The following is a 115,343-nucleotide window of genomic DNA, read 5'->3' on the forward strand; positions in this document are numbered from 1 at the left end:
GTCTGAAAAGAGACGTGGTCTGTAGGATCTGCCAAGTAGTTTAAGGCAGCAATCAATGCCTTTACCGTGGCGGCCTTATCCAGAAACATAGATTCATCGGAAACCACATCAAAGCTGTAATCCAACTCAGGGTGTTCATGTCTATACGCCATCAGGGCATCAGCGATCATGGCTCCTTGATGCTTCTTCCTTACCAAAAAAGCAATATCCCTAGGTCGGTAGCCATGATCCTGCAACTCCATGATCATGGCAGGGAGTTTTTCCAAAACCATCTCGGTGTAGCCCAAATCCTCCTCTTCACCTGTATCTTCCAAAAACTCCATACGCACCATCCCTTGAAAATCCAGCTCATTTTTGGCTGCTGGAACCTTCTGCGCCACATCCTGATAGGCTTTGGTCAAAATGCCGGGACTTGGATGCCCTGTTTCCCGTTCAAAACTCCGTTCCAATTGCTCAGGCAATACACTGAAGAGGGTATTGTTAAAGGCTACGATCTGCGGAAGTGAACGGAAATTGGTGTCCAGCCCTTTCACTGCAATCCGCGAAGACCCAATGTCCTCTTCGACCTTCTCCAGCAATAGCTTCATATCCCCACCTCTCCAGCGGTAAATGGATTGCTTGACATCACCGACGACCAGATTGGTATGTTCATAGCTCAGGGAGTTTTCCAGCAGGGGCTTAAAACTGTCCCACTGGAAACCCGAGGTATCCTGAAATTCATCAATCAAAAAGTGCTTGTACTGGTTGCCCACTTTTTCGTAGATAAATGGCGCATCATTCTCCTTGGTGATTTCCTTCAGGAAGTCATTGGCATCGGAAATCATCAGGATATTTTCTTCATCCTTAAGGTCTCTGAGTTCCTCCAGAAGATTTCTGAAAATGCCATAGGCGTAAAAGTTCTTGTCGATTGCCTGGTAGGTCATCCATTCTTGGCGCAATGGCACAAATTGACGAAGAATATCTCCCAACCCGGCATGGTAAGCCGCCATAATGGCCTCTTTTTGTTTGCTTGTTTTGCTATACCATTTGGTTTCATCATCAATGGCCGCTTTTCTGCTTTCCGTTAATTCAGGTATCGGACTGATGTGCTCTCCCAACTTATCAAACAACAATGCAAATCCCCTTTTACCGCCGGAAAAATCTGTCCATTCCAATCCAAACTGTTGGCGAAGGGCATTGGCATCTGTTTTCATTTCTGCGGCCTTTTTATGCAAGGCCTGCTTTTTTGTGTTGAGGTAATTTCTGAATAGTTCCAGGTTCTTTTCGCTGGAAAGAAATTCCCTGATCAATTGCTGGTACTGCTTGAAATTTTCGGTAAAGATTTCCATTCCCAAGTCACGGATATTGCTTCTGATATCCCATGACTTACCTTCTTGAATCTTGGTCAAAGCATAATCCACCAGCCACTTGTGCAAATAGGAATCATCCAACACATGCTGCACCACCCTATCCACTACCCGTTCCAAGACGGCATCTTGATCCATGGCCACATCAAATTTTGCCTGCAGATCAATTTCCCTAGCAAAAGCCCTGACTACTTTTTGGAAAAAACTGTCAATCGTGGACACCGAAAAATTGGCATAATCGTGTAAAATTGCCGTAAGCACCCTGCTTGCCTGGGTCTTCAGTCCCGCTTCATCCAGTCCTAAATGTTCCATCAACTGCTGGTCAAGATATTCATCAGGACGTATTTCGTTCTTAAGCCTACCGAGCACCTCCAATATCCGTCCCTTCATTTCTTGGGTGGCCTTGTTGGTAAAAGTAACCGCTAATATCCCCCTAAAGGCCAATGGATGGGCCAAAGCCAGTTTAAGGTACTCCAAGGTAAGGGTGTAAGTCTTTCCAGAGCCGGCAGATGATTTATAGATAATAAAGGGCTTTGCTTCCATGGTCTATAATTTAGGCAAAACAAGGGGAATTTTAAGGATATAAAAAACCTTTGACATTAACTGTCGCAATTTTCAGTAAAATACCAGCACTATCCCCCTCCATCATAGCAAGCAGTGCATGTAGATGGATATTTGAAAATAGTGAAACTGGATCATTCCCTAATTGCTGAAGTATGCCTACCTTCGCCACAAAACTTCAATTTTAAATTCAGCATCGGATGTTCTTCTACCTAGCGCAGTTCCTTACCTTTCTTGCCATGCCGCTTACCATTCTGATCATTATTCTGATCCTGGCGTTAATATATCACCAGAAAAACCATGGAAAGCTATTTGGAACAATAGGCGTGGTGCTACTGCTATTTTTCTCCAATACGTTTATTGCTAACACTGCCATGTTTTTATGGGAACCGGCTTACAAGCCTATTGCCGCCCTTCCCTCCTATGAATTTGGCATTGTGCTGACAGGCGTGACCAATCTGGATAAAACCGCCTATGACCGTACCTTTTTCAATAAAGGAGCAGATAGGGCAACCCAAGCGGTTCAATTGTATAAAATGAACAAGATAAAGAAGATATTGATCACGGGTGGCCAGGGCCTAAACCCCACCAACTCCAATACCGAAGCAAAATTGCTGGCCGACTTTATGGAAATTGCAGGAGTGCCTGAAGAGGACATTATCATAGAAAACCAAGCTGTCAATACCCGTCAGAATGCACTTTTTACTAAACAAAAGCTTACACTACTAAATATTGACCCAGAGTCAATTCAATTATTGATCACCTCTGCCTTCCATATGAAGCGGGCCAAGGCCTGCTTTGACAAAGCCGGAGTTCCAACCGACACTTTTCCCGTGGATTACTACGCTTCCGACATCAAAGCAGACTTTAAAAGCCTCGTCATGCCTTCACCTAATGGATTGGTTATTTGGCACAAATTATTTAAAGAGTGGATAGGGCTTACGGTTTATAGGCTGGTCGGTTATATATAAAAATAAAGTAGAAGTAGTAAATTTCCTTTCACCCGTTTACCACGTCGATGATTTGAGGCGTGGCATAGCCCTGATAATATCACTTAAACTTATCTGCCCTAATAGTCTGCCATCCTTAAGCACTGGAAAACGCCTGATTTTCAATTCCAAAAATCGGTGGGCAGCATCAAAAATCGTCAGTTCTGGATCCATGGTGATGACATCTTTGGTCATATGCTCATGCACTCGGCCTGCCATTCTGGGGGTGTTGTTATATTTTCCGCGGATAATCTCTTTAAGGCAATCCACCTCGGAAATTATGCCTACGAGGTTTTGGCCATCGTCCAATACCGGTGCTCCTGAAATCCGCTTCTGTGTCAATATTTGGACGACATGGTCAATGGTGTCCTCCGGATGGAATGTGGTGAGGTTGGTAGTCATGTGATCTGACACCAAAATAGGTTGGGACGCGCTCGTACTGGGCTCAGCCAAGCGAACACCTTGAAAACTTTTTACCATAATTATTTCGGGTTTAAATGAGTTATGAGCTGAATAATATACCTAAATAAGAAGACAATTACAAAATATATTTTAGATACAAGTAAAAAAACCGGTATAAACCTTCAAAAAATATCAAATAAACCCAATTATCCTCCCCCTTCGCAATTGATGCGTAAAAGCTGAATGCCCTGTCCAAACTCCAGCTCATTGGGCGTCTCAAACCGAAATACACCATCTTCTTCCTTCACGGGACCATACCCTTCCAAGACCAGATTATCCCTAAACAGAAAAGCCACTTCGCGCTTGGATCTTTTTCCTTCAGCAGCAAAACTGTATTCTGCAATTAAAGTATCACCTGACATTTCACCTTCAAAAGACCCCGAATTGAGGTCCTTTTCAAATAGTTTATAAACGAGCACTCCCTTTACCTTCCCATCAGCTTTTTGGTCAATCTGGAGACGAACGGTATCTTTTTCCCCCAGATAGGCAAAGCAAATGTTTTCCACTTTTGGATCCGAAGCAGACTGGTCACGGACATTGTCATGGAAATTATCCGTATTGCTCCCATTTCTTTGACCACAAGCCATAAGTACCAAGAGAAAAAAATGGATAGGATTAATTTTTTTGTGCTGTATCATCATTGTAGGGAATTTAATTACCCAGCACCTGCAAAAACCTTTCCACCTCTTCTTTACTGATGGTCAAAACTTTTTCTTGATGCTCTGGTACCGCGCTTAAGGCCAAGTTTTCATTCCAATACTCACTGGAAGAAGCTCTCCATGCTTTACAGCTGGCGTGAACTTCCCTCAAATTGCCCGTAGCGGAAAGGTCCTCGACCAACTCGGCTTTCATACCTCCACCAGGCATGATATTGATCCTGTTTCCGGCTTTATAAAGCAAACGCTTGATCACATCAAGTCCTTCTGTAACCGTATTTTTTCCTCCCGAAGTAAGGATTCTCCTGAATCCGCATTCTATCACCGCCTCCAAGGACTTTTCGAAGTTTCTACTTGCGTCAAATGCTCTGTGGAAGGTACACGGCATACCTCCTGCTGCGTCTATCAGTTGCTCACAGGCACCGATATTGACTTCGCCTTGGGGCGTAAGGACACCGAAGACAAATCCATCAGCACCATATTTTTTAAGAATCCGAATATCTTCATGCATCGCCTGCAGTTCGTCATTGGTGTAAACAAAATCCCCACCCCTCGGGCGGATCATCACGAACACCGGGATATCGACTTTACTTTTGATATGCTTAAGGGTTCCTGCGGAAGGTGTCTCACCACCTTCCAAGAAATCGGCACACAGCTCCAACCTGTCGATTCCATATTCGGAAGCTTTGATGGCCGCTTCGACCGTAAACACCGGAGCTTCTAGTAGAATCTTTGTCATATTCTAAAATTTACTTTTTGAGTCCACCAAGGCTTTGCCGTCCTGATGATGCATGGCATAATTAAACCCGGGATGTACCGCATATGCACCATGCTCTCCATCCTTATTGACAGCAAGAAATCCTGCTTGAATACCATCGATTCCCTTATTTTTGCTGATCAATCTCCTCACTGCTTCTTCACAAGCTTCCTGAGGGCTCCTGCCCTGTCGCATCAACTCTACGATAAGAAAACTGCCACAGATCTTGATAATGGATTCCCCTAGCCCTGTGGCCGTAGCGGCTCCTACTTCATTGTCCACATAAAGCCCCGCACCGATGATCGGGCTATCGCCGACCCTACCGTGCATCTTATATGCCAAACCGCTGGTCGTACACGATCCTGCCAAATTACCGTTCTCATCCAAACCGATCATACCGATGGTATCGTGGTTTTCAATATTGATGACCGGTTTGTACTCGGATTTAAGCTTCCACTTCTCGTATGCCTTTTCTGCTGCTGGACTTAATTTCTCCTCCTCAATGGGAAAGCCTTCCTGAATGGCAAACTGTCTTGCCCCTTCGCCAGCCAACATCACATGCGGTGTATCCTCCATTACTTTTCTGGCAAGGGAAATCGGGTGCTTCACCTGACGGACAAAGCAAACTGATCCGCATGATCCGTCCCCTTTCATGATAGATGCATCTAAGGTCACGATCCCCTCCCTGTCTGGAAGGCCTTGAAGCCCTACGGAAAGGTTCTTCAGGTCGTTTTCAGTTACCATGACTCCCTGCTCCACTGCATCCACAATATCTCCTGACTGGCCCAATACTTCCCAGGCTTTGTCGTTGGCAGCCATGCCATGGTTCCAGGTGGAAAGGATAAGCGGTTTATGTGTCTCTCCCCTTTTTCTCTCGGTATGGCCAGCCAAGGCACCAGACATGGAACCTGGCAATATTAGGGCTGAGGACAATAGGGTGTTTTTGAGAAATTTTCTTCTATCTGACATTATACGTTCATTTTTGGCATTGGTATCTATTCCGAAAAATAATCAATTTTAAAGAAAAATAACATCTCCACAGCTCAAATAATCTATTTTTTCAATAAACTTACCCGATAAAAATATAAATTTCAAAAAAGTAAAAAAGGCCATCCTATAATGTCCATATCACTGTAGGCTACATCTTTCCATTACTTATGAAAGAAATTCCTCAGGATCCGATCCGTACGAAACATTATAAAACAGCCTCTCCTGTAGCCGCCTACTATTTTGCGCTATTTAATCGCCTCAATATACGCTTGTTCTTCAAAATAATCCCTGAACTCCAGATCGGTAGCTGCCCTAAGTTTCAGGTAAGGGCTCCGCTGGACTGCCTTCTTAAGGTTTTCATAAAGCCGCTCTTCATCGCTGTTCTGGCTAGCCACCAATGCCAATCCATAAAAGGCATATCCAAATTCCATATTGCTCAGCGCACTTTCCTCAAAGGCGATGGCCGCTTGTCCATACTCTTCTGCCAAAAAATAAGCTAAGCCCTTATTAAACATGTTGGTGGCCGTTTCAGGAGCCTTGTCCAACCTCAAGGTGGCCAGTTTATAATCTCCTCTGATGATATCCAGGGCCCCCCGCTTACCTTCATTGAAACGCTGGAATTCAGGGTTGTCTTTTGCAAGCGCATTGGCTTTGGATATTTCCAGGTAAGCTGCTCCGTAATCACCCCACATAAGGTAAGCCTGCCCCATGTTGTGCCTGGCCTGTGGACTTTCATTGATTTCATTGGACATTCTGAAAAGCCTCATGGCCTGGTTGACTTTATTGTTTTTGTCACTGATCTTGATCATGCGATGGGCCTGGTTAAGGTAAACCACACCAAGGTTATTATAGGCCAATGCCGAGCCGTGTTTTTTAAGCATGGCCTCATAGATTAGCTGCTTGTCCTTCAGTCCTGGGTTAAATGTGGCAGCTCTTGCCAGTTCTGCTTCCGTAAGCTCATCTCCAGTAGCAGTGCCATTGATGTACATATTCGCCATGGCAGAGATTTCAGGATCACTCCTTCTGTCTTGTGCCATCATCACCATGACTTTTGCCAGCTGCATTTCACCGAATTTTTCCTTTGAGAACCTATTATAAGAAGGGATTTCCTTTAATTGCTCCACCTTACTTTCATACGTATCATCGGCGTAAATCACATCGAAGTACTTGTCCCGCTCCTTCATGTCTATTCCTTCGAATGTCCTCAACAAATGCCTGAACAGCAACCAATCAGGCTCTTTTCGCTGCAACACAATGTCTATACTTTCCACATCGCCCTCATACCCCATTTTTTTCAGTTGTACCCTGACTTGCTGTTCCGCTACTTGTGCCCTGGTAGCAGCCAAGCTGTTGTAGTCACCTTCATCTGGTGACGCCATTCCCAACACAATGATCCTATTGATTTCCTCTCCTTTTTCCACCAGAGACTTCAGTTCACCCACAAAATCTTCATTGAACGATGACGGATTGGCCTGGGCGGCGTTTTTTGAAAAATAGTAATTCAGCTCATGAGCCGCCATGTTCATAAAATCATCGTCATAACTCATATAAGCTCCCACTTCGGGGATATTTTCACCGGGAGCAAATTGTCCTACCCTAGCCAAATTCACTGTACTGATGATGCCAGTGGCCAGGGTCATGTAGGGAGTAGTAAACGCTTTACCGGTCTCCACTTCCTCCATCAGCCCCTTTATCCTGAGTTCTCCCCTGTCCATGCCTTCCATATACGGAAAAGACATGTTGCGGATAATTTCCACTGCCTGCCCCGGCCCGGCCAGATCACTTTCATCAACTTTGATCTCTTCCAGTGGAAGTGCTCCCTCTCCATATTGGTACTCCGGCAGCAGGGTGTAATTATTTTCTTCGGATACCAGACCTGCCGGTATGGTGGCACGTAATTTGAAACGAACCGAATCGTTGTGCAGTACCAATGGATCTTTATCTACCTTTACTATGGGCAATCCAGCCTTGTCAAAAAGAGATTGTGTACTACATGACACCCAAAACACTGAAAAGCAAACCATTAAAATCTTAAACGAGTATTTCATAAACTGTTTAGGCTTAGAGCGGTTTATTAGAATATTCATTATATTTATATTACTTTTAGACAATATTTAAAATCCTAGATGATGGAAAAACTGAAAATATTCTTCGAAGACAGAGCATTTGGAGTTTGTTCTAAATTGGGTGAAAAACTCAACTTCCCTATTGACGGAATCCGTCTGTTCTTTATCTACACTTCTTTTATTACGCTTGGCTCTCCTATCATTGTTTATGTGACCATGGCCATGTTGATGAAAGTGAGGAAATTTTTCAGAAAGAGTAATAATCCTGTGCTTTTCGATTAAAGGTCCGGGTATTTTCGCCTGCCCATTACATAGTAGGAAAGTACAATGGAAGCAACTTCCTTACTAGCTTTCTGGATAGGCAATTTTAATGCCAAAGCCCCTCGCTTATCAGCCCTGTTCTTCATTTTAAAAAAATCACGATATGCTTTCATCACTTGACCTGCATGCTTACTTTTTCCTGAAAGCACAAACTGCAAGGCTGCCGCGGCATCCAATAGTACCCTGAACACCATTATCTTGAGGAAGCCACCCCTGGTTAAGTTCCTGTTGAGCATCAAAAGATTATTTCGGAAATTCAAGTAAGTCTTGAATGGGCTCGTCCGGGATAGCGTACCGCCGCCCACATGATAAACCTGCACCTTTCCTAGATAGCCCGACTTCCAACCCTTTCTGGCCATCCGCCAGCACAGGTCTATTTCCTCCATATGGGCAAAAAAATCGGCTTCAAAGCCCCCCAAGTCGTGATACACATCGGCCCTGACGCCATAGCAGGCTCCAGACACCCAGTCCACCTCCACCTCATCATCGTACTGCCCGTGGTCCTCCTCCAAAATCCCGAGCACCCTCCCCCTGCAATAAGGATATCCCAATCGGTCTATATATCCTCCTCCGGCACCGGCATAATCAAAAATGGATTTATCTTGTTGCGATAGGATTTTGGGCTGGACAGCAGCAAAGTCTCCATGCGACCGGAGCCAATCGATCAGCTGAACGTCCCACTTTTCGCTGACCTCTACATCGGAATTCAATAATATATAATAATGATACTGTCCTTTGAGTTGTTCGAGCACCTCATTATAGCCCTGGCTGAAGCCATGGTTTTGGGATAGGCTTATGAGTTTTACCGCCGAAAAATGTGTTTTCATCAAGGCCACTGAACCGTCGTTGCTATTATTGTCTGCGACGATTACATCAAAAAAACTGTTGGCCAAAATATTGGGAAGGAAACGGCGTAGCATTCCTTCCCCATTATAATTCAGTATGACAATGGCCGCTTCTTTCATGTGCTATTTTTGATCCTTTATGGCCACATATATTTTCGCCGGATCTATTAGCATTCTTCTGCTTGTCAAATTTGCCATGTCCGATTTCATCCAAACATGCTGCCCATGTCCATCCCCGGAATATTGGGCATCATTCCTTCAGTAGCTTTCTGCATCTCTTCTTTGATGATCTTATCCATTTTTTCATAGGCCTTGTTGGCTGCCGCTACGATCAGGTCTTTCAGCATGTCCTTGTCATCAGGGGTCATCAGGCTCTCATCGATAGCGATGTCCACCATTTGTCTGTGGCCATTGACGATTACCTTCACCATCCCTGCTCCTGCCTCTGCTTCCGCCGTAAGGTGAACCAGCTCGGCCTGCTTTTCTTTGATTTTGGCCTGGGCTTCTTTCACCTTGTTCATGATATTCATAAAATCAAACATAAATTTCGCGCTTTTTTGAATTCCAAATATAAATGATTTATAGGACAATCAGTCGTTCCTGCACTTGGTACGGCACTTCCTTTGAAAACGAACGTCTAGCTCGCTTTGATAATTCCAATGGCCTCCTCCAAGGTATGCATTTCCTGTTCCCCTGTCTTTAGGTTTTTTAAGGCTACCTTGTGCTCCGCGATTTCATTGTCCCCTATCATCATCACATAAGGGATTTGCTTCTTGTCCGCATAGTTAAATTGCTTTTTGACTTTGGACAGGTCTGGATATATCTCCGCTGACAAACCGGCTTTTCTCAGGCTGTTCAGCACTTTCAGTCCGTAATCCCTGCCCTTCTCATCAAAATAACCAATCATCACTGAGGTGGAATGCATATCATCCGCTGGAAAAAGCCCAAGCTCGTCAAGCACATCATAAATCCGGTCCACTCCAAAAGAAAATCCAACACCGGATACCCCTTCAAGCCCAAATACCCCAGTAAGGTTATCATACCTGCCTCCTCCACTTACAGAGCCGATGGAAACATGGTTTACTTTTACTTCAAATATCGCTCCTGTATAATAGGACAATCCCCGCGCAAGGACCACGTCAAAATCCACATGATCTTGGTTTTCACCAAACTCCGCCAACAGGGTAAAGACTTCTTCCAACTCCGAAACACCTTTAAGTCCCTCTTCACTGTCCGCCAAAAACTCCTTCAGATAGGCCAATTTCTCATTATTACTTCCCTTCAAATCAATGATGGGCGTAAGCTTTTGGATCGCCTCTCCTTCAAAGCCTCGCTGTGACAGTTCTTCTTGTACTTTTTCCCAGCCTATTTTGTCCAGCTTATCTATGGCCACACACAATTCTCCTTCTTTGCCCGGTTCTCCGATCACCGATGATATTCCGGTAAGTATCTTACGATTATTGATCTTAATGTCATAATCTTTCAAATCCAATGCCGCAAACACCCGCCTGATCATCAATAGAATTTCCGTTTCACATATTAGGCTATCGGTACCTACCACATCAGCATCACACTGGTAAAACTCCCGGTATCTTCCCTTCTGAGGCCTGTCTGCCCGCCAAACCGGCTGGATCTGGTAGCGCTTGAACGGAAAGGTAATATCGTTTCTGTTCATCACAACATAGCGCGCAAAAGGCACCGTCAGATCATAACGTAAGCCCTTTTCGGCCACTCTCGGCAAAACGTGGGCAGCACCTTTTCCCAAATCCTCTTCCTTGACTTTTTTCAGGAAATCTCCACTGTTGAGGATTTTAAACAACAACTGGTCCCCTTCATCACCATATTTACCGGTCAGCACCGATAAGTTTTCCATGGAAGGTGTCTCCAACTGCTGATAGCCATAAAGACGGAAAGTAGCTTTTATGGTGTCCAGGATATAGTTTCTTCGGGCCATTTGCGCTGGACCAAAATCCCGGGTCCCTTTAGGTAAAGATGGTTTTTGGATGCTCATGAATGCTAAATTTTGCCCAAAGGTAAAAAATATGATCGATTAAGTGAAGGTTTTCACCAATGCCATAAAATTAAACACAACTCCCGGGTACCGTGGAGGCTACTAAGTGTTTCTATTCACGGAGACGGTTGGCTAAAATCAAGCGAAAAATGGGACTATGGCTGGCTCTGACAGAACGCTGATGAAGCATATTAATAATATGTGTGCTGATTTTCACCTTAAACATTGGCAAAATTCATCCCCCAGAGATCTTAGCTGATCCAACCTTCATTGCCATGAGCAAGGCACCCGAATAACATTAAAACGATACTAGCCACAGATAAAATGGATGAACACAGGTTTGCAATGGTGTCAGCATACGGCCTATACCATATCATAACAAAAAGACCATGGCGCCTTGTCCATGGTCTTTTTGAATACGCTTCAATTTGTTACATGTAAATTTTCCTCAAATTCCAGTCTGCTTTACTTTTTCTTAACATCATAACAATAGTGCACTTCGAATACCTTCTGCCAGCTTTTTGCCAATAGAATGTTCCGCAGGTTCTGAAGCCTCTGTTTCTATAGAGGTCACAGCTGTTTTCCGTCTGATGATTTCCCATACATTATCCTTTGCCTCTCTTTCACTTCCCGCCTCAGTATGAATTTGAAACTCTACATCATTAATCTCAATTTTTATTAGATATTTCATAACTACATTTATTTAAGCAGTTTAAAACCAAACAATTCACATTACTATTACACTTGCGTGCCACCCGCCTCTACTAAGGCTCAAATCATCATTAAAAAATAATAAAATGCATTTCACACTGTATTATTTGTATTTCGTAAATATAATGAAATTAATTTGAATGCAACTATTTTTCTCAGAAACTATCTTTCCCATCCTTATATAATACGTAAACCTGCTATCCTCTAGATTCAATCGGAACAATTATAAAAGACCAAAAATGGTACCAAACACCTATTTCCATATAAATAAACAACACACATTCGTGTATTTATGTTCTATATGAAACAATGAAAAAACTGAAAACCACAAAAATAGCGCTTTGGACAGGCCAATAGCAATTGCCATTTTGAAACCGCGACAATCTTTGCATAGGATCGCTGTCATCCAATCCAATGGCCCTTTACCCCGGTCTATGCTACTGACCATGTAGGGAACCCTGGTATTGGCAAAAGGGCAAAGAAAAGGCCCAAGGAAACTACAAATTATACTCCCTCTTAAAGTTCATCCCATCGTGAGGAGTCGTATCTTGGGAGCGACAGCAATTGGAGGCTATATTGCCACCCTAAAAGGGGATGTTTCCTAGTTTTAGGATAGTTTTTTAAAATAGGGATATAAACTTTACACAGGCTTAAACATTATACGAAATTTTATTCGTACTTTTGCAACTCAATTAATCCTTATCATGCAGAATATTCGTAACATCGCGATTATCGCACACGTTGACCACGGCAAGACCACCTTGGTAGACAAAATCATTCACGCTTCCAAAATCTTCCGTGAAAACCAGCAATTTGAAGACCTGATCCTGGACAACAATGACCTGGAACGAGAAAGGGGCATTACGATTCTTTCCAAAAACGTGTCGGTAAGATATAAAGATACTAAAATCAACATCATCGATACACCTGGTCACGCCGACTTTGGCGGTGAAGTAGAAAGGGTATTGAAAATGGCAGATGGTGTTTTGCTCCTTGTGGATGCCTTTGAAGGCCCTATGCCGCAAACACGTTTTGTCCTGAGCAAAGCCTTGGCACTTGGACTCACCCCTATCGTAGTGGTCAACAAGGTGGATAAACCTAACTGTCGTCCTGACGAAGTACATGAGGCGGTATTTGACCTCATGTTCAACCTTGACGCTACAGAAGAGCAGTTGGACTTTGTGACCATGTATGGTTCTGCCAAAAACAACTGGATGGGTCCAGACTGGAAAGAGGAGACAGATTCTATCCTCCCACTATTGGACACCATCATCGAGCACATTCCTGCTCCCCAGATCCAAGAAGGCAGCACGCAAATGCAAATCACTTCCCTGGACTTTTCCAATTTCGTGGGAAGGATTGCCATTGGCCGTTTGAAGCGAGGAACGCTTAAAGAAAACACCCAGATCGCGCTTTGCAAAGCAGATGGATCTATCAAGAAAATGCGCATCAAGGAACTTCATGTATTTGAAGGACTTGGCAAAAATAAAGTAGAAGAAGTACACGCAGGCGATATCTGTGCAGTGACCGGTATCGAAGGTTTTGAGATCGGCGACACCATTGCCGATGCCGAAAACCCTGAACCGCTTCCCAGAATTGCGATCGATGAGCCTACCATGAACATGCTCTTCACGATCAATAACTCCCCTTTCTTTGGCAAGGAAGGCAAATTCGTTACTTCCAGACACTTAAGAGACCGCCTCTTCAAGGAAATGGAAAAAAACCTTGCCCTACGGGTAGAACCCACTGACAATGAAGATAAATTCTTGGTTTATGGCCGGGGTATCCTCCACTTGTCCGTACTGATCGAAACCATGAGACGTGAAGGCTACGAACTACAGGTGGGTCAACCTCAAGTAATCTATAAGGACATCGACGGTGTCAAAAACGAACCCATCGAATCCCTTGTCGTGGATGTACCCGAAGAGACAGCCGGTAAGGTAATCGAACTGGCTACCCAACGTAAAGGGGAGCTCCTTGTCATGGAACCTCGTGGAGACCTCCAACACTTGGAGTTCCGCATCCCTTCCAGAGGCCTGATCGGTTTGAGAAACAATGTGCTGACCGCCACCCAAGGGGAAGCAATCATGAACCACCGTTTTGTGGATTACGAACCGTTTAAAGGCCCTATCCCAGGCAGAATCAACGGCTCACTGATCTCAATGGATTCCGGACCTACCACAGGTTATGCTATTGACAAGCTTCAGGATCGTGGAACGTTCTTCGTGGATCCAGGAGAAGAAATTTATGGTGGCCAAGTAATCGGGGAACACTCACGGGACAACGACATCGTTGTAAACGTCCAAAAGGGCAAGAAACTTACCAACATGCGTGCCTCTGGGTCTGACGACAACACCAAGATCCCTCCTGCCAAAAAATTCTCTTTGGAAGAAGCCATGGAATACATCCAAAAAGATGAATACTTGGAGATCACTCCTAAGAGCATGAGGATGCGTAAAATCTACCTCGACGAAGGTGAAAGAACAAGAATGGCGAAAAAGGACGCCTAATAGCCTTTTCGTTTTATACCATACAAAAAACTCCCTTGAAGCAATTCAAGGGAGTTTTTTTTAGTTAAAATTCAATCACCGCTCACCAATAGGTTTAGACCGGCCCAAGCCAAAAAATGGTATGCTTAGGGAAATTGGTTTTAGGCTATCAATTTAGAGATACCTAGCCTTCGACACCGCTCGGCCTGGATCTTTATCACCTGAATGGAGTATCAGCAATGGCCTAAAGGCGATTCTCCTGATAGTGATGAGTTAAAAACACAAATTTACCTGGTTCCGCAGCCCAGCTGTCGGAACAACTGTGCAATTGTATCTCTGTATTCATCCTTATTACTGCTCTAGTTCCGCAGTTGAGCAGTTGAAATGCGAACTGGTCCCACTCTGGATCATCCATTACTTTTCAAAATACAAAACCCAACCATCGCATGGCGCATCAGTTCTGTTAATCAATCGGCCTCGGTAATCCATCATCACCATCTCGGTATTCAACTGGTTGTTTGCACCACACCTACTCCTTAAACTCACATCACCCGAGGTGTATTGCAGTTGAAAATGAGCCAAATATTCAGAATCAAACCGGTGATCCATCGTAAAATTGCCCTTTGCCAAAAGGTCTCCTGCAGCTGAAGACATCATTCTTTCAAAAGTGCTATCCCGATAAAAAACATAGCGCTCTTCCCATAATAGCTCATCACCTGCCTTTGAAACACCCGCCTCGGGAGAAAATGTTCTTGAGAGGATCCATTCCCCATAAACATACTCATCCGGGTCAATATCAGGTGAAACATCACCACAACCCGCAAGAGCAATCGCAACACACATGACCCAAAGGTACAATCGACTCATGCTTTTATCAATATTCTGTATAAATCATTAATTATCATAATACAGCCAAGGCCCATCGCAGGGTGCCCAGCTTATATTGACCAATTGATTTTCCAAAGAAATGTGCAGCGATTCCCGCTCCACTTCATCGCTCGAACAATTGTAGGCCATGCCATCCCCTCCGGTAAAGGTCAGCACTACTGCGCCTATATAACGGTCCTGCATTTCCTCCGAAACCTTTTCGATCACAAAGGTTCCCGTGGCTTCTGATTGATAATCCTCTGCATCCACCGTTTTGGTGAAGGTACCTTCGTTGGTAAAAGTGTAGATTTCTTCTCTTTCCAGCGCTTCTCCTTCCAAGGTAACATCCACCATAGAACCCACACTTTTCACTAGCTTCCAGTCGCCAGTTACAAAAGATTCCTCCGGATCAATGATGATTTCTGGTTCTGGATCGTTCTGTGTGCATGCGCCCAAAATAAATAAAAAGATAAATGAGCTAAAGAATAGTTTTTTCATAACAATTATGTGGTTTTGCAGTCTATACGAAAAGCATCATGAAAGTGTCCCAAAAGAAACTTTTTTTTCACATATATTTTTTTTTTTAGCAAGCAATCTCTGCCTAACCCCGCGTCATCCCTACCACTGGCATGTTTACCTGTCATTATCCAACCATGTAGGGTGGCAAATCCCGAAGCACTGGCTGCTCTCTAAGGCAATATTTTATCGTATAATAAATAAGGGGCTTGGCAGGAGATTTCAAGCTTACTACTAAGGCTTCCATTTCTATTCAAAACCAGCCATTCGACTCGGGGTTCGGTGGCACAGCCCCCTCGTAACCTTTCATTTTCAGCGGCGTATTCTAGCCTCACCAATGCGCCATCATCTGAAGCCGAAAGCGGTGCTACCTTAAAATTCCCCTGAGCAACAGCCTGCCCTTTATTCGATACACGACTTTTTACAAAACTCCCATCATCATAGAAAGCATAAGTTTCCTCGATATTTGCACCGTCCGTACCGTAAAATAAGTTTCTTGCCAACTCATCGGTATTCAGCAACTTCCAATCTCCGTAAATAAAAACCTGTGGATCGATATCATCCTCCCCCAATTCACAGCCTAGAATTGTACACGCCATCAAAACAAAAAAGAATACTTGTCTTTTCATCGGTAAAAAATTATCCAAAATACATAAAAACATTAAAGAGGCCATCACTAAACTCCACATCTTGTTGATGCTTTTCAGTTTTAGTGTCGGCCTCTTCAGTTAGCAATCAAACCTTCGATTTACTCTCCCTGTGCTAGGGAAAATCCTCTTTCACCGTCAAAGGTGTACAGGTTTTCGGTCTTGATGAAATCAAAACCCAAGTCTTCCACTTGCTTCAATACGTCCAATACCTGCCCATGGGAAATGACAGATTGGTCAGCATTGAAGAACCTTACGCGCCAGTGATCAGAGCAGAAGGTCTCTTTCATACCATCAGGATATACTTTCACGCCACGGTTGGTGATCAACTGCATTTTCAGTCCCTCCGCGTCCACTGCCCGCAGCTTATCGCCAATAACATTGGCATCGCGGTCATTCTCCTTCCAATCAATAAACACGTCCAAGCCGATCAGTTCTTTCTTGCACGGCTTTCTTTCCGCCAGCTTGATCGCTCCCATGTTGTCATCAGCACCATCACCTTTTTTAAATTCAGCTGGAACCATTTTATCAGGCTTTTGGCCAATTCTGTCTATAACAGCCTGCGCAAACTCCTTCGTGCCCACCAATTGGGAGGAGACTCCCTCTTGGTAAATATCACCTGTATGGATCCCATCTTCCAGGGTCTTCATCCATGCATTGCTGACTTTTTCCGCCACTTCTGGCTGGCCAATATGCACTAGCATCATGATGGCACCATTCAGCAGTCCTGAAGGGTTGGCGATATTTTGTCCTGCAATATCAGGTGCAGAACCGTGGATCGCCTCAAACATGGCCACGTCTTCGCCCACGTTAGAAGAACCACCAAGCCCTACAGAGCCGGTAATCTGCGCCGCCACATCGGAGATGATATCACCGTAGAGGTTTAGCGTCACGATCACATCAAACATCTCTGGCTTGTCAGCGATCAAGGCCGTGCCGATATCGATGATCTTATGATCTGCCTCAATATCAGGATACTCCTTGGCCACTTCATTAAATACTTTATGGAACAGACCATCGGCCAACTTCATGATGTTGTCCTTGGTCATACAGGTTACCTTTTTCCTGTTATATTTTTTGGCATATTCAAATGCATATCGGATGATTTTCTCAGATCCAGGTCTGGAAATAAGCTTCAGGCATTGGTACACATCATCGGTCTGCCGGTGCTCGATCCCCGCATACAGGTCTTCTTCGTTTTCACGCACGATCACCATGTCCGTTTCAGGAAAGTGGGTCCTGATATAGGGCGAATAGGCCTTGCATGGCCTAACGTTGGCATACAGCCCCAAGGTCTTTCTAGTGGTTACGTTAAGGCTTTTAAAGCCTCCACCCTGAGGCGTGGTGATGGGAGACTTTAAAAATATCTTTGTTTCTCTAAGCGAATCCCAAGCTTTTGGTTCGATTCCCGAGCTGATGCCTTTCAGATAGACCTGCTCGCCTATTTCAATGACTTCAGGTTCTATTTGTGCTCCTGCAGCTTCCAAAATCTCCAGGGTGGCTTTCATGATTTCCGGACCGATACCATCACCGTAGGCTACGGTTATTTTTCTTTTGGATGACATAAAGTATTTTATTAAAGATGTTAACTTTCAAAATATAGTACAAAAATATAAAATTTTGTGGGAGATGAATGCGATAAGGGCAGTTATTGGTGAATTAGTTACAGGGTCGGAATTGAAAGCTGCCGGAAGACTGTCAAAGTCATCGGCTATCGGTAAAAAATGACAAGGACACTGGTCTTTTATCTGGTTCCATTGCAGCACCACACTTGGATTTCGCCTGTTGGTACCCGGTCGCTCGATTCCAGCCTGCTCTCCCCTTTGGCAGGAATCGGGATTTGATCTAGGGCAATTGACTTTCAGCACCCCAAAATCCAACAGGGTCACTATCAGACATAAGCTACCAGCAACGTTCATTTTTACAAGGTTTGCTTTGTGTTTGCTACGGCACCTCGTATATTTGGATTCAAACATAGGTTTTAGAGCATGGCTGAATCTACCAATATCCTTTCTGAAAACAAAGACGGTATTCTCTACCTCACCATCAACCGGGAATCCAAACTAAACGCAATCAATTTTGACACCCTTGAAGAGCTGAAAAACATCTTCAATGAAGTTAGCGACAACAAGTCGATCAGGGGCGTGGTCTTGACGGGTTCTGGGGAAAAGGCCTTTGTTGCCGGTGCGGACATCAGTGAAATCGCAGAGCTGAATGAGCTGAATGCCCGGAAATTTTCGGAAAATGGACAGGAAGTCTTCAGCCTGATCGAATCCTGCCACAAACCGGTCATTGCGGTGGTCAATGGATTTGCACTCGGTGGTGGGTGTGAGCTCTCCATGGCCTGCCACATGCGCATCGCTACCAGCAATGCCAAATTCGGACAGCCAGAAGTCAATTTGGGCATTATCCCTGGATATGGAGGCACCCAGCGACTGACTTTTTTGATAGGAAGAACAAAGGCCAATGAGCTGTTGATGACCGGCGACATGGTAGATGCACAAGAAGCAAAGTCCCTGGGTTTGGTAAACTATGTCACCAACTCCAAAGCCGAAGCAATCCAAAAAGCGGAAGAAATCCTGCAAAAGATCATGACTAAGGCTCCCCTTTCCATAGGAATGATCATCGATTGTGTAAATGCCGTTTACAGCAATGACGAAAACGGCTACCTCATCGAGGCCAATAGCTTTGCCAGATGTGTAAAATCTGAGGATTATTCCGAAGGAACCTCTGCATTCCTGGAAAAACGAAAACCCAATTTTAAAGGGGAATAAGTCCCTCCTTCTTCCGGTCCCATGAGTAAGCTCAAACAACTTGCCGGTCAAACTGCCATTTACGGAATCAGTAGTATTTTGGGAAGGGTTATCAACTTCCTCCTTCTCCCCCTCTACATCGCTTACCTTTCGAAGGAAGACCTTGGCTCCTTTACGGCCATTTATGCTTTCATTGCGTTTTTCAACGTGATTTTCACCTATGGTATGGAAACCACCTTCTTTAGGTTTTCTACCGGAAAAGGCCTGGATCCACAAAAAGCCTATAACAATGTCCAATCCCTGATCCTCACCACTTCCTTGTCATTGGGAGCATTGCTGTTCCTGAGCGCGGAGCAATTGAGCGTGTGGATGGACTACCCCGGTAAATCCCACCTGTTTCAGTGGACGGCCATAATCTTGACCATTGATGCTATCTTGGCCATCCCCTATGCCAGGCTCAGAGTAGAAAATAAGTCCCTCAAATTTGCACTGACCAAGCTGCTAAATATCCTGCTGAACGTCGGATTTAATATCTTCTTTATCGTGGTCTGCCTGCATGTGTACGAAGGTGATTACCTTGGCTTTTTGCAGCCGTTCGTTGGTAGTTTTTACCATCCTGAATGGGGAGTGGATTATATTCTGCTTTCCAACCTCCTCGCCAATGCCCTGATCATTCCGGTCCTTTTCTCGCTTTCAGGAAAGTTTAGTTGGCAGCTGGACAAAAGCATCCTGGGGCCTATGTGGAAGTATGCCCTTCCGCTGCTGTTTATGGGCCTTGCCGGAGTGACCAATGAAGTCTTTTCAAGGTTCTTGTTCGAATACGTGCTCCCCGAAAACTTCTACCCCGGTCTTACCGCACGTGAAGCAGGAGGTATCTTCGGTGCCAACTTCAAGCTGGCCATCTTCATGAACCTGATCATCCAGGCCTTTAAGTACGCCGCAGAGCCGTTTTTCTTTTCCCAAAGCGAGGACAAAAACAGCCCAAAGCTGTATGCCCGCGTCATGCACTGGTTCATTATTTTCTGCAGTGCACTGATGATTCTCGTCGCCGTAAACCTAGACATCATCAGCAAAATCATCCTTGGCAACAAAGGCTACCAAGCCGGCATGGACATCGTTCCCATGCTCCTGATGGGCTATTTGATGCTGGGGGTATATTTTAACCTCAGCATCTGGTTTAAGATCACCGATCGAACCATTTATAGCTTTTACATCACCTTTACTGGAGCGGTGGTCACCATACTCGTGATCTTCCTAATGGTACCCCAATACGGCTATACCGGTGCTGCCATGAGCACCTTGGCCACCTACGTAGTCATGTCTGTCATGTGCTATTTCTTCGGCCAAAAATACTATCCCATCCCCTATAAGACCGCCAAGGATATTTTCTACTTGGTCATTGCATTTGGCTTTTCCTACTTGGGATTTTATATCCGATTGGATTCCGGCATCCTTACCTTTCTCGTCCACAACTTACTTCCGTTGTTTTTTTTGGGATTGGTGGCCCTGATGGAGCGGGAAGAAATTAGCCAATTGAAAAAGAGATTGAAATAAACTCAGGTTTGGTCTGGGCAATTTGATTGTCATAAAATTTACCTCAGCACATTGGCCTCCCTACTGCTTTCAAGGTTTACTGCCATTTCCAGTGATTAATTCAGCTTAACATGCCATCAGCGTGGTATATCTTCTAACCTTCGGATCCGGCCAAAAGGTGCTTATCATGACTTTGCTAGCACTAACCTCCATTATCAACTTACTTTTATTGAATAATACAATTCACCAAAAACTCAAATAAATAGTCCTTTACCAAAACCGAGGAAGCATTACTTCATCGTTTTTGTTAAAATCATTTATATCTTTGACAGTAAAGCATTATTTCAATCATTTATATAAACTTCAAATGAACGGCATTTTTAAAAAAGGACAGCTGGCACTTACTATTCTGACGATAGGGATTTGTAGCACCGCTTGGGCACAGACCAATGCCCCCACTAAACAAGGAATCCACAGCAGCATGCAAAAAGTGGCGGATTGGCAAATCGAAAACTTCTGGGAGGCAGGGCACGGCAGACGGGTGCACGAACCGACCAACTGGACCAATGGCGCCTTATACGTGGGCATGATGAAATGGGCCAACCTTTCGGATGATGCCGCCTATACGGATTTTCTAAAAGGAATTGGCGAAAAAACCGAGTGGAAGCTGGGATCTCGACTCGGGCGCTATCATGCCGACGAACATACCGTTGGGCAAATGTACCTGGAGCTCTACCGCAAAACGGGCGAAGAAAAAATGCTGGAACCCACCCAAAAACACATGGAGTATATCCTTTACCATCCCTCCCAAAGTTCGCTGCACTGGAAAACCCCTTATCACCAAGACCGCTGGAACTGGTGCGATGCCTTGTTCATGTCGCCAGCCGTTTGGGCAAAGCTGACCAAAATCACCGGGGATAAAAGGTACCTCGATTTTATGATTGCCGAATTCAAGGCCACCACCGATTTTTTGTTTGACAAAAAAGAAAGCCTTTATTACCGCGACGAAAGCTACTTCGACAAGACCGACAACGGCACCAAAGTCTTTTGGTCACGCGGCAATGGCTGGGTATTTGCCGGGCTGGCCAATGTCATATCAGAGTTGGAGCCGGGCACTTCCGAATACAAGTATTTAGTAAAGATCTACAAGAAAATGGCCAAACGCCTAAAAGAACTGCAGACTGTCGATGGCTATTGGGCCATGAGCCTCTTGGGAGCCGAATATTACCCCACTCCTGAAACCAGTGGCACAGGATTTTTTACTTATGGATTCGCTTGGGGCATCAACAATGGCATTTTGGACAAGGAGGATTATGAGGAAGTCGTCTGGAAAGGCTGGAAGGCGCTTCAGCAATGTGTCACCGAAGATGGCATGCTTGGCTATGTACAGCCCATTGGTGCCGCTCCCGGCAAAGCCTGGCCGGACAAAACCGAGGTCTATGGTGTCGGAGCATTCCTGAGTGCTGGCACGGAAATCTACAAAATGCTCCAATAATTCAGTCATGTAATTCAAACACGATTTGCCCACGGAAACCATCGAAACCATGAACCGGCTAAAGTGCTTTCGCTGGTTTCCCGAAGCAACTCATACCGGAAGCGTTCTCCACCGACTTTCTCCTCCTGAAACAGCCAGGGAACGCTTTCTATTTTTTATCCACTCATTCCGTCAATTAAAAATAACCCCCTATCTTTGATCCAAAAGATACATTTAAAAAAACACTACCATGCAGGTCAACGTCATTAACCGATCCAAACATCCCCTTCCCGAATACCAAACGGACCTTTCTGCAGGCCTGGACCTCAGGGCGAATTTAACAGAATCCATTACCTTGGAGCCGCTGGAAAGGATTTTGGTGGGCACCGGCTTGTTCATGGAACTTCCCGCGGGTCATGAGGCCCAGATCCGCCCCAGGAGTGGCCTGGCTTACAAGCATGGAATCACCGTACTCAACTCTCCAGGAACCATCGACGCCGATTACAGGGGAGAGATCAAGGTGCTTTTAGTAAACCTTTCTAAGGAGCCTTTCGAAATCAAGGACGGCGAACGTATCGCCCAGATGGTCGTGGCCCGCCATGAACAGATCCAATGGAAAAAGGCTGCCGAAGTATCGGAAACCCAACGGGGAGCAGGTGGATTTGGCAGCACAGGAAAATCCTGATCACGTTAAATTTCGTGAAACGGCTTTTGGGGAATGAACCAAAAAGACCTTAAGTTTGTACGTTTTGTCAGGTAGATACCACATATCTTCCTGATAATCTCACCAGTTCGAAACAAAACATGCGAGTAAATACCATCAAGCAATACCTCCTCTACCTAGCACTGACCATGCCACTGGTGTTCCTTGGTCCAGTGGCCAATGCACAATTCAATCTCTTTAAAAGTGCCAAAAAGGAACAGAAAGAAAAGGACATGGCTGCAAGGCTGTTTATTGAGGGTGAAAAGCACATGATGCTGGAGGACTATGAAAAAGCTTACTTTTACTTTAACAAGGCCCATGACCTGACCCCTGAATCGGGCGCTGTAAACTTCAAGATGGCTGAAATCCTGGCGCGTGCCAATCAAAATGAAAAGGCTTTGGAGCACGGTCAAAAGGCCATTGATGCAGATCCTGAAAACAAATATTACCACCTGCTGATCGCTGAAGTCTATACCAAGCAAAACCAACCGGAAAAAGCTGCAGAGATCCTGAAAACGCTGATCGAACGATCCGATGACAACCAACAGTATATCTTGGAACTTGCGTCGCTATACCTCTCCACCCAGCAATTTGACAAAGCCCTAATTGCCTTGGACAAAGCGGAAGAATATTATGGGGTGGTCGAACAGCTTTCCGTGCAAAAGCAGCGCATTTACCTGAAACAAAACAACTTGGAAGCAGCCATCAAAGAAGGCGAGAAGCTCATAGAGGCCAATCCCGGAAATTCCCGTTATGTATTGGCATTGGTAGAAATCCTGTTTAACAACAACCGCACCGACCAAGCTCTCCAGATGGTAAATGCCTCACTTGAGGATTACCCCAACCAACCAGACCTACACCTTGCGGCTTACACACTTTATAAGAAGAAAGAAGAGTATGCCTCGGCACAGGAACACCTCTTCACCGCCTTCAAAAGTCCCGATCTGGAAGGAGAGGTAAAGGCACAGACTTTTGGTGACATCATCCAAAAAGACCTCAAAACCAAGGAACGTGAGGAGCTATTGGACAGCCTGCAAGTACTTATGACCAAAACCAGCCCAAAAAGTGCGCCTGTCTTTACGATATTGGGTGATCGTGCCATGCAACACCAACAGCCTTCCAAGGCTTTGGAATATTACCAACAGTCCATCGCCCTCAACCCCCAGGATGCCAAAGTCCTCCAAGGGGTCATCAGCCTGATGTTTGAACAAGGAAAGGACTTTTCAGCGATAGAAAAATACACGGTCATTGGCACGGAAGAGTTTTCCCAAAAACCGGAATTCTGGTTTTTTGATGGCACCGCCAAACTGGCTCTGAAGAAACACGAAGCTGCCGAAACCTCCCTAAAACAAAGCCTTGAGCTCAACGATGGGGTAAACAAACAGCTTGACCTGATGGTTTTGGGCCAACTTGGCGATACCTACCATGCCCTTGACAAAGAGGAACTGGCCTTTGAGGCATATGACAAGGTTTTGGAAATTTCACCGGATGATGAACACGTCCTGAACAATTACGCCTATTTTCTGTCGTTGGAAAAAAAGGACTTGGACAAAGCGCTGGACATGTCATCAAAACTGGTCAAGCGATTCCCGGACAACGCCACCTACCTGGACACGCATGCGTGGGTGCTTTTCCAAAAAAAAGATTATATAGACGCTGAAAAATACATGAAAAAAGCCCTCAAAATAGAGGAAAGCCCCAGTGGGGTAATGTTGGAGCATTATGGAGATATTCTATACCACACCGGGGATATAAATGGTGCCATGGATTATTGGGAAAAGGCCGCTGGCAAAAAAGATGTTTCTGATGAGTTGGGTAAAAAAATAAAGGACAAGAAATACTATGAATAAACATTTTTTACTGATCTTTTTCGCCGTCGTTTTCCTTTTGACCGGTTGTGCCAAAAAGACGCAAGTATATTCTTCTGATGAAGCCATGAAGGAATTTACCCCTTCCTATTTTGACTTCAATTACCTCAGTGCCAAAGCCCGGGTCGTCATGGAAGAACAAAGTGGCAAAACCACCCGCGGTACACTCAACCTCCGCGCCAAAAGGGACAGCATCATCTGGTTTAGCATCAGTCCGGGCCTGGGCATAGAAGCTGCCAGAGGGGTCATCACGCGAGAGGATATCAAGGTATTTGACCGGATCAATAACAAGGACATCAACCTCACCTTTAACCAATTCCAGAACACTTACGGGCTAAAACTCTCGCTGGACTTGTTTCAGAATGTCCTTTTTGCCAACATCCCTTATGGCGTCACCTACAGGGACAGGCTAATCCGGGTGGGAAAGACCTTCGAGCTCACCCAAAGAAGGGACGGGATCACTTATGAATCTGTCATCGGGGTACAGCATGGAAAGGTGACCGAGCTTACCACTGCTTCTAGGTTTCACAAGGGCAAGCTATCTGCCAGCTATCCGGAGTTTGAAAACCTGGACGGGCAGCCCTATGCCTATAAAATTCTCCTGAAGTTATTGATGGAAAACTCCTCTTCTGATGTACAGTCCACGTTGGTCAACTTGGAATTTAACAAAGTGGAACTCCAGGATTCCCCACTGTCATTTCCCTATAATTTCTGATCTATGAAATATATTTTGGCGCTCGCTTTTCTGTTTATGCTTGCTTGGACAGCCTTTCCTGAACAGGGAAACCTAATGGCGCAGACGTCCAAGTCAAGGGCCCAATTGGAAAAAGAAAAAGCTGAAGTGCTGGAGCGCCTGAAAGAATTCGATGAAATTCTAAAAAAGACTTCTGCCAGAAAGAAAAACACCATCAGTGAGCTGAACCTTGTCAGCAAGCAACTGGAAACCAGGGTGAGTTTCATACAGACCTTAAACAGGGAGGTAGCCCTACTCGACAAGGAAATCCAGGAAACCAACAACCTCATTGGGTCGCTGGAGGATGACCTGGAGACCTTAAAAGAAGAATATGCCCAGATGGTCTATGTCTCTGCCAAACTCAACAGCGGAGTCACCATTTTGACATTCATCTTCAGTTCCTCCACCTTCAAGCAGCTGTACATGCGGATAAGGTACCTGAAACAGTACAGCGATGCCCGTGCAAAACAGGTAGAGCAAATAGAAAAGGTAAGTGCAGACCTCAAGCAGCAACAGGCAAAACTGGAAAAGAAGAAAGCTGATAAGCAAACTGCCCTACAGGAAGAACAAAGCCAGAAAAAAGAACTGGACCAACTCAAACAAGAACAACAGTCCATCGTCAACACCCTTTCGAACAAGGAGGAGGAAATCCGCAAAGACATTGCCGAGACCAAAAAGCAGCAGGAAGAGCTGAACAGGCTGATTCGCAAGGTAATCGAAGAAGAAATCAAGCGGGCAGAGGCAGAAGCCAAAAAGGCCAATACCAAAACCACGAAATCTTCTGCGAACAGCATGCCGATGACACCTGAAGCTGCCGCCCTTTCCAGTTCCTTTGCGAGCAACCGAGGGAAATTACCTTGGCCAGTAGCCAGTGGTTTTGTCTCGGAAGCTTACGGGGACCATCCCCACCCCACACTCAAGGGCATCATGATCACCAATGACGGTATCGACATTCAGACAAACCCCAGCGAAAACGTCAGGGCAGTCTTCGACGGTGTGGTGACCAAAGTTTCGACCATTCCCGGTATGGGCGGCACGATCATCATTCGCCACGGGGAATACTACACCATGTACAGCAGACTTCAGACCATATCCGTAAAATCCGGCCAGACCGTCAAGGCAAATGACAAAATCGGGGAAGTGGCCACCAGCAGTGACGGCGTATCAGAAGTCCACTTCCAGACCTGGAAAGGGCTCCAAAAAATGAACCCTTCTTCTTGGTTAGCAGGAAAATAAATCAATATGGATGATTGGGCATTCTAATATGGCCTTCCCTCCTACTGATGTCCCAAAAATCCTTCTGTATGCCCCTAGACCAATCAATCATGTGCCTTTATAGGGCTTGTGATAAGGACCGGCCTCTTTTAATTCATGCACGGGCATGAGCATTTCTACGATAATATGAGTATCTTTACAAAAAAGATATTGAAAAAAACAAGAACTGTGTTCGATTCCTTTGTGTTAGTAAGACACAGTTATATATTTGTACCGATTTAAAACTTAAATACGCTTATCATGACTACATTGGGTTTCATTCAGAATATAGGAGGTGGTTCCTTGGTTGTTATCATCTTGGTTGTCATCCTTCTATTCGGAGCAAAACGAATCCCTGAACTGGCTCGCGGGCTGGGCAGAGGCATCAAAGAATTCAAAGATGCCACTAAAGAGATTCAAGATGACATCGAAGATGGCATCAAGGGAGACAGTAAAAAGAAAAGTTAAAAAAGTAACTACCATTGGAAAAATTCCATTCTTTCGACGAAATAAAACGTTCGCTTGAAAATAAAGAAACTGATTGTAAAGCGATCGTCCATTATTATCTCAAAAACATCCAAACGAAGGCGCATCTCAACGCCTTCGTTGAAGTTTATGAGCAATCTGCTTTGGAGCAAGCAGCCAAAGTGGATCAAAAAATCAAAGACGGCACTGCCGGAAAGCTGGCAGGGATGGTCATCGGTATCAAAGATGTGCTATGCTACGCAGACCACCAGGTCAATGCCTCCAGTAAAATTTTAGAGGGATTCCATTCCCAATTTACCGCTACTGCCGTACAAAAGCTCATTGATGAAGACGCCATTATCATCGGACGTCTAAACTGTGATGAGTTTGGCATGGGATCATCCAATGAAAACACCGTCCATGGCAAAGTCCTAAACGCCCTTGATGAGGAGCGCGTACCGGGTGGATCTTCCGGCGGGTCAGCCGTAGCGGTTCAGGCCAATCTCTGCACCACCTCACTGGGGACCGATACGGGGGGATCTGTTCGCCAACCGGCAGCCTTCACAGGACTGGTCGGCATCAAACCCACCTACTCAAGGGTCTCTCGCTTTGGGCTGATTGCTTATGCATCGTCATTTGATACCATCGGCGTATTTTCTACCAATGTAAAGGACAATGCACGGGTCATGGAAGTAATCGCTGGCCAAGACGACAACGACAGTACCGTATCGCGCAAGGAAGTACCTCAATATTCCGAGCAGCTTGAATTGAACAAGCCGGTAAAAGTCGCCTACCTGAAAGAAACCATCGAATCGAAAGCATTACAGCCGGAGATCAAGGAGCACACCCTTGACATGCTGAATAAACTCAAGGAAGAAGGCCATACAGTAGAAGAGGTAGATTTCCCACTACTTGAATATGTCCTTCCTACTTATTATATTTTAACTACTGCAGAGGCCAGTTCAAACCTTTCACGCTTTGATGGCGTAAAATATGGTTACCGAACGCCCAACGCCCACAATCTGGAAAGCATGTATAAGCTTACCCGCTCCGAAGGCTTCGGGGAGGAAGTGAAAAGAAGAATAATGTTGGGGACGTTTGTATTAAGTGCAAGCTACTATGACGCTTATTTCACTAAGGCCCAGAAAGTAAGAAGGTTGATCAAAGAGTTCACCGAGAATTTGTTGAACAAATTTGATTATATTGTCCTACCGACGACCCCTTCTACGGCATTTAAGTTTGGGGAGCACAGCGATGATCCTGTAGCCATGTATCTGGAAGACCTGTACACCGTACAAGCCTCCGTTTCAGGTATTCCGGCCATTTCCATTCCAAATGGAAAGGATGAAAATGGCCTTCCTATTGGCTTGCAGGTCCTTACCAACTCCTTTAAGGAGGCAGAGCTGTATGCTTTTGCGGACTATTTAATGAAAATCAAGAAATAATAAACTACTTACCTGTCATGAGCAACTGGAAATTACTTACACTCCTATCACCGATGATATTCTGTGTGGCGATTGCCAGTGCCCAAAATCAGGGAGAAAATGGTTTCATAGCAGCCGAAGAGGATCTTATCGAGCCTACGTACCACTACGAATACATTCCTGACTTCACTTATCACGAAGTCAACGAACGAGTAGAGAAGATGGATACAGGCATGCCTTTCGAGCTAAATGAAACCATTTTTGCTTTTATAAATTACTTTACGGTCAGAAACCGGGAGTATTCCAAGATGACCTTGGCCAGAAAAGAAATCTATTTTCCACTTTTCGAAAAGGAGCTTAAGGAACACGGAATGCCAGATGAAATCAAGTACTTGGCCATTATCGAATCCGGGCTCAATCCCAAAGCCAAATCCCGCGTGGGGGCCATGGGGCTATGGCAGTTTATGCCAGCGACAGGAAGGGTCTATGACCTGCACGTCACCCGGGACATCGATGATCGGATGGATCCTGAGCTGGCCACTGAAGCAGCTTGCCGTTATCTAAAGACACTTCACCGAATGTTTGATGATTGGGAACTTGCCTTGGCCGCTTATAACTGTGGTCCCGGAAACGTCCGAAAAGCTATCAGGAGGTCCGGGGGAAAACGAACCTTTTGGGGGATTTATAACTGGCTGCCAAGGGAAACCAGGGGATATATCCCGCAGTTTCAAGCCATTATGTATGTATTTAATTATGCCGATGAGCATAACCTCATTTTAGAGGACGGCACCTTCCCTATTTCCCATGAAAAAGTAAAATTTGACCAGGAATTGGATCTCGAAAGACTGGCTGATATCAGTGGAACCTGCTTGGAGGAGCTGGAGTTTTTGAATCCCGCCATCCAAAACAGTAAAATCCCCGCCAGTTCGGGACATTATGCCCTTCGGGTACCTAAGGCAAAAGCGGAATACATCGCCTCCAATGTACACTGGATGATGGACAGCATTAATCTTCAGGAAGAACGGTTACTTGCCAAACAAGAGTCCGAAAAAACCCAGGAAAAAGAACCTGAAAAGCTTATTTATAAGGTAAGACGGGGCGATGCATTGGGTAAGATTGCCAGAATGTACGGCACGACAATTTCCGATATCAAAGCTTGGAACGGGCTATACTCCAATAACATTAAGATCGGCCAGCACCTGACCATATACCAGGACAGCGATGCCTTCACCAGAAACCTTGCTACGGACAATCCCGCTAAGCAGGATGCCACTTTTGTGAAAGGCACCCCAAAAACCTATGTTGTACAGCCTGGTGACTCCCTTTGGCTGATTGCCAAAAAACTGGAAGGAGTAACCATAGAAGAGATAAAACGCCTCAATAAACTCAGCAACAATAAAATCAAACCAGGCCAGAAACTTATAATTGGTTAAAAAATACACAACTAAATATTTAGTAGTTTCTTTCCGACTGCCGTTCATTTTTTATAAATTGTACACGGTAACGCTATAAATCCATATACAATGAATAAGAAAAACAGTTTGATTCTGGCCCTATTTATCTTGACAGCAAGCATGATGATGAGCTGCCAAGATGGCGAAAACGGAAGTAACTCCAATAAACCCAAAGCAAGAGGTGCAAGCGGGGAGATACTTTTGGTCATTGATTCGGTCAAGTACAAAGGGCCCGTAGGCGATGCCCTAAAAGGGATATTTGAAGAGGACATCAAAGGTCTTGTACGAGAGGAAACCCTTTTCGACATGCGAAAAGTCGATCCAAGATCCATGACAAGGATACTAAAAATGGCTTATAACATCGTGTATGTCACTACTTTTGACGACAAGAAGGCAGGCAGCCGCATGATCAGCAACCAATTTAGCCCAGCCTCCAAGGAAAAGGCCGCTGGTGATCCATCGCTGTTCATGTTGAGAAACGAAGATGAATTTGCTCAGGGACAAGAAGTCGTTTACCTATTTGGCAATAATGAAGAGGAGCTGATCAACAACCTCCGGAAGAACACAGATAAACTTCAAAACCTTTTTGAAGTACGGGAAAGAAACCGTCTGGGAAGCGCTATCCTCGAACGCACCAATGGAAAAGTACAATCAAAGGGTAAAGAAGTCTTGGGACTGGACTTAAAGGTCCCAGCCTCCTATCAATTTGTCAAGGAAGAGGAAAACTTCCTCTGGGCAAGGCAGCCGACCCCTACCACCCAGCGGGCAGACATTAGCCTGATCTTTTACCAAACGGAATACACTTCTGAAGAACAAGTATTTCCGGAGAACATCATCAAATTACGTGATGAAATCCTAAAAACCCGTGTTTTTGGTGATCCTGAAAAGCCAAATTCTTATTTGGAAACAGAAAAACAAATTGTACCTTCCTTTAGGAATATGCAGATCGACGGGCAATATGCCATCGAGATGCGGGGACAGTGGAAGACACACTCCATCAGTATGGGCGGGTCATTTGTTTCCTACACAGTAGTCGATGAAGCCAACGGAAAACTTTATTACTTGGAAGGATTTTTATATTATCCGAATGAAACCCATAAAAAAGCCCTTCGGGAAATCGAAGCGATATTGATGGCCACAACATTCCCAAAAGGCAACAATAACTAAATCCAATTCATAGCTTAACAATGGCGATTAAAATCAGAAAAGAAGATGCCTTGGGCTACCATTCCCAAGGCAGTCCAGGAAAAATCGAGGTCGTTCCGACGAAACCACTCTCCAGCCAGTTGGATCTGGCCTTGGCCTATTCACCTGGAGTGGCAGAACCCTGTTTGGAAATCGCCAAAAAGAAAGAAAATGCCTACAAATACACCGCAAAAGGGAACCTTGTGGGCGTAATTTCCAATGGGACCGCCGTGCTTGGCCTGGGAGACATTGGTCCGGAGGCCAGCAAACCTGTCATGGAAGGAAAAGGTGTCCTTTTCAAGAAATTTGCAGGCATAGACGTTTTCGATATTGAAATCGACGAAAAAGATCCCCAGAAACTGATCCAAATCATTAAATCACTGGAGCCTACTTTCGGAGGGATCAACTTGGAAGATATCAAGGCCCCAGAGTGCTTTGAAATCGAACAGGCACTCAAGCAGGAAATGCATATCCCTGTCATGCACGATGACCAGCATGGAACGGCCATCATCTCAGGAGCCGCCTTGCTCAATGCCCTTGAAATCGTCCATAAAAATATCGAGGATATTCGTTTGGTGGTTTGTGGTGCAGGTGCCGCAGCTGTTTCCTGTACCCGCTTTTACATGTCACTGGGGGTAAAAAGAGAAAATTTGGTAATGGTCGATATTGACGGTGTTATCCGGACAGACCGGCCAGACCTTGATGAGGTCAGGAAGGAATTTGCCACTTCACGGGCAGACCTCCACACCCTTGCCGATGCGATGAAAGGAGCGGATGTGTTTTTGGGCCTATCGGCAGGAAACATCGTCTCTCCCGAACACATCCAATCCATGGCGGACAACCCCATCGTTTTTGCCTTGGCAAATCCTAATCCAGAAATTGACTATAACCTGGCCGTCTCCACCCGTGATGACCTCATTATGGCCACGGGAAGATCGGATTTTCCAAACCAAGTAAACAATGTACTCGGTTTTCCCTACATCTTCAGGGGAGCACTCGACGTAAGGGCAACCGCCATCAATGAAGAAATGAAACTGGCCACTGCACAAGCCATCGCGAAGCTGGCCAAGGAGCCCGTGCCCGAAATCGTCAACAAGGCTTATGGCGATGACCAATTGGGTTTTGGGAGGAAATACCTTATTCCAAAACCGTTGGATCCACGCCTGATCACCACCATCGCCCCTGCTGTGGCAAGGACAGCGATGGAAACGGGTGTGGCACAAACGGCCATTACCGACTGGGAAACATACGAATTGGAACTCCAAGAGCGAATAGGAATCGACCAACGATTGATGTCCAGGGTCATTGCTCGGGCCAAAAAGAATCCTAAGCGTGTGGTATTTGCCGAGGCAGACAATACAAAAATCCTCAAAGCCGCCCAATTGATCAATGATGAAAGAATCGGCGATCCGATTTTGCTGGGCAATAAGGAAGTGATCCTCAAGCTGATTGAAGAGCATTCCCTCGACCTCAGCAATGTCCAGATCATTGATCCATACGAAGAGCTTGATCGCTTGGAGAAATTCGGAAACCTATTGTACCAAAAACGGCAGCGCAAAGGTCTGACGCCTTTCGAAGCACAAAAGATGATGCGCGACCGCACCTATTTTGGCGCCATGATGGTGGAGACAGGTGAAGCAGATGCACTGATTTCCGGGCTTACCAAAGATTATCCCAAAACCATCCTTCCCGCCCTACATGTCATTGGTGTAAAGCAGGATGTGGACAGGGTAGCAGGAATGTATATTATGAATTCTGACAAAGGCCCCTATTTCTTTGCAGACACTACAGTAAACGTAGATCCTACCGCCGACCAAATCGTAGAAATCATCGGACTGACGGCCGATGCAGTGAAATTCTTTGACTTGGAACCCAAAGTGGCCGTACTCTCCTACTCCAACTTCGGTTCGGCAAAAGGAAACACGCCGACCAAAACTGCCCTCGCTACGGCCAAGGCCAAGGAAAAATTTCCTGAACTGATCATCGAAGGTGAAATGCAAGCGAATGTAGCCATCAACGAAGCGATCCAAAAAGAAAATTATCCTTTCAGCGCCCTTGCCAATAAAAAAGCCAATACGCTCATCTTTCCCAACCTCAGTTCGGGGAACATTGCCTACAAACTGTTGGCTGAAATCGGCAATGCAGAAGCCATCGGCCCGGTATTGTTGGGCATGAACAAGCCTGTGCACATCCTCCAACTGGGAAGTTCAATAAGGGAAATCATCAATATGGTAGCCATAGCAGTAGTGGACGCTCAAAGTCATGACAATATATGATCGATTATCTAAACGGAAAACTGGTTTTTAAGGACCCCACATTTGTAATTATTGACATTAACGGTATCGGTTATCATGTCAAAGTATCACTGAACACCTATTCGCAGATCAAGGATGAGGAGCAAATCAAGCTCCTCACCCATCTGCATATCAAAGAAGACGCGCATACCTTATATGGATTTAAGGAAGAAATGGAAAAACGGCTGTTCCTGCTGCTGATTTCCATTTCAGGAGTAGGCCCAAATACCGGGCTGATGATCCTATCATCACTGTCAGGAGGAGAGTTGGAAGCGGCAATTGCCCAAGAAGACCACAAAACCATCCAACGTGTCAAGGGAGTAGGTGCCAAGACCGCGCAGCGTATTGTTTTGGAGCTTAAAGACAAAATAAACAAGGATAATCCAACCCCATCCCATCCGGTTTCAGGTGGTTTTATACAACAAAACCAATTTATCAAAGAAGAAGCTTTGCAAGCGTTGATTACACTGGGATTCACCAAGGCGGTGGCAGAAAAAAATATTGCCGCAGTTTTGAAAAAAAGCGGTTCGGAAATTTCATTGGAAGAATTAATTAAAGCATCTTTAAGGTCAACCTAATTACTAGGAAGTTTGACTATTACTGGATCATATTTTTTAAAAGGCTGTAGCAACCCAAAAAACTTTTCAGCAACATTTTCCCTGTTGTTGACTGTTTTTCTTTTGTCCGGGTGGCAAGCCGCACAAGCACAAGGCGTCTCTTCGGATAGTATCCCAAGCAAAATGGACTCACTGGAAGAGCGAAGGGCATTGCCATCCTTTTTATTATGGGACAATTACCGTACCAATCCCCTCTACCCACAACAGAGTCCTTTGGATTACCGTAATTCCCCATTCTATAACCAAAGCCCACAGGAACAGCAGGTGGAAATCGAACTGGATTCCACCCTCCAATACCGCGTCTATGACCAAATGGACTCCACGGATGTCAATGCAGGCTACACCTTTGACTTCGAGGAATTTTCAAAAATCCAAGAATTGCGGATGCGCCAGCAATATTGGCGTGATCGTTCCAAGGGGATGTATGGCGAGAGTGCCGTCAGCGGCCGTGGACTGATCCCTCCTATCACCATGAGCCCAACTTTTGATAGGCTTTTTGGCGGTAGTGAAATCAATATCGTACCCACTGGCTATATCAACTTGGACTTTGGCGGGATATTTAGACGCATAGACAACCCCTCCATCCCCATCCGACAGCAGCGAAATGGAGGGTTCAATTTTGATCAGCAGATCCAGATGAGCGTAAACGGGAATTTGGGTGAAAAGATGCAGATCAATGCAAATTTTGACAGTAATAATTCCTTTGACTTCCAAAACCAACTAAAAGTAGAGTACCGAGGATTCGAAGAGGACATTATCAAGAGCATTGAAATCGGGAATGTCAGCATGCCTGTCCAAAACAGCCTGATCCAAGGTTCCCAAAACCTATTTGGAGTGAAGACGCAGCTTCAGTTTGGCAAGCTGTTTATGACGGCAGTCGCCTCCACCCAGCGGGGACAGCGCGACGAAATCGTCATCGAAGGCGACGGACAGGGACGTCCCTTTGAGCTCCGGGCGTCCGAATACGATGACAATAGGCACTTTTTCCTGGCACACTTTTTCCGTGAAAATTACGAACGTTGGCTCCGGGGACTTCCCCAGATCCTCTCCGGGGTAAATGTCACACGGGTGGAAGTGTACATCATGAACAGGGCAAACAATACCGAAACCCTAAGGAATTTCACGGCTTTTATGGACCTAGGGGAAGGGGAACGCATTTATCGACCTGACAATCCCAACATTGGCACTGGTACTCCGGGAAGCCCAGCTTCCAATGAGGCAAATGATCTCTTCGACAACCTGACCGCAAATCCCAATTTCCGACCCTATGACCAGGCTTCCAACCAGATTGAAAGTGGATTGGGACTGGTAAAAGGTACCGACTTCGTTCAGGTAAACGGAGCCAGAAAACTGGCAAACAATGAATATACATTTCATAAGGAACTCGGATACCTGAGCCTTAACAGGAAGATCCTGAACGATGAAGTGGTGGCCGTCTCTTTTGAATACACCTACAATGGACAGGCCTATAAGGTCGGGGAAATGTCTGAAGACTACCAAAACCGCCCAGAATCAGACGTGCTTTTCCTCAAGCTCCTGCGTCCTGCCCGGATCAATACCAATGTCCCCACTTGGGACCTGATGATGAAAAACGTTTATAGCTTCAATGCCAACCAAATCCAAAAGGAAGGCTTTCAGCTACAGGTAATCTATCGTGATGACCGCACCGGACTGGACAACCCCAGCCTACTGGAAGGACAACAGGTAAAGGATGTCCCTTTGGTCCGCCTAATGGGGCTCGATAACCTCAATCCACAAAATGACCCTGCACCGGACGGGAATTTTGATTTTGTCCCTGGACTGACCATTTTGCCCGAAAAAGGAATGCTGATCTTCCCCAAACTAGAACCCTTTGGCAAAACATTGGCCGACAACTTCCTGCCCAACGAGGAAAGCCTGAAGGATAAGTTTGTCTATGATACCCTTTACCGTACCACGAAGGCAGATGCGGAACTTGTCACAAGACTGAACAAATACTACATCAAAGGTAACCTGACAGCTGGATCTTCCTCAGAAATCATGCTCCCCGGCCTGAATATTTCCGAGGGGTCGGTGATCGTCAATGCCGGTAATATCCCGCTGACCGAAGGAGTGGACTACACCGTGGACTACAACATTGGCAGGGTCGTGATCATCAATGAGGGGATTTTGGCCTCTGGCAAAAGGATTACCATTAGCTTTGAAAAAGCAGACCTGGTCTCCTTCCAGACCAGGAGCCTTCTGGGGACACGCTTTGACTACATCTTCAACGACAACTTGACCCTTGGGGGTACATTCCTATACCTCAATGAACGTCCCAACATCACCAGGATCAGCACAGGTAGCGAAACCATCAAAAACAGCCTTTGGGGACTGGATTTAAACTATAGTGAGAAGTCAAGGTGGTTGACAAAGCTGGCCGATGCACTTCCCTTTACGGACACAAAAGATGAATCTTTGGTGACCTTTAGTGGTGAATTTGCCCACCTGATCCCCGGTACTTCCAACAAAGTCGATGGGGAAGGAGCATCCTATATCGATGACTTCGAAACGGCCATTACGCCGTTTAGTCTAGGTGGCAGTCCACAGAGCTGGAAACTCTCATCCACCCCAAGGACCAATGACAACCGTTTTGATATGAGCATGATGACCGAGGACCAATTGGGCAATGCATACCGAAGGGCCCGACTCGCATGGTACAATATTGACAACGTCTTTTATCGACGCACCGGCCAGGGTGTGCCTGAAAACATCACTGACGAGGACCGTCAAAATTACTATGTCAAGTCCTTTACTCCCCAAGAAATATTCGAAGGACGTGATCAGGACGCCATTGTCCTGCCTGAACCGTTATTTGACCTGGCCTATTACCCTTCCGAAAGGGGGATGTACAACTATAATCCTGCCCTGGACAGCGAAGGACTTCTCCCGAGTCCAGAGGATAATTATGGCGGTATTTCCAGGGTTATCACATCCGATGTGGATTTTGACCGGACCAACATCGAATACATCGAATTCTGGATGCTCGATCCTTTTATTTCTGGTCCAAATGGCCGGGTCCTGGATGGAATCTTCAACGAAAACAATACCACTGGGGGAAAACTGGTCTTCAACCTTGGCGAAATCTCGGAAGATGTCATGAAAGATGGCCGCCAAGCCTTTGAGAATGGCCTTCCCAAAGACGGGGATCCTTCCGAAACTACGGAAAACGAATGGGGACGTGTGACGAACCAACAGTACCTGACCCCCGGTTTTGACAATTCCCCAGAATCGCGGGCATTTCAGGACGTCGGATTAGACGGACTGAGCAGCGAGCAAGAAGTAGATTACTTCCAGGACAGGTTTTTGAGCCGATTAAATGTAACTGGTGAAGCCTATGAAAGGATCGCTGCTGACCCATCAGCAGACACCTTCCAATACTACCTTGGAGAGGAACTCGACCAACAGAATGTGAAGATTCAGGAACGGTACAAGCACTTCAACGGAATGGAAAACAACACCCCCATTTCTGCCAGTTCCAACCAATCCTATACTGCTTCCGGCTCCAATAAACCGGACAATGAAGATCTCAACGGTGACAATACCATCAACGAGGTAGAAAATTACTACGAGTACGAAATCGACTTGCAGCCGGGAGGGCTGGAAGTAGGAAGGAATCACGTAGTGGGAAAATCCACCCGAAATATCAACGGCCAGGATATCACTTGGTATCAATTCCGCATTCCCGTCAGACAGCCTGACAATGTACAGGGGGACATCTCAGGCTTTAAGTCCCTGCGGTTTATCCGGACTTACCTGACCGACTTCGAGCAACCTGTCGTATTGAGGATGGCGCAGTTTAGGATGGTGGGCAGCCAATGGCGAACCTTCCGTGAATCCCTTTATGAGCGGGGGCTTTTTGAAGTCCCTGAGCCCGATGTCTCCAATATGACCGTGGGTGTGGTCAATATCGAAGAAAATGGACAAGGGAATTCCATGCAAAGCCCCTATGTTCTTCCACCCGGTATCAACCGGGACCGGGACAACACTTCCACTGTGGAGCGCCAGCTCAATGAACAGTCGCTCAGCCTGTGCATTGACAACCTTCAAAGCCGTGACGCCAGGGCGGTATTCAAAAACAGCAACTTGGACCTGGTGCAATATGGCCGTCTTAAGATGTTCTTCCACGCCGATAGTGAAGATGCACTGGACGGGGAACTCACCGCTTTTTTACGACTTGGGACGGATTATACAGACAATTACTATGAGATCGAAGTACCGCTCAACATCACGCCAAAAGGCACCCGTGATCCCAACCAAATTTGGCCAAGTGCCAATGAAATAGACATCGCTATTGATGAGATCGTAGGGGTAAAATCCGCAAGGGACAATAATCAGCATCCCCAAAACCTCCCCTATACTGAACAGATAAGACAGTATAATGTAACGGTAGTGGGCAGGCCAGAACTAAACTATGTTCAGGGACTGATGATCGGTGTACGAAATCCAGCTTCTACTGGTAGTGCCAGCAAGTCGATCTGTGTCTGGGCCAATGAACTAAGGGTGGTCGATTTCAACAAGTCCAATGGGTGGGCAGCCAATGCACGACTAAATGCCAAAATCGCTGATGTAGCCACAATCTCCAGCAGCATCCGCCATAACACCTTTGGCTTTGGCGGACTGGAAACGCGGCTTTCCGAAAGGTCTCGGGAGTCCACCACTCAGTATGATGTATCTGCAAATGTCCAAGTGGACCGCTTACTTCCAGAAGGATTGAACCTGAGTGTCCCCATGTACGTCAGCATGGAAAACAGTACTACAAAACCACAATTTGATCCGCTAAACCCTGATGTTCCCTTTGAACTGGCCTTGAGTAAATTCAGGACCAACTCCGAACGTGAAGCCTATCGTGATCTGGTGCTCGACCAAGTCAAACGCCGTAATATAAGCTTCTCCAATGTGCGGAAACTGCCGAGTGAAAAAAAAGAGAAAAACCATATTTATGACCTGTCAAACTTTTCTTTCTCTTATGCTTATGGAATCGTAAAACAAAGCAATATCAACACGGAGGATTATACATATGAATCCTATCGTGGCAATATTTCCTATAATTACGCCCCCAATCCTGTGGTCGTGGAGCCTTTTAAAAACTGGGGAGTGCTCAAAAGCCCCTACCTTCAGCTGATAAGGGATTTTAACCTTAACCTGGCCCCCAGCCAGATCACGGCAAGCTTGGATGTGGACAGGAAATTCATGCGTACCCAGTACCGAAATGACCAGCTGACCACCGAAGGGGTGGATCCACTTTTCCAAAAGAGCTTTTATATCAACCGCTTTTTTGGCCTCAACTGGGACCTGACCCAAAACCTGAGTTTTGACTACCGGGCCAATGTCAATGCCATTGTGGACGAACCTCAGGGAGACTTGGACACCGAAACCAAACAGGACTCTGTCCGAAGCAACTTCAAAAAGCTGGGAAGGCCCACCAACTACAACCATTCTTTCATTGCCAATTACACCGTACCACTGGACAAGATGCCCGCATTGGACTGGATAAGTGCCGATATCAGGTACGAAGCCACGTACAGTTGGCTCACCGGTTCCATTGGCCAAAGGGATACGCTGGGGAATGTCATCCAAAACACCAGAAACCGCACATTAAACGGTAAAATGGACTTTGTAGGGCTGTACAACAAATCGGCGAAACTGCGTGCATTGAATGCTCCAAAACGGCCGAGCATCCCTGGCCAAAGAAATAAGGAACAGGACAGCATCACCACCGATGGTTTTGGCAACGGAATCCTGAAATTTGCCATGATGCTGAAAGAGATCTCTGGTCAATACAGTATTACCGAAGGCACCTTTTTGCCCGGGTATATGGAAAATACAGGGCTGTTTGGGATGGACAGGAGCTTTATGAACCCAGGACTTGGCTTTTTGTTTGGGAGCCAAAATGCTGACATCCGCTATGACCTGGCCAACAGAGGTGTCATGGCACCCAGCTCGGACCTTACTCAGGCATTCCGGCAAAATCAAGTGAAAAACCTGCAAATACAGGCCATCCTGGAGCCGGCGAGGGACTTTAGGGTCACCTTGGACATGAGAAAAAGGGAAACAGGCCAATACAGTGAAATCTTCCGTAGTGAAAGCGAGGCCAGCAATGACTACCTCTCTGTAAATCCTAACCGCTTAGGAGCCTATAACATCACTTACAATATGATCAAAACGACATTTGCCAAGGATGATGCGGATAACAATTCTCCCCTATTCAATGATTTTGAATCCTACCGATCCGTGATCAAGGGCAGACTGGATGCCTCCAATCCAGGAGGAGAATACAATATCAATGGGCAAGATGTGCTGGTACCCGCTTTTCTGGCAGCTTACAGTGGTAAGTCTCCCCAAGAAATCCCGCTAAATCCATTTCCCAAGTTTCCACTGCCCAATTGGCGCGTGGAATACCGGGGACTGTCCCGTCTTTCGTTGTTCGAAGAAACCTTCAGTTCCATCAACCTGACGCACAATTATACCTCCACGTACGATGTGAGCAATTTCTCTTCTTCCCTACTCTACCAAAACGGCTTGGAACTGTACAATAAGATTGAGCACTACCCTGCTGCCAGCATAACAGACGAATATGGAAGTTATATTCCCGTATTTATCCTCAACCAAGTGGTCTTGTCAGAACGTTTTGGGCCATTCCTTGGTGTGGACATACTGACCAAAAACCGGATGAACATCTCATTTGAATTCAACAAAGAAAGGGCCATCGGGCTCAACTTCTCCAACGCCCAGGTAACGGAACAAAAAAGCAAGGATTTCAGGTTTGAGCTAGGCTATACCAAATCCGGTGTCAAAATCCCTTTCAAGGTGCAAGGACAACAAGAAATTCTGGACAATGACCTGGAAATAAGGGTCAGCACCAGCATTGTGGATACACAAACACTCCAGCGAAAACTGGAGGAAGGCAGCACCATTACCAATGGCAACGTCAATCTACAGATCAGGCCGAGTTTGGGCTATATCATCAACCAAAACCTAAAAGTGACCTTCTACTTTGACAGGACGGTGAATGATCCACGGATTACGACTGCCTACCGTAGAAGTTCTACTGCCTTTGGTGGACAATTACGATTTAATTTAGGGCAATAGGTTTTATGATTTGTCGAAAGCTTGTATTTTTGGCTTTACTTAATCCTAAATATAACATATGGACTTCCCTAAAGACTTAAAGTACACAAAAGACCACGAGTGGGTAAAGATCGAAGGAGACATCGCAACAATCGGCATTACGGAATTTGCCCAAAGAGAATTGGGTGACATCGTTTATGTGGAAGTGGAAACCGTCGGTGAAACTATTGAGACCGGAGAAGTGTTTGGTACAGTAGAGGCCGTTAAAACCGTTTCTGATCTATTCATGCCAATAAACGGTGAAATCACCGAATTTAATGACGAACTGGAAGGATCTCCCGAGCTTGTCAATGATTCCCCTTACGAAGATGGCTGGATGATCAAAGTGAAATTTGAAGGGGCACTTCCTGACGATTTGCTTTCTTCCGAAGCCTACGCCGAACTGGTTGGTGAATAAGAAAAAGTATTTTAGCGAGCGACTATTGCCTGCTATCATGTGGTCTCTCATCTTGGCATGGTTGATCCTTTCGCCCGGCAACAAACTCCCGGATGTCTCGAAAGTACCCGGCTTGGACAAGATTGGCCATTTTGGTCTATTTGCAGGGGTGCTCTTCTTTTGGAACAGAGTTTGGAACCATTTCCAAAAGCCTTTTAGCAAAAGTAAATTTATTACTAATCATTTAGTTTTAGGAATTATTTTTGCTATATTGGTAGAGTGGTTGCAGCAATTGGCACCATACAGGGCATTTGACCTGTTTGATATTGCTGCAAACTTGCTAGGAAGTGCAGTCGGCACCATTTGTTTTTATATTTTGTACAAGAAGAAAAGTAAGCTTGTATAAGTAAAAATAAATGGTTAGAATTGTTATCGCTAAGAAGCAAAGAATTATTAACCTTTATATGAAGTATTAAACTATGGAAGCTAAAAAGACACCAAAAGCTGATCTGAGCAAAAAGTCAGGAATGTTCCTGAACTTGGGGCTTCTTGTCAGCGTTGGTCTTACGCTGTTTGCTTTCGAGTACAAAACGTACGAATCAGGAGCACTGATGGATCTAGGAACAGTGGAAGACGATTTCGAGGAATTATTAGATATTCCTATTACGGAACAGCCACCACCACCACCGCCACCGGTAGAACAGCCTATCATCGAGGAAATTCCTGATGAAGTGGAAATTGAGGAGAAAATCGAAGTAAACTTCGATGTAGAAGTACAGGAAGAAACCGTTATTAAGGAAGTTGTAATCGAAGACGCTCCAGTGCAGGAAAAAGCCGAAGAGATCTTTGATGTGGTAGAAACCATGCCTACACCTCCAGGAGGAATGGAAGGTTGGAACAAGTACCTTAGCAAAAACCTTAAATACCCAACCCAAGCACGAAGAATGGGTATTGAAGGAACGGTTTATGTAGTTTTCGTAGTAAACACTGATGGTTCTATCCAAGATGTTGGTATCCTTAGGGGCATCGGAGGTGGCTGTGATGAAGAAGCCATGCGCGTAGTTCGAAACGCACCTAAGTGGGAGCCTGGTAAACAAAGGGGACGACCAGTTAGGGTAAAAATGAGATTACCGATTCGATTTAAGCTAAGCTAATCAATCGCACAACCTATAAGAAAGGGGGCTGTCATTCATTTGACAGCCCTTTTTTAATTCCCTCCTATTACATTAATCTCCAAGCTTTTGTTGGATCAAGCGGAAAAGTTGGGGGCTGCCGGTTTTTTTAATGGCTAAACCACAGATAAAAAATGCCACAAAGGTCCAAAGGTACCAAGTGGATGATGTAAACTTTACTATAAAACATATATTTTTTTGTCCCTTAGGGGTGCATCATTGTTCCTATAAATAAAGAAATCAATTTGGGTTTATGTGACTGACTTTTGGCAAGAATGATTTTGGCTCTGTATGGATTACAGTGGGTAGATTATTTTATCAAAAATCCTGATGATTAATCATTACCTAATAAAATAGCCCCAAGGACATCATCCACCTATCCGCTATTGGGCGTGAAGAAATTAAACAAGCGGGCGGAAAAAGGGCAGGCCTGTTTGACGAAATGGTGGTAAAAATGGTTGTTGCAAGCTAAACACGAGGAGTTTGCCTGCATGTGGGCGGGGTTTGATTTTAGCCCAATAGATGCAATGTGGAGGTTTTTCGGTCACTTTTTTGACCTGTAGCAAAAAAGTGACAAAGGTTAAAGGAGCCATTTCACTGAAATTTAACAATCTATCATAATACTTACCCACACTAAATTATATAGAACAATGATCTTATTTAACTATTTTATTAGTTTGTAAACTAATTATTTAGTATATTGTTACATAATCAAACTACAGATCATATGGAATCCAAAAAAACACCAAAAGCAGATTTAAGGAGAAAGCATGGTCTATTCTTAAATATCGGCTTGTTAATCAGCACAGGACTGGCCCTAGTCGCCTTTGAATTTAAATCCTACGCAGTCATCACAATACAGGATTATAATCTCAGACCTGATCCATTGGAGGATATTTTGGATGTGCCCATCACCACTCACAGAGTTCCCAAGCCTCCAAAGATCGAGCAACCGGAAATCAAAGAAGTCCCAAATGATAAGGAAATCCAAGAAAAATTCGAGCCTATCCTGGATATAGAATTTCCGGAGGATCCCATCGTCAATAGTCCTGCTCTTCCCACTGGACCTCCAATAGCAGATAAGGCTGACGAGATCAAAGATTTTGCAGAACAGTTGCCCACTCCTCCCGGGGGCATGGAAGGATGGGCACAATACCTCAGTGGCAACTTAACATATCCCAAACAAGCTGTCAGACTGGGAATAGAAGGGACGGTATTCTTGGTCTTTGTCGTGAACAAAGATGGATCGATCCAAGATGTGGAAATATTACGAGGTGTGGGTGGTGGCTGTAGTGAGGAGGCTATCAGGGTACTCGAAAACGCTCCCGACTGGAAACCAGGCCTCCAAGGAGGGCGGCCGGTGAGGGTAAAAATGCGGTTGCCCATTAAATTTAAACTTAACTAAGTTCCGCCAAACTTTATTTTTTTGGGGCCATATTCATAAAATAATTGCCCCTTATGCTATTGGGTAATGCAAAAAAGAAGTCATACCCTCCAATTGAGAGGGTTGATTTTCCATATCCTGCTAAATCCAGGTATCCAAATGATATTGGTCGCAAACAGACTTAAATAATGAAAAGCAATTTTCTTTATTGGGAACTAAATTTGTGGTATTTTTGTCATCCTTAACCAAATGGGGCTGACCGGTTTTGACAGTAGGTGTGAAGACTGGGCTCGCATGTCGGGTGGAGCATGTACGCCCGCGAATAATTCATGCGATCTATAATTGGCGAATCTAATTACGCCATGGCTGCCTAATCAGACCCTCATAGGGACTGATACTGCTTAAAGGGTTGAGTTCGCAAGGCGAATTCCCCAGCCACATCCCGCGGCGCTCTGTCTTGGCAGCGCTGATCTTGGGGTGTCGACTTGCCAGGACTAGTATTGCTGATGCTATTAAGGCAGTGCGAAACTCAAATAGCTAAGCGTGACGGTAGCTGTGTCATCCAGCGGCCCAACGACGAAAACCCAATAGATGACTAAACATGTAGACGGTACAGTGTTTCCCTATCTGGACCAGGGTTCGACTCCCTGCAGCTCCACCTGACGGCACAAATCCATATTTCTGGGTTTTGTGCCGTTCTTTTTAACACTTAATCCTCTATCTATCAAATAGATAAGACTAATCATTTTATTAACTTTAGGGGTTCGATAATTATTTTTTTCAAATACCAATTTTTCACTGAAGGTCGAACTCAACAGCCTCTGCTTGTCTTCCAGGCCTGATTTTGCATATAAATCACCTAAATTAGAAATTACCCTTAAACAGGATTTTATCATTTCTTTGATGTTTCTTTTCGGCTTTTCACGAACACTCGCCAATTGAAACTCTAATCGATCTATTGAATCCGATACTTCTTTTTTGATTTCTTTAAAATCATCACTATCAATTTTATCATTCAGCAAAAGCTGCCTTGCTTTTTTTAGCTTATTACTCTCATTTTCAATTTTCTCTAATAAGGATTTCGTTTCATTTCCCCTATCATTTAATTTTGAATTAAGAATTTCAATTAGTTCTTTTTGAAAATACTTAAGCCTTTCTTCTTTTATTGAAAACTGATTAAGCATCTCAATCAGTTTCTCATTTACTAAATCAGCTCTAAAACGACATCTACATGGTGATTTACAATGGTAGTAATAATAATACTTCCCTGTTTTGCTTTTTGAAGGGCTTCCCGTCAAACCTCTTCCACAATTGGGACATTCTAGAAAACCTCTGAGTGGCAACTGTTCCTTGGAAACTATTTTAACATTATTTTTCCTTCCCCTTCCATCCAAAATATCCTGAACACTTTTAAATAATCTTTCTGAAATCAAGGCCTCATGTTGCCCCTCAACGAAGTAAGATTCTTCACCCTTATATGCAGGAACAAAAATTTTTCCAATGTAATGTTTATTCCTTAGCATTCTCCAAAAACTGGATTTTGTAAGGCTCAAACCCTTTTTGAACATTTCTGTATAGATTTTCTCGGTTTTAAAAGTACCTTCTGCTACCTTTTCAAATGATTCGATGACAAGACTAGCTTCTGGTTCTTTTGGTGCAATGTATTTTTTTCCTGTTTCAGTCGACCGATTAATATACCCCGTTGGTGCTTTCTTCAAATACCGACCTTCTTTGGTTGCCCTTCTAATACCATGAAATATATTGAGTGCCCTCCTATCATTTTCGACTTCTGGTGCAGCCAAATAAATAGCCAACATCATTTTGTTTTCAGGTATTTCCAAATCAAGTGGCTGTTCTATTGCTTGGGGTTCAATATTAAGACCTCTTAGAATATTAATCATAAAATAAGCATCCCCTGCATTTCTGCTAAACCTGTCCCATTTAGTAAATAGGATGAGATCTACTTTCCCTATCCTTCTTCCTTTAAGATCAGTCAAAAGTCTTTGCCACTCAGGCCGATCAAAAGTCTTGGCACTATGGTCCTCATAAATAACTTGCCTTACTTTTATACCATTAACAAGGCAATACCTTTTTAATACCTCTTCTTGATTCCGTTGGGAATAACCTTTATCAGCCTGCTCGTCTGTACTTACTCTAACATATAAATCAGCTATTTTCATTGGTAAAAAGTTGGTTTACAGCTAATTTACAAAAAAGCTGGATAGCGTCAAACAAATGTTCAGCATCAGCATATGAGATTTCCTGACCATCCTTCCTCAATAATTTTATCAGGTTTTTAATTTTTTCCCGCCTCTTTTTTTCTTTCAGTTGTACCATATTATATTTCTGATAGAGGCTAAATTAAATTTACTTTCATTACAAATATTCACCAGTTTAACCCTACTGGGGTATAAAATGAACACATTTAGGAATTAAAATTTCCCTTCCAATTGGACCTATCTCCAGCTTAAATTATCAGCAATAAAAAAAGGGCCTTACAGCCCTCCATCATCTGCGAAGGAATAATACCCTTCGGGAGTTAGGATGATGTGATCAAGTACCGGAAGTTCCAAAAGTTTTCCTGCCTTCACCATCTTTTCGGTGAGGCGTTTATCCCGTTCACTCGGCTTCATCGTTCCTGAGGGATGATTATGTGCAATTATCATGGCCGATGCTGACGATTTCATGGCAGCTCCAAATATCACCTTTAAATCCACTACCGTTCCCGCTGTTCCCCCGGATGAGGCATTGATTATTCCAAGTACACGGTTGGCCCTGTTAAGGAGGATGACCTTAAATTCTTCTATAAAAGCTATTTTAGATTCGTCCCAATTGGCCCTTAAAATCCTATTGGCTGTCAGGGAAGAGACGATTTGCGGTTTCTCTGAGACCTTTGAATTGGGACGGTAGCTCAATACGATTTCGGCTACTTGGCTGGAAACGATGTCTTTGTTTTTGGTATCCATAACATTTCGATTTAATGGTTAGAAATTAATTATGGTACCATCACAGCTTGAGGGCTATCAAGGCCATGTGGCAACGGAATAAATGAGGGACTAGCGCAAAGCCCTGTGTTTATGCCGTAAACTCATGGCCGCTTCAGCAGCCCGAAAGTTAACTTGTAACATTATTAATGAATAAAATCTCATCCTCTATTTTTAACCGTAAAAAAAGCATTTCCACTAACTGAAAATGCCATTTTTACAGTATTAAATCAAGCTATTTTTACATCCTCGCCCCTTTCCCCTTCTTGGGTTCCTTAGGGGTGTTCTTCATCTTCGGGGCCTGTTGCTTTTTTTCCTGCCGGTCCTGCTTCACCTCCTCTCCCTGGTCCTTGCCCAGTATCAGGTCATTGGTCTTGACCATTTTCATTTCTGTATCATAGACATTGACCGACTTGAACTTGGGGTTGGCCGATACGTACATGATCTCTTCCTTGCCGCCTTTTTCCATCGTCACCGGATAGACATTGCCCTTTTCAAAGGCCTTGAGCATCCATTCGGTCTTGGTGGGATCCTGCAGCTCCTTGATGGGAAGTTTGGACAGGGCTTGTTTACTGTCAAAGCCATAGTTCTCGTGATAGGACTCGATCTTGAAATTGTTGTTCTTGTCCTTCTGGGAAAAGTCCAGTTGCATCCAAGCTTGATAAGGTTCATTCTCCGCATTGAGCATGCCTTTTTTCACTGCCCTTCCTTCCAAGAGGTTAAAGGCCTCTTTGGCCGTCACCGATTGGTTGTTGTAGAAGGTATGCTGCTTGGGGGCGATTTCCGGATTGAGGTTGTGAAGGCTTGCATCGTACTTGTTGAGAAAATAACGCTCCGAGGTATTCGACTTTCGAAAGTGCAGCGAAACATCCATTTTCTTTCCTTCGATTTCCATGCTGTGCGGCAACTGAAAGGCCTCGTTTCCAGCCTTTATCTGTTTTTCCAGCGCATCGTTCAGGTCGGTGTCAAAACCGGTATACTTTAGCTTTTCCTTGAGGTACTCTAGATTTTCCTGGTCCATGGTTTATTTTGTTTCAGGTTGAACATCGGTCAGGTTTCTTGTTTTCAGGATGTCCCTGCCCCTGACCTTTAGGCGAAGGTTCCTGTCCCCGTTTTTTTCATCCAGTTGAATTTCCAACTGTTTTTTGTCCGAGAGGGTAAATTGCGGTAAGGCCACTACCAATGTATTCTGCCCATGGCCGGGAACACCAGGGCTGTTTTCCCATTGCTGCAACAACGCATCGAGTGGTTCTTCCCGGACCGATGCATGCTTGGCCTGCTTCTTATCGGTAATGGTAAATACCAGGCTTTCTGGTACAAAGGCCAGACGGGACCTGTTCTCCACTTGGAGCTTAAAAAACAGCAGCCCTTGCTGCTGGTAAATCCCCTGCAGCCCGAACCTCATCCGGTATTGGCGCCTTGTCCTGTTCAAAAAGGGATCCATGGAAAGAACGGCCTCCCCTGTTTGCTCCAGCTCCTTTGCCGGCAAGGCAAAATCCCTAAGCTGCAGCTCTTTCCAGGACAACAGCTGTTGACGGGCCATGTTAATGGAAGACCGTGCCAGTGATTCATCATAGCTGACCCTGAAATGGTAGAGCCGTGCATCGGCGGTGACCACATGCAGGTTGGTAGTCTTGAAGGAGCGCTGTCCTGCCTTCAGCAGCAAGAGGTTCGGTGCCTTTTCCTCTACTTTTGCCATGATATGGCCATGCCCACGGTCCACGCTCACCACTTTGGATGCAAAGACCAGTGCGGTGGTATGGTCCCAGCCAACGCTTATCGGGTAGGCCGGAAGGAGGGCACTTTTTGAAATGGGGCTTATTTCCACTTGCGCATTTGCTGCTCCTACAAACCACAATAGGCAATAAATGATCATCAATGTTTTTTTCATGGTATCAGCTGTTTTTAGTGTTGACCAATAAGATGGGGTGCCCGGCCTTAAGGGTGATCGTGACTGCTTTGTTCTTTTTTCTAAACAGCCCTTTTGCCGTGGATATGCCCGCAGAGGCCATCTGGGTTTCCAGCGTCATGCCCGAGGCCATATTGGGCATCCCTGTGACCAGGGCCTCCCCTGCCCCTCTGTTGATTTCTTGACCGATACTTCCACCGATCGGTATTCCGGGCATGGCGTCTGCATCATGGGCTTCCAGTGCTACGGGAAGGATGTGTTTTCCTGACCGCAATGCGCTGACCACCAATTTCACCCGGTCACCATCAAGGGAAGCCTCTCCATAGACCAGGCTGCCTTTTGGGAATGCCAGGCCGTTTACCCGGACATCCTCCAGCAATTTTACCTTTATCCTGCCCTTGCCCTCAAAAGTGGTTTCTTCGGCCACTTCCGCTGTTATGGCGGCTTTTACCGCATGTTCCATCCGGGGCGGTTCCTCCAGGCCATAAAAGGCATTTCGTGGCGCTTCTTCCATCTTGGCCTGGTCAGCATGCTGCTTGTTTTTTGCCTGCATGTGGCCATCCGTTTCCACGGTGAACCGTAGCCTTTCAAGCGCCTTTTCACGGATCCGGCCTTCTACCCGCTCGGGATGTTGTACGTCAAGGATTTTGTCGAGCATCCCTTCGAGTTGTTGCAGTTCGTGATCGGGACCGGTTGGCTGCATGCGGTCCATCAGTGCTTCCAGCTGCCGGACATCCTGGGACAAATCCGTTGGCACTTTTTGTTGGACCGTTGCCGGTCGGTATCCCTTTGGGCCGGTGGGCACCTGATCAGCCTGCCGGACCTGTTTGTCCAGCAGTTGGAGTTTGTCCAACAGGGCATTTTCCTTTTCGCCCAATCGGTCATTGCCCGACAACCCCATCAATCCGCTTTGTTCCTTTTCGGGAACCAAATTTTCCTTCTTGAGGTAGGGATCCATCCGGAGCTGTTCCTGACGCTTTTTGGACGCTTTGGCCTCTTGCTCATACAGGGCCATTTTATCCATTTGCCGCTCCTTGAGCACCGGCTCTGGAAGGGCGGTACGCAGGCCTTTTGGAACTTTTCCCCCATCAGGGCTTGTGATTCCCTGGCCCGCCCAGGAAAATGCCAGGATAAACGGCAGGACGAAGAGTGGAAGGACCAATAACAGGGTCCGTTGTTTGGTGTTGAATCTTTTCATGGTCTTTGGTTTTTAATTGGTGAACAGTGGAATCCATGGCCGGCCCCACCATTTCGGGCGGTGGGGTTTCCGGTACGGATACCGGCCCTTGGTCAATAGTTTGACAGGTCTGCAGGACAATCGCCCCTGCCCAAGCGGTGAGCAGGAATCCAAACAGCAATGCACGCTGGAAGGAGGTTAGCCTTGCCTCCCACTTGGAAAAGGATAAGGCCATTGTCTTCGCGATTTGGCTTCGAAATAATCCGACCCTCTCCATAAGGAAACTTAGGGACGGCCGGGTCCTTGCTTTTATCATCGTTTCTCTATTTTTAGGTCCTTGTTTTCCAGGGTTTCCCATTTTTCAATGAGCAGTCCGTGCGGATTGTGGTTCGAACGGGTAATTTCCCGCAGTACCCCTGTGGTAATCAGGCTCCTTGTCAGCCGGGAAGTGCTCCTGACAATCTGTAGCCTTCCATAAAACCAAAAACGGTACGGGCCGCTGTCCATCTCCAGGGCAATGCTGTCCAACAGCAGCTTTTGGCTGACATTCCCGGTCACCAGCCTGTCGTAATAGCCCTGCTCCCGCAGTACCTGGTAGGCGTTCTTTATCGATCCGTCGCCGAGGTACAAGGCTTCCGAAAGTTGATGATGGATCAGCTCCTCGTCTGGCGAAAGGCCAAAGAAGCGGTCATGGAAACGGATCACGTGCTCCCTTGCTTCCACTTTGAGGTTGTCCTGTCTGCTGCCGGCCACGGCCTCCATTACCTTCCCGTCCAATAGGATGTACACACGTTCCGATGCGGCTTGCTGGAACCTGTAGGACAGGAAAATGGCGCCCAGGGCCAGCAGTACCGCCCCTATGGAAAGTACCAGGCTAAAGCGTTTCACATGCCCGAAGGCCGTTTCAATATTGGTCAGGTGTTCGAACATATCAGGTAAGGGTTTTGGCAGCTACTGCAGGTGCCGAGGTCACCATGCTGCTGGTCTTGTGGAGCAGCGTGTCCCTGCCTGCCGCGTAAACGATATAATTGGCCACCGAGGGCACGGTGAAGTAGCCGATGATGGCAATGACCATAAAGATCAGGTAGGCCGTATCGGTGGAGGAAAAGAAGGTCTTGCCGGCATTTTCCACCTGGCCGATGTCGATCAGGATCATGTTCTCCTGGATCTTGCCGATAATGGCCCCGAAGATATTGGCCACAGGAAGCCACATGTACACGTTGATATAGCGGGCAATCCACGAGCGGAGGGTTTGCTGGAAACCGTCGAACACCGATATGCCCATCACGATCGGCCCCAGGATGGAAAGGACAATGAGGTAGAACACCCGAATGGTATTGATGCAAAGGGCGGCGGCCTGGTAGAGTACTTCCAGCACCTCGCTCATCCACTTTTTGATCGAGTTGGAGAAATTGAACGAGGCCTTTTCCATGGCAAACCTGATGTCGTTGCCCAGCCCTTCCCAGAACCCTTCGTCGCTGCCCTCGGGATGGGCATACTCGTACCAGCTTTCCCTATCGCCGCTGCCGCTTTCCCCCACGTACATTTCCCAGTACTCGGTGGCTTCCAGTGCCCGCTGTTTTTCGGCAAGCAGTCGGTCAATGGCCGCATTGGACCCTTCGACCATCTTTCCGGTTTCATTTGCCAATGGCGACAATATGCTGTTCATCACATGGAGCACGGATGGAAAGAGCATAATGGCCATGCCCAGCGCAAAAGGGCGCAACAGCGGATAAAAGTCCACTGCTTCAGCCCTTGCGATATGCCCCCACACCCGACTGGCGATATAAAACAGGGCTGCAAACCCCGCCAGTGCCCTGCCCACACCGATCAGGTCGGCTGCCAGCGGTACCATTTCATCATACAATCGGTCCAATACTTCATGGAGTCCTCCTGCCCCGCCGCTCACGCCTTGCGCATGTGCTCCGAGGGCCAGCAACACGAGCAATAAGGTCCCTATTCCCCTTTTCATGGCTGTAAGGATTTGATGGTCTTCAGGTTTCCGGATGCCTTTTTCCTTTGGAGGTCTAATACGGCCGCCTCATTGTTGAATATCCGCACGAATACATAGCGGTCCTTTATCCCATCAAAGATCCGGTCAATGGCCGCCATCCGTTCCTTGTCGGTCATCTGCAGCTTTCCCCCGGTGATGACCAGCAGCAGCTCTTCGATGTTGCGGGCGCTCATCTCGAGCAGGTTGCCGTAGACCAGGGCCAGGTAATCGAGCTCTTCGCGGGTAAACCGTCCACGGTCGAGAAACTGGCGGTAGGCCCTGCGGTATTCGTCCAAAATGAGCTTTTGATAGTTGATGATCCCGCCCACCTTATGGTAGCGCCGTACCACCGGGCTGACCGCGGAGAGCCCATCGATAAATACCTTGTGCAAAGAGAAATTGCCCGAGGCAATGTCCCTTACCGCATTATAGCCACGGCTGAGCGTCCGGTAGCCCTTGTACATATCGTCAAGGACCTGCTTGAACTGGCTGAGCTTTTCCACGTTGAGCAGCAGCTGTGCGGTTTCGCCGACCTGGGCCATCGCCACTTGCGGTGTACCCCACAGGCTGCCCATCAGCAATAGTATGGTCAAATAGTGTTTCATGGTGCTTTTAGTGTTTGTAGTTTCCGAATGGTTTGCAAATCCCCCGCATGCCAGGCCCGGTGCCGCAGCAGCTGGTAGTTTTCCCGGTTAAAGCCCCGGACAAATCCGTCCAGTCCCTGTAGCTCCCCGTAAAGCCGGTCGATGAGTCTTAGCCGCTCCCCTTCGGAGAGTTCCAGCCCCGGCTGCAGGGCCACGGCCATCAGTTCGTCCAGCAGCTTGGATGCCGTTGACACCGCATTGTCGAATACCTGTCCGAAATACTGCTTTTCGGAAGGCTTCAACCTGCCCTGGGCAGCAAACAGCTTTTTGGCCGTTTTGATCCTTTCCAACAGGCGCAGCTGTAGGGCGATAAATTCCGGGACAACCCGGTAATTGCTGACAGCAGGACTGATCGAGGCCAGGCTGCCAAAGAAATCCCCGTGCAGGTTGAATTCCCCGTTGCCGACCATCTGGACCGCGTTCCAGCCATCGCGCATTATCCCATAGCCTTTCCGCGCATAACCGATGTAGAGCTGAAGGCCGCTGACCTGTTTGGCCAAATATTCCTTCTGGGTCTTTTTCTGCCGGAACCATTCACTGAAGGTCTGGGCATTCCCGGTGGCCGAAAAGAGCAGGAGGAAAACCAATAGCAGCTGAAATGTTGACCTTTTATATTCCATACCGTCTTGATTTTTGTTGTACCACTGGGTTGACCATTTTAATGGCCAGCTTCCGCGAAGGGATGTCCTGGATATCCTTGGGGGAAAGCTTGCGTTCCTGTATGATCCTGCCAAACCTGTCCCGGTGGCTGATTTCCATACATGAAAGCTTCCACTTGTCCATTCCATCAGCATCCAGCTTTAGCCGGGCCATGGTATAATCACTTCCTTCCCCTTTCCATTGCAGGTAGGTACTCATGGTAAGTCCATTGGCGGGATAGTCCTCTTTTCCTTTTATGAAAGCATTGATATACCCCCTTATGGATGAGGTAAATTTTCCCGGATAGGCAGCCTTGCAATGGTAGGCCCCGTCATAGCCCTTGGCCTTCAGGACGGGCATCCAGTGATGGGCCATTTCCAGAAGCTTCCGCAGGGTTGTTATCTGTTGTCTATTCATGGATTTCCTTGAGTGTTTTGATTGCTCCCTTGGCATAGCTGCGCTGCCTTGCGATGAGCAGGTTCCGCTCATTGAAGCGCATCAGGTCGTTGAGGTTGAAGCGCACCTTCTTTGCTGTCCGGTCGATCCGGGCAAGCCGCTCGCCGTCGTCCATTTTCAGGTTAAAGGCGCTGACCACGCCGAGCACCTCTTCCAGGTTGCGCACCGAATGGTCAAGAATGCCCAAATACACCTTTTCCATCCAGCGCAGCTCTTCTGCTGAAAACTGCCCGCTTGCGGTAATGTGCTGCCAGGCTTTTTGGTATTCACTCACCAGTCGCCCTTGCTTTTCTGCAATGTCCCGCACCTTTTGGTACTGGCTTATGGTACTTTTTACTTTCCAGAGCCCATCGTAATAGTCTCCGTACAGTTCCTTCTGCCGCTCGCCCCACTCGGCAATTTCTTCGAGCTTGAGCTTGTTGAGCGCATTTTCGAGTACCTGCTGGGCATTCTGCAGCCATATCGTGTTGTTCTGCATCCGCTGGATCTTCAGATCGATGGCCACGATGGCCTTTTTCACCCCTTTGCGGATTATCTCCAGGATATAGGCCGGTACTGCCGCCTCCGAGCGGGGCATTTGGGGAGCCCCAAAAAACAGCAGCCCGGCCAATAATCCTGCTTTCCATATGTTTGGCAACTTCATATCTCCCCTCCTTTCATTTCCGCGGCCACTTCCGCAATGCCTTTTTCAAGGTCCCCGCCAAAGGCATTGGCCCTTTCCTGCACCTTTATCTTCTCCTTTTGCTCGGTGGTATAGGCCAAATATTCCTCGGGAGACACCTCGGTACGGTACACCTTACTGACCGGCCCAAGGCCGATAAAGACTTCCTTGTACTTTTTGCCCGGTTCGTTGGCCCTGTTGATCGACATGATCTGCATGGTCTCCTTTTCGGTGAGTCCCAAAAGCTCCCGGATCCCGTCGAACTTGTTGCGGTATTTGGACTGGTCCAAAAGGATCTTGCAGTCCGAGTTGTTGATGATGGCCTGCTTGATGATGGGGCTGGAGATGATGTCCTCTACTTCTTGGGTGACCACCACGGCCTCACCGAAGAACTTCCTGACCGTCTTGAAAAGGTAGCGGATGTATTCTGCCATCCCCTCTTTGGCAATGGCCTTCCAGGCCTCCTCGATCAGGATCATCTTGCGCACGCCCCGCAGTTTCCGCATCTTGGAAATAAAGATCTCCATGATGATCAGTGTCACCACCGGAAACAGGATGGGATGGTCCTTGATATTGTCGAGCTCAAAGACAATGAAGCGTTGCTCCAGAAGGTCAAGGTTTTCTGTGGCATTGAGCAGGTAATCGAATTCCCCGCCACGGTAATAGGGCCGCAGCACGTAGAGGAAATTGTCGATGTCAAAGTCCCGGTCCTTTACCCCTTGCGCTTCCAGCTGTGCTTTGAACCCGTTGGAACAGTATTCAAAAAAGCTGTCGAAGCAGGGAAAGGTATCCGCATCCAGGCTTTCGTAATAGCTGCCCAGGGCATTGGAGATGGCCACGTACTCGCTGCGCGTAAAGGTCTCATCGTCCTTTTTCCACAGGGCCAACAGCAGCGTCTTGATGCTTTCCTTCTTTTCGGTGTCCAGCACACGGCCGCCCAGATGGAAGGGGTTGAAGCAGATGGGACGGTCCTCTTCATAGGTGAAGTAGTACCCTCCTACCAGGTCACACAGTCCTTTATAGGAATGGCCCACATCGACCAACACGACGTGCGAACCTTGGGCATGGTAGCTGCGCACCATATGGTTGGTAAAGAAGCTCTTGCCACTGCCCGAGGGGCCGAGGATGAACTTGTTGCGGTTGGTGGTCCAGCCCCGCTCCATGGGTTCATCGGAAAGGTCCACGTTGACCGGTTTTCCGGTCTGCCGGTCCCCCAGCCGCATACCGAATGGCGAGGGACTGGAAAGATAGCCCGTCTCCATGTTGAAAAGGCAGCTGGCCTGCCGGCCAAAGGTCAGGAAGGTCTCCTCTATGGGAAGGGCCGCCGCATTGCCGGGAATCCCTGCCCAGAACAATTGCGGTGCGGCAAGGCTTTCCTCTTTGGCCACCGCATCGATCCTGGCGAAGGCCGCCCCGACCTTGTTCCGGATGGATTTGGTCTGCTCCGAACCCTCCGACCAGGTGAGCACATTGAAATGTGCCCTTACCGGCCAGCTGCCCTCTGCAATGCTTTCGTTCAGGAAGGCCTGTATGGCCTCTTTTGCATGCAGGTTTTCCCTGGAATAATGGGCCAGGCTTTGCATGCGCAATGCCCTGCTTTCAAGTTGCTTTGCTACCGCCTGCCGGTCTTCGACGATGACGTACTGGTTATAGATATGGTCAATATCCAGCAACTGGCCCAACGGGGCTGCCAGGCCGATGGTATAGGCCTTCTTGTCGGTGCTGTACGCTTCATGGGGGATTTGGTCGGACAACACATTGGGGAGCCTGTCCATTTCTGATAGGGAAAATACCTGCATCCTGGAAGTGCCTATCCGCAGTTCCGGTTTGAAGGCAATGTCCTTTATTTGGGGTTTTCCATCACAGGGACCCAGGAACAGGTAGCGTTCCAATAGCCCCGGCCTTTGGGCGGTGCCCAGGTAATCAACCTCCTCCAAACGCCGGATTTCCATGCCACTTTCGGAGACCAGCTGGACAAATTGCCCCAGCACGTTTTCAAATTCCTCCAGTCTTTTTGCATCCAAAAGTTCAGGAGGAAGAAACCTTGGGGAAAGCAGGTTGGAAGTGGCCAGCCCGGCCGGCTTTTTCCCCTTTCTTGGCAGGCTAAGGAAAAGGTAGCATCGGTGGTCAAGGTAGGGACGCTCATGGAAGAACAGCCCGCTGCTCCTGTCCAGGAAGTCTTTGTCTCCTTTTCGGACAAGCCCCTCAAACCGCTTTTTTGCAAACCAGTCCTGCTTATGGAGCACACAGCCTTCCGGAAGGAGCCTGATCGCCTTGGCCCAGGAGGACTGCAGGGCTGTGTAGCCCGGGCCGTCAAGGGTAAAGATTTCCGGCAGCTGCACTTCATAACCGGCGGTGATGTCGCCTGCGCCCGAAATCAGGAATCCCTTTTCCAGTTTGCTGATGGGAAACCAGTTGATCATCTCTTTTACATTGGGACTATCCATGTTTTTTGCGGTCTTGTTTCCTGATAAATTCCCTGTCACGCACTTTGATCCCCATGGGTACCTTGCGGAAGGCCATGCGCTTTTTCAGGCCATGTTCACCGTATTTGCGGTTCAACCCGAATACTCCTTCTATAAGCAAATAGCCCATAAAGCCACAGGCTGTTCCGTTGATCCAAAAGGATATGCCCAGCACATAGCCCATGGCAAACAACAGCAGCAATACCACCAGGCCGATGCCCAGGTAAAGGATATATTGTGCCTGCAGGCCTTTAAAAGAGATCGGCCTGTTGACGCCCTTGTTGAGGGTAAACCGTTTCATATCAACCAAAGAAGCTGGTGAGTACGGTGGCCACGATGACCAAAAACACGCAGCTGCCGAACCAAGCGGCGGCCACCTTTCCGGTGTCCGGTTCCCCTGAATTCCACTTGTTGAACACTTTCACTGCGCCGATCAGCCCGACGATGGCACCGATGGCATACATCAGGTTCACGCCAGACTGGAAGTAGCTGCGCACCTTGGTGGTGGCCTCCATAATACCGGCATTGCCGTCCTGTCCGAATACCGACAGGGAAATCCCTGTCAGCAACAGGGCCAACAGCCCTTTACTGAATTGGTTGTTTGTCATGTTGTGAAGGTTTAGCGTTTTCCCTTTCCACCACCTGGCAGAAGGGTTCTTTTGCAAGCATGTCCAATTGGATATGGGAAGGAATGAGCAGTTTGCCCTTTTTGAACCTTGGAGGATCAAGGCCAGCATGGATTTTGGCATACTCCTGGAATGCACGGCACAGGGGTTCATTCTCCGGAGGTGTGAAGTGTACCTGTAGGCGCTTTTTTCTTTTGGCCAGAAAAAAGGGACCGTACAGGACCGCTAGCACGATCAAATAATACAGGAGAAGGATTCCGGCCAATGCTGACCAGAAGCCTGGGCTGAACGTGATCCATTCCGGCATATCCTTTTTTGGTTTGATGATGGGTCAAATCTCAAAAAGGCCGGAATAAAAAATTCACCAGTTGTCCCCTACTGGGGTGAAATATTTATAAGTTATTCAGTTCATGTAATCCGGCACCTATGGGAATACCAAAAAAAGCAGATGTTTCCCGCCAGTAACCCTCATCGTCAAGGTACCAAATTGGCATATCCCTCTCTGAACCTTTTCTCTATCTCAAAATCGGGAACATAATGTCCATTATTTTCCACTCTTATGGCCACCCTTTTCTTTGCCTCGGCAATGGAATCCAAACAGAAATAGATCATATTCACCTCATATTGATTCTTTTTAAAGACTACTGGCCAATTTAATGGAGTAGAGTTGAAATTAGTTTCATAAGAAAATGATTGACACTGATCTATGGCCTCTTGGATTTGCTTTTCCAACTCCCCAAAAGCCATATTATGTGCCATTGTTTCTTGAAATTCAGAAGGGATTAACGATTGGTAAATACGCAAAAAATGCTTGTCATAATCAAACACCTCTACCGCATCAGGAGATAAACCTTGTGAAAAAGAAGATTTGCCTGCTCCATTACATCCGGCGATTACTAAAAGTTGAGGCATGAATTATTTAAATTGGGGCGCTATTTGGGGATGTTTGTTTCGGATTCCCATAGCTACGTTCTTTTCATATACCTTAATTTCCTTCCTTACCTTTGGCATTTGTGACTTCAACTTACGTTTGAAGTTTTCTATCTGCCGGGTGATATCATCTTTCTCTTTCGCCATATTACAAAGTCAGTGAATTTCACGAAAAGTGTTTAAACAATTCCCTATCATTACTAATTAGCTTTGCTCCAATACAATGAGATAAAGTCAGGACACTCCTATGAGGTCTCCTCGGTGTTCCAGCAACATCTTCTATTTACCCATTATAGCACTTCCCATATGGATACCTTGGGGATTGCAGCACTTTATCCAAATCGACATGATTGCGGATAATCATAAAAATTCATATCCTATTAAAAATATGAAAGCTTATCCATTACCCCATCCCATCCCCCTCCTCCATATACCCCTCCAATTTCTCCCTCAGGTTGTCCAAAAACACGGTCCTTCCCTTTTTCCGGATACGGATTTCCTGGAAGATGCGGTAGATGTCCCCTATTTTGGTCCCAAGGATTTGCTCCAGGTTCCGGGCAAGCTCTTTGATGCCGATCTCCCCGTTGTTGAACACGTTGCACACTTTTAGGGCGTAGATCAGCTCGACCAACTGGACTTTCTGGGCGGTCCACTTTAGCTTGGAAGGGGGCTGTGCGGGACTTTTTACCCCGTCCAGTTCCTGCAGCATTTCCTGCATATATTGGTTGATCCGTAGGACTGCCTGCAACGTACTCACCTGGATGCTGTGCACCGTACAGCAGCGGTTGTCGATGGTGCTGTGGTATCCGTGGGGCAAGCTCACGTCGCTCCTGGCCCTACGGAGAAAATACTGCGTATCAAAGTGGCGCTGGTCGAGCAGCATATAATTGTACAGGGCACGGTGTCGGTCCATATAGCCCTTGAGACTTCGCTGCTCCTCCAAAAAATAGTCTCTTTGTGCCTGTTTACCGGTCAGCGGACGGTTGGATTCCAGGATAAACAGCTCGGCATAGTAGATGGACTCGGACTGGAACCGGGGCTTTATCCTTTTGAAGAAATGGATCTCCTCCTCTTGGCCGTCAAAGGTGTATGTACAAACAAACCCGTTCAACTTCCCCAGCACCTGCTCGGTATGTTGGAAGGCCGATTCCAGTTGGATCAGTTTGTCCCTGCCCTGAAGGCTGATCAGGGAAAGATCATTTTCCAATTCCTTTTTCAGTTGATGTGCATATTGTTCAAGGATCATCGCTGGTTCAGTTTTTAGTTTGTTGTTTTTTTGGATAGGACCTTACCGTACCATTCTGGCCAGGCCATTACCTGTTGCTCGACCAACCGTAAAAATTCCGCCACTTCTTGCTTTGCAGGACCTTCAATATTTCCAAAGTTTTCTTTTTTACATTGCTCCATTTGGTCATGGACCTTTTCAAAGGAGTCCCTTAACCCCTCAAGAACAGCATCCATGAACACCTTGCCCAACCTCACTTCCAAGTTGACATAGTTATGGGGAAGGTCCCCAAAGACCTTGGTCTTTCCCACCATCATTTCATTGGAGATAATGATAAGGCTAATGGCCAATTCCATAAATGTTTCCAGGTCCTTGCGGTACTTATGGATACTTTCCCACAGTTCCCTATGGACTATTTTCAAACAGGCCATTCCTAACCTTCCCTCTGAAAACTTCGCCCTATATGCCCTGTAATCGAGCATATCGGATTTATCCTTTGCCATATGGCTTCCTGCTCTCCATTCCCTTTCCTTCAGGTAGCTTTTTAAGATGACGACGACCATTTCCAGTTCCTTATCGGTCATCCAGGATCCAGCAAGTTCCATAAGGTCCTTCAGGGCAGAAAAGTAAGCGTTCAACCTGGGGACATTGGAAGAATTCCCCCTGCCTTCCAGAATATTATGGAAGCCCCTTTTGACCTTTTCCCAGTAGAAAGGCCCTTCACCATAATGGAAATGGTACATGAACAGGTCTATGGCAGTCAATAAGGCCATCAGTTTTCCGGCCCATTCTACCCTGTCCTCCTTGCCCATTGGAAATGCGCGTACTATTAGAAAAGGAAGGTTAAGCTGCTGCATTTTTTTCACGCCATCAGGATCCGCCAACAAAGGATAGTAGTCCACCCAGCTCCGTACTTTATGCCTGATCATCCTACTGTTGGGGTGGATACTGGGGGCTACACCCAATTTTTTAAGGAATGGCCAATCCATTTTCCCATTGTTGAATTTTTCTTCAAAACGTGAAATGGTTTTGGGCGACTTTCCCAATAATTGGGCAAACCTCCTTTTGGGAAGCCTTTTTTCAAGCCCCTCCAGGGTTTCCCGGAACCGGGGAACGGCCTGTTCCAGGGGCAATGATTTAATGCTTTCAAAAAACCTGTCCAGTTCATCAAACTGGTTGTAAAGGGCCTTTGACAGTGGTCCGAAGGCAGGAATACTTTCCAGCATCTTCTGTTCGGAATCCGTATCCATAAATACCACCAGGGTTTCTTCCAGTGCTTCCAACGCATAGGGACTTGATCTTTCCAATGCCCTGTTGGCCCTGTCCATGACCAGGTGTTTCTGGGGAAAAACCTTTACCAGTCCTTCATTGATATTCATGCCCACGAGCCCTTCCATGACCAGGTAACAGTTTCTCTCCGTTACACCTGAAGTCCTGATGATCCGCCGCTTTTTGTAACGTTGGAAGGAAACCAGGTCCTGTAATTTTAAATAGTTGTCCCAATCCACCCGTAAGATACCATCCAATTGGGTTTTGAGCAGTTTCAGATTAGTTAGTTTATCCATGTCATCAAAGTTTATGGTCAGCAACCTGACTGTTATAAAAATGGCCGAAAAACGTGGCCTTTGCCAATTGCCCAAAATCGTAGAGGACTGTGCAGCAACCGGTTAATTTCTCCTTGCTTGGTTCCAATCTAGTTTTGGAAAGTTATTTAAGTCAAATTTTTGAAGGAAAAATTTAAAAAATTAAAAGGTAATTGGGACAATGTCCACATTGTAGTGGGACATTTTAAAAATTCAGATACAAAACATTGACTTTTAACCAATTACCATCATAACTTCAATACCAACAAATCAACAATGGGAAAACAGTGATGAGCAAAAGGATACAGTCGAAAGAAAATCAAACCAAACTAAAAGCAATCTTCACTTTGGTGACCGTCATCCTTTTCCTGGTAATCTGGACCTTTACGGGATTGGAAAAACTGATCAACTGGCAGGTGTCCTATAAGGCATTTCACAACCAGCCTTTTCCATTTTCGCTGGCAGATATGTTGGCTTACGGGATCCCCATAACCGAACTGCTGCTGGCCTTCGCATTGGCGGCAAAACCACTTAGATGGTGGGGGTTAATGGGATCGGTCCTGTTGCTTTCCGTATTCACTACCTATGTAGGATTGATCTGGTGGAATGTCTTTGACCGTGTCCCCTGCAACTGTGCCGGTTTTATAGAAGCTATGGGATGGCCCGGGCATTTCTATTTCAATAGTGCATTGCTATGCCTTGGAATAGCGGCACTTTGGATGGAGCGTGTGGATGGCCAGATGATCAGCAATAAAAATACAATTCATGAAGATAAAATATCATAATACCGCTGGTACCGCTGCGCAACGGTACCGGCAAAACTACCGTCTCTCCCATGTCCGGAAGTTTGGGAGACCGGGCAAACACTTGACGGTAGCGGGAAAGGACAGCCCCGGAAAACACTTTTCAAAAGCTGTCCATCGCTTTTGGATACGTTCCCAATAACCCAATTGTTGGGGACCAAAGGCAACTTAATTTAATGTTTAACCATGGCTAACCAACGCCATACAAAATGAAAAAGTGATGAAAAAGTTAATAAAAAGGCTGCCGGTGCTGGCTTTGGCACTCGCAGCTACAGCGGCATTTGCATTCAACATGCCGCGTGAAATGGTAGGGGAATATGCACAAGACCCCAATAATCCCGGAACTTGGTTCGATCTGACCAATGAGGTTCCCGGTGAGGACACCTATCAATGCGATGGCGAAATGGAAACCTGCACTAGGGATCAACCAAATCCATCGGGAACGGAGATCAAAACCGGCGAATTCATCCAGAACGGGGAATTGCCCGTTCATGAGGACTAAGCTTTAAGCAAATGAACTTAAAATGGTAAAGGGAGCCCCGCGTGGGACTCCCTTTTCTTATTATCTGGGATTCTGCTCAAGACCGTTCAATTCTGTTTCCTCGGGAGGCAACGGGAAAGTATAACGGGAATCCCCAGGGGGCAGGACAATTTCCTCACCATTTACCGTCCTTGTAAGGGTGACACTCCATTTTTCTTCCCTGTTAAGCCTTCTCAGGTCCATCCACCGAATGTTCCGGAAAAGCAGCTCCTTTCTCCTTTCTTCCAGGATTATCTCCAACAGCCCATCCTCATCGGCAATGTTCACGGGGACATATGAACCCGGTGCCATCCTGTGCTCCAGGAAAATGTTCAGGGCATCCTGTGCTTCTTCCAGCCTTCCTGTCCTGGCCGCTCCCTCTGCAAAGGTCAGCACCAGTTCCCCTGTACTGATCCCGCCAAAAAACAGGTATCCTCCGGTAAAACTGCCCTTGAAACTATAAAAGCCGTCCTCTTCCCCAGGCTCAAAAAATACGGATTTTCTAAAATCCCCTTCTCCGTACAGGGCGTAAAGCTCTGGGGCGACATAAGTCATGTTGCTTGTGGTGTACCGACCGCTGGGAAGAGTGGCATAGTATATCGTTTCAGGGTTCAGTTCTCCTATTGGGTATGGTGCCGAGGGATCGAGCCCTGAAAAATCGATAAGCCCATCGCCTATGGCCATGGCGTTCCCGGCATGCCCGTAGGCTTTTTCATAATCCCCCAGCACCAAACTGAACCGGGCCAATAGGCTTTCTGCCGCCCATTTGGATCCCCTTGTGGAATATTCCGCCTTATCGGGCAGTAACGAAGAGGCTTCCCGGAGGTCTGCCAATATCCGGTCCACCAGTTCGGGAACCGTTGACCTTCGGGGAAGCTTGTTCACGTCCGAGCTGCCCTTCAGGGGAAGTCCCAATGGATCATGTCCCCCAGGCTCATAGGGTCTTGTAAAGATTTCCATCAATTGGGTATAGGCGTGTCCCCTCATAAACAGGGCCCTGCCCTTGATATGCCTTGCACGAAGCTCTTCATCTGTATCCATGGGAACATGATCCTTTAGCCCATCCAGCACCACATTGGCCAAAAAAACCTGCTGGTAGGGAGTTGCCCAGTCAGAAGAATAGGGCTGTGCCGGGGTAAATATTTCTTTTTCCCAGGTATAGGCAGCCTGTTGCTGCTCGGAAAGGTTGTCCAGTACTGATGGGGACAGCAACATATCGTCGCTGGAAACCAGCCCAATATGGGGAACCGAGTTGGTATTACGGTTCATGGCATCCATAACGCCCTGTAAGTCGTCCAGGGTACTGGGCACCACCAAGGCCTTGTCCGGCTTGGCATCCAAAAACTCCTCGCAGGAGCTCAAAAGGTGTACGATGCTGATGATCATGATGAAGATGGGGTATTTATAGTGATTTTTCATTTTTTTTCGATTTTAAGGTAACTGTAATCCGACCTGGGCCTTATGAAATCCGGAACATGGCCCGGTTTCCCGTATGGAAACTTTTCCCGCCCGTGATAATGTATGGTTTACATATGAAGAAAGTGGACGGTCAGGGCCTGTTCCGGATTATATGTCCATCGTTTTTTATGGTTTGGGATTGTCCAAAAGGAAACACCGCCATTCCTTTTTATACATGGTCAATTAATCCTTATCTGTTCAGAAAGTCACGTTCAGGCCCAGTGAAATGCTTGAAAGCGACCTGTTGTCCAGAAAATCGGGATCTTTCACCCTGTCGCTTGCTTTCCAGATAATGCCCAGGTTGTTGGCATAGGTATAGATTTCCAGGTGCGAGAAATAGCTGTTCCCAGGCTCCATCCGATAGGACAACCGGATATCCTGTAGGCGGATATGGTCACCCTTCTCCACGATCGCCGAAGACTGGGAATAAAACCGGTTCCTTTGATAGTCGGCACTCTCCCCCATGGACGGGATATCGGTAAACTGTTCATCTCCCGGCTGCTGCCACCTATTGCTATAATCACCGTGGGTAATATCCCCACGCAGCAACTGGTAATAATTAACATAGGGTCTTTTGAAATAATAACCCAGCCTATAGGTGATGTTCACGGAGAGGGAAAGGTTTTTCCATGACAGGTCATTGCGGAGGGCCCCGGAATGGACAGGCCTTGCAGGCCCGTGATAGACCAGGTCTTCCGTAGCGGTGCTCCCGATGATTTCGGCATATTCGGTACTGGGTTCCCCATCCAACAGCCCCCTGGGATCGCCCGTATCGGGATCGAGCCCCGCCCAGGGATAGCTGAAAATTCCCCGCAGCGGATATCCCTCCAGCGGCTGGGGACTGGAAGAGCTGACCCCATAGGATACCAGGCTGTTGACCGTCGGTTCGGCCTCATAGCCGGTCACCTTTTCGGAAACATAGGTATGCAGTAAGGTGGTACTCCACTTTAGTTTGCCACCCAGGTTTCGGCTGGTCAGGTCAATATCCAGGCCATGCGCCCGAGTGTCGGCATAATTTCCCCTGAACGTCCGTATGCCGGAAGAGGCCGGATAAGGGCGCGTGCCGATCAGGTCAATGCCTTCCTTAAGGTAAAACTCCACGCTCCCACTGACTGTTCCGCCCCTGCTTGCAAAGTCCAGCCCGAAATTGGTGATCCTGATCTTCTCCCAACGCAGGTCCGGGTTGGGTGGGTTGTCGATAAATACGGAGGGCAGGCCCGTCAGCCGGTTGTACGCTCCTGCCATAAACCTCCCCGTGGTGTAGGCCGATACCGACTTGTCGATGTTTCCGTTATAGCCATAGGTGGCACGGAGCTTCAGGAAGTCCAGCCAATTGCTTTGCATAAAGCCTTCCTCACTGAGGATCCATCCAAGCCCCGCTGACCATAAGGGCACCCCCCGCTGGTTGGCATCTACCCCGAAAAGGTTGGAGGCATCCTTCCTTACACTTCCGTTCAGCAAATATTTGCCCTTGTATTCATAGGCGGCATTGCCGAATACGGAGGCAAACCGGTCGAGTGTCCCCGTATGACTGGCCATATAGGGAATACTGGCGTTGTAGCCATTGTGCAGCCGGGGATAGCTGTTCGCATAGTCCACGGGCACATCTGTGCCCCTTTCATCATTGTAACCGTAATAGCGGTCCCCGTTCCCTTCTGTCCCAAAATCCCTGATTTCAATCCCCACAAGCCCGGTCAGCCGGTGGTCTGTTCCAAAAAGCTGGTGGTAGTCCAGCTGCCCCCGCAAATCCTGGCCGATCCCGTTGCTGGCAGAACGGTCCATGATGCCTCCCACAGGCACTGGCCTTATAAGCGATCCATCCCCTTCGATCTGGGTAAACTGGTTGACCAGGTCCCTTGCTAAATAACTTTCTTCCGGATGCACCCTGCGGTCGGTGGACTGGATATTCCGGTATTGATAGCGCACGGTTCCTTTCAATTGGGGAAGCAGCTTTATGCCAATATCAACATTGAACCGCAGGTCCTGTTGCTTTCCGATGGAAGGGGCCATACCGATTTCGTCCAAGGGCACATACTCCCAGTCCAGTAGTCCCGAGCCTTCCAGGCTTTCCTTGAAGCGGGCACTGTAGTCGCGGTAAACGGGCAGGGGATTCCCGGCACCATCGGCCAACCTGTCGTAGGGACCGGCCATGGCTATGGCGGGACTTCCGTTTTCTGACCTGTTCTGCACATAATAGCCGCCCACACCGATATCCAGCCGGTCTTTCCATAATTTCCAGCCCTGTTTTGCAGAAAAGGTCAAGCGGCTGTCCTTATTGGCCACCGTCCCGTTTCGGTTATGGTCGTAGCCCATGGAATATTGGTAGCGGGAATGCTCCCCTCCTCCCCTTACGGCAAGGGAGTATTGTTGCCTTATTGCCGGACGGTAAATGTATTCGGAAAGGTCATCCCTCACATCCGAGGAAGCAAATCCCGCCAACCGGCTTTCCATTTCTGCCTCGCCGATCAGCCCTTCCCTGTGGGCATGGAGGGTTTCCACCACCGGGGATACCAGGCTGTTGCTGGAACTGTTGATACGGCTGTCATAAAAGCCGTCCTCAAAAAGGTACCGCTCAACGTCCACAAAATCACTGATTGGCATCTGGGAACGGTAAAAGGGATCCTCCTGCTGTACCCAGGTGGTATTGGCATTGAAATCCACTTGGGTATTTTGGTTGAACTGTCCGGACTTGGTGGTGATGACAATGACCCCGTTCCCGGCCCTTGCCCCCCAGATGGATGCCGCAGCAGCATCCTTCAGTACGGTCATGGAGGCCACATCATTGGGGTTGATATTGTTGGGGTCACCTTCAAAGACCATGTTGTCCACTACGATCAGGGGGCTGTTCTCGGCAAAGAGCGAACCGGTTCCCCGTATGCTGATGCTCTCCCCTACACCGATGTCCCTGTTCACTACCAGTCCGGGCACCATGTTTTCCAGCCTGTCAAGCACGCCAGTGCTTACCCGTCGGTTGATTTCGGTGTCGTCCAGTGTGCTGAACGATCCGGTGGTACGCTCTTTTGACAGTTCCTGGAAACCCGTGGAGACCACCTCTGCGGTCTCCAGTTCCGTACTTTTCTCGGAAAGCAGGATCTTCAGTGGACCGGAAACGGGTACATCTATCTCGATCTCCCTTTTTTCATAGCCCAGCATGGATACTGAAATGTGGAGTTTTCCTTCTCCGGCAAAAAAGGAAAACATCCCTTCTTCATTGCTGACCGTTCCCTTTTTGGTCTCTTTCAGGATAATGGAAGCTCCGGGAATGCCCTGCAGGCCATGTTCGTCCAGTACGGCTCCTTCCACTTTGAATTTCTCGGTTGTCTGGCCAAATAGGGAACCCGTTCCCATGGACAGCCAGACCAACAAAAGCAGTATTTGGTATTTCATGTGTTCTTGGTTTAAATGGTAATTATCGATGGGCCATGGTATTTTCACTTTTATGGCTATCAATGGCCGAAATGATATTGCCTACCTGTTCACCGTAGGTCCTGCCAAAGCTGCCAAAGCGGATAATTTCTCCTTCCGGCGAAAGCAGGATAACATAGGGCGAACTCCTGATCTCATAGAAATCCATCCAGGATTTTCCTTTTGCCCCTGCCCAGAGGTTTTCAAGTCCCTTGTTGGTATAAATCCCCTCTTGGATACTCTGCTTCCATCGTATGGGGTCCTTGTCAAAGGAGATGGACAGGATGGAAAGGTCCACGCCGTCCCTGTCCTCCAGTTCCTTTATGACTTCCTCATGGTATTTACCGCTTGCCCCACAGCCGGAAAACCAAAAGTACAGCAGCTTGTATTGCCCACTGGCCCCCAATAGGGGCACCTCTTTGCCGTTTGGACCGATCATGTCAACATCCCTGATCTTCCGGCCTTCTCCCAGCTTTTCGGTCAAGGCTACCAGACGTTCCTTCCATGGACTGGCCTCCACCTCTTCAAGTGCCGCTTGCAGGGCGGACTCCCTGTTGGGCAACCTTTTATAGTATTGGGATACATAAGCGGCCATCAGCCTGTCCTTGAAAGCTCCCGAATGCAGCTTGCGCACCGTGCTGTTAAAGGAAGTTTCCGTTACCAGGGCCCTGGTAATACAGTATTCCAACTGGTATGCGAGATAGCCCATCGACAGGTTGGCCACCTCGATATCCACTTCATCCAGCGGGATTTCCTCCAAATGGTCGGTAAACAGGGAAACCAGTTCGGCTTTGGGAATGTCTCCGGGATAGCTGAAAAAGGTCTTGCGGAACTGGGCCAGCTTGCCCAGGTAATAATGGCCGATCAGGTCAGCTTTCAACATTTCAAACTCCAACGGTGAAAGCTCCTTTTCGTAATGGTGCAGGACCTTCCAGGCAGGATCACTTTGCCAGCCTGCCCTGATACCGGCAAAAAGTTTATCAAGTGTTTCCCGCCTGTTTTCCACAAAGACAACTTTTCCCCCAAACTCACGGTTGGCCGTTTCGAACACCCTTCGGTTGTCGCCATCGGAAAGCAGCTCTTCCTTTTTAGGTGTGTTGAACACCAGGGGCCGGTCGAATTCAACAGCCTTTCGGGCAAGGTCCATGTCCCGCCTGACCCGGTAGCGCAATGCATCGGGACCAGCAAAAAGGATATGGTTTTCCTCCCGGTCAACTTTGATCTTCACACTGTCCCCGGGAAAGACCAGGTAATCCTCCAACAATTTGCGGTCTCCTACCTGCAACTTGAGGTATCCTGGATGGACAATCGGATCAATCTTGAACCGGAATTTGTAGGTATGTTCTGCGGCAATCCCATCATAAAATTCACCGGAAACGGGCAGGGTATCCATTATAACAGGATTGGGTACAATGGGCCTGGAATGGAGGTAATCTTCCATGACGGTCAGCTCCACATTTTCGGGACCGTCCACGGAAACCAACTCCCCGTAAACCACCACCGGGGCACCAGCAGGCACCTTCCCGGTGGCAGGGGGTGAGGCAACTTGGCTATAGGATCTGCTTCCCAAAAGGCATAGCAATGCCAGGAAGCATAAATAAGTTCTTATTTTCATGCTTTATTAGGGTTGTGTAGAAAGGATGAGCTGACGTAATTTGCAAAGCGGAATTCCAGGACGACTGTGGCCATCCTTTGTTTGGCATCTCTCTTCGACGCTATCTGGCAGTAGTCAGAACCACTCTGGGAGTCACCTTTGACAGCATTTCGATAAGGATGTCCTAATTGCCAATATAGCATTCCACAGCAGTGGAAAAAGACAGTTATCGAACTGGATCAATGCAAAAGGTGGATAATCCATAATTCTTTTGTGCTCCAACTTTCTACGGGGTGTAAGAAATTGATTATTTGCTGCTTTACTTCCGGTATCCCGGGCGACCGGATAAGTCATCAGCAACGTGTAGCTACCCCAAGGGCAGCCAAAAATCACTTGCCGAAAAGCAGACAAGGATAAAGTGGGATAATAACGGACAGGATTGACAGCAGATCAAACCGTCCACCTTTATAGGTTAGGTTAAATAGGATTCTTGGGTTTTCTACGAAAGACGATATCGTAAGCAGTTACCTCTCCTTGAGTTTCTAATAAAGTATTATTAGACAATAAATAGTTTGACAATTTTCCAAAATTATAGAAGGAAGAAGCCTTAACTTTTAAATATGTTCTGGAAAAATTGTCCATAATGTCCCTTTATCATTATGAGCCAGCTATACAAATAAGGGCAGACATCTCCCTACATTGTCTAAAGTCGCATGGTCTGACAAACCACTATCTAAAAGAGATAGCCCTGAACTATAGACATAAGGAGTGCCCACCCTATATTTTTACAAATATAAGAATGCGGGGCAACTCACTTACGCTCGCTCAGGAATAAACTGTCAGGTTTTGCGGCGAGGCTCGTTAAATCACCTTAATTCAATTCCAAATCAATATTTATCTATACAAATGCAATGTATAAAAAAATAGACAATTACGCTATACCGTAACACATTTTATTTATCATTTTTTTTCTTTCATCATGGAAAAGGAAGATATTGACTTAATCAAAGTAAAGTTATGCCTTATAGTTTACAACTGTCTCTATAACAACAAATTACTTTATAGGACGCAAAAGGATCTTGCTGTATATAATGAAAGTTCATTAGCAAGTGAATTGGGGGTCAGAAAAGCAACAGTTACAGACATTCTATATTGTAAATCTCTTCCGAACACTAAAACTATTTTTCTGATTCTGAAAGCCTTCAAGCTAAGCTTCTCAGATTTTGCAACGATGTTTGACAAAATAACAGATAAAGAGGCTATCAGTCATAAAAAGTATATATCACAAAGAATGGATAAACTTAAAAACCTCTAATTTCTTCGAATTTTTCACTGGGCTAGTGTTTACACTGAAAGCGGGCAAGAGATTCCGGAAATCAACTGCCCCAAAGGTTCGGGAAGTATTCCGGAGGTCATTGGGCCATATTTGTAGATTTTTTAATTAAGGTCCGGTTCTTCTTCTTTAAAAACCCAAGGTTGGACTGTGAAAATCAGCAAAAGTAAAACGGCCAAAAAAAAAATAATACTTTGAGTAGCATTAAAAACTTCAAATGTTGAACCGCCAAATATTAATCCTATAAACAGCCATAGAGAAATATAAAAGGATTTCAATCTAATTTGAATTTGCCTAGATCTATTAGTTATCCAAGATTTGGTTTCTTCAAAATGTAATATTTCGTCACCATGATTTTTGAAAAAGTCATTTTGGGACAGAGCTTCAAAATCTTTATTGACAATTTTCTGTACCCTAATCAAATCTGAAAAATAAATGCTTAAAAACGACGTTAAGAATCCTCCGAATACTACCAAGGCAAGATTGACTATTAAAATCGCACTAAAATTCCCCTCTAATCGGTAAATTGCGAAAGCAACACCGGCTAATGATATAGGTATAGCTAAAACTTGTCCTGTTAACCTCCCTAATATTGTACTTTGCTCTTCAAAATATTTCTTTTTGTATTCATCATACTCTTCTTTAATTTTTGATATTGACAATTCATTTAAATAAACCTCAAAATTTAAATTGGCTTCTGTTAAAATTGCAGGAATTCTCTTAAATATATCTTCGAAATTCCGAATTTCATATTTATTAATTGTATCTAAAAGTGATTTTTTGAAAAAAGTCTTATAATTTTTATTTTTTTCATCAAAAACTTCCCTTATCCTATCAAAATCAAATGATGTAATATCAACAGGAACATCTTTTAATACAATTCCTTTATCTTGATACTTTATTTTAAAAGGTTTATTATATGAAGGGGAAATTAGTACTAGTTCTCGTTTTGACTTATCAATATAATCTACAATCCCTATATCAATAGAGTTAAGATCAAAAAAACAATTTAATGACTCAAAGTATTTCTTAGTTGCTACTATATCATTTTCTTTTATTTGGTCTGTTGAAATGGCTAATTTTTCGGTCTCTTTTTCATAACTACACACCAATTTTTGTTGTTCTTCATGAAGCAAGTAAAAATCATTCTGAAAGGTCTTACCAGATAATTTCAAATTAAATTCTTCAAACGAAAAAAAAACTGTAAAAGGTAAAGAATTCTTATCTAGTAAATAAACACCATTTGAATATTCAAAACCGTAATCCTCAGAAACGTCTGGCTTAAGTTCGAAACTTATTATTTCATTTTCTAAATCATATGAAAATTGATTTTCATCAGCAAAAATCCTTTCAAAAACCTGTTTAGACATTGTTAATTATCCTTACTTATCAAATTCAATTTATCCAGTTTATTTCTAAGAGGTTTGTATTCAATAATGATTTTATCGTCTTCCTCAATTCTTACTCGACCAGAATTTACATCACCTAAAGAAAATCCCACTTTTAATTTTCCTGATTTTATTTCATACTTCTTAAGGTAATTGATTTTAGAGGTAGCCTTAAATTCGTTGCTAATATCTAAATTATTTTCCTCTACTATATCAACCAAATATTCCGGATTTCCCCAAAACCTATCTCCTATTTCATTTAATCTAACAACTTTACCATTTCCTTCGATAAATTTAAATACCTCTTCTCTAAAAGAATCTATTTCATATTTCTGAGAAGTCTCATTATTTATAGGCAATTCAACTATTTTAATTAGCTTTAAAAATGATTCCGTATAGATATTATTTTTTTCTACAAGCTTTGCACCGATCCAATTTTCACCAAAATAATTAGAGACCGTTCCTGTATTTGGTTGGGCTAAATTTAAATAACGATCATTCTTTTTCTCAAAGTCTTGTAATGATATTTTAGCCGCCATAGCAAGTTTTTCGGTATTAATTACCATCGTTTTATTGACAGTAAATTTTCCATCTTCTCTTTTGTTAAAAATCACTCCTTCAGTGTCTCTAACAAGAAATATTCCTACGTAGGTATTAGAATCATTTAATGAATACTCTGTATAAACAAAATACCCTCCCGTAGCAAATGGGACACCTTGGATGATTTTCACCATTTCTTTAATAGTTTCCATCGAAAATCTAAAAAACTGCCCATCTGTTTTTGAGCATACATAATTCCCGAATTCATTTTGGAATATGTAAGTAAAACTATCGTCGAATTCAGTTCTAACTACACGTTCATCTCGCTTAAAGCCTTTATTAAGCTTTTCAACTAAATCTTCTATATTTTGGTTTATTCTATTCAATGAATCAGAATATGTCGGCCTGGCCTCATTAATATTCTTTTCTTTTCCGATCTCGTGAATAACAAATTTGTATACTTTCATTAAATATTAATTTCGGTTAATTTATTGCTAATATTTTGTTACATTTTATCCCGAAAATCAGGTAATATCTCTACCTGGAAAAGTACAGTATCGGTTGCTGGCTTTTATAAATCGGATGAAATCCATATTGGTTCAGAATCCTTTTTACAGTAGATATTCACACCTGTTTTTAATGGAACCAATCAAGAATAGTGAAAAAAATAAGATAAACGGGAAAGTAAATTGTAAGGATAAAGGCAATAAATTCATTATTACAGAGGTTAGTAGTGAGTTCGTGTTTTTTGAGCAATATGCTAAGTTAATAAATCAGTCCCTTATAAAAAATACCCAATTTAGGGTATTTTTATTGCGCAAATAATATTTTATATTTGCACTTAAAACTTTCTTTTATTTACTTAATGTTTCGTTTATTTTTCATTTATCTATCATGGATAAATGTAATATACCAAACTTTCTTTTGCTACTTAAACTACCCAAAAGGAACATAACAAAGCCTTACTGGATCAGAACGTTTAATTGCCTAGCTATTTATTAAAACTACTTCAGTTTTCATTAGACTATACTATATCCTCTACACATTTTCATTTCGCAATGCTTTCAACAGATATTCAACTTAAAGTAGAAGTAAACCACCTTCCCGGACTGAACTATGCGCTTTATCAAAACCATGTCCCGGTAATCACAAATCTTCTGATCACAAATAATTCACTTATTGAATTAGAAGATTTGAAGCTGTCTATCATCCCATCAGATGAATTTGCAGACCCTTATGACTCCGAGATAGATGTCATCCAAGCGGAATCCGAGTTGGACATCACTGAGGTCAGAATAAGGTTGGATGGGAAATTTTTCGCTTCTTTGACCGAGAAAATAAGAGAAACATGGTGGGTGAAGATCACAATAGGTGAAGAAGTCCTGTTCGAACATAAATATGATATCGAACTTTTTGCATTGGATCAGTGGCTGGGCGGTTCGGTTTTGCCCGAGATGCTGAGTTCCTTTGTACTGCCCAATATTCCGGAACTTAATGCCATCACCCATTCTGCTGCCAGTTATTTAAAAAAATGGTCGGATTCATCTGCTTTTGACGAATACCAATCCCATAATCCTAACAGGGTCAAAACACAGATGGCGTCCATTTATGCAGCCATTAAAACACAGAATATTTTATACAATATAGCTCCTGCCAGTTTTGGGAAAATGGGGCAACGGATTCGCCTCGCAGATAGTTTACTGACCAACCGAATCGGAAATTGTCTGGATATGTCCCTGCTCTACGCTGCTGCATTAGAAAATGTTGGCCTAAATCCCATTATTGTTCTGATAGAGGGACATGCATTTGTAGGAGCTTGGCTGATCAATGAAACGTTTCCTGATTCGGTAAATGATGACCCATCCCTGCTCACCAAACGAATGGCTGCTGGAATTGATGAAATATTGCTATTGGAAGCGACCTGCATGAATGAAGGAAATCAATTTACATTTGACCAGGCTGTAGAAAGCGTCAATACCCACTTTCAAGACTTGGGGAAATTCAATTATTTCGTTGATGTCAAACGTAGTCGCTCTTCCGAAATCTATCCTCTTCCCCAAAGAAAGTTTAATGATAACGGACTCGATTTAATTGAAGACACATCTTTCCAACCCAAAGAAATCGATTATACCGCTCCAAAAGAAATCAAAGCTGGCCCCAGGATACAACATGTAGAACATATCGATCATGGTAAGCAAAAACTTTGGGAACGAAAACTGCTCGACCTTAGCCTTCGTAACAATTTACTCAATTTAAGGCTGACAAGATCTTCTGTACAGTTTATCGACGTACCAATAGGAGAACTTGAAGATGCCCTCTTTGAAGGACAGGAATTTCAGATATTACATAAACCCAAGGACTGGGAAAATTCGCTTCGCGACGAAGGTATCTACCGGGCATATTCATCGAACTCGCCATTGGCTGAGCTGGTCAATAAGGAGTTCGCACAAAAAAGGCTGAGAGCTTATCTTTCAGAAGATGAACTGCACCATAGGCTAACCTACCTGTACCGTAATGCCCGACACTCCATGGAGGAAAATGGGGCGAACACGCTTTATTTAGCGGTAGGACTTTTAAGATGGTATGAGAGTAACCGTAGTGAAAGGCCCCGCTTTGCCCCAATTTTATTGATCCCCGTGGAAATTATTCGAAGATCCGCAAGAGTGGGATATATCATCCGTGGAAGAGAGGAAGAGACCGTTATGAACATTACACTGCTGGAAAAACTTCGACAGGATTTCCAGTTAAGCATTTCCGGATTGGATAAGCTTCCACAGGATGAATCTGGAGTGGATGTACAAGCGATATTTAGTATTTTGAGGCAGGCCATCATGAATATGCCAAGATGGGATATTGAGGAGCAGTTCTTTTTAGGCACCTTTTCGTTCAACAAATTTATTCTTTGGAATGATATCCATTCTCATACAGAATACCTTAAAAAGAACCCGGTTGTAAGAGGGTTGTTAGAAGGTAAACTGGATAATGCTTTGGAGGTTTTGGAGTTGGATAATTTGGACACTCATTATAAACCGTCGGATGTACTTTTACCTATAGCAGCAGACAGTTCCCAACTTGAAGCTGTCTGTGCATCTATGGAAGGAAATAGTTTTATTTTACATGGTCCTCCCGGCACGGGAAAATCCCAAACCATCACTAATATTATAGCCAATGCACTATATCAAGGTAAAAGAGTCTTGTTCGTAGCTGAAAAGATGGCCGCTCTTTCCGTGGTTTATTCAAGGCTTCAAAGCATTGGTCTTCATCCCTTTTGTTTAGAGCTTCATTCAAATAAGGCTAGAAAAGCTGAAGTTCTTGCCCAGTTAAAGCGATCAACAGAAATTACACGAGGAAAATCTCCTGAAGATTTTGAATTGGAATCAAATAAAATCAATATTCTAAAAAATGAAATAGACACTGTTTATAAAAAACTTCACCGAAAGGAGTATCATGGTTTCACTCTGTTTGAAGTCCTATCTAATTTTATTAAATATGAAAATATTCCAGGTCATTTCGTAGCAGAGGATAAATTTGTCGATGAATTGACCAAAGAAGGTATTTCATCTTTTGAAGATTTTATACAACAACTTGAAAAAGCGGCCATCATTGCTGAAGGCCCAACCAAAGAACATCCATTATTTGGTATTCAACTTAATAATTATTCCCCCACAACCCGGGATGAACTCAAAGAACTTTTTTCTGATGCCATTGAAAGTAGATCAGCACTTGTTAAGGACGTAAAAAGTCTCATTAGTTATTTGGGGTTTGAACCTACCTTAGGCAATAAGGAAAAGCAAAACCTAATTAGGATAGCTGATTTACTTTTACAACTTCCTGATTTGCCCGATACGTTCTTTGACATAGATGATTTCAAATCCTTTCAAAAGCAACTTAACCCGCTTTTGGAATTAGCTATGGAAAATAATCAGGTACGAGAAGACTTCAAAAACAACTTTGAAACCTCAGTATTTGAGATAGGAGCGGGTGATTTTCTCAGAACATGGAAGATCAAATCACAGGAATGGTTTATTCCCAAGTTTTTTGGTCAGAGGAAAATTAAGATTTATCTGCAGTCCTATTCCGATGGCAGGAAAATAAGCAGCGAAGATGTTCCCCAATTATTAAACCAAATAAAAGCGTTTCAGGAAAGAGATAATACTCTTAAGGAGCATACCCCTTTCCTTGAAACTTTCTGTAAAGGCTATTCTTTACAAGTTAACCAGGATATTGAAACCCTTATTGAAGGAGGAGACCTTTTTATAAAATTAGAAGAAAATCTTGTAGCTATAACTAGTGAAGAGGCAGTTGCTGTAAGAACACGAAAAAGGTTGAAGTCTCTTCTGAAAACACAAAATTTTAAAGAGCTATTAACCTCAGCTATTCGAGCAGCAAAAGAAGACCAAGAAAAAATTAACCAAGTTCAGAAAAAAATTGGTAGGGAGATACCATTCAATCTTCATTTGGATGAGGATGAAGGAATATCACTCATAAGAAATTGGCAAACCAATATAGATAAACTAAAAGAATGGCATGCATGGACTGTCATAAAGGGAAAAGCTGATCGATATTATTTAGGTAAAGCAATTGATGAATTGGAGTCAGGAGATATTCCCCATGAGACCATCAGTAAGTCAATTTTAAAGGGAGTATTTCACGCCATGGCACTAAGGTCGCTTCAGGAAAGCCCAGAACTTTCAGTATTTTCAGGTGAAGCATTTGATGCCAGGATAGAGGAATTCAAAAGACTGAATACCAAATTTTCATTTCTAACTAAAGAAGTCCTGTTTTCTCATCTCGCGGCAAAAATGCCTGATTTTAGTAGGGAAAGCTCATCCAACTCAGAAACCGGGATATTACAACGTGCGATAAGAAGCAATGGCAGAGGGCAAAGTATAAGGCAGCTCTTTAAACAAGTCCCCCACTTATTGCCCAGAATCACCCCATGTATGTTGATGAGCCCTATCTCGGTGGCCCAATATGTGGAAATCCAGCAAGATCCTTTTGATTTGGTCATATTTGATGAAGCTTCTCAAATACCGACCTGTGAAGCAGTAGGCACTATCGCAAGAGGTAAACAGTTGATCGTGGTGGGAGATCCTAAACAAATGCCTCCGACCAACTTTTTTTCATCCATGCACTTTGATGATGAAGATCAGAATGAAGATTTGGAAAGTATTTTGGACGACTGTGAGGCACTAAGTGTGCCAAGTAAGCAATTGAGATGGCACTATCGCTCAAAGCATGAGAGCCTGATTTCTTTTAGTAATGTAAAGTTTTATGAAAATTCTCTATTTACTTTTCCTTCCCCTGATGATCTTGCTTCCCGTGTGAAAATGGTACATGTCGACGGGATTTATGATAGAGGGAAGACCCGGCAAAACAAAGCGGAAGCGTTAGCCATTGTCAATGAAATTGAAAAGAGGCTTCAAGTCCCCAAAGGGGAACGGAAAAGCTTAGGGGTTGTGACATTTAGTTCAGCCCAGCAAACATTGATTGAGGATTTACTTATGGAGCGTTTCCGGGAAAAGCCTGAACTGGAAGAGCTTGCCATTCAATTTAATGAACCCTATTTTATTAAAAATCTTGAGAATGTTCAGGGAGATGAACGGGACATCATATTGTTCTCAGTTTGTTATGGACCGGATCAAGCAGGATATGTAGCACTTAACTTTGGGCCACTAAACAGGGATGGTGGCTGGAGAAGGCTTAATGTAGCAGTATCTAGAGCCAGATATGAAATGATTATTTTTTCTACATTAAAAGCGGACCAGATAAATCTAAACAGATCGAAAGCAGAAGGTGTGGCCGGTCTAAAAGCCTTCTTGGGCTTTGCCGAAAAGGGCAGGATTTCGCTTCCCGCTAAATCCAATAAATCCTTTCAAGGAAAGGGAAGTCCGTTGGCCGGTTCTGTTGCGAGTTACCTAAGAAATCATGGATACGATGTGGATATTTCAGTTGGAGCATCGGGTTTTAAAGTAGATGTAGCAGTGGTAAACCCTGAAAATAGCCAGGAATATATTTTAGGGATCGTTCTGGATGCCAAGGCGCATAAAAGTTCAAAAAGCTCGATTGATAGGCTTCTAGTCCAACAGAATGTGCTGGAATTATTGGGTTGGAATATTCATAAAGTCTGGTCATTAGAATGGTGGGAATTTCCAGTAAGGGAAGGAAATAAAATTATGGCTTTGCTGAATGACTTGATGGATAGAAAAGCTGCTACTTTATCTACTCCTCAAGAATCCTCTGCCATTAAATCTTATTCAAATGATTATATTGAGGCAGCCAATTCCACTCAAAAATTAGTCGAGCATGATGATGTTCCAGCAGTTGATTTGTCTGTGTACAAAAAATCAAATTTGGCAAAATCACCTTACTCGCAATCTGAAGAATTTTTAGATTATGGGAATACCTTTAAAATTATAGGACAACTGAAAGAAATTGTAGAAACTGAAGCTCCTATTTTAAAATCATTACTCGGAAGACGGATTTTAGAAATCTGGGGAATATCAAGAATGGGCGGAAGGCTTCAGGTTAGGTTCGATCAGTTAATTGAGGCAGCAAAACTTAAATTCACAATTGATAATAGTGAAGATTACTGCTTTTGGAAAGAAAATCAGGATCCGGAGAAATATTCAGATTTTAGAGTATATGCCGAGGATGGTACAAAAAGAAATGCTGATGAACTTCCTATAGTTGAAGTATTAAACGCAGTTGAGAAAGTCTTAAATCAACAGATAAGTCTTCCTGAAATGGATTTAGTTAGGGAAACAGCTAAGGTATTTGGATACGCCAGAACCGGATCAATTGTATTAGAGAGAATGAAGCTGGGGATATCTCTGTTGATAGAAGCCGGCAGAGCTAAAATTGAAAATGACAGAATTATTCTAATTTAAATTTAGGTAACTTATATCCTTTTTAAATCCCTTAAGTGTAGCCTCTTTAAAGGATTTAATAGTTGCTGCCCCTTGGCTATTTATCATTATCGCATGAACAAAAAGGGGCTTCCCCCCTTTTTGTTCATGACATTTTCCCGGTCAGGTAATCCACCGCTTTCTGTGCCTTTCCGGCAGCTTCCACCAACAGCCGCTTGTCGTTTTTAAGCTGGCCAAGCCAATGCTGGATATAGGCAGAGGAATTCTCCTGTTGGGCTTCCTCCCAGATACCGCATAGATTGCCCAGGTAACTGGCCCCCATTTCGGCGGTCAGTTCTTCCTTACTGTATAAACCTGCATCCTTGGACGAAGTATCCCAAAGCTCCTTTCGGTTTAGCCTTTTCTGGTGTCCGCTAGAATGGACCAGTTCGTGGTAGAGCGTCTGGTAATAATGCGGTTCACTTCTGAACAGCTCCTTTTTGGGCATATTGATATAATCCTTTGCCGGGTGGTAATAGGCCTGTGCCTCCCCGTGCCTGATTTCGGGAAGGTCCGGGACATTTTCCAACAGTTCTTCGCAGGCTTTGATCGGATGGAAAGGTTTTCTCCTGTCAATTTCAGGAAAATCCCATTCCACTCCTTCCACATCGTCTATGTTGAACACATTGTAATACTTCAGAAAGGCGCGCCTGTCCACCAGGCCTTTAGGAAGTTTCTTGGCTTCTTCCTCGGACAGCTTTTTACCGGTTTCTTTGTGGTGGTAGACAAAATTCCAATATACGACAGGAATGGATTTGGCTCCTTTCCTGATCTTCCCTCCCAGGCTCTCGGCCTGTTTGAAGGTGAGGTAATACGGATGGGCATGCCCACAGCTGAGCAATAACCAAAGGTTGATGTCCTTGTAGACCTTGCCTGATTGGAAGTTTTTGGGCAGCCCCAATACCGACCAGGGCTGTTTCCATGGGACGATACCCTTTTCAAGGCTGGTCATGATCCTTTCGTTGACGATCTGGTAAACATCTTTACGGGAATTTTTTCTTTGTCGCTTCATAATAATATCGTTTTAAAGTGAATGATTTTAATTATGAAGCATCCCCAGGCTGCAGGGGACATTAAAGGCAAGGAGGATCGGAATAAACAAACGGGGGAATAGCAATGGCTTTATGCCGGAAATCCTTGCCCTATATGGGAACTGGCTGCCTAACTTTGCTGGGTAATTGAATAAGAAATAAAAAATAGGCCTCTTTAATCCTTCATCGCTTATATTTACATTGAATGAAAAAATTATATGTCATAGCGGGATGTAATGGAGCTGGAAAAACAACGGCTTCCTATACTATTCTTCCTGAAATATTGGATTGTAAGGAATATGTAAACGCCGATGAAATCGCCAAAGGGCTATCCCCTTTTTGACCTGAAAAAGCCAGTATACAGGCTGGAAAATTAATGCTTACCCGGATCAAAAAACTGGTCGATGAAGGGGAAAGTTTTGCTTTCGAAACAACCCTTTCCACAAGGAGCTACACCAAATTGATCAACGAGGCCAAGGAAAAAGGATTTCAGGTATATTTGCTTTTCTTTTGGTTACATTCCCCCCAATTGGCTGTTGAACGGGTGAGGATAAGGGTACTGGAGGGAGGACACCATATCCCTTATGATGTTATCCTCAGGAGGTATAAAAATGGGTTAAAGAATTTTTTCAACCTATATTTGTCCATTGTCGACCAATGGATACTAATCAACAATTCAGGTGAACCTTATGAAATCATTGCCAAAAACTCTGAAGGTGGACTTGCCGTTAATGATATTAGGATATGGAATACGCTTAAGCAAAAATATGATGAATAAAACTGACGATACATTAGATAAAATTGTACAAGGACTGGAAGAGACCTATAAAAAAATGGTTGAATTCAAGAAGCAAAAGAACAGTCCGTTGGTAGTATACAAGAATGGAAAAATTGTGGAACTGAGCCCATTCGAGGCCAATCCTACAACCAAATACCACCATAAATCGAAATAGTTATTTTTTCTGGATAATAAATTTAGCCAGCCCCGGGCTGTCCATCATCCTTTCGAGTTCAGACTCGACAAGTTCGTTGATCTCCGCCTTGATCTTTTTATAGTTATCCATTACTTCTTTCTCTCCCAATTCCCTGCAGGCAGGAATATCCCGGTACTCTTCCTCTTCCCTTTTTAGCCCTTCATGGTCATTGATGATCCTGGCATGGAAGCCTTTCAGTTCCATCGGCTGGTCGGGTGTATCGGCTACCAGTCCCACAAACTCCCCAGATGATAGTGAGGCTATGGTGGACTGGGGCACGGCAAGGTCCAGTTGGGTGGAATGGCTGATAGAAGTATCGTTGGAGTTGACCGAGCGGCTTTGCCTCTGCTGCCTGATCTTTCCAAAACGGTCGGACAACTGCTTTGCCGTATCGCCAAGCACCTGTCCAGAAATGATATTGCCTACCGTGTTCATCACGACCTCTGCCTGTTCTTTTCCATAGTCTTTTTTAAGTTGGCTATAGTCCTGTACGCCCAGGCAGGTGGCCACCTTGTTGCTCCTGGCCGTGGCGATCAGGTTGTCGATGCCGTTAAAGTAGATGGTGGGAAACTCATCGAAGATGAGGCTGGACTTGAGCTTCCCCTTTTGGTTGACCAGCTTGGTGATCCTGGAAATGTAGAGGGACAGCACTGCCCCGTACACCTGCTGCTTTTGCGGGTTGTTGCCCATACAGACGATCTTGGGCTTTTCCGGGTTGTTGATGTCCAGGGTAAACTCACTTTCGGAAAGCACATAGTACAGCTGTGGCGATGAAAGGCGGGCCATGGTGATCTTGGCACTGGCGATCTGCCCTTCGAGCTGGTCAGTCGCTCCTTGCATATATGCCGAGACAAAGGGGTTGATAAGTACCTCTATCTCAGGTTCACAGCGCAGCACCGAAAAGAGCTTGTCATAATCGGTCTGCATCATTTCAATGACATGCGGAAGCGTACAGTATTTCCCCTTTTGGTAGCGCTTTAAATACCAGATCACCGCGGTGAGAAAGTTGATGGGAGACTCCACAAAAAAGTCCCCCTGCTTTTTGATCCACTCACGGTTGAGGCCCATCATAATGGTCCGGGAGGATTCACTGGCATCGGTGATATCCAGCATGGTGGACGGCTCCAGCGGATTGCAGCGGTGGCTGCGTGACAGGTCATCAAAGTTGATGGTATGGAATTTTGGCAAGACCTTATAGGCTCCTTTGTTTTTTAGCAGCGCATTATAGGCAATCCGTGAAAGGTCATCGTACTTGAAATCATAGACAAACATGGAAAAGCCCTTTTGGATGTGCTGGGTAATGACATGGCGGATCACGAAATAGCTCTTGCCGGAGCCCGGTGTGCCCAGTACCAAAAGGGCACGGAAGGGGTTTATGATATTGATCCAGCTTTTCCGCACTTTCCGTTTGAGCCGGTAGCTTGCCGGCAGGTTGACCGAGTACTCGTTGGCCAACTTTCGCTCTTCTTGCGGGAAGGTCTCGTTCTCGTGGTTGAACACGTCTTTGTTCCCCTGGTCCTTCAGGTAGCGGGAAAGCCTCCCTCCTCCCAAAAGCACCAACAGGTAGCCCGTTGCCAATGATCCGGCATAAACATATTCTGCCACCAGGGCATTGGTCATCGTGTCTTTCAAGGATGGCGGGGCCATCAAAAGCAGGCTGCCGGTCACCATGGCCACCAATGCCGGAAACCACTGGGCATGGACATCCTTTTTGCCCTTTGTCCCAAGCAGGCTGACCAGGAGCAGACCAAGCGACAGCCCCTTGGCATAAAGGGGGATCCCCAAAAAGGGAAGCTTGGATAGGTTTTTCAGGAAGGTATCCCAAAGCGGTTGCACCAGCCCCCAGCTATCAAACAGCACGGGGAGCTGCAAGTAGCAATGGACCAGCAGGATGCCCATGCTGGCTTTCCTGGTCATGTCAAGGATCTGGCGCAAGGCCTGTAGGTTTTCCCCGGTAGCCATTATCTGTTCAGTTTACGTCTTTTCTTCTTTTTGCGCTGGAACGGATCGGCCAATTCCTGTGCTTCCGGTCTTAAAAGGTCCTGGATGAAGGAGAGAAAGTGCTGCAAGGCCGGCACATTGCCTACCGGCCAAACGGGGATTTCCCTGTCCTTTCCCCCGGTCCTAGGTGACTGTTGGTCTTGGTAGTACTTCGGTTTTGGCAGGGCAACGGGTGTTTCATCTTTTAAAACGGTTCCCTTTAAAGCCTGCACTGTTTTCTTGCCGCTCCATTCTCTGGAAAGTTCGGAAGCCTTGAATGCCGTCCTGTTGACATGGTCGATGAAGGTGAGGCCGAACACCTCTCCTGTTTTGCTGTAATGAAAATGTGCGGCAAGCCCCTGCCTTTTCAGTGCCTGTTGAAAGTGTCCCATGCCTTTTCCGGCGGATTGCCGTAGGATTGCTTCCACGGATTTCCTCATTACGGGGACAAGCCTTTGTTTGGCAGGCCCGTTCCGCTCCATCCTTTTTTGCAGTCTGGCCATAGTGGGCCGGGCATAAAAGGCACTGGCCTTGATGGGCACTCCTATCCTGTTGCCTTTTTCGTCCAAAATACTGTAGGCAAGTCCCTTGTTTGCCTTCATCCTGCTTCCCTCCCCTCCCTGGATCACAGCGATATTGAACTGCCCGAGGAGGGCACTGAATTCCCCCAAGGAGGTATAGCTATAGGTGCGCATGACTTCGGTGATGATATTGGCCATGGCCGCCTTGCTTTCCCTTTTCCCGTACACTACCGGTTCCAACGGTTCCATACGCAACCTTTGCTCCTGTTGCCCTTCGGCTTTTACCAATCCCAATTCCTGCTCCAGTTCCTTTCTTGCCTTTTCGGACTTGAGTTTGCCCAGGTTATGGGTCTCGATCCGCTTGCCATCCCCGGTGATATTGGTGCTGACAATATGGACATGCATATGGGCACTATCGTGATGCCGGTAGACCAAAAATGGCTGTGCTCCAAAGCCGATACGCTCCATATATTGCTGGGCGATGTAGCGCAGTTGGTGTTCGTCCAACTGGTCCTTTGGTGAAAAGTTCAGCGAAATATGAAAGGCATTGAGTTTTGCCCGTGGGTTCTGATCGGTAAAGAACCGGAACCTCTGGTGCTTTTCCCTTATGGATGCATCCTTCCCTTGGGAGCCGAAGCCATGGGCCGAAAGAACAGTTGCCTTTCCTTCCTTCACCTTATCCTCATTGTAACAGAGCAGTCCCAGGATATTTCTTCCCATGGTGATTTTGGCTATCATCTTGGAAAATGCTGCTTGACCAATTTTTCGAGAGCATCCACCTTTTTGCCGACCTGTGCCAGTTGTCGTTCCAGTGTTTTGACCAGTGCTTTTTTTCGCAAGGGATCATCCAGGCTGTTGAAATGCCTGGTCACCTGGTTGATGTTGACGCCTATGGCGTGGAGCTCCCGCTGAACGGACTGCATCCTGTCCAAAAGCAGGTCGAAGGTTTCATCATGGGTCTTGCAGATGATGGCCTTGCCCGAGAGGATATCCCTGATCAGCGAACTCATGGTAGGGTTCCGGGATTTGGACAGCAGGTCCAGCAATTGCCGGTACCTTTCCACCGATATCCTTGATTCCACCAGTTGGAGTGTGGTCTTTCTTCTCTTGGACATCGGCCTTCAGTTTTCAAGGTTGTACAACCAATCCTGCGCCGCTTCCTTCCAGTTGTGGACCGGCATGCCGTTTTCGGTATGCCAGCCCAGGGATTGGTAGTAATAATAGAATACCTCGGCCTCTGCTACCGGTATTGCAAATTCAGAAAAAAAGGATTTGATGTCTTCGAGTTTGGGAGGAACGACATGTCCAAATCCCAGGGTTGGTTGAAAATCATTCATGGCTTTTTCATTTTTGGTGAGCTGCCAAATTGAAAAAGCCCATGGACAAATTTTCACCAGTGTAACCCCAGTAGGGTGAAAAACCTTTTGCAGTCCTTCTCCGTTAAGTTCTCCTTTGACCCAATGGAAAACACTGCAAACCTGATCGACCGGAAAAACAACATGGTGGCCGAACTGATGGGCCGTATCCGGGCCACTGAAAACCCTTTGGAAAAGCCTGTGATAATCGCTTCGCTGGTCAGGAATTTCAGGGACGAGAGGATATTCCCCTTTTTATGTGAAATGCTCAATGACAGGGACCAGGTGGAGATCCACGGTTTCCTCATCGGTGCCTGTTCGGAATATTCATTGGAAACCTGCCGTGATAAGATGTCCTTTTTCCTGGACCTGTTGGCAAACGGGACCTACGAAGCTTCCCTGGCCGCTGCCGGACTTTTGCTCCATCTCATGGATACCTATAAACTGGACGGCGACACCTTGGACAAGCTGAACCAAAACATATCGCGGCATTTGGATCCCGTCTCGATGGACCGTTCCCTGCGGCATGACCTCAATGACATCAATGGCGGTTAACGGATATTCACCATTGGGGTGGTAAACTTATATTATCATTCCAACACCAAATCCTCCCATGACCGGTACCCTCCATTTTTTCCACTTGGATGCCCCTTTATAACGCTAAGCCATAAAGGTCAAGGGGGCCGGGCCCGGGAGGCCTTTACCTGCCCTTGACCGTTTGGCTTGGCGGAATAGTTTTGCAGGAAGGGGGAAGTAAATGGCAGGGCTGATCGCTGGACTTCTTTTCCGAAAAGTCCTTTGTGCCCACTTTTACAAGGGTACCTTCCTGAATGGTTTACGCCCATCCAAAGGCTGCGAGTCCCGAGCACCTTTCCATCCGACTTGGGAGGCTAAAAGAGGGTTTTGTATACAAAACTACATCTTGCTGGCCGCAGGATCGCGGCCCCGGATTGGGGCAAACTGTCCTCCGTTTAACCTATTAAAATGTTGAAATCTCAAAATCCCAAGCTCAGTTATCCAGGTTCCACACCCACTTGTTGGCGGTCATCACTCAGTCCCATAGCGGACTTCCCGACTCGCTCTTCCAATCCAGTCCCTGGTAGTATAAGTAGGGCCTGCTGAAAAACTCAGCATGAACAGGGTATAAGAACCGGCCTGAAATTCCGCTCAGGCCGGTTTTTATCAACCAGGTCGTCCAAGAAGCTATTTTCCCGGTCTATAATGGTCATTCCCAGGGCATTCCATGCTGAAAAACTCCGGCACAACAGTGCCCGCCCGGCCAATCTGACCAGGTTGAGCACCAAGATGATAGAGGCAATCCATGATTGGCTGGTATTCCTGAGCCTTGCCCTGATCCGGTCCATCCCATAACCGTTCTTGGCCTGCCCGAACTTGCCCTCTATCGGATTCCTTTCCCCCGGCCTTACGTGGTCTTCCACTGCCCGGGCCGAGGGCCGGCCCAGGAGCTTGGCCGACAGCTTGATCCCCTTGGATTTAAGCCATTTCCGGTTTTCCCGGCTGCAGTACAGTTTATCGGCCAAAACCTTGGCAGGATAAAAGCCAAAGCGCTTCCGGTAGTTCTCCACATAATCGGCCAGGTGGCAGCCTTCATGGTAGGCGTCCCAGGAAATGGTGTCCAAAAAGGCATATCCGTCTACCAGCAAAAGGTGGATCTTCGCCCCAAACTCGGTTTTGTTCCGGGCCTTGCCCCGGACTATCGGGCGGACATGGGGCTGGTGGATACTCACGATCCGGTCCTCCACACTCCTCGACCGGTTATCGAACATCTCCTTCTGCTGGAGGTACAGTGTCTGGATGATCCAATAATACCGCTGCCATTTATGGGGCAGGGGAAATATTTTGAACCTGTCCAGTTGGCCTTCTATGGTTTTCAGGTTACGCCTGAGGTATTGGAGCTGGGACTTGATGCCCTTTCGGATCGTTTTACGGCCCGGGTTCCGGTTTTGGGCCACTTTAAGGTAGTCCTTACGGGCCTTCTTACGATAGGTTCGCGGCTTCTTGCCCTCCGGAAGCTTTTTGTGGAGCAGATCAATGATCGACTCGCTCTTCAGGCGGGCATCATTGAGCAGGTTCAGATCGATGGGGTAGGCAATGTCCTGCAGACAGGCCGTGGCATCAATCAGCAGTTCCCCCTTATGGGGGCCGTCCCCGTCATCGTCAGCCCCGTCGCCATTCATGTCCCGGACCGGTACCGGTGAGCTGTAGGCCAGTACCCTGGCATTCATCTCGGCGATCAGTTCATCTCCCATCCGTTTGCGGATCTCCACAAAAAGGGAGGGGTCAAAAGGAGGTTCCGGGCTGTAGGAACTGTAGCCCAGAAAGTACTGCATATACATGTGATATAAATGTACTGCAGGGCCGCCATCAACGCGGCCAGGTGGCTGCGTGTCTTGGTGGGGATCTTCACTTCTTCTATCGGGGTACATCCCAGGCTGAGCTGGGCTTCGAATCGTGGGCGCATATTTGTTGACAAAGAATTATTTTGGTCCGAACCTGAAAACCTGAATCGCTTTATATGGCCCAAAATAAGCCTTTTTGACCTTTTGACATAATTCCCCCCTTTAGATTCAAAATAAAATCCACAACAAAACCAGCCCTGGGATTGTCCTAAAGGCTATTTTCTTGTTTTCTTACAGGCACTATTTAGTCCTTTAAAACCTCTCTAATTACATTCAGCTATAATTAAACACACTACAGTTTGGTTTAAAACTTCATTTTCTGGATTCTTATCGCATTCAAAATCGCGAGAAAGGCCACTCCCACATCAGCAAAGACGGCTTCCCACATGGTAGCCAGGCCTCCGGCTCCCAGTGCCAGCACAATAACCTTCACCCCAAATGCCAGGCTGATATTTTGCCATACGATACGCTTGGTCTGTTTACCTATTTGAATAGCAGTAGCAATTTTAGAGGGCTGGTCGGTCTGAATGACCACATCGGCTGTCTCAATGGCGGCATCACTGCCCAAACCACCCATTGCCATGCCTACATCTGCCAGAGCAAGGACGGGAGCATCGTTGATACCGTCCCCCACAAATGCGATGACACGGCTGGTATCCTTTTTCAGTTCTTCTACTTTTTCCACCTTTTGCTCTGGCAGCAGATCGCCAAAGGCTTTATCTATTCCGAGTGATTTTGCCACTTGTTGGGTCACAGCATCCTTATCTCCTGACAGCATGATCAGTTCCCGAACTCCTGATTTGTGTAATGCATTAATTGCCTGGGCAGCATCGGCTTTGAGTTCATCTGCAATCACCAGATAACCGGCATATTTTTGGTCCACTGCTACATGGATGACAGTATTGACCTCTCTGGCAGCATCAGCACAGGTAACAATCCCTTCCTTGTCCATCAGTTTTTGATTGCCGATGAGCAAATGCTTACTATTTACTTTTCCTTTCAGACCGTGCCCGGCTATTTCTTCCTGTTGCTCGGGTTCTGAAATTTTCCCTCCCTGCTTTTTAGTATATTCTGTAACGGCTTTTGCGATGGGATGTGTGGATTTACTTTCCATAGCTGCCGCCAGACTTAGCCAATCTGTAGTAATACCGTCCATGGTCACGGCTTTCTGAACTTCAAACACCCCTCTGGTCAACGTGCCTGTTTTGTCCATCACTACGGTGTTTACTCTGGTCATGAGGTCAAGAAAGTTGGAGCCTTTGAACAGTATCCCTTTACGGGAAGCTGCGCCTATTCCTCCGAAATAGCCGAGCGGTATTGAGATGACCAACGCACAAGGACATGAGATCACCAAAAAGATCAATACCCGGTAAAGCCAGTCTTCAAACACATAGTTTTCTATAAAAAAGTAAGGCAGGAAGGTCAATCCCACCGCCAGAAAGGTAACAATGGGCGTGTAAACCCGTGCGAATTTGCGGATGAACTGCTCGGTTTTTGACTTGCGTGCGGTAGCGTTCTGCACCAGCTCCAGGATACGGGCAAGTGAACTTTCGTTGAACCGCCTGGTTACTTTCAGTTCAATCAGCCTGTCGAGGTTCACCATCCCAGCCAGCACATTTTCTCCTTTGTTGTACGTAGCAGGTTTGCTTTCACCCGTCAAAGCGGAGGTATTGAAGCTGCTCTTTTCCCTCAGCATTTCCCCATCGAGGGGTACTTTTTCTCCGGGTTTTACTTGTATGGTTTCCCCGGTTTGGACTTCTTCCGGGTGTACGATCACCATTTGCCCGTTTCGCTGTACAGAGACCGAATCGGGGCGGATGTCCAGCAGGGCTTTGATGTTGCGTTTGGCTCTGTTCACTGCTGCATCCTGAAACAATTCCCCGATGGCATAGAAAAGCATCACCGCCACCCCCTCGGGATATTCACCTATGGCAAAAGCCCCCAGGGTGGCTATGCCCACTAGGAAAAATTCAGTGAACACATCACCTTTCAGGATGGACTTCCAGCCTTTGACCAATACCGGCCAACCCACAGGCAAATAGGCCAGCACATACCCGCATACGCGGATCCATCCCTGGAAAAATGCTGGCTGTCCCCATTAGTCAGCGGCTATTCCTGCAAGCAGCATGACAAGGCTTGCGATACCACTTCCCCAGGTTTGAAGGAAAGTGGAGGAGGCTTTTTCATCCTGCTTTTTTGGTTTGTCCGGATGCTGGCCGGTGCTGCAGCAGGCTTTGTTGTCTGTATTGTTTGTATTAGTCATACGCTTATCTGTTTTAATGTGTGAAAAAGGAAATGATGCCTGTGATAATGAGGATGCACCCTGAAACCAGCCCGGTACTATGCTCCAACCTGTGCCAGTTGAAACGGTGCAGGCCTTTCTGTGCGAGGTACACCCAAAAGGTGATCCCCAACACGGAAACGATGGTGTAGAGCAAGCCCACTGTCAGGATCATCGGCCATCCCTGAGTCCCTGCCATCAGAAAGTAGGCTTCAATTTCCAGGCAGGGCGAAAGAAACATCATAAATACCAGCAAGGTCACTACTTGTGTTGCTCCGGTCTGGTTCAGCTTCTGCTTTTCATTGAAGTGAAAATGATGGTGCCTGTGGTGTTGGATGATGAAATAAAACCCAATGGCAATGAGCAAAGCAGGAATGACCCAACGGTGTAACTGTTCAGCGTTTCTGCCAGTGACAGGCTGAATAAGCCCAGAAACACTCCGAGCAAAAAGGTACTCAATGAATGAGCCAAAGCTACCATAGCCGCAATGCGAACCGTCTTGCTACCTTGCCAGCCAAACTTTTCTTTCAGTGCCAGCACCGGCAGTCAGTGGCTGGGAATCAGCCCGTGGAGGAGGCTGAGCATGATGGTCCCGGTGAGTAAAGTGGTCATTGTATGGTGTCAAATTATTTTTTGAATCGATCTATTATTACCTTCAGGTCTTCAGGTATTTCCATGGGCAAAAGGGGAGGAACATTGGCTCCTCCGGTATTGCCTACAGGTACCTTTCCCACAAAAGACTTTACCCCTCCCACAAAAAGCCTGAGTATCTGCCCCCGGATTTCTGTCCAATCCTTGATCATGAAGCCAAACCGGAGCATGAGCCAATGCGCTTCCGAGTGCTGGTATGGATAGGGCTGACCAAGGACGTGCGCCCGCTCCAGATGTCGCCAGGCTTCCCGAAGGTGACCCCTGGCGAGTTTTTCTTTATACAGAACGAGCTCCTGCTTAAAAAAAGACTTGAGGCCTTTAGGCATTGTGGTGTTAAATCCATCTTCTTACCCGCTTCTCATAAGCAAAATAATCATCACCAAAAACACTCTCCAGCACCTTTTCTTCCAGTCCAACACGGACAAATACAATCAAGAAACCAAGTAATAGCAGAACACCTGAATAGATACTGGGAATGCAAAGAAAAAAGCCAATCAGTGTGATTAGTTGCCCCAGATGAACCGGATTTCTGGATTTAGAATAAATGCCAGTTGAGAGTAGCAACCAGCCTTTTGTTTCACTTCCTCTATTCAATCTTTGTTGATTTTTTGCTGAGATAACGATCAGGAAGGCTAGCGACATGAGTCCAATAGCTGCCCAGCTCAACCAATGACTTTTCAATGCCTCAAATGGCACAATGTATTGATGGTAAACCTCCGGGTATAACGAGAAAACTGTCATTAGCACTATTACCAATAACCATATCAGGTTGTTCAATAAGGTAACAGTTTTAAGTTTAGGTGGCTTTTTCTTCTTTTTGGAAGCGTACATTAAAAATGTAAGTAAAAAGTAAAGGAGGAAAAACACCGGCAGAAATATTCTTAAATGTATCATAGGTTTTCATTTTTAGGTTTGGTAAATAGTAAAGTGATGATGCCTCCTAAAGCACCAATCAGGGAAGCTATTAAAATACTGATTTTGGACACTTTGACCAATTCAGGATCGCTAAATGCCAGGTTGGTGATGAACAGCGACATGGTAAAACCTATTCCGGCTATCATGCCCATGCCAATAATGTGCCCCCATCTTAAAGAGATATGCAATTCTGCTATACCCAACTTTTCTCCGATAAAGGCAAAGAGACTGATCCCCAGTACTTTCCCTACTGCCAGACCCAATAATATACCCAGGCCAAGAGAACCTGATACGACCTCCAAAAAGCTAACATCCAGTTTCACGCCTGCATTGGCAATGGCGAAAATAGGAATAATGAAAAAGGCATTAAAATCAATCAGTGCATTTTCCAGTTTCAGTAATGGAGGCTTTGCGTTTTCAGTATCCTTTTTGATGTCTTTGAGTATTTTCCCCTGGCGAACATCCTGCAACGGGTCACGGGTTTCAATATCCGTTTCTTCCAGTCTTTCTACATTTCTGGCGGTGCGATCTTTCAATAATTTACTGTCTAATTTAGGTTTTACAGGAATGGTAATGGCAAAAAGCACTCCGGCTATGGTAGGGTGAACGCCTGAATTCAGGAAGCAATACCAAAGCCCTACGCCTCCCAAAAGGTACCAGAACAAGTTTTTTATGCCCAATCGATTGAACAGCATTAAAAGGATAAAAATCCCTGCCCCGGTTCCCAGGTATAACCAACTCAGTTGGTTGCTATAAAACAGCGCAATCACGAGTATGGCCCCCAGATCATCTGCTATGGCCAGAGCCACCAAAAAGATTTTAAGCTGGGCTGGCACTCTTCTACCCAATAACCCGATTATACCCAAAGAATACGCAATATCTGTTGCCATCGGAATTCCCCAGCCATTGATATTTACTGTCCCTGAATTAAGCATTGTAAATATTATGGCAGGCATTGCCATTCCACCGAGCGCTGCCAGGAGCGGCATAGAAGCTTTCTTAAAGGATGACAATTCACCTACCATTATTTCCCGCTTAAGCTCCAAACCGGCCACCAGAAAGAATATGGCCATTAGCCCGTCATTGATCCATTCCTCGATGGTCAGACCAAAAGTAAAATGCTCAGATAGCTCAAAGAGAAATTCATCTTTAAGGTAGTGATGGTAAGCATCCGCCCATTGAGAATTACCTAAAATCAGGGCTAAAATAGTAGCTGCAATTAAAAGTAAACCACCTGAAGTTTCTCTATTTAGAAACCTTCGGGCTGTTTGCTGGATATATGCTATTGTTGACTGATTATTTTTTATTGACCGATCCATTGCCTTGCTGACTCTTTTTCATTCCTGTCAAAGTAACGGATTTCCGCATTGGTAAACGGTTTCATAAATTGGGTAATCCAATCCTGCCATTTCTTTTCGCCTACCATGGCTATCTTTTCATAATCTTTAGCATGAGACAAATCCATTTTCGCATCTGCCCATAAACCCTCTATACTCCAACCGGTGAAGTTTTCCATTTCAAAATACCACCGTACTTTTTTTCCTGTTTTTAATATATTATGAATCAATGGATGGATCTTTTCCATATCCAGTTCGGTAAGATTTCCATCTGCTTTTGTACAGATAATATTATCTCTTGTCAATTCCAGTATTTGTAGCATAGCTTTTTAATTTTTTAGTAGGTTCTACATGAATATGGACATCAATTATTTGGGGAATGTTTTCAACCAGGCTTTCTTTTACCTTGTGTGCTACCTGGTGTCCTTCATCTACTGACAGCTTGCCATCTACCCAAATATGAAGGTCAACGTGGAACGCAGGCCCCATTTTTCTGGAATGGCATTGCTCCACTTTTTCAACCTCTGGTATTTGCTCGGCAAGATGGGTTACCTCCTTATGAAATTCAGGTTCCAGCTCTTCATCTAATAATTCACCAATGGTAGGGCGGCCAATCCCGTAGGCATTGTAAATGATAAAAGCTGCTGCGATAAGTGCCGCGTAATCATCAGCTACCTCATATCCTTCACCACCCCATAAAGCAATGGATATTCCTATGAATGCCGCTACAGAAGTAATGGCATCACTTCGATGATGAAAGGCATCTGCTTTTACTGCTCCACTTTGTATTTCTTCGCCAGTTTTCAACACAAAGCGATATAGCAATTCCTTAGTAACCACCACTACTACTAAAATAATTAGCGTATATGGTGCCGGAGTTTTATGTGGACTTTGAATATGGGCAATACTGTCTTTTATAATGATAAAGGCTGCCCCCACAAGTGCCAGTGAAATTCCAAGTGCCACCAAAGCTTCCGCCTTACCGTGCCCATACGGATGGTTTTCATCCGCTGGCTTGGTTGACCATCTCAAGCCTAACCAAAGCATACCGGAAGTTACCACGTCTGTCCCTGATTCTATTGCGTCAGCTATAAGTGCATAAGAGTGGCCAAAAATTCCTCCCAGAGCCTTTACAATAGCCAATAGTGCACTCACAACAATACCTGTCAGGGTTGTTTTCAACCCTTTTTCAGAGATAGCATTGGGATTTCTTTTATTTTCCTTCATTATTATTCATTAAATTCAACACAATCTTCTGTCGGTTGATATACTCCCGCCCCTTGCTGATATACCACTGATGCACCCAGATGACCTGCATAGCCTAAGCCAAAGGCTCCTATAATCAACAAAATGGTTATTGCATGAACCAATAATTTATTTTTGGAGATGATTTTTAAATACAGTACCCATTCTGTAAACATGGCCGTACTGTATGTAATTGCTGAGGCATAAGCATACCATTGGTGCTCGCCAAGCATTTGTGGATCGCATATTTTACGAACTACCACATTGTAAGCCAATGACCCTGTGTAAATAGCTATCCAAATAGTAACGGTTCCTATCATCAATAAGCCTGCTCGGCAGTATTGCAGGAATTTTCGCTGTTCACCGCTGGCAAAGTAAATAACCAGGCAGACAAGCGTTGCTAAAAGAAGAAAGGCAATAGGAAAATGAACGGACAGAGGATGCCAGGTTTCTGTCCGCCATATTGATGGAATATCACCCATTACTCACTAAGAATTTCAACATGAATTGGATCCAATCTTTTACCTTTCTTTTCTAATTCCACCTCTACTTTGGTGCCTTCAGAAAGCATATCAAAGGAAACTTCATTTCCATTTTTTGATAGCTTGGTCTGATCAGTAAAATACAATTCAAGTAGTTTGTCATCGGGAGTCCTGACATATATTTCTTTTTCTTCCGGTTCGACTTCTTCAGCAACACCGGTATAGGTTCCTGATTCTACTAAATCAGTCTCTTTGTTTTCTCCACAAGATTGTAGCATTATCACCCCAAAAACCAGGGCGATACTCATCATTACTGCTTTTCTCATTTGATTCATCATTTTACTTAGATTTAAATTAAACATTGATTTACTTCTTATTTTCATCTCTCTCGTTCCTAGATAATATATGGCCAGAATTCATCATGTCCTAGCTAACTTCAATATCCTTACAGCCCCTCTCATCACAAAAGCAAAAACAATCCCTCCAATAGCCAAATCAGGCCATTTGCTTTCCAGCAAATAAACCAATACCCCGGCTAGGATCACTCCTCCATTTACTACAATGTCATTGGAAGTGAATATGGCACTGGCCTGCATATGGGCCTCCTCACTTTTGGCTTTGTTGATCAGCCAGAGCGAAACCAAGTTGCCAATGAGGGCCAGTACCGATATGATGATCATCCACTGAAAAAGTGGTGTTTCACTTTGGCTAAAAAACCTCCGTAAGACTTCTGAAAAGCCTAATAGTGCCAATCCCATCTGAAAATAACCACTGATTTTGGCTACCTTTTTTTTGCGAGCCATTGCTGCTCCAACAGCAAATAAGCTCAGGCCGTAGACTATGGAGTCTGCCAGCATATCCAGAGAATCAGCCACTAAACCCATAGAGCGGGAAATCCAACCGGTAGTCATTTCTACAACAAAGAAACCGAAATTGATGCCCAACACACACCAAAGTATTTTTCGCTGTTGAGTATCATCAATAGTAGATGGTAAATCAACATTCTCCTCCGTTTTTTCCAGCCTCTCGTTAAAGTTCAATGCTGTTATAGCCTGATGGATTTCATCTACTTTTTCGGTATGATAGACTTTTAATTTACGATTAGGTATATCAAAATCTAAATACTTCACACCATTAAAAGGTTCTAATTTCATGCGGATTATCTGCTCCTCTGAGGGGCAGTCCATTTTGCTGATGTGGAAGGTGGATTTTTTCAAAATATGTAGTTAAACTTTTGGGTTTTGATGAATATCCTAAATGCAAACTGTTATAGACTTTCAATAACTGCTTTTAACTTTGACTGAATTTCTTCAGCAATGCCTTCCAGATCTTTATTCTCTACGGCCTGCATAGATGCTACCGGATCCACTGCTGCTATTTCTACGCTATCATCGCTTTGTTGGACGATTACATTGCAGGGCAGCATTGCCCCAATTTTATCTTCGGCTAATAATGCCTTGTGTGCGAAGGGCGGATTACATGCACCGAGAATCTTGTATGGACGAAAATCTTCATCCAGCTTTTTCTTCAGAGTTTCTTTTACATCAATTTCAGTAAGGATACCGAACCCTTCCTCTTTCAGAGTCTCTGTTACTTTTTGAATCGCTTCTTCGAAGCTTATATTTTCCAATGTTTTTTCGTGATAATATGTCATGTGTGTCATATTTTTTGTTATCATTGTTTTCATTATATGAATTTTGCTCAGCAAAGTCCGTAACTATTGTTACAAGGTGAAGAACCCTGTCCAGCTAATGAAAGCAGTTGACTATGTCTTCAATTTTCACCGATTCTACTTTTTATAAGCCAACAACCTCAATGCATTAAATACTACTACCAAAGTAGAACCTTCATGGATGAGTACGGCAGGACCTATAGTTGCAATACCAGAAATTGTCAGTGGAATTAAAATACCTACAATTCCCAGACTTATCCACAGGTTTTGTTTGATGATACTCTTAGCATTTCTGCTCAGTGCGATGGCAAAAGGCAGTGTTTCCAGCTTATCGGCCATCAGGGCAATATCGGCTGTTTCCAGGGCCACATCACTGCCTGCTGCCCCCATGGCAATCCCCACAGTACTATTGGCCATGGCCGGTGCGTCATTTACGCCATCACCCACCATCGCCACTTTGGATTCATTTTTTTTGAGCTTTTTAATCGCTTCTACCTTTTCTTCCGGCAGCAAGCTGCCCCAGGCATCCGTGAGACCGATCTCTTTGGCCACTGCATCGGCTACTTTCTGGTTATCACCCGTAAGCATGATCATACGCTTGATACCAATCTTTTTGAGCTGCTCCAGGGTATTTTTAGCTTCCTTTCTGGGCGTATCCATCAGGGCAATGATACCAATGTAGTGGTCATTCTGACGGATCAGCATTGTGGTATTTCCATCTGATTCCAGTGACTTAACCTTTTCTTCCGTTTCCTTCTCTGGCTTATTGTCATCCAGGGATTCAAACAGGTCCAGATTGCCGATGTATACTTTGTCATCACCCAAGGTAGCCTTAATCCCCTTACCAAGCACCGCTTCCAGGTCTTTCGCATCAGGCACATCAGCACCATCCAATCGCTCTTTCCCATCCCGTACCACGGCTTTTGCCAGGGGGTGGTCGCTCAGGCTTTCTACAGCTACTGCTATTTTCAACAGTTCGTCCTCTTTTACATCACCTACAGCAACTACTTCAGTGAGCTTAGGCTTTCCTTCTGTTAATGTTCCGGTTTTATCAAAAGCCAGGGCGGTGAGTACACCCAAATCTTCCAACGGACGGCCGCCCTTGATAAGCACCCCGCTTTTGGCTGCCCGGGCTACTCCACTTAGCACTGCACTAGGGGTCGCAATGGCCAAAGCGCAAGGGCTGGCAGCCACCAATACAGCCATTGCACGGTAGAAGCTTTCGCTAAAACTTTCATCAATGACCAGAAAAGCAAAATTGAGCAACACGACCAGTACCAATACAGAAGGCACAAAATATTTCTCAAATTTATCAGTAAGGCGCTGTGTAGGTGATTTCTGGGTCTGGGCTTCATTCACCAGTTTCACCAGGCGGGAGAGCGTAGAGTCCTTTGCTACTTTAATCACTTTGATTTCCAGCGTATTGTTGCCATTTATGGTACCCGAAAATGCACGGTTCTCATCTTTGATATCATCTTCCTGTGACCAGTCTTTATCGGGATTATCCACCGGTTCTTTATCTACCGGCACACTTTCCCCGGTGATAGGCGCCTGATTCACGCTACTTTGTCCACTAATTACCACCCCATCAGCAGAAATCTTACTGTTGGGCTTCACCACAATGATGTCACCAATGCTCAATTCCTCAATACCGACTTCTTCGGTCTTACCATTTCTCTTGAGCAATGCCGTTTTAGGAGCGAGTTCTGCCAAAGCAGCAATGGATTTACGGGCTTTGTTCATGGCGTAGTGTTCCAGTGCATGGCCCATGCTGAACAGGAATAACAATAAGGCGCCTTCCGCCCATTCGCCAAGAATAGCCGCTCCAATGGCAGCCACGAGCATCAGGAAATCAATTTCAAAGCCTCCTTTGGCCACTGTTTGAATGGCTTCTTTGGCTGTAAAATAGCCGCCAAAGAAATAAGCTCCGATATAAAGTGAAAGACTTACCCAGGAAGGCACAGCTTCGATATAAGTAAGCCCAAAGCCAATACCTAATAATGCTCCGCAGATAATGGAAAAGATCAACTCTGTATTTTTACCGAAAATACCGCCATGCGAATGATCATGATCTTCACCTTCCTCATGGACATGTTCCTTATTACCTTCCTTTTGATCTTCGCCTTTTTCAGTTTCTTTTACCTGCTCAAGAAAACGTTCAGCACTCACCTGCGTATCGGGCATATCAAGCCCGTCTTTTCTCAGGGCTTTCAGGATTTCGGCTTCATCTGTTTTGGCGGTATCATACTCTACCCGCACCATGCCTGATGCCGATACAGAGGCTTCCATAATACCCGCTATACCTCGGAGACCACGCTCAATGTTACGAGCATGGCGTGTATGACGAATACCATCTACTTCTATGAGTTTATGTCCAAATTTTCGTGTGATTTCTGCCCCGGTTTGCTCGGCCAGCGACTGAATGCGGTCTATAGAGATCAACTCAGGGTCGTAGTGAAAGCATAGCTGGGGTACGCCATTGTCTGTTTCGTCTGCTATATGCACTTTTTCCAATCCCTCTTTGTTTTTAAGACGCTCGATGAGTTTTGCCACACATTGGTCCTTCTCATCGGGGACTTCTGGCAGGAGGAGCGGTATTTTTATTTGTAGTTTTTTCATTTTCTAATATTTTTCTTTTTTAAAAAAGGGAAATGCTGTGAAATCAATAATAGAATAAGCAAAGCGGATGTGACACTCACGATAAGGTACATGCCATATCCAATAGCAATTCCTACAGCAGCAGTGACCCAAATAGTAGCTGCGGTTGTCAAACCTGAAATGAAATTTTTGGATCCATCTCTGAAAATAATACCCGCCCCCAGGAAGCCAATGCCTGAAACAATATTGGCAACAATTCGGGTCTGATCTGCAACTTCAATGTGGGAGTTGATAATTGTGACTAAAGCCGCACCCAGGCAAACGGCAGCATACGTTCTGATTCCTGCGGCATGCCCGTCAATTTCCCTGTCGAGTCCTATCAAAACACCAAGTACCAGGGCAACAAGTAGTCTGGGTATGAGCGTTATTTCAGTTTGAAAATCCATTGTTAATATTTTGTGTTATAAAACATAATAGTCTGTCGGTTTTTTCTTTTCAGGAACATCCGTTTCTCCAATCATTTGCTTGATGTTTATTTCTATCGTTTCCGCCAGGTCTGTCATGGGCGTGTCCAAAGGCTGGTTCTCAAAAGGATCCTGCATGAGAATGGAGGTTTTTTCGATGGCAATAAAAATGATCGGTATACCAATAGTCAGGCCTATTTCTACTGCCAGGTATTCATCTGATAAGCCAAACGGTAGCATGGTAGCAAACACATAAATGATCAAATGGATCAACAGGCTGTGTGCTTTGGGGAAGACCGTGTTTTTTATGCGTTCGCACTTGCCCATAGAATCACATAACTTGGCGATGGTGCTATCGATTTGCACCTGCTGAAAATCATTAACCATCTTTTTTTTCTTTGCCTTCAGTAAGGTTTCAGAATGTTCTGACAATAAAGCATTTGGAATATTAAAAGCTTCGGTCTTATTGGATTCTTTATATTTAATGACCCTGTGGGAAAAAGGTAGTTTTCTTAGTGATTCCCCAAGCGCATAGCACCAAATGATCTGACGATTGGCCATTTCCGCAACCAGGGCTTCATAGCTATCGTTGCCTCTTTTAAAAAATGAAACACACTGCCGAACCAGTGTCCTGGAATCGTTTACAATAGCACCCCATATAATACGGGCTTCCCACCACCGCTCATAGGCTTGATTGGTTCGGAAACCCAACAGTAAGGCTACCGCAGTACCAAAAACAGCAGTGACGCCAATAGGAACCGAAATTTTGTCAAGAAATCCGTATTGATCGAAAATACCTACCACGACCGCATAGGAGGAGATAAGTACAATATCAACCTTAATGGTTTTGATAAAGTCAAGTATGGATATTCTTTTATTTAAGAGCATTTTAATTCAGTTTTGTTGATCTGATTTTGGTTTTATGGTTACTCCAAAAATAGAGCAACAGCATGAGCACCAGCAGCGCTACTTGTGCCGCTACTGTTTCAATAGTGGGATATATCCCCAGCAAATCTACACTCACCGATACAGGAAAACCGGTAACGGATAGCCAGCCGGCTTCCTGAATGGAATGAACGCCTTTACCGATCAGAATTAATGCCAGTAAGGTAATTGCCCAGGCCGAATAGCGAAACAACTGCCGAACAGGTATCTTCTTTGAATACCTTACAAACAGGACAGCAAACAGGGAGATCATTACAAAAGCAGCCAAAACCCCCAATCCAATAGATGATTGATGAGCCGGTTGTGTTTCCAGGCTGATAGCCTGTAAAAACAATATGGATTCAAAGGCCTCACGAAACACAACCATAAAGGAGAAAAAAGCAATACCAAACATCTTGTCTTTTTTTAGTTGCTTGCCTATTTTTTCTTCGATAAACTTTTTCCATTTTTTGGCATGTGAGTGGTCATGCAGCCAGAACCCAACGAAAGCCAGGACGATCACTGCCACCAGCGAGATCATTCCTTCCATGATCTCCCGGTTTTTACCACTTATACCAATCACCCAATCGGAGAAAAACCATCCGGCCACTCCTAACAGTATGGCGGTTATCCACCCTCCGTGCACCCAGGGTATAGCCTTTTTTAGTCCTGATGAACGAATGAGGGCCAGGATGAGGGCCAGGATCAAAAATGCTTCCAGCCCCTCTCGCAACATAATGGAAGCTGACAGTGCGAAGGATAGCCAATAATTAAGTTTTTTGTCCTGCATGAGTTCCTCTGCCTGCCCCAGCATGGCAAGGCCATTGTCAATTTCCTTCTCAACTTGTGCTTTATCACCTTTATTTTCGATTACCTCACGAATCTTAAACATTTGCTGCTCCAGGCGGGCTGTAAAAGCAGGGGCATTGGCCTTTAGTCTTGCCTCCGAAGGCTCGATACCCTCCAGGTAAGCTGCCAGGGCATCTTCACGTGCAGAGGAGTAGCTGCCGGATGTATAATTTTGCAAGGCACTTTTTAAATAATTTCTTGCTTTATCAAGCGAATATTTTTGTGCATTATCCCCGGGAGATTGTGTTCTCAGTGCAGTTAACAACAGCTCTTTGTCAGCGCTATCATTATTGCTCAGCCGTTTGACCAATTCCACATCAGAGAGGGTAGCCACCTCCTCTAAATTCACTGTATTGTTTGCCCGATCAAACTTCTGTTGCAGCTCGCTATTTTTGTCAGCTTGAGGTGTAAAGCGGAGGGCTTTTATATAAAATGCCAAATCCCAAATCTCTTTATCGGATAAGGTGGCAAAACTCTGCATGGCAGTGCCTTCCACACCCAGTTTTATAGTGTTATATGCCTGAAAGGACGAGATTTCCTGCATCAGGGTATCGTTGAGAAAATTGGTAGGAGCTGGTTTTAAGCCAGCTGCCAACTTACCGTCTCCCGCTCCATTCACTCCATGGCAGGAAGTACAATTCTGTACATATAAGCTTTTTCCGTTTTTGAGATCAGGCCATATCAGGGGAGCCGTTTTAAGACCGGTAGTTTTGATAATATCTTGTCTGGTCTGCTGGGCTAAGTTATAAATACTTTGATGCGGAGCTTTTTTTTCTATCTGCTTACCTAATTCTTTTAACTGCGACAGCATACGGAGTTTATCATCCTGTGGCAGCTTACTTTCTTCAATGAGTACATACACTTTGTCACTGAATTCCTGCATTTCTGCAAACTCGCCTTCGTCTATTACTTCGCCATTTTGCACTGCTGCGGTATAATCCCTTGAAATGTAGTCCAGCAAATGAATGCTAGTTCGCAGGTTGCTATCATCCTGGCTTGCCATTGCGTTGTATGGAAAAATGCAAAGCAGTACACCTACCGTAAAAATTGTATATAATGAGTTTCTTATCATTTCTATTTAGTCCTTTAAAACCTCTCTAATTACATTTAGCTATCTATTAAACACACTACAATTTGGTTTAAAACTTCATTTTCTGGATTCTGATAGCATTCAAAATAGCCAGAAAGGCCACACCTACATCTGCAAACACAGCTTCCCACAAAGATGCTAACCCTATGGCTCCCAGGATCATCACTATTAATTTCACCCCGAAGGCCAGGGCAATATTCTGCCAGACTACATTACGTGTAGATCTACCTATTTTTATAGCCCTTGCAATTCTTGAAGGCTGATCTGTCTGGATGACCACATCGGCCGTTTCAATCGCCACATCACTTCCGAGCCCACCCATGGCTATCCCCACATCACTGACTGCCAAAACGGGTGCATCGTTGATCCCGTCACCCACAAAAGCAATGCTGGCTGATGGATCTTTCTTCATTTCCTCCACCTCATGAAGCTTATCTTCCGGTAACAGGCCGCCTTTGGCTTGTTCTAAGCCCAATTCGTTTCCAATTTTTTCGGTAATAGACGGCTTGTCGCCCGACAGCATAATGATTTTCTTAATGCCGGCATTATGCATTTGCCTTACAGCTTCTACCGCATCTTCTTTCAATTGGTCGGCAATGGTAACATAGCCGGAAAATTGATCATCAATGGTGATCATCACGATAGATTCAACGATGGTATCTGTCTCCGATGGGACATCAATGCCATGAGCTGTCATTAATGCTTTATTGCCTACTAAAACAGTTTTATTATTAACCTTACCTTTTAATCCTTTTCCACCTATTTCGCTTACCTCAGAGGCTGTATGATTCTGCCCATTTAATTCATACTCCATAATGGCACGTGCAATCGGGTGGGTCGACTGCTCCTCCAGGGCCAACAGATAGGACATCATTTCATTTTCGGAAATACCTACCGGTCTGATCTCTTTGATCTTAAACACCCCTTTGGTAACGGTGCCTGTTTTATCCATAACCACTGTATTTACTTTAGTTATGGCATCAAGAAATGAGGCTCCCTTAAACAGGATACCGTTTCTTGAGGCTGCACCTAATCCCCCGAAATAGCCCAGTGGAATAGAAATTACCAGTGCACAAGGACAGGAGATTACCAGGAAGATAAGCGCTCTGTATAACCAATCCTGGAATACGTAATTATCTACAAAAAAGTAGGGGAGAACGGTGAGGCAGATGGCAAGAAATACCACGATAGGGGTATATACCCGGGCAAACTTTCTGATAAAAAGCTCCGTTTTTGATTTCCTTGCCGTGGCATTTTGTACCATATCCAATATCCGGGCAATGGAGCTGTCGTTAAATTCTTTGGTCGTTTCCAGTTCTATTACGCCTTCAAGGTTGATGCTTCCCGCAAAAACCTTATTTCCTTTATATATAGTGTCAGGTTTACTTTCCCCTGTTATGGCTGCCGTATTGACGCTGGCCTTTTCAGACAAAAGGATGCCGTCTAAAGGTATTTTTTCTCCTGTTCGCACCTGAACCTTTTCCCCGATATGCACCGTTTCCGGGTTTACCTCTACAAAATCATTGTCCCGATATACCAAAGCGATATTAGGCCGTACATCGAGTAAGGCCTTTATATTGCCTTTAGCCCGTTTCACCGCAGCATTTTGAAAGAGTTCACCTACCGCATAAAACAACATCACGGCTACACCTTCCGGGTATTCACCGATGGCAAACGCTCCTAATGTAGCAATGGACATCAGGAAGAATTCAGTGAAAAAATCACCTTTCCTGATGCTTTCCCAGCCTTCTTTGATCACGGGAAAGCCCACAGGAGCATAGGCTAAACCGTACCATACAGGGCGAACCCACCCCTTAAAAAATGGTAGTAGATTAAAGTAGTCCAGTGAGATACCGACTATCAGCATTGCAAAACTTACTATTGCCGGAACATACGTTCCTAACTTCATTTTACTTTCAGAATTTCCGGTGGATACCTTCTTTTTATTAAGATCTCTCAGATTTATTTTTTTCTTTTTTGTCATAATGCAAACAGTTCAAAATGGTTTTGCTTCGAAGGATATTTTTAGCCACTGCATTGTGAACAAACACCCTTTACTACCAGGTTGGCTTCTTCTGCCTGATGGTTGGGTGGTAGGACAATTTCTGGTATTTTATAGCTGTACAGGCATTTGGTTTCCCCACATTTTCTGCAATGAAAATGCAAGTGCAGATCTCTTTCTATTTCACATTTACAACCTGTTTCGCATAAAGCATACTTAGGCACTCCGGTACCATCATCAATGCTATGCACCAGTCCATTATCTTCAAAAGCTTTTAGCGTTCTGTAGATGGTAGTTCTATCAGATTTCACAAAGTCCCTGTATAGATCAGTAAGACTTACTGCTATTTCGTGATCCAACAAGTACTCTAGCACAAGCAGTCGCATGGCCGTGGGTTTTATTTTATGTTGCAATAGGTTTTCTTCCAGTTCTTTTATAGTGCTCATAGCTCATTTTTTCTAAGTATTACCTGTGTAAACTGAATCTTTAGTGTTTTACCTATTTCCGGTAAAATTGATTTCAGGCCGATTTCGTTTGTGTCAACATCTCCGGTAGCGCTTAGCCTACAGGCTATGGCCTCACCTCCGTTAAAGTGTTTCAGGTTGCCTGAAAGAATTACCTCAAATGTTCTACTTCCCACTATGACTTTTAAAGGCCAGCTAAATGAAATAGGTAAATGCGGCTGGCTAATAAAATCCTCAGCGGGGATCATTCCGGTAAAGGATATCAAAGATTCTTCATCAGCAACATTGTTAATTTGTTCATTTAAATAACCGATACCAGTATTCATTGTTTTTATATTAAGTCTACCTGAAATTTCTTTGGTATTGTAATCTAACACAAGAAACAGCTTATGGCTTTCTGCAATTATTTTTTCATCATCTATTTCGGCCACCATGACGATATGCCCCTCGGTAGTCCGGTAAAGGGATTGGCCAACAGCCAGCCATGTTGGACCAAAAAATAATAGCATAATAAATAATTTCTTCTCCATGGTTAACGACCATTTAAATTTTCTTCGATGTAATTGAGCGCTTCAGGTATATCAAGTTCACGCGTACCATTTCCTGTACGGATATAAAAGTGTGAACGGTCGTCCTGATGCAGATAGACCGGAGAGTGCGCATGTTTAATCTCAAGATGACAGACATCAAGCCCTTCTATTTGGTAAAAAGAAACATCTACCAGAGAGCAATAATTTGTCCCTAATTTGGTGGAGATCAGTTGCATTATATACTGCTCAAAACCATCTCGTCCCGGTTTTTTCAAACAACGGTAGTTCTCGACCAAACCAAGTGGTTTACCCTCGTCATCAATACCAATAAAAAGATTCCCTCCCCGGGTGTTCATAAACCCTGCAATTGTTTTTGCTACTACATCTTCCATTGCCTTATCCCTCCATCTGTTTTGTCCGGGAATAGAGTATGGAATTAAGAAAATCCAGAATATAAGGATAAGCCACAGGATCCACCAAATCCAGTGCATTCCTCAGAAATACCAATCATACATCATAACTGTAGATTTTAGGGTTAAACATTTATTTACATTTCGGACACCAACTCCCCTGAACTACACTATCAGCAGTAGCCTGGAAACGATGACCGTTTTTACACTGCCACCTGAGTGTCGTTTTGGAGTTTATGTATTCCCTGGAAATACATTTACCTCCCTTTACTTTAGCCAGGGATTGCATCTTCTCTATTCCGTGTGGAACGTTGTTAGCACATACAGGACACCAGCTTTTTCTGATTTTCACACTAAAAGGGGTGGCCTGCCATTGATGACCTTTTGCACATTGCCACCACAATTTGGACTTGCTGTTGATATATAAATCTGATAAACAAAGTCCGCCACGTTCCCTGGCTAATTGCTGCATTTCTTCAATAGGAGTTGACATAACTACTTCATATCAAATCTTTTGATAGACTTTCCGGTCTTTATTCTGTAGGCATCCTCTATTTCAGAGATGTAAATAATGCCATCGCCCGGATCAGGCGTTTGGGCTTTTCCGCATATCAATTGCACGGCTTTTTCCATTTCTTAATTTTGGCACACAAGCTCCAGCTTTACTATCGGGCTATCGGTAAAATGAAAGTCCAGGGAAGGAGAAGCATCAGGGTCTTTATGAGCACCTGTTCCCTCACCTTTGGAGACTGTAACGCTTTCAAATCCTGCATCTCGCAGAGATTCTACCACTACCTGCACTCTTTTCGGTTTTATAAATGCTTTTATTTCTTTCATCTTTTTTTCTGTTTTTTGGATTATTTAATTCTTAGTAAATAATCCTCGGGGCAAGCCCACGAGGCATTATTTGTCAATCGAATATTTTTAGTTGATAATTGGTCTTTAGTTTTTTGTATTCTTTTTCCAGCCCCTGACTCTTAACATAATTAGCTATCTTTTCCTCAGTTCCATGTTGGCCAACGGTATTGACAAAGTACCCTTTACCCCAAAATTCTCCGCCCCAAAGCTGCTTTTTCACCTCTGGGCATTGTTGAAATACCTCTCGGACTAGCAAACTCTTTATCGTTCTCACAATCTTAGTTTTACTATAGGTGGGAACCGATTGTATAAGAAAGTGTACGTGGTCTGCATCTGTCCCGATTTCTAGAAACTTAATCTCATATCTTAATTCTATCTGTTCACAGGTCGAAATCAATACTTGATCCCCCCCCTTGCTGAACACTACACGTCTATATTTTGCTGCGCAAACTACATGATACAGCAAAACTGAAACATTATGACTCTTATGGATTTACTTACTATCTTGGGACATCGAGTCACAAGATAGTAAAACGAGGCAAGCCTCGGGGAATTAGACCCTAAGAGATTAAAGAAAATAACTAGGGAGTAAGTTTAAATGCCTGCCCAGTCCTGATAAAAGGGCTTTATCAAAAGGGCATATTTATCCTGTCAGTCAGAAAAGGATTATGATATTGGGGGCTTAAGAAATTCGGAGATTTCAATGCTTTCGAGTCCCTGGTAGTGGGAAAAAAAAGTAACAGGTAACTTCACGGGATGTGAAAATACTACTTCTGCAACGGGGAAAAAGTGCAAGTGACAACAATGACAAACACACAACGGAGAACAACCATCCCCACCCTGATTATGCTCATGGTTGGGATGGTTATCTGCAGTATTTACTACGGTAACATTTTCCTTATCATCATTAAGCGGAACAGAATCTGCACAGGTCATCCCTGCAAGGACTATGAAGTATAAGCTTAATATGTAACACGCGATTTTCACTATGCAATTATACGTAATTATTCGATGCAAGGGTATTGCAAAGTTGTATTAAGAAAATAAACCAAAAAATTATATAGTTTGCTTAAAAATTCATTTGCGGTTGTTTTTAGAAGTAACTGGAAATGCCAAATTGAAAACCACCAATCATGGCCGGTGGATTTCCAAGAATATCAGTTTCTTGCATATGCCTATAATTTAGACGAATTACGGTTTGAGAAGTTGGCCTGAAACTAACGGCTGGTACTATTGCCCATAAATCATCCCCAATATTTCCACCTGTTTCAGTAAATAATCCTCGGGGCAAGCCCACGAGGCATTATTTGTCAATCGAATATTTTTAGTTGATAATTGGTCTTTAGTTTTTTGTATTCTTTTTCCAGCCCCTGACTCTTAACATAATTAGCTATCTTTTCCTCAGTTCCATGTTGGCCAACGGTATTGACAAAGTACCCTTTACCCCAAAATTCTCCGCCCCAAAGCTGCTTTTTCACCTCTGGGCATTGTTGAAATACCTCTCGGACTAGCAAACTCTTTATCGTTCTCACAATCTTAGTTTTACTATAGGTGGGAACCGATTGTATAAGAAAGTGTACGTGGTCTGCATCTGTCCCGATTTCTAGAAACTTAATCTCATATCTTAATTCTATCTGTTCACAGGTCGAAATCAATACTTGATCCCCCCCCTTGCTGAACACTACACGTCTATATTTTGCTGCGCAAACTACATGATACAGCAAAACTGAAACATTATGACTCTTATGGATTTACTTACTATCTTGGGACATCGAGTCACAAGATAGTAAAACGAGGCAAGCCTCGGGGAATTAGACCCTAAGAGATTAAAAAAAAGGCTATTTGCCCCTTTTCTTTTGAAGTATCATTAGGACAACTGCTAACATCAGTAGTGAACAGCATAAAAAATGTAACAGTCCAACTCCTAAAAATGTCATATCAATTAACTGGCACAACAACTCAATTCTGACACATCTTTATTAAAGGTGATGGCAGCCAGTTTCACTCCTTCTGATAAGGTCAGGTAAGGGTGAAATGCATCGGCCAGTTCCTGAATAGTCATTCCGGCTTTAATTGCCAGACTGACTTGCATAGCCAATTCGCCTCCCTCAGGAGCGATGATTCGTCCACCAATAAGTTTATCTGTCTCACTGTTTCTGATCAGTTTGATAAACCCCCGCGTGTCCAAAGCTGCTTGTGCACGTGGCACCTCGGTTAACGGCATCACACTGGTTTCATAAGGTATCCCTGCTTCTTCGGCCTCCTTTTCGTCCAAGCCAGCCCCTGCTATCTGCGGATCTGTAAATACGACCCATGGAAGGCCTGTATAATCGACCATATCGCCGGTGCTTTGGAAAGCGTTTAATACAGCGACCTTTCCTTCTTTTGCAGCGGTATATACGAATGCAGGTGTATCGGTACAATCCCCTGCCGCATAAATGTGGCCTACATTCGTCTCCTGTTTAGTATTGACTAAAATATGACCTGTTTTATTGAGATTGACACCAGCGTTTTCAATCGCCAGACCGCTGGTATTCGGTCTGGTTCCTGTGGCTACCAGCACATGAGAAGCTTCAAAAGTCCCCTCATTGGTATGGGCCACTATGGCATCTCCGTTCTTTTCGAATTTTTGAATACTGACATTGGTATGGACCTCAATGCCTTCCTCTGTAAAATGGGATGTCAGGTCATCCGTAATATCGGCAGCCTGTGTTCGTAGAATTCTTTCTGACCGATGCAACATGGTGACCTTAGTGCCAAAGCGATGATATGCCTGGGCAATCTCCAACGCAATGTATCCGGCTCCAAGCACGATTAAGTGTTCGGGCTGTTCCTCCAGGTCAAACAGTGTTTCATTCGTCAGGTACCCAACATCCTCTAAGCCTGGCAGGTCAGGCACATTGGTTGTGGCGCCAGTTGCCAGCAAATACTTCATGCCTTTGTACGGCTTTCCATCCACTTCAATGGTGTGCGCATCCACGAACCTGGCCCAACCCTCCAGAATAGTGATATTATCCAGGTCACCCACCACGCCCAGGTATTTCTTCTTTTGCAGGGCTGCCACCAATTCTTTTTTCTGTTGTATGGTAGCCTTGAAATCAAAAGTTGGATTTGCGCCTGACACGCCATTAAAAGGCGAATGCTGCGCCCGGTGAACCTGCTCTGCAGCTCTGATCAAATGTTTGGAGGGTACGCAACCCACATTCACACAGGTGCCGCCAATGTCCAGTCCGGCATTCACCATCAACACGGTCAACCCAAGTTCATTGGCCGTAGTGGCCGCTGAAAATGCCGCAGATCCTCCACCTATGATGATCAGATCGTGTTGCCCGGGATCTGCGCGTTCCAGGTTGCCGTTTCCTCCAATTTCCTTTTGTACTTTGTAATTGCCCTCCTTGTTGATCGTTTCAATAATTTCCTGACGGCTTATTTTATCGGGGTTGAAGATAAATGTGCCTTTTTCATCGGCATAACTCACCGATTTGGAGATCAAACCTTCATGGCCTTCAAAGCGCTTCTCAATGGAGGTGGCGCAATGGTCACAGGTCATCCCGGAAATGCTAAACGTTACTTCTTCTTCAGTTCCCTGACCATTTGATGATGCAGGCAATTCCTTCTTAACGGAGTAATTGCCCATGCCGTTAATGGTATCTATGATCTCTTTCTTTGAAACCTTTTCAGGATCGTAGGAGAATATTCCCTTTCCCTCCGGATAGTTTACCTTCTGACTTGCTGTTCCAACAAGATGACCAACCTTTTTCTCAATACCGGTGGCGCAATGATCGCAGGTCATGCCTTCTATTTCCAGCACAACTTCCGATAAACTTTTTTGTCCTTCACCGATCTTGTTACTCTTAGGAGTAAACATATTTCTTATTTTAACCATGCATGTATTAGTTTTAATTCTAATCATTTTTCCCAGTGTATAGTTCAGCTTTGTAAGCAGTTTTTTCTTTGATAGATGCAATGAGCTTCTCCGGATTGGTCTGTTTGGGATCATATTCCACCACTGCGATATCCCCTGGATACTCCACCGATTTGTCGATGACGCCCTTTGTTTCTTTTAATATCTTGTAAAGGTGATTGGTACAGCCGGCACAGGTGAGCTCGGTGACTTTCAGTTTAACCGTCTCGTTTTCCTGAGTAGTACTGGCTTTTTCAGTTTTTTGTGAATCGGTAGATTGTACTATCCCATGTCCTGCAAGTAAAAAGACGAATGCCAGGCTTAAAATTATGGTTTTCATTATTTTATTGATTTAAAGTTTTTTCTTGTATGATTTTCTTTTCAGTGACTTTATAGCCTGTAGCTTCCTCTACCGTATCAGCCAATTGATCAATGGATACTTTTGTTTGATCAAACTTTACCGTTGCAATACCACTTTTGTAGGACGAAGAAGCTTCGAGAACACCTTCACTATTATTAAGCGCTGCATTTACGCTATGCTCGCATCCGGTGCAGGTCATGCCTTTGACCCTCAGCTCAGTATTCAGAATATCATCTTCTTTTACCACGATAACTTTATCGGCTTTGCTGTTGTCCGGGAAAAAGATGCCGGAATAGGACGGAAAAGCAAGCATCAATACCGCAAAGACGGTAACGATTCCAAGAAACTTTTTGGACTGCCAAAAGGAGGGACGCTCATTCTCATCACAGGCACAGTCGATTTCCTCCTGAGTCCTGGGTCTTAATTTCTGATACCAGGCAAAGCCCAATACCAAAACTGTAAGGCCTATTAAATAAGGTCTAAATGGTTCCATCCATGAAAAGGCCGAAGCAATGCCTCCTATTCCTGCCAGCGTAGCAAAAACCGGGGTGATACAACAAAGTGAGGCAGTAAAGGCTACTAACAATCCAGCCCCAATACTTTTTGATGAGGTATTTGATTGGTTTGAATTACTCATGATATTGACTCCTTTTTGTTATTATTATTAAGCAGGCTGTCTAATACAGGTCTTATTGCTTGGATATTATCTTCCACAATAGAGTAGAACACGGTTTGTCCTACTTTCTTGTATTTAACGAGCTTTCCATCTTTCAGCTTTCTTAAATGTTGGGAAATGCCACCGACAGATATATCCAAAATATCGCTTAGATCACAAGGACACATTTCACCTTCTTTATGAAGTAGAAAGAGAATCTTAAGCCTTGCGGCATTTCCTGAAAGGTTGAAAATCTGAGTGGCCAAATTCAACTGTTCTTCAAGTTTGTTGAGTGTTTTCTTGCACTCCTTGATTTGAACAGGATCGGCCAATACTCTGATACAATTATTGTTCATGTTTTAATATTTTAGCTATTACTAAAACTAAAACGTAAAGACAGGGAAAAAGTTCAATATTTTAGTAAAAACTAAACTAATCAACCTCAATTCCTTTGCTATGTAGCCTCTTTGGCCAGTTAAATGACTTAATGAAAAATGTCGGTGAGGCTGTCTCATAAGTCATCTTTGGAAAAAAGTAAAAGCTACACGAAAAATCGGGTAGCCATTTTTAGGTTTTAACTCGAAACTGTTATTTTTGAGGTGTGCAAAAAACCAAAGACAAGTTAGTCCTAAAAGACTACAATCCCAACCAGTTGATGTTTCTTCCACCGTCATTGGGGGAACTTTTGCCGTCAAACCATCCGGCACGCACAGTAAGTGTGAAAGTGGACAAGATCTCCATCCCCCCATCCTCGAGCAATACCCTGATCTGGGGGGCAGTAGCTCCCATCCCCGTATGCTGCTGAAGGTGCTGGTGTACGGCTACCTTGAGAACTGTTTTTCCTTCCCGTAAACTTGAGAAGGCCACAAGGGAGAATATCGCCTTCATGTGGCTTCACTACCTGGTTGGTTGCCATGCACCGCACACATCTAAAAAACACAATCCATCTAGGGTATTTTTCACCAAATCCATCAAAAAAGCCCTCCAAAAGAAGGGCTCCATTACTTTTACAGAGACGTATTCCAGTCCTAAACTATTTTTTCCAGGTAGAGCGGTTCGTTGCCTCCCCGCCTGTTCAGCCATTTGTGCAACAGCCGTTCAACACATCTGTGATACTTGTTTAGACTTCTGACATTGAAGGTTACCCCATAATAGGCATAGTGGCCTCGAAGCCTAACGTTAAGATCACAGATCAACTCCTTTAATTTCCTGTGCCTGTTGCCTTTGATCCAATCGCCTGTTTTGGTAATAGCCATCACCAGCTTCTTGCTGCTTGTCTTTCGTTTCAAGACTAGCCTTCCTTTACGTGTCTTACCCATATAGTGGGCAAAACCCAGAAAATCAAAGCTTCTTTCTCCACGTATATTAGTGTTCAGATCGATAACCTTTGTCTTTTCCGGATGTAGTCTAAGCCCATATTTTGTAAATCGTTTGTCGAGAACAGCCATGACACGCTTGGCATCTTCTCCTTTTTCAAAACCCATCACAAAATCATCGGCATACCTCACCATGAAACTTTTACCTGTTAACAGGGGCTGGATTTTATCCGAAAACCATTCATCCAGCACATAATGAAGATAAATATTGCTCAATATTGGTGAGACAATACCGCCTTGCGGCGTTCCTCCCTTCGGATAATGCAACTGCTTATCTTCCAGTATTCCTGCCTTGAGCCATTTATCCAGCATTTTGCGCACCACGCCATCTTTCACCCTACGGTCTAGAAACACACGTAACAGGCCGTGGTCTATGCTCCCAAAGTAATCCTGGATATCTGCATCTATAATATACCGCATCCTTCCATAGCTTACTTTCTCGAACATGTACTCTATGGCATGGTGACAGGATCGGTTTGGACGGAATCCGTAGGAAAACTCTTTAAAGTCTTCCTCATAAATCGGCTCCAACACGCTCCTGACACTCGGTTGAAGTACTTTATCCTCTATGGTGGGAATCCCTAGCGGACGCTTCCCCGTTTTCCCCTTCGGAATATACACCCTGCGTATCTGTGGTGCCTTGTACTCCCCTGATTTAACTGTCCTCAGTAGTTCCGGAAGCCGGTCCGGTAGGCGTAACCCATACGCATTCCAGCTTTCTCGTCAACCCCTACACTACTGGTTTTATTCAGCTGTCGGTAACTGCTGGTCAGCAACTCCACATCTATGTACTGATGTAGGTTCGTCAGGGCTTCCCCTTTGTGTTTGCTAGCCCGATCTGCTATTTGTAATTTGTGTGTTGACATTGGTCTTCTTGTCTCTGGTACAATTAATGTTTCTAAACTACAATTCCGATTTAAGGTATCCCCCTTTCCTACTTGCTGGCTTTCTTGGGATAGATTTCCCAGCGTTCAATCGGTACTATGGGGATACTAAGACTGCCTTCGCCCTTCTCCTTCCCTTCAGTTTCCTTCGGTACAGATACCTTGCGGCAATGCCTCTTCTTAACGTCTTATCAACTGGCATTGCTTACTTGACAGACCTGGATGGTTACTGTGTGGTCAATCCTTATACCAACTGTTCGCTTGGAGGCGGGAGGCTCTCCCATGTTCCATGCAACCCTTATCTGCCTTTGACCAGGTCTCAGACCACGACCAGGCTGTGACTACTTGCCTTTACTCTCTCGCTGTCATCAGTGTTGTTCCAACTCATTTAACAGTTAAAACCCCGGTATTGCAAATATTTCGTGGCTCTATACTGGCCTTCGGCAGTCGCTGTCTACGCTTCATGCCATCGTCTCCAGTGACTATGCAAGACTCGCTTCCGTTGGGTGGCTAGCCCTTGACGGGACACGCTACTTACGTGACTGGGTTACTGTAAGATGTTTTTGATATAACTATACGCCTTATATCTGTCCCCATCTTATGGACTTGCATGGCGCAATAAAAGCGTTTGCCGTGGGAGAAGAATGACTATTTTAACATTGAATTTATTCGACCACAGACAACCCTATCCTCAAAGGAAAGTATTGAGCAAGACCAATAAATAAGACAGGATTACGAACGATTAGAGAAAGAAAAACAAACCATCCTTTTATACTTACTTGAAAAAGGAAAAATCTCAAGGAAAGAAGCCGGTAACTTAATGGGATTGAAAAACACAAAGATTTACGAAATTCTCGCCAAAATGGTGGTCCAAAACCTTATTAAAAAACAGGACAAAGGGAGAGCCACTCCCACAAACTATAAGGCCTTCTCTCCAAGCTTCCCCAATGTAACCACCTTATAAAGTACAAGTTTCATAGCGTGTTTTGACCACCTAGCTTTCTGGAAAAACTAGAAGTTATGAATCTACAAGCAGAAATGGCCACCCTGGTCGAAGAGTTTAAAACCACCGATTTAACGCAAAAATCCTTCAGTGAGCAAAAAGGGATCGGCTTCCATAAATTCAATTATTGGTACCGAAAACTGAGGGATGAACAGCCAGCGGGAACCACCGGCTTTCTACCGGTCCGTACACAGGGCAGCAGTGTTCCTGCAGAGGCGATGGAAGTGGTCTACCCGAACGGGGTAAAGCTGCGTGTGCCGGCCAGGGACCTATCGCTGTTGTCGGGCCTGATCAGACTGTACTGATGTTTTCTCTGGGCTCCCAGCACCAATATTTCCTGTACCGTTCCCCGGTTGACATGCGCAAAGGGTTCAACGGGCTTTACGGGATGGTCATCAATGAACTGGACCGGGACCCTGTTTCCGGGGAAGTGTTCGTCTTTGTCAACCGCCACCGCAACCTGATCAAACTCCTGCACTGGGAGAAGGGCGGTTTCGTGGTCTATTACAAACGATTGGAAAAAGGCACCTTCCTGCTCCCGGAGGACAGAGGTGACGGCGTGCTGGAATGGCCCGAACTGGTGCTGATGGTCGAGGGCATCCAGGTGGACGGCTACCGGCAGCGTCCCCGGTATATCCCCGGTTGATTTTTTTACTGACCCGTGTTCAGCTTTTCGGGGCTGTATGCCCTTCTGTTAGTCCTACGGGCAGCTTTTTGAAGCCAGGATGGCCGAAATCATCTCCTGAGGGTTTTTTCCACAGGGGCTGTGGAAAAAAAGTCCATGGTTTTATAAG

At 45.2% G+C, this 115,343-nt stretch carries 109 protein-coding genes, 1 other RNA gene and 1 pseudogene (1 of these 111 only partly in view); 36 read left to right on the plus strand and 75 right to left on the minus strand.

Annotated elements, in window-relative coordinates:
• Nucleotides 1-1,889, minus strand: partial view of a UvrD-helicase domain-containing protein gene (locus FDP09_RS19680; protein WP_137404293.1) — the 5' portion only. It extends 1,342 nt beyond the left edge of the window; the window shows 1,889 of its 3,231 coding nt (coding positions 1-1,889); its start codon is at nt 1,887-1,889; its stop codon lies beyond the left edge, outside the window.
• 218 nt (nt 1,890-2,107) lie between these two features.
• Between FDP09_RS19680 and FDP09_RS19685 the strand changes: the two genes are divergently transcribed.
• A complete protein-coding gene (locus FDP09_RS19685; RefSeq protein ID WP_137404294.1) occupies nt 2,108-2,878 on the plus strand; it encodes a YdcF family protein in 771 nt (256 codons plus the stop codon).
• Between the two features lie 36 nt (nt 2,879-2,914).
• Here FDP09_RS19685 and FDP09_RS19690 read toward each other — a convergent pair whose 3' ends face one another.
• The 5 genes from FDP09_RS19690 to FDP09_RS19710 all read right to left on the minus strand — a co-directional run bounded on the left by FDP09_RS19690 (nt 2,915) and on the right by FDP09_RS19710 (nt 7,809).
• Nucleotides 2,915-3,376, minus strand: coding sequence for a CBS domain-containing protein (locus tag FDP09_RS19690; protein WP_137404295.1), 462 nt, complete (start codon nt 3,374-3,376; stop codon nt 2,915-2,917).
• Nucleotides 3,377-3,504: 128 nt separating this feature from the next.
• Nucleotides 3,505-3,999, minus strand: coding sequence for a hypothetical protein (locus FDP09_RS19695; RefSeq protein ID WP_137404296.1), 495 nt, complete (start codon nt 3,997-3,999; stop codon nt 3,505-3,507).
• Nucleotides 4,000-4,009: 10 nt separating this feature from the next.
• On the minus strand, nt 4,010-4,753 hold the full coding sequence (locus tag FDP09_RS19700; RefSeq protein WP_137404297.1) for a copper homeostasis protein CutC: 744 nt from the start codon (nt 4,751-4,753) through the stop codon (nt 4,010-4,012).
• Nucleotides 4,754-4,756: 3 nt separating this feature from the next.
• A complete protein-coding gene (locus FDP09_RS19705) occupies nt 4,757-5,740 on the minus strand; it encodes an isoaspartyl peptidase/L-asparaginase family protein (RefSeq protein ID WP_137404298.1) in 984 nt (327 codons plus the stop codon).
• A gap of 266 nt (nt 5,741-6,006) precedes the next feature.
• Entirely contained in the window at nt 6,007-7,809 is a 1,803-nt protein-coding gene (locus tag FDP09_RS19710) for a tetratricopeptide repeat protein (RefSeq protein WP_229683481.1), read from the minus strand.
• Nucleotides 7,810-7,890: 81 nt separating this feature from the next.
• Between FDP09_RS19710 and FDP09_RS19715 the strand changes: the two genes are divergently transcribed.
• Nucleotides 7,891-8,109 (plus strand): PspC domain-containing protein, encoded by a 219-nt coding sequence (locus FDP09_RS19715; RefSeq protein ID WP_137404300.1) that lies wholly within the window; start codon nt 7,891-7,893, stop codon nt 8,107-8,109.
• On the opposite strand, the gene FDP09_RS19720 is transcribed toward FDP09_RS19715, so the two are convergent.
• The 4 genes from FDP09_RS19720 to FDP09_RS19735 all read right to left on the minus strand — a co-directional run bounded on the left by FDP09_RS19720 (nt 8,106) and on the right by FDP09_RS19735 (nt 11,695).
• Entirely contained in the window at nt 8,106-9,113 is a 1,008-nt protein-coding gene (locus FDP09_RS19720; protein WP_137404301.1) for a glycosyltransferase family 2 protein, read from the minus strand. The genes FDP09_RS19715 and FDP09_RS19720 overlap by 4 nt on opposite strands.
• A gap of 86 nt (nt 9,114-9,199) precedes the next feature.
• Nucleotides 9,200-9,535: a YbaB/EbfC family nucleoid-associated protein gene (locus tag FDP09_RS19725; RefSeq protein WP_015267802.1), complete on the minus strand. Its 336-nt coding sequence runs from the start codon at nt 9,533-9,535 to the stop codon at nt 9,200-9,202.
• A 95-nt stretch (nt 9,536-9,630) separates the two neighbouring features.
• Nucleotides 9,631-11,004, minus strand: coding sequence for a histidine--tRNA ligase (hisS, locus tag FDP09_RS19730; RefSeq protein WP_137404302.1), 1,374 nt, complete (start codon nt 11,002-11,004; stop codon nt 9,631-9,633).
• A 481-nt stretch (nt 11,005-11,485) separates the two neighbouring features.
• Entirely contained in the window at nt 11,486-11,695 is a 210-nt protein-coding gene (locus FDP09_RS19735) for a hypothetical protein (RefSeq protein ID WP_137404303.1), read from the minus strand.
• Between the two features lie 724 nt (nt 11,696-12,419).
• On the opposite strand from FDP09_RS19735, the gene typA reads away from it, so the two are divergent.
• Nucleotides 12,420-14,225, plus strand: a complete 1,806-nt coding sequence (gene typA / locus FDP09_RS19740; protein ID WP_137404304.1) for a translational GTPase TypA — start codon at nt 12,420-12,422, stop codon at nt 14,223-14,225.
• A gap of 393 nt (nt 14,226-14,618) precedes the next feature.
• Here the strand turns inward: typA and FDP09_RS19745 are convergent, their stop codons facing one another.
• The 4 genes from FDP09_RS19745 to FDP09_RS19760 form a co-directional block, all read right to left on the minus strand.
• Nucleotides 14,619-15,071, minus strand: coding sequence for a hypothetical protein (locus FDP09_RS19745; protein WP_137404305.1), 453 nt, complete (start codon nt 15,069-15,071; stop codon nt 14,619-14,621).
• 27 nt (nt 15,072-15,098) lie between these two features.
• Complete coding sequence (locus FDP09_RS19750; protein ID WP_137404306.1) at nt 15,099-15,569, minus strand: hypothetical protein; 471 nt, start codon at nt 15,567-15,569, stop codon at nt 15,099-15,101.
• Between the two features lie 191 nt (nt 15,570-15,760).
• Nucleotides 15,761-16,216 carry a hypothetical protein gene (locus tag FDP09_RS19755; protein WP_137404307.1) on the minus strand — a complete coding sequence of 152 codons (456 nt, stop codon included), beginning with the start codon at nt 16,214-16,216 and terminating at the stop codon, nt 15,761-15,763.
• 119 nt (nt 16,217-16,335) lie between these two features.
• Nucleotides 16,336-17,799: an NADP-dependent isocitrate dehydrogenase gene (locus tag FDP09_RS19760; protein ID WP_137404308.1), complete on the minus strand. Its 1,464-nt coding sequence runs from the start codon at nt 17,797-17,799 to the stop codon at nt 16,336-16,338.
• A gap of 423 nt (nt 17,800-18,222) precedes the next feature.
• On the opposite strand from FDP09_RS19760, the gene FDP09_RS19765 reads away from it, so the two are divergent.
• From FDP09_RS19765 to ssrA, 19 genes are all read left to right on the plus strand, one after another.
• Nucleotides 18,223-19,008: an enoyl-CoA hydratase/isomerase family protein gene (locus tag FDP09_RS19765; protein WP_137404309.1), complete on the plus strand. Its 786-nt coding sequence runs from the start codon at nt 18,223-18,225 to the stop codon at nt 19,006-19,008.
• Nucleotides 19,009-19,029: 21 nt separating this feature from the next.
• Nucleotides 19,030-20,541 carry an oligosaccharide flippase family protein gene (locus FDP09_RS19770; RefSeq protein WP_137404310.1) on the plus strand — a complete coding sequence of 504 codons (1,512 nt, stop codon included), beginning with the start codon at nt 19,030-19,032 and terminating at the stop codon, nt 20,539-20,541.
• Nucleotides 20,542-20,887: 346 nt separating this feature from the next.
• A complete protein-coding gene (locus FDP09_RS19775; RefSeq protein ID WP_137404311.1) occupies nt 20,888-22,015 on the plus strand; it encodes a glycoside hydrolase family 88/105 protein in 1,128 nt (375 codons plus the stop codon).
• Between the two features lie 229 nt (nt 22,016-22,244).
• Nucleotides 22,245-22,679 carry a dUTP diphosphatase gene (gene dut / locus FDP09_RS19780; protein WP_137404312.1) on the plus strand — a complete coding sequence of 145 codons (435 nt, stop codon included), beginning with the start codon at nt 22,245-22,247 and terminating at the stop codon, nt 22,677-22,679.
• A 119-nt stretch (nt 22,680-22,798) separates the two neighbouring features.
• On the plus strand, nt 22,799-24,547 hold the full coding sequence (locus tag FDP09_RS19785) for a tetratricopeptide repeat protein (RefSeq protein WP_137404313.1): 1,749 nt from the start codon (nt 22,799-22,801) through the stop codon (nt 24,545-24,547).
• Nucleotides 24,540-25,280, plus strand: a complete 741-nt coding sequence (locus FDP09_RS19790; RefSeq protein WP_137404314.1) for a DUF4292 domain-containing protein — start codon at nt 24,540-24,542, stop codon at nt 25,278-25,280. The genes FDP09_RS19785 and FDP09_RS19790 overlap by 8 nt, the downstream gene beginning before the upstream one ends.
• Nucleotides 25,281-25,283: 3 nt before the next feature.
• The gene (locus FDP09_RS19795) at nt 25,284-26,534 is read left to right on the plus strand and encodes a murein hydrolase activator EnvC family protein (protein WP_137404315.1); all 1,251 of its coding nucleotides are present in this window, start codon (nt 25,284-25,286) and stop codon (nt 26,532-26,534) included.
• 279 nt (nt 26,535-26,813) lie between these two features.
• Nucleotides 26,814-27,020 carry a Sec-independent protein translocase subunit TatA/TatB gene (locus FDP09_RS19800; RefSeq protein ID WP_015267819.1) on the plus strand — a complete coding sequence of 69 codons (207 nt, stop codon included), beginning with the start codon at nt 26,814-26,816 and terminating at the stop codon, nt 27,018-27,020.
• A 14-nt stretch (nt 27,021-27,034) separates the two neighbouring features.
• The gene (gene gatA, locus FDP09_RS19805; protein ID WP_137404316.1) at nt 27,035-28,462 is read left to right on the plus strand and encodes an Asp-tRNA(Asn)/Glu-tRNA(Gln) amidotransferase subunit GatA; all 1,428 of its coding nucleotides are present in this window, start codon (nt 27,035-27,037) and stop codon (nt 28,460-28,462) included.
• A gap of 17 nt (nt 28,463-28,479) precedes the next feature.
• Nucleotides 28,480-29,874, plus strand: a complete 1,395-nt coding sequence (locus tag FDP09_RS19810; protein ID WP_137404317.1) for a lytic transglycosylase domain-containing protein — start codon at nt 28,480-28,482, stop codon at nt 29,872-29,874.
• A 90-nt stretch (nt 29,875-29,964) separates the two neighbouring features.
• Entirely contained in the window at nt 29,965-31,062 is a 1,098-nt protein-coding gene (locus FDP09_RS19815) for a DUF4837 family protein (RefSeq protein ID WP_137404318.1), read from the plus strand.
• Nucleotides 31,063-31,082: 20 nt separating this feature from the next.
• On the plus strand, nt 31,083-33,356 hold the full coding sequence (locus FDP09_RS19820; RefSeq protein WP_137404319.1) for an NADP-dependent malic enzyme: 2,274 nt from the start codon (nt 31,083-31,085) through the stop codon (nt 33,354-33,356).
• Nucleotides 33,353-33,952: a Holliday junction branch migration protein RuvA gene (ruvA, locus tag FDP09_RS19825; RefSeq protein WP_137404320.1), complete on the plus strand. Its 600-nt coding sequence runs from the start codon at nt 33,353-33,355 to the stop codon at nt 33,950-33,952. Before FDP09_RS19820 ends, ruvA begins: the two co-directional genes overlap by 4 nt.
• A gap of 162 nt (nt 33,953-34,114) precedes the next feature.
• Nucleotides 34,115-41,101 (plus strand): T9SS outer membrane translocon Sov/SprA, encoded by a 6,987-nt coding sequence (gene sov / locus FDP09_RS19830; protein WP_229683480.1) that lies wholly within the window; start codon nt 34,115-34,117, stop codon nt 41,099-41,101.
• Nucleotides 41,102-41,159: 58 nt separating this feature from the next.
• On the plus strand, nt 41,160-41,537 hold the full coding sequence (gcvH, locus tag FDP09_RS19835) for a glycine cleavage system protein GcvH (protein ID WP_137404322.1): 378 nt from the start codon (nt 41,160-41,162) through the stop codon (nt 41,535-41,537).
• Nucleotides 41,530-41,922, plus strand: a complete 393-nt coding sequence (locus tag FDP09_RS19840) for a VanZ family protein (protein ID WP_229683479.1) — start codon at nt 41,530-41,532, stop codon at nt 41,920-41,922. Before gcvH ends, FDP09_RS19840 begins: the two co-directional genes overlap by 8 nt.
• Before the next feature lie 73 nt (nt 41,923-41,995).
• On the plus strand, nt 41,996-42,670 hold the full coding sequence (locus FDP09_RS19845) for an energy transducer TonB (RefSeq protein WP_137404323.1): 675 nt from the start codon (nt 41,996-41,998) through the stop codon (nt 42,668-42,670).
• Between the two features lie 745 nt (nt 42,671-43,415).
• Nucleotides 43,416-44,093, plus strand: a complete 678-nt coding sequence (locus FDP09_RS19850) for an energy transducer TonB (RefSeq protein ID WP_137404324.1) — start codon at nt 43,416-43,418, stop codon at nt 44,091-44,093.
• A gap of 230 nt (nt 44,094-44,323) precedes the next feature.
• Nucleotides 44,324-44,733: a transfer-messenger RNA gene (ssrA, locus tag FDP09_RS19855) on the plus strand.
• On the opposite strand, the gene FDP09_RS23870 is transcribed toward ssrA, so the two are convergent.
• The 19 genes from FDP09_RS23870 to FDP09_RS19945 form a co-directional block, all read right to left on the minus strand.
• Entirely contained in the window at nt 44,696-46,252 is a 1,557-nt protein-coding gene (locus tag FDP09_RS23870; RefSeq protein WP_187328720.1) for a recombinase family protein, read from the minus strand. The two genes, ssrA and FDP09_RS23870, sit on opposite strands and share 38 nt — an antisense overlap.
• 315 nt (nt 46,253-46,567) lie before the next feature.
• Nucleotides 46,568-47,038 (minus strand): JAB domain-containing protein, encoded by a 471-nt coding sequence (locus FDP09_RS19865; RefSeq protein WP_137404325.1) that lies wholly within the window; start codon nt 47,036-47,038, stop codon nt 46,568-46,570.
• A 259-nt stretch (nt 47,039-47,297) separates the two neighbouring features.
• Nucleotides 47,298-48,077 (minus strand): hypothetical protein, encoded by a 780-nt coding sequence (locus tag FDP09_RS19870; RefSeq protein WP_137404326.1) that lies wholly within the window; start codon nt 48,075-48,077, stop codon nt 47,298-47,300.
• A gap of 3 nt (nt 48,078-48,080) precedes the next feature.
• Nucleotides 48,081-48,947 carry a conjugative transposon protein TraN gene (gene traN / locus FDP09_RS19875; RefSeq protein WP_137404327.1) on the minus strand — a complete coding sequence of 289 codons (867 nt, stop codon included), beginning with the start codon at nt 48,945-48,947 and terminating at the stop codon, nt 48,081-48,083.
• Nucleotides 48,948-48,951: 4 nt separating this feature from the next.
• On the minus strand, nt 48,952-50,163 hold the full coding sequence (traM, locus tag FDP09_RS19880; RefSeq protein ID WP_137404328.1) for a conjugative transposon protein TraM: 1,212 nt from the start codon (nt 50,161-50,163) through the stop codon (nt 48,952-48,954).
• Complete coding sequence (locus FDP09_RS23875; RefSeq protein WP_187328721.1) at nt 50,054-50,377, minus strand: hypothetical protein; 324 nt, start codon at nt 50,375-50,377, stop codon at nt 50,054-50,056. Before FDP09_RS23875 ends, traM begins: the two co-directional genes overlap by 110 nt.
• Before the next feature lie 77 nt (nt 50,378-50,454).
• Nucleotides 50,455-51,072, minus strand: a complete 618-nt coding sequence (gene traK / locus FDP09_RS19885) for a conjugative transposon protein TraK (RefSeq protein ID WP_137404329.1) — start codon at nt 51,070-51,072, stop codon at nt 50,455-50,457.
• Between the two features lies 1 nt (nt 51,073).
• Nucleotides 51,074-52,114: a conjugative transposon protein TraJ gene (gene traJ, locus FDP09_RS19890; protein WP_137404330.1), complete on the minus strand. Its 1,041-nt coding sequence runs from the start codon at nt 52,112-52,114 to the stop codon at nt 51,074-51,076.
• Nucleotides 52,111-52,740: a TerB family tellurite resistance protein gene (locus FDP09_RS19895; RefSeq protein WP_229683478.1), complete on the minus strand. Its 630-nt coding sequence runs from the start codon at nt 52,738-52,740 to the stop codon at nt 52,111-52,113. The genes traJ and FDP09_RS19895 overlap by 4 nt, the downstream gene beginning before the upstream one ends.
• On the minus strand, nt 52,737-53,399 hold the full coding sequence (locus tag FDP09_RS19900) for a hypothetical protein (protein ID WP_137404331.1): 663 nt from the start codon (nt 53,397-53,399) through the stop codon (nt 52,737-52,739). The genes FDP09_RS19895 and FDP09_RS19900 overlap by 4 nt, the downstream gene beginning before the upstream one ends.
• Nucleotides 53,389-53,835: a hypothetical protein gene (locus tag FDP09_RS19905; RefSeq protein WP_137404332.1), complete on the minus strand. Its 447-nt coding sequence runs from the start codon at nt 53,833-53,835 to the stop codon at nt 53,389-53,391. The genes FDP09_RS19900 and FDP09_RS19905 overlap by 11 nt, the downstream gene beginning before the upstream one ends.
• On the minus strand, nt 53,828-54,517 hold the full coding sequence (locus tag FDP09_RS19910; protein ID WP_137404333.1) for a conjugal transfer protein TraI: 690 nt from the start codon (nt 54,515-54,517) through the stop codon (nt 53,828-53,830). The genes FDP09_RS19905 and FDP09_RS19910 overlap by 8 nt, the downstream gene beginning before the upstream one ends.
• On the minus strand, nt 54,514-56,982 hold the full coding sequence (locus tag FDP09_RS19915; RefSeq protein WP_137404334.1) for a TraG family conjugative transposon ATPase: 2,469 nt from the start codon (nt 56,980-56,982) through the stop codon (nt 54,514-54,516). The genes FDP09_RS19910 and FDP09_RS19915 overlap by 4 nt, the downstream gene beginning before the upstream one ends.
• Nucleotides 56,975-57,301 carry a DUF4133 domain-containing protein gene (locus tag FDP09_RS19920; RefSeq protein ID WP_137404335.1) on the minus strand — a complete coding sequence of 109 codons (327 nt, stop codon included), beginning with the start codon at nt 57,299-57,301 and terminating at the stop codon, nt 56,975-56,977. The genes FDP09_RS19915 and FDP09_RS19920 overlap by 8 nt, the downstream gene beginning before the upstream one ends.
• A 1-nt stretch (nt 57,302) precedes the next feature.
• A complete protein-coding gene (locus FDP09_RS19925) occupies nt 57,303-57,608 on the minus strand; it encodes a DUF4134 domain-containing protein (RefSeq protein ID WP_137404336.1) in 306 nt (101 codons plus the stop codon).
• Between the two features lie 492 nt (nt 57,609-58,100).
• Entirely contained in the window at nt 58,101-58,538 is a 438-nt protein-coding gene (locus tag FDP09_RS19935) for a hypothetical protein (RefSeq protein ID WP_137404338.1), read from the minus strand.
• Between the two features lie 3 nt (nt 58,539-58,541).
• A complete protein-coding gene (locus tag FDP09_RS23880; RefSeq protein WP_187328722.1) occupies nt 58,542-58,703 on the minus strand; it encodes a hypothetical protein in 162 nt (53 codons plus the stop codon).
• 256 nt (nt 58,704-58,959) lie between these two features.
• Complete coding sequence (locus FDP09_RS19940; RefSeq protein ID WP_137404339.1) at nt 58,960-59,802, minus strand: RteC domain-containing protein; 843 nt, start codon at nt 59,800-59,802, stop codon at nt 58,960-58,962.
• Nucleotides 59,803-59,816: 14 nt separating this feature from the next.
• Nucleotides 59,817-61,346, minus strand: a complete 1,530-nt coding sequence (locus FDP09_RS19945) for a cyclic nucleotide-binding domain-containing protein (RefSeq protein WP_137404340.1) — start codon at nt 61,344-61,346, stop codon at nt 59,817-59,819.
• A gap of 308 nt (nt 61,347-61,654) precedes the next feature.
• Between FDP09_RS19945 and FDP09_RS19950 the strand changes: the two genes are divergently transcribed.
• The 3 genes from FDP09_RS19950 to FDP09_RS19960 all read left to right on the plus strand — a co-directional run bounded on the left by FDP09_RS19950 (nt 61,655) and on the right by FDP09_RS19960 (nt 62,669).
• Nucleotides 61,655-62,149: a MauE/DoxX family redox-associated membrane protein gene (locus FDP09_RS19950; RefSeq protein WP_187328723.1), complete on the plus strand. Its 495-nt coding sequence runs from the start codon at nt 61,655-61,657 to the stop codon at nt 62,147-62,149.
• On the plus strand, nt 62,130-62,309 hold the full coding sequence (locus FDP09_RS19955; protein ID WP_137404341.1) for a hypothetical protein: 180 nt from the start codon (nt 62,130-62,132) through the stop codon (nt 62,307-62,309). Before FDP09_RS19950 ends, FDP09_RS19955 begins: the two co-directional genes overlap by 20 nt.
• A 78-nt stretch (nt 62,310-62,387) precedes the next feature.
• Nucleotides 62,388-62,669, plus strand: a complete 282-nt coding sequence (locus FDP09_RS19960) for a DUF6520 family protein (RefSeq protein WP_137404342.1) — start codon at nt 62,388-62,390, stop codon at nt 62,667-62,669.
• Nucleotides 62,670-62,729: 60 nt separating this feature from the next.
• Here the strand turns inward: FDP09_RS19960 and FDP09_RS19965 are convergent, their stop codons facing one another.
• From FDP09_RS19965 to FDP09_RS19975, 3 genes are all read right to left on the minus strand, one after another.
• Complete coding sequence (locus FDP09_RS19965) at nt 62,730-64,106, minus strand: RagB/SusD family nutrient uptake outer membrane protein (RefSeq protein WP_137404343.1); 1,377 nt, start codon at nt 64,104-64,106, stop codon at nt 62,730-62,732.
• A 237-nt stretch (nt 64,107-64,343) separates the two neighbouring features.
• Nucleotides 64,344-67,532 (minus strand): SusC/RagA family TonB-linked outer membrane protein, encoded by a 3,189-nt coding sequence (locus FDP09_RS19970; protein ID WP_137404344.1) that lies wholly within the window; start codon nt 67,530-67,532, stop codon nt 64,344-64,346.
• A 22-nt stretch (nt 67,533-67,554) separates the two neighbouring features.
• On the minus strand, nt 67,555-69,165 hold the full coding sequence (locus FDP09_RS19975; RefSeq protein WP_137404345.1) for a TlpA family protein disulfide reductase: 1,611 nt from the start codon (nt 69,163-69,165) through the stop codon (nt 67,555-67,557).
• 958 nt (nt 69,166-70,123) lie between these two features.
• Here FDP09_RS19975 and FDP09_RS19980 point away from each other — a divergent pair.
• Complete coding sequence (locus tag FDP09_RS19980; protein WP_137404346.1) at nt 70,124-70,459, plus strand: hypothetical protein; 336 nt, start codon at nt 70,124-70,126, stop codon at nt 70,457-70,459.
• A 122-nt stretch (nt 70,460-70,581) separates the two neighbouring features.
• Here the strand turns inward: FDP09_RS19980 and FDP09_RS19985 are convergent, their stop codons facing one another.
• Entirely contained in the window at nt 70,582-71,847 is a 1,266-nt protein-coding gene (locus FDP09_RS19985; protein WP_137404347.1) for a hypothetical protein, read from the minus strand.
• A 2-nt stretch (nt 71,848-71,849) separates the two neighbouring features.
• The gene (locus FDP09_RS19990; RefSeq protein ID WP_137404348.1) at nt 71,850-72,872 is read right to left on the minus strand and encodes a nucleoid-associated protein; all 1,023 of its coding nucleotides are present in this window, start codon (nt 72,870-72,872) and stop codon (nt 71,850-71,852) included.
• 591 nt (nt 72,873-73,463) lie between these two features.
• Between FDP09_RS19990 and FDP09_RS19995 the strand changes: the two genes are divergently transcribed.
• Nucleotides 73,464-79,295 (plus strand): DUF3320 domain-containing protein, encoded by a 5,832-nt coding sequence (locus FDP09_RS19995; RefSeq protein ID WP_137404349.1) that lies wholly within the window; start codon nt 73,464-73,466, stop codon nt 79,293-79,295.
• Nucleotides 79,296-79,419: 124 nt separating this feature from the next.
• On the opposite strand, the gene FDP09_RS20000 is transcribed toward FDP09_RS19995, so the two are convergent.
• Nucleotides 79,420-80,325, minus strand: a complete 906-nt coding sequence (locus tag FDP09_RS20000) for an ArdC family protein (RefSeq protein WP_137404350.1) — start codon at nt 80,323-80,325, stop codon at nt 79,420-79,422.
• 224 nt (nt 80,326-80,549) lie between these two features.
• Here FDP09_RS20000 and FDP09_RS24055 point away from each other — a divergent pair, with 224 nt between their 5' ends.
• The 3 genes from FDP09_RS24055 to FDP09_RS20010 are packed head-to-tail and all read left to right on the plus strand — an operon-like array spanning nt 80,550 to nt 81,297.
• Nucleotides 80,550-80,687, plus strand: coding sequence for a hypothetical protein (locus FDP09_RS24055; protein WP_229683477.1), 138 nt, complete (start codon nt 80,550-80,552; stop codon nt 80,685-80,687).
• Between the two features lie 15 nt (nt 80,688-80,702).
• Nucleotides 80,703-81,122, plus strand: a complete 420-nt coding sequence (locus FDP09_RS20005; protein WP_262710671.1) for a zeta toxin family protein — start codon at nt 80,703-80,705, stop codon at nt 81,120-81,122.
• Nucleotides 81,112-81,297, plus strand: coding sequence for a hypothetical protein (locus FDP09_RS20010; RefSeq protein ID WP_137404351.1), 186 nt, complete (start codon nt 81,112-81,114; stop codon nt 81,295-81,297). Before FDP09_RS20005 ends, FDP09_RS20010 begins: the two co-directional genes overlap by 11 nt.
• On the opposite strand, the gene mobC is transcribed toward FDP09_RS20010, so the two are convergent.
• The 4 genes from mobC to FDP09_RS20030 are packed head-to-tail and all read right to left on the minus strand — an operon-like array spanning nt 81,298 to nt 85,156.
• Entirely contained in the window at nt 81,298-83,280 is a 1,983-nt protein-coding gene (gene mobC, locus FDP09_RS20015; RefSeq protein ID WP_137404352.1) for a conjugal transfer protein MobC, read from the minus strand.
• Nucleotides 83,280-84,539 carry a relaxase/mobilization nuclease domain-containing protein gene (locus FDP09_RS20020; RefSeq protein WP_187328724.1) on the minus strand — a complete coding sequence of 420 codons (1,260 nt, stop codon included), beginning with the start codon at nt 84,537-84,539 and terminating at the stop codon, nt 83,280-83,282. The genes mobC and FDP09_RS20020 overlap by 1 nt, the downstream gene beginning before the upstream one ends.
• A 14-nt stretch (nt 84,540-84,553) precedes the next feature.
• Nucleotides 84,554-84,934, minus strand: a complete 381-nt coding sequence (locus FDP09_RS20025) for a plasmid mobilization protein (RefSeq protein ID WP_137404354.1) — start codon at nt 84,932-84,934, stop codon at nt 84,554-84,556.
• 6 nt (nt 84,935-84,940) lie between these two features.
• Nucleotides 84,941-85,156, minus strand: coding sequence for a hypothetical protein (locus FDP09_RS20030; protein ID WP_137404355.1), 216 nt, complete (start codon nt 85,154-85,156; stop codon nt 84,941-84,943).
• Nucleotides 85,157-85,231: 75 nt separating this feature from the next.
• On the opposite strand from FDP09_RS20030, the gene FDP09_RS20035 reads away from it, so the two are divergent.
• Nucleotides 85,232-85,729, plus strand: a complete 498-nt coding sequence (locus FDP09_RS20035) for a hypothetical protein (protein ID WP_137404356.1) — start codon at nt 85,232-85,234, stop codon at nt 85,727-85,729.
• Nucleotides 85,730-86,301: 572 nt separating this feature from the next.
• Here FDP09_RS20035 and FDP09_RS20040 read toward each other — a convergent pair.
• From FDP09_RS20040 to FDP09_RS24320, 3 genes are all read right to left on the minus strand, one after another.
• Nucleotides 86,302-87,525 (minus strand): transposase, encoded by a 1,224-nt coding sequence (locus tag FDP09_RS20040; protein WP_222840300.1) that lies wholly within the window; start codon nt 87,523-87,525, stop codon nt 86,302-86,304.
• Nucleotides 87,526-87,898: 373 nt separating this feature from the next.
• Nucleotides 87,899-89,626, minus strand: coding sequence for a heavy metal translocating P-type ATPase (locus FDP09_RS20045; RefSeq protein WP_373289273.1), 1,728 nt, complete (start codon nt 89,624-89,626; stop codon nt 87,899-87,901).
• A 66-nt stretch (nt 89,627-89,692) separates the two neighbouring features.
• Complete coding sequence (locus FDP09_RS24320) at nt 89,693-89,857, minus strand: hypothetical protein (RefSeq protein ID WP_373289272.1); 165 nt, start codon at nt 89,855-89,857, stop codon at nt 89,693-89,695.
• 79 nt (nt 89,858-89,936) lie between these two features.
• On the opposite strand from FDP09_RS24320, the gene FDP09_RS20050 reads away from it, so the two are divergent.
• A complete protein-coding gene (locus FDP09_RS20050; protein ID WP_137404357.1) occupies nt 89,937-90,266 on the plus strand; it encodes a hypothetical protein in 330 nt (109 codons plus the stop codon).
• A gap of 235 nt (nt 90,267-90,501) precedes the next feature.
• Here FDP09_RS20050 and FDP09_RS20055 read toward each other — a convergent pair whose 3' ends face one another.
• The 27 genes from FDP09_RS20055 to FDP09_RS20185 form a co-directional block, all read right to left on the minus strand.
• On the minus strand, nt 90,502-90,852 hold the full coding sequence (locus tag FDP09_RS20055) for a DUF3703 domain-containing protein (protein ID WP_015268161.1): 351 nt from the start codon (nt 90,850-90,852) through the stop codon (nt 90,502-90,504).
• A gap of 7 nt (nt 90,853-90,859) precedes the next feature.
• Nucleotides 90,860-91,420 carry a methyltransferase family protein gene (locus tag FDP09_RS20060; RefSeq protein WP_015268162.1) on the minus strand — a complete coding sequence of 187 codons (561 nt, stop codon included), beginning with the start codon at nt 91,418-91,420 and terminating at the stop codon, nt 90,860-90,862.
• On the minus strand, nt 91,417-92,760 hold the full coding sequence (gene nhaA / locus FDP09_RS20065) for a Na+/H+ antiporter NhaA (RefSeq protein WP_015268163.1): 1,344 nt from the start codon (nt 92,758-92,760) through the stop codon (nt 91,417-91,419). Before nhaA ends, FDP09_RS20060 begins: the two co-directional genes overlap by 4 nt.
• Nucleotides 92,745-93,101: a SpoIIAA family protein gene (locus tag FDP09_RS20070; protein WP_015268164.1), complete on the minus strand. Its 357-nt coding sequence runs from the start codon at nt 93,099-93,101 to the stop codon at nt 92,745-92,747. The genes nhaA and FDP09_RS20070 overlap by 16 nt, the downstream gene beginning before the upstream one ends.
• Nucleotides 93,070-94,005 (minus strand): cation diffusion facilitator family transporter, encoded by a 936-nt coding sequence (locus tag FDP09_RS20075; RefSeq protein WP_137404358.1) that lies wholly within the window; start codon nt 94,003-94,005, stop codon nt 93,070-93,072. Before FDP09_RS20075 ends, FDP09_RS20070 begins: the two co-directional genes overlap by 32 nt.
• Before the next feature lie 2 nt (nt 94,006-94,007).
• On the minus strand, nt 94,008-94,505 hold the full coding sequence (locus FDP09_RS20080; RefSeq protein WP_041739125.1) for a DUF2231 domain-containing protein: 498 nt from the start codon (nt 94,503-94,505) through the stop codon (nt 94,008-94,010).
• Entirely contained in the window at nt 94,505-94,831 is a 327-nt protein-coding gene (locus FDP09_RS20085) for a hypothetical protein (RefSeq protein WP_052331506.1), read from the minus strand. Before FDP09_RS20085 ends, FDP09_RS20080 begins: the two co-directional genes overlap by 1 nt.
• Nucleotides 94,832-94,924: 93 nt before the next feature.
• Nucleotides 94,925-95,722: a cation transporter gene (locus tag FDP09_RS20090; protein ID WP_187328725.1), complete on the minus strand. Its 798-nt coding sequence runs from the start codon at nt 95,720-95,722 to the stop codon at nt 94,925-94,927.
• Between the two features lie 50 nt (nt 95,723-95,772).
• Nucleotides 95,773-96,159, minus strand: a complete 387-nt coding sequence (locus FDP09_RS20095) for a DUF302 domain-containing protein (RefSeq protein WP_015268169.1) — start codon at nt 96,157-96,159, stop codon at nt 95,773-95,775.
• A gap of 135 nt (nt 96,160-96,294) precedes the next feature.
• Nucleotides 96,295-98,796, minus strand: coding sequence for a heavy metal translocating P-type ATPase (locus FDP09_RS20100; protein WP_015268170.1), 2,502 nt, complete (start codon nt 98,794-98,796; stop codon nt 96,295-96,297).
• Nucleotides 98,793-99,221, minus strand: a complete 429-nt coding sequence (locus FDP09_RS20105; RefSeq protein ID WP_015268171.1) for an MgtC/SapB family protein — start codon at nt 99,219-99,221, stop codon at nt 98,793-98,795. The genes FDP09_RS20100 and FDP09_RS20105 overlap by 4 nt, the downstream gene beginning before the upstream one ends.
• A 15-nt stretch (nt 99,222-99,236) precedes the next feature.
• A complete protein-coding gene (locus tag FDP09_RS20110; RefSeq protein WP_137404359.1) occupies nt 99,237-100,127 on the minus strand; it encodes a bestrophin family protein in 891 nt (296 codons plus the stop codon).
• A gap of 1 nt (nt 100,128) precedes the next feature.
• A complete protein-coding gene (locus tag FDP09_RS20115; protein ID WP_217189907.1) occupies nt 100,129-102,015 on the minus strand; it encodes an FTR1 family protein in 1,887 nt (628 codons plus the stop codon).
• Nucleotides 102,016-102,151: 136 nt separating this feature from the next.
• Nucleotides 102,152-104,086, minus strand: a complete 1,935-nt coding sequence (locus tag FDP09_RS20120; protein WP_015268174.1) for a heavy metal translocating P-type ATPase — start codon at nt 104,084-104,086, stop codon at nt 102,152-102,154.
• 41 nt (nt 104,087-104,127) lie between these two features.
• Nucleotides 104,128-104,550, minus strand: a complete 423-nt coding sequence (locus FDP09_RS20125; protein ID WP_015268175.1) for a Fur family transcriptional regulator — start codon at nt 104,548-104,550, stop codon at nt 104,128-104,130.
• Nucleotides 104,547-105,098 (minus strand): hypothetical protein, encoded by a 552-nt coding sequence (locus FDP09_RS20130; protein ID WP_015268176.1) that lies wholly within the window; start codon nt 105,096-105,098, stop codon nt 104,547-104,549. Before FDP09_RS20130 ends, FDP09_RS20125 begins: the two co-directional genes overlap by 4 nt.
• A 2-nt stretch (nt 105,099-105,100) precedes the next feature.
• Nucleotides 105,101-105,490 carry an AlbA family DNA-binding domain-containing protein gene (locus FDP09_RS20135; RefSeq protein WP_015268177.1) on the minus strand — a complete coding sequence of 130 codons (390 nt, stop codon included), beginning with the start codon at nt 105,488-105,490 and terminating at the stop codon, nt 105,101-105,103.
• A gap of 151 nt (nt 105,491-105,641) precedes the next feature.
• Nucleotides 105,642-106,001, minus strand: a complete 360-nt coding sequence (locus FDP09_RS24325) for a zinc-ribbon domain-containing protein (protein WP_052331482.1) — start codon at nt 105,999-106,001, stop codon at nt 105,642-105,644.
• Between the two features lie 2 nt (nt 106,002-106,003).
• Nucleotides 106,004-106,141 carry a P-II family nitrogen regulator gene (locus tag FDP09_RS24330; protein WP_373289271.1) on the minus strand — a complete coding sequence of 46 codons (138 nt, stop codon included), beginning with the start codon at nt 106,139-106,141 and terminating at the stop codon, nt 106,004-106,006.
• Between the two features lie 3 nt (nt 106,142-106,144).
• Nucleotides 106,145-106,345, minus strand: a complete 201-nt coding sequence (locus FDP09_RS24335) for a P-II family nitrogen regulator (RefSeq protein WP_373289270.1) — start codon at nt 106,343-106,345, stop codon at nt 106,145-106,147.
• 73 nt (nt 106,346-106,418) lie between these two features.
• Nucleotides 106,419-106,859 (minus strand): IS200/IS605 family transposase, encoded by a 441-nt coding sequence (gene tnpA / locus FDP09_RS20150; RefSeq protein WP_229683556.1) that lies wholly within the window; start codon nt 106,857-106,859, stop codon nt 106,419-106,421.
• A gap of 173 nt (nt 106,860-107,032) precedes the next feature.
• Nucleotides 107,033-107,353, minus strand: coding sequence for a DUF6660 family protein (locus FDP09_RS24260; RefSeq protein ID WP_083892023.1), 321 nt, complete (start codon nt 107,351-107,353; stop codon nt 107,033-107,035).
• A gap of 323 nt (nt 107,354-107,676) precedes the next feature.
• The gene (gene tnpA / locus FDP09_RS20165; RefSeq protein ID WP_229683556.1) at nt 107,677-108,117 is read right to left on the minus strand and encodes an IS200/IS605 family transposase; all 441 of its coding nucleotides are present in this window, start codon (nt 108,115-108,117) and stop codon (nt 107,677-107,679) included.
• Between the two features lie 191 nt (nt 108,118-108,308).
• Complete coding sequence (merA, locus tag FDP09_RS20170; RefSeq protein ID WP_112782878.1) at nt 108,309-110,252, minus strand: mercury(II) reductase; 1,944 nt, start codon at nt 110,250-110,252, stop codon at nt 108,309-108,311.
• 19 nt (nt 110,253-110,271) lie between these two features.
• Nucleotides 110,272-110,610 (minus strand): heavy-metal-associated domain-containing protein, encoded by a 339-nt coding sequence (locus FDP09_RS20175; RefSeq protein WP_015268182.1) that lies wholly within the window; start codon nt 110,608-110,610, stop codon nt 110,272-110,274.
• 4 nt (nt 110,611-110,614) lie between these two features.
• Nucleotides 110,615-111,268: a mercuric transport protein MerTP gene (gene merTP / locus FDP09_RS20180; protein WP_015268183.1), complete on the minus strand. Its 654-nt coding sequence runs from the start codon at nt 111,266-111,268 to the stop codon at nt 110,615-110,617.
• The gene (locus FDP09_RS20185) at nt 111,265-111,642 is read right to left on the minus strand and encodes an ArsR/SmtB family transcription factor (protein ID WP_015268184.1); all 378 of its coding nucleotides are present in this window, start codon (nt 111,640-111,642) and stop codon (nt 111,265-111,267) included. Before FDP09_RS20185 ends, merTP begins: the two co-directional genes overlap by 4 nt.
• A 299-nt stretch (nt 111,643-111,941) precedes the next feature.
• Here FDP09_RS20185 and FDP09_RS24415 point away from each other — a divergent pair.
• A pseudogene (locus FDP09_RS24415) lies at nt 111,942-112,181 on the plus strand (transposase); the annotation flags it as partial.
• 133 nt (nt 112,182-112,314) lie between these two features.
• Here FDP09_RS24415 and ltrA read toward each other — a convergent pair.
• Nucleotides 112,315-113,331, minus strand: a complete 1,017-nt coding sequence (ltrA, locus tag FDP09_RS20195; protein ID WP_222840346.1) for a group II intron reverse transcriptase/maturase — start codon at nt 113,329-113,331, stop codon at nt 112,315-112,317.
• Nucleotides 113,328-113,528, minus strand: coding sequence for a hypothetical protein (locus FDP09_RS23950; protein WP_222840301.1), 201 nt, complete (start codon nt 113,526-113,528; stop codon nt 113,328-113,330). The genes ltrA and FDP09_RS23950 overlap by 4 nt, the downstream gene beginning before the upstream one ends.
• Before the next feature lie 781 nt (nt 113,529-114,309).
• Between FDP09_RS23950 and FDP09_RS24345 the strand changes: the two genes are divergently transcribed.
• From FDP09_RS24345 to tnpB, 3 genes are read left to right on the plus strand one after another with little or no spacing between them, the layout of a single operon-like run.
• Nucleotides 114,310-114,510, plus strand: coding sequence for a helix-turn-helix domain-containing protein (locus FDP09_RS24345; RefSeq protein WP_373289281.1), 201 nt, complete (start codon nt 114,310-114,312; stop codon nt 114,508-114,510).
• 56 nt (nt 114,511-114,566) lie between these two features.
• On the plus strand, nt 114,567-114,854 hold the full coding sequence (tnpA, locus tag FDP09_RS20205) for an IS66 family insertion sequence element accessory protein TnpA (RefSeq protein WP_015268186.1): 288 nt from the start codon (nt 114,567-114,569) through the stop codon (nt 114,852-114,854).
• Entirely contained in the window at nt 114,854-115,195 is a 342-nt protein-coding gene (tnpB, locus tag FDP09_RS20210; protein WP_015268187.1) for an IS66 family insertion sequence element accessory protein TnpB, read from the plus strand. Before tnpA (FDP09_RS20205) ends, tnpB begins: the two co-directional genes overlap by 1 nt.
• The last annotated feature ends 148 nt before the right edge of the window (nt 115,196-115,343 follow it).

The sequence above is a fragment of the Echinicola rosea genome (assembly GCF_005281475.1).
Taxonomy (GTDB): Bacteria; Bacteroidota; Bacteroidia; order Cytophagales; family Cyclobacteriaceae; genus Echinicola; species Echinicola rosea.

Excerpts from the sequence above, each read along its gene's own strand:
- FDP09_RS19685 (WP_137404294.1), top strand. The coding sequence starts at position 2,108 with ATGTTCTTCTACCTAGCGCAGTTCCTTACCTTTCTTGCCATGCCGCTT.
- FDP09_RS19690 (WP_137404295.1), bottom strand. The coding sequence starts at position 3,376 with ATGGTAAAAAGTTTTCAAGGTGTTCGCTTGGCTGAGCCCAGTACGAGC.
- FDP09_RS19695 (WP_137404296.1), bottom strand. The coding sequence starts at position 3,999 with ATGATGATACAGCACAAAAAAATTAATCCTATCCATTTTTTTCTCTTG.
- FDP09_RS19700 (WP_137404297.1), bottom strand. The coding sequence starts at position 4,753 with ATGACAAAGATTCTACTAGAAGCTCCGGTGTTTACGGTCGAAGCGGCC.
- FDP09_RS19705 (WP_137404298.1), bottom strand. The coding sequence starts at position 5,740 with ATGTCAGATAGAAGAAAATTTCTCAAAAACACCCTATTGTCCTCAGCC.
- FDP09_RS19710 (WP_229683481.1), bottom strand. The coding sequence starts at position 7,809 with ATGAAATACTCGTTTAAGATTTTAATGGTTTGCTTTTCAGTGTTTTGG.
- FDP09_RS19715 (WP_137404300.1), top strand. The coding sequence starts at position 7,891 with ATGGAAAAACTGAAAATATTCTTCGAAGACAGAGCATTTGGAGTTTGT.
- FDP09_RS19720 (WP_137404301.1), bottom strand. The coding sequence starts at position 9,113 with ATGAAAGAAGCGGCCATTGTCATACTGAATTATAATGGGGAAGGAATG.
- FDP09_RS19725 (WP_015267802.1), bottom strand. The coding sequence starts at position 9,535 with ATGTTTGATTTTATGAATATCATGAACAAGGTGAAAGAAGCCCAGGCC.
- hisS (WP_137404302.1), bottom strand. The coding sequence starts at position 11,004 with ATGAGCATCCAAAAACCATCTTTACCTAAAGGGACCCGGGATTTTGGT.
- FDP09_RS19735 (WP_137404303.1), bottom strand. The coding sequence starts at position 11,695 with ATGAAATATCTAATAAAAATTGAGATTAATGATGTAGAGTTTCAAATT.
- typA (WP_137404304.1), top strand. The coding sequence starts at position 12,420 with ATGCAGAATATTCGTAACATCGCGATTATCGCACACGTTGACCACGGC.
- FDP09_RS19745 (WP_137404305.1), bottom strand. The coding sequence starts at position 15,071 with ATGAGTCGATTGTACCTTTGGGTCATGTGTGTTGCGATTGCTCTTGCG.
- FDP09_RS19750 (WP_137404306.1), bottom strand. The coding sequence starts at position 15,569 with ATGAAAAAACTATTCTTTAGCTCATTTATCTTTTTATTTATTTTGGGC.
- FDP09_RS19755 (WP_137404307.1), bottom strand. The coding sequence starts at position 16,216 with ATGAAAAGACAAGTATTCTTTTTTGTTTTGATGGCGTGTACAATTCTA.
- FDP09_RS19760 (WP_137404308.1), bottom strand. The coding sequence starts at position 17,799 with ATGTCATCCAAAAGAAAAATAACCGTAGCCTACGGTGATGGTATCGGT.
- FDP09_RS19765 (WP_137404309.1), top strand. The coding sequence starts at position 18,223 with ATGGCTGAATCTACCAATATCCTTTCTGAAAACAAAGACGGTATTCTC.
- FDP09_RS19770 (WP_137404310.1), top strand. The coding sequence starts at position 19,030 with ATGAGTAAGCTCAAACAACTTGCCGGTCAAACTGCCATTTACGGAATC.
- FDP09_RS19775 (WP_137404311.1), top strand. The coding sequence starts at position 20,888 with ATGAACGGCATTTTTAAAAAAGGACAGCTGGCACTTACTATTCTGACG.
- dut (WP_137404312.1), top strand. The coding sequence starts at position 22,245 with ATGCAGGTCAACGTCATTAACCGATCCAAACATCCCCTTCCCGAATAC.
- FDP09_RS19785 (WP_137404313.1), top strand. The coding sequence starts at position 22,799 with ATGCGAGTAAATACCATCAAGCAATACCTCCTCTACCTAGCACTGACC.
- FDP09_RS19790 (WP_137404314.1), top strand. The coding sequence starts at position 24,540 with ATGAATAAACATTTTTTACTGATCTTTTTCGCCGTCGTTTTCCTTTTG.
- FDP09_RS19795 (WP_137404315.1), top strand. The coding sequence starts at position 25,284 with ATGAAATATATTTTGGCGCTCGCTTTTCTGTTTATGCTTGCTTGGACA.
- FDP09_RS19800 (WP_015267819.1), top strand. The coding sequence starts at position 26,814 with ATGACTACATTGGGTTTCATTCAGAATATAGGAGGTGGTTCCTTGGTT.
- FDP09_RS19810 (WP_137404317.1), top strand. The coding sequence starts at position 28,480 with ATGAGCAACTGGAAATTACTTACACTCCTATCACCGATGATATTCTGT.
- FDP09_RS19815 (WP_137404318.1), top strand. The coding sequence starts at position 29,965 with ATGAATAAGAAAAACAGTTTGATTCTGGCCCTATTTATCTTGACAGCA.
- FDP09_RS19820 (WP_137404319.1), top strand. The coding sequence starts at position 31,083 with ATGGCGATTAAAATCAGAAAAGAAGATGCCTTGGGCTACCATTCCCAA.
- ruvA (WP_137404320.1), top strand. The coding sequence starts at position 33,353 with ATGATCGATTATCTAAACGGAAAACTGGTTTTTAAGGACCCCACATTT.
- sov (WP_229683480.1), top strand. The coding sequence starts at position 34,115 with ATGGACTCACTGGAAGAGCGAAGGGCATTGCCATCCTTTTTATTATGG.
- gcvH (WP_137404322.1), top strand. The coding sequence starts at position 41,160 with ATGGACTTCCCTAAAGACTTAAAGTACACAAAAGACCACGAGTGGGTA.
- FDP09_RS19845 (WP_137404323.1), top strand. The coding sequence starts at position 41,996 with ATGGAAGCTAAAAAGACACCAAAAGCTGATCTGAGCAAAAAGTCAGGA.
- FDP09_RS19850 (WP_137404324.1), top strand. The coding sequence starts at position 43,416 with ATGGAATCCAAAAAAACACCAAAAGCAGATTTAAGGAGAAAGCATGGT.
- FDP09_RS23870 (WP_187328720.1), bottom strand. The coding sequence starts at position 46,252 with ATGAAAATAGCTGATTTATATGTTAGAGTAAGTACAGACGAGCAGGCT.
- FDP09_RS19865 (WP_137404325.1), bottom strand. The coding sequence starts at position 47,038 with ATGGATACCAAAAACAAAGACATCGTTTCCAGCCAAGTAGCCGAAATC.
- FDP09_RS19870 (WP_137404326.1), bottom strand. The coding sequence starts at position 48,077 with ATGGACCAGGAAAATCTAGAGTACCTCAAGGAAAAGCTAAAGTATACC.
- traN (WP_137404327.1), bottom strand. The coding sequence starts at position 48,947 with ATGAAAAAAACATTGATGATCATTTATTGCCTATTGTGGTTTGTAGGA.
- traM (WP_137404328.1), bottom strand. The coding sequence starts at position 50,163 with ATGAAAAGATTCAACACCAAACAACGGACCCTGTTATTGGTCCTTCCA.
- FDP09_RS23875 (WP_187328721.1), bottom strand. The coding sequence starts at position 50,377 with ATGGCCTTATCCTTTTCCAAGTGGGAGGCAAGGCTAACCTCCTTCCAG.
- traK (WP_137404329.1), bottom strand. The coding sequence starts at position 51,072 with ATGTTCGAACACCTGACCAATATTGAAACGGCCTTCGGGCATGTGAAA.
- traJ (WP_137404330.1), bottom strand. The coding sequence starts at position 52,114 with ATGAAAAGGGGAATAGGGACCTTATTGCTCGTGTTGCTGGCCCTCGGA.
- FDP09_RS19895 (WP_229683478.1), bottom strand. The coding sequence starts at position 52,740 with ATGAAACACTATTTGACCATACTATTGCTGATGGGCAGCCTGTGGGGT.
- FDP09_RS19900 (WP_137404331.1), bottom strand. The coding sequence starts at position 53,399 with ATGGAATATAAAAGGTCAACATTTCAGCTGCTATTGGTTTTCCTCCTG.
- FDP09_RS19905 (WP_137404332.1), bottom strand. The coding sequence starts at position 53,835 with ATGAATAGACAACAGATAACAACCCTGCGGAAGCTTCTGGAAATGGCC.
- FDP09_RS19910 (WP_137404333.1), bottom strand. The coding sequence starts at position 54,517 with ATGAAGTTGCCAAACATATGGAAAGCAGGATTATTGGCCGGGCTGCTG.
- FDP09_RS19915 (WP_137404334.1), bottom strand. The coding sequence starts at position 56,982 with ATGGATAGTCCCAATGTAAAAGAGATGATCAACTGGTTTCCCATCAGC.
- FDP09_RS19920 (WP_137404335.1), bottom strand. The coding sequence starts at position 57,301 with ATGAAACGGTTTACCCTCAACAAGGGCGTCAACAGGCCGATCTCTTTT.
- FDP09_RS19925 (WP_137404336.1), bottom strand. The coding sequence starts at position 57,608 with ATGACAAACAACCAATTCAGTAAAGGGCTGTTGGCCCTGTTGCTGACA.
- FDP09_RS19935 (WP_137404338.1), bottom strand. The coding sequence starts at position 58,538 with ATGCCTCAACTTTTAGTAATCGCCGGATGTAATGGAGCAGGCAAATCT.
- FDP09_RS23880 (WP_187328722.1), bottom strand. The coding sequence starts at position 58,703 with ATGGCGAAAGAGAAAGATGATATCACCCGGCAGATAGAAAACTTCAAA.
- FDP09_RS19940 (WP_137404339.1), bottom strand. The coding sequence starts at position 59,802 with ATGATCCTTGAACAATATGCACATCAACTGAAAAAGGAATTGGAAAAT.
- FDP09_RS19945 (WP_137404340.1), bottom strand. The coding sequence starts at position 61,346 with ATGGATAAACTAACTAATCTGAAACTGCTCAAAACCCAATTGGATGGT.
- FDP09_RS19950 (WP_187328723.1), top strand. The coding sequence starts at position 61,655 with ATGAGCAAAAGGATACAGTCGAAAGAAAATCAAACCAAACTAAAAGCA.
- FDP09_RS19955 (WP_137404341.1), top strand. The coding sequence starts at position 62,130 with ATGAAGATAAAATATCATAATACCGCTGGTACCGCTGCGCAACGGTAC.
- FDP09_RS19960 (WP_137404342.1), top strand. The coding sequence starts at position 62,388 with ATGAAAAAGTTAATAAAAAGGCTGCCGGTGCTGGCTTTGGCACTCGCA.
- FDP09_RS19965 (WP_137404343.1), bottom strand. The coding sequence starts at position 64,106 with ATGAAAAATCACTATAAATACCCCATCTTCATCATGATCATCAGCATC.
- FDP09_RS19970 (WP_137404344.1), bottom strand. The coding sequence starts at position 67,532 with ATGAAATACCAAATACTGCTTTTGTTGGTCTGGCTGTCCATGGGAACG.
- FDP09_RS19975 (WP_137404345.1), bottom strand. The coding sequence starts at position 69,165 with ATGAAAATAAGAACTTATTTATGCTTCCTGGCATTGCTATGCCTTTTG.
- FDP09_RS19980 (WP_137404346.1), top strand. The coding sequence starts at position 70,124 with ATGGAAAAGGAAGATATTGACTTAATCAAAGTAAAGTTATGCCTTATA.
- FDP09_RS19985 (WP_137404347.1), bottom strand. The coding sequence starts at position 71,847 with ATGTCTAAACAGGTTTTTGAAAGGATTTTTGCTGATGAAAATCAATTT.
- FDP09_RS19990 (WP_137404348.1), bottom strand. The coding sequence starts at position 72,872 with ATGAAAGTATACAAATTTGTTATTCACGAGATCGGAAAAGAAAAGAAT.
- FDP09_RS19995 (WP_137404349.1), top strand. The coding sequence starts at position 73,464 with ATGCTTTCAACAGATATTCAACTTAAAGTAGAAGTAAACCACCTTCCC.
- FDP09_RS20000 (WP_137404350.1), bottom strand. The coding sequence starts at position 80,325 with ATGAAGCGACAAAGAAAAAATTCCCGTAAAGATGTTTACCAGATCGTC.
- FDP09_RS24055 (WP_229683477.1), top strand. The coding sequence starts at position 80,550 with ATGAAAAAATTATATGTCATAGCGGGATGTAATGGAGCTGGAAAAACA.
- FDP09_RS20010 (WP_137404351.1), top strand. The coding sequence starts at position 81,112 with ATGATGAATAAAACTGACGATACATTAGATAAAATTGTACAAGGACTG.
- mobC (WP_137404352.1), bottom strand. The coding sequence starts at position 83,280 with ATGGCTACCGGGGAAAACCTACAGGCCTTGCGCCAGATCCTTGACATG.
- FDP09_RS20020 (WP_187328724.1), bottom strand. The coding sequence starts at position 84,539 with ATGGGAAGAAATATCCTGGGACTGCTCTGTTACAATGAGGATAAGGTG.
- FDP09_RS20025 (WP_137404354.1), bottom strand. The coding sequence starts at position 84,934 with ATGTCCAAGAGAAGAAAGACCACACTCCAACTGGTGGAATCAAGGATA.
- FDP09_RS20030 (WP_137404355.1), bottom strand. The coding sequence starts at position 85,156 with ATGAATGATTTTCAACCAACCCTGGGATTTGGACATGTCGTTCCTCCC.
- FDP09_RS20040 (WP_222840300.1), bottom strand. The coding sequence starts at position 87,525 with ATGCAGTACTTTCTGGGCTACAGTTCCTACAGCCCGGAACCTCCTTTT.
- FDP09_RS24320 (WP_373289272.1), bottom strand. The coding sequence starts at position 89,857 with ATGACTAATACAAACAATACAGACAACAAAGCCTGCTGCAGCACCGGC.
- FDP09_RS20050 (WP_137404357.1), top strand. The coding sequence starts at position 89,937 with ATGCTCCAACCTGTGCCAGTTGAAACGGTGCAGGCCTTTCTGTGCGAG.
- FDP09_RS20055 (WP_015268161.1), bottom strand. The coding sequence starts at position 90,852 with ATGCCTAAAGGCCTCAAGTCTTTTTTTAAGCAGGAGCTCGTTCTGTAT.
- FDP09_RS20060 (WP_015268162.1), bottom strand. The coding sequence starts at position 91,420 with ATGATACATTTAAGAATATTTCTGCCGGTGTTTTTCCTCCTTTACTTT.
- nhaA (WP_015268163.1), bottom strand. The coding sequence starts at position 92,760 with ATGGATCGGTCAATAAAAAATAATCAGTCAACAATAGCATATATCCAG.
- FDP09_RS20070 (WP_015268164.1), bottom strand. The coding sequence starts at position 93,101 with ATGCTACAAATACTGGAATTGACAAGAGATAATATTATCTGTACAAAA.
- FDP09_RS20075 (WP_137404358.1), bottom strand. The coding sequence starts at position 94,005 with ATGAAGGAAAATAAAAGAAATCCCAATGCTATCTCTGAAAAAGGGTTG.
- FDP09_RS20080 (WP_041739125.1), bottom strand. The coding sequence starts at position 94,505 with ATGGGTGATATTCCATCAATATGGCGGACAGAAACCTGGCATCCTCTG.
- FDP09_RS20085 (WP_052331506.1), bottom strand. The coding sequence starts at position 94,831 with ATGAGAAAAGCAGTAATGATGAGTATCGCCCTGGTTTTTGGGGTGATA.
- FDP09_RS20095 (WP_015268169.1), bottom strand. The coding sequence starts at position 96,159 with ATGACATATTATCACGAAAAAACATTGGAAAATATAAGCTTCGAAGAA.
- FDP09_RS20100 (WP_015268170.1), bottom strand. The coding sequence starts at position 98,796 with ATGAAAAAACTACAAATAAAAATACCGCTCCTCCTGCCAGAAGTCCCC.
- FDP09_RS20105 (WP_015268171.1), bottom strand. The coding sequence starts at position 99,221 with ATGGATTTTCAAACTGAAATAACGCTCATACCCAGACTACTTGTTGCC.
- FDP09_RS20110 (WP_137404359.1), bottom strand. The coding sequence starts at position 100,127 with ATGCTCTTAAATAAAAGAATATCCATACTTGACTTTATCAAAACCATT.
- FDP09_RS20115 (WP_217189907.1), bottom strand. The coding sequence starts at position 102,015 with ATGGCAAGCCAGGATGATAGCAACCTGCGAACTAGCATTCATTTGCTG.
- FDP09_RS20120 (WP_015268174.1), bottom strand. The coding sequence starts at position 104,086 with ATGACAAAAAAGAAAAAAATAAATCTGAGAGATCTTAATAAAAAGAAG.
- FDP09_RS20125 (WP_015268175.1), bottom strand. The coding sequence starts at position 104,550 with ATGAGCACTATAAAAGAACTGGAAGAAAACCTATTGCAACATAAAATA.
- FDP09_RS20130 (WP_015268176.1), bottom strand. The coding sequence starts at position 105,098 with ATGGAGAAGAAATTATTTATTATGCTATTATTTTTTGGTCCAACATGG.
- FDP09_RS20135 (WP_015268177.1), bottom strand. The coding sequence starts at position 105,490 with ATGGAAGATGTAGTAGCAAAAACAATTGCAGGGTTTATGAACACCCGG.
- FDP09_RS24325 (WP_052331482.1), bottom strand. The coding sequence starts at position 106,001 with ATGTCAACTCCTATTGAAGAAATGCAGCAATTAGCCAGGGAACGTGGC.
- FDP09_RS24330 (WP_373289271.1), bottom strand. The coding sequence starts at position 106,141 with ATGGAAAAAGCCGTGCAATTGATATGCGGAAAAGCCCAAACGCCTGAT.
- FDP09_RS24335 (WP_373289270.1), bottom strand. The coding sequence starts at position 106,345 with ATGAAAGAAATAAAAGCATTTATAAAACCGAAAAGAGTGCAGGTAGTG.
- merA (WP_112782878.1), bottom strand. The coding sequence starts at position 110,252 with ATGGTTAAAATAAGAAATATGTTTACTCCTAAGAGTAACAAGATCGGT.
- FDP09_RS20175 (WP_015268182.1), bottom strand. The coding sequence starts at position 110,610 with ATGAAAACCATAATTTTAAGCCTGGCATTCGTCTTTTTACTTGCAGGA.
- merTP (WP_015268183.1), bottom strand. The coding sequence starts at position 111,268 with ATGAGTAATTCAAACCAATCAAATACCTCATCAAAAAGTATTGGGGCT.
- FDP09_RS20185 (WP_015268184.1), bottom strand. The coding sequence starts at position 111,642 with ATGAACAATAATTGTATCAGAGTATTGGCCGATCCTGTTCAAATCAAG.
- FDP09_RS23950 (WP_222840301.1), bottom strand. The coding sequence starts at position 113,528 with ATGTCAACACACAAATTACAAATAGCAGATCGGGCTAGCAAACACAAA.
- tnpA (WP_015268186.1), top strand. The coding sequence starts at position 114,567 with ATGAATCTACAAGCAGAAATGGCCACCCTGGTCGAAGAGTTTAAAACC.
- tnpB (WP_015268187.1), top strand. The coding sequence starts at position 114,854 with ATGTTTTCTCTGGGCTCCCAGCACCAATATTTCCTGTACCGTTCCCCG.